The sequence below is a fragment of the Pseudomonas sp. FP1742 genome (genome assembly GCF_030687145.1).
Taxonomy (GTDB): Bacteria; Pseudomonadota; Gammaproteobacteria; order Pseudomonadales; family Pseudomonadaceae; genus Aquipseudomonas; species Aquipseudomonas frederiksbergensis_D.
In genome coordinates this window covers 2,471,275-2,584,469 of sequence record NZ_CP117460.1, presented here as the reverse complement: position 1 = coordinate 2,584,469, position 113,195 = coordinate 2,471,275, and the positions used below count along the sequence as shown (strand labels likewise).

The 113,195-nt window shown below is 57.7% G+C and carries 108 protein-coding genes and 7 pseudogenes (2 of these 115 only partly in view); 54 read left to right on the top strand and 61 right to left on the bottom strand.

Going from position 1 to position 113,195, the window contains the following annotated elements:
* The 6 genes from PSH64_RS11575 to PSH64_RS11550 all read left to right on the top strand — a co-directional run.
* Positions 1-993 carry the 3' portion of a 3-methyl-2-oxobutanoate dehydrogenase (2-methylpropanoyl-transferring) subunit alpha gene (locus PSH64_RS11575; RefSeq protein ID WP_305480728.1) on the top strand. 243 nt of this gene lie to the left of the window's left edge, so 993 of the gene's 1,236 nt are visible here — the last part of the coding sequence; its start codon lies off the left edge, out of view; it ends in the stop codon at positions 991-993.
* 1 nt (position 994) lies between these two features.
* Positions 995-2,053 (top strand): alpha-ketoacid dehydrogenase subunit beta, encoded by a 1,059-nt coding sequence (locus PSH64_RS11570; protein ID WP_018929724.1) that lies wholly within the window; start codon positions 995-997, stop codon positions 2,051-2,053.
* A complete protein-coding gene (locus PSH64_RS11565; RefSeq protein ID WP_305480726.1) occupies positions 2,054-3,325 on the top strand; it encodes a dihydrolipoamide acetyltransferase family protein in 1,272 nt (423 codons plus the stop codon).
* 3 nt (positions 3,326-3,328) lie between these two features.
* Positions 3,329-4,714: a dihydrolipoyl dehydrogenase gene (lpdA, locus tag PSH64_RS11560; protein WP_305480724.1), complete on the top strand. Its 1,386-nt coding sequence runs from the start codon at positions 3,329-3,331 to the stop codon at positions 4,712-4,714.
* 301 nt (positions 4,715-5,015) lie between these two features.
* The gene (locus PSH64_RS11555; RefSeq protein ID WP_019579417.1) at positions 5,016-6,035 is read left to right on the top strand and encodes a branched-chain amino acid aminotransferase; all 1,020 of its coding nucleotides are present in this window, start codon (positions 5,016-5,018) and stop codon (positions 6,033-6,035) included.
* A 135-nt stretch (positions 6,036-6,170) separates the two neighbouring features.
* Positions 6,171-6,512, top strand: a complete 342-nt coding sequence (locus PSH64_RS11550; RefSeq protein ID WP_105345583.1) for a hypothetical protein — start codon at positions 6,171-6,173, stop codon at positions 6,510-6,512.
* Here PSH64_RS11550 and PSH64_RS11545 read toward each other — a convergent pair.
* Positions 6,502-7,425: a LysR substrate-binding domain-containing protein gene (locus PSH64_RS11545; RefSeq protein WP_305480723.1), complete on the bottom strand. Its 924-nt coding sequence runs from the start codon at positions 7,423-7,425 to the stop codon at positions 6,502-6,504. The genes PSH64_RS11550 and PSH64_RS11545 overlap by 11 nt on opposite strands.
* 105 nt (positions 7,426-7,530) lie before the next feature.
* On the opposite strand from PSH64_RS11545, the gene PSH64_RS11540 reads away from it, so the two are divergent.
* Entirely contained in the window at positions 7,531-8,139 is a 609-nt protein-coding gene (locus PSH64_RS11540) for a LysE family translocator (protein WP_305480722.1), read from the top strand.
* Here PSH64_RS11540 and PSH64_RS11535 read toward each other — a convergent pair.
* Complete coding sequence (locus PSH64_RS11535; RefSeq protein ID WP_305480720.1) at positions 8,136-8,900, bottom strand: helix-turn-helix transcriptional regulator; 765 nt, start codon at positions 8,898-8,900, stop codon at positions 8,136-8,138. The genes PSH64_RS11540 and PSH64_RS11535 overlap by 4 nt on opposite strands.
* A gap of 81 nt (positions 8,901-8,981) precedes the next feature.
* Here PSH64_RS11535 and PSH64_RS11530 point away from each other — a divergent pair, with 81 nt between their 5' ends.
* Entirely contained in the window at positions 8,982-10,100 is a 1,119-nt protein-coding gene (locus tag PSH64_RS11530; RefSeq protein ID WP_305480718.1) for a cytochrome P450, read from the top strand.
* 478 nt (positions 10,101-10,578) lie between these two features.
* On the opposite strand, the gene PSH64_RS11525 is transcribed toward PSH64_RS11530, so the two are convergent.
* Positions 10,579-10,917 (bottom strand): FKBP-type peptidyl-prolyl cis-trans isomerase, encoded by a 339-nt coding sequence (locus PSH64_RS11525; RefSeq protein ID WP_018929733.1) that lies wholly within the window; start codon positions 10,915-10,917, stop codon positions 10,579-10,581.
* Between the two features lie 272 nt (positions 10,918-11,189).
* On the opposite strand from PSH64_RS11525, the gene PSH64_RS11520 reads away from it, so the two are divergent.
* Complete coding sequence (locus PSH64_RS11520; RefSeq protein WP_305480717.1) at positions 11,190-11,648, top strand: hypothetical protein; 459 nt, start codon at positions 11,190-11,192, stop codon at positions 11,646-11,648.
* A 216-nt stretch (positions 11,649-11,864) separates the two neighbouring features.
* Entirely contained in the window at positions 11,865-12,929 is a 1,065-nt protein-coding gene (locus PSH64_RS11515) for a sensor domain-containing diguanylate cyclase (protein WP_105345595.1), read from the top strand.
* A gap of 10 nt (positions 12,930-12,939) precedes the next feature.
* Here PSH64_RS11515 and PSH64_RS30430 read toward each other — a convergent pair.
* The 6 genes and pseudogenes from PSH64_RS30430 to PSH64_RS11490 all read right to left on the bottom strand — a co-directional run.
* Positions 12,940-13,434: pseudogene (locus PSH64_RS30430) on the bottom strand (methyl-accepting chemotaxis protein); the annotation flags it as partial.
* A gap of 411 nt (positions 13,435-13,845) precedes the next feature.
* Positions 13,846-14,613: pseudogene (locus tag PSH64_RS30425) on the bottom strand (cache domain-containing protein); the annotation flags it as partial.
* Positions 14,614-14,693: 80 nt separating this feature from the next.
* Positions 14,694-15,947 (bottom strand): OprD family porin, encoded by a 1,254-nt coding sequence (locus PSH64_RS11505; RefSeq protein WP_105345599.1) that lies wholly within the window; start codon positions 15,945-15,947, stop codon positions 14,694-14,696.
* 94 nt (positions 15,948-16,041) lie between these two features.
* Positions 16,042-17,346, bottom strand: a complete 1,305-nt coding sequence (locus PSH64_RS11500; protein WP_105345602.1) for a CitMHS family transporter — start codon at positions 17,344-17,346, stop codon at positions 16,042-16,044.
* A 136-nt stretch (positions 17,347-17,482) separates the two neighbouring features.
* Complete coding sequence (locus PSH64_RS11495; protein WP_305480715.1) at positions 17,483-18,805, bottom strand: dicarboxylate/amino acid:cation symporter; 1,323 nt, start codon at positions 18,803-18,805, stop codon at positions 17,483-17,485.
* A gap of 46 nt (positions 18,806-18,851) precedes the next feature.
* Positions 18,852-19,934, bottom strand: a complete 1,083-nt coding sequence (locus PSH64_RS11490; RefSeq protein WP_105345606.1) for a 4-oxalomesaconate tautomerase — start codon at positions 19,932-19,934, stop codon at positions 18,852-18,854.
* 167 nt (positions 19,935-20,101) lie between these two features.
* On the opposite strand from PSH64_RS11490, the gene PSH64_RS11485 reads away from it, so the two are divergent.
* Entirely contained in the window at positions 20,102-20,992 is an 891-nt protein-coding gene (locus PSH64_RS11485; protein ID WP_105345608.1) for a LysR family transcriptional regulator, read from the top strand.
* Positions 20,993-21,108: 116 nt separating this feature from the next.
* Entirely contained in the window at positions 21,109-22,917 is a 1,809-nt protein-coding gene (locus PSH64_RS11480) for a monovalent cation:proton antiporter-2 (CPA2) family protein (RefSeq protein WP_105345610.1), read from the top strand.
* Positions 22,918-23,058: 141 nt separating this feature from the next.
* Here the strand turns inward: PSH64_RS11480 and PSH64_RS11475 are convergent, their stop codons facing one another.
* Positions 23,059-23,631: a cytochrome b gene (locus PSH64_RS11475; protein ID WP_105345612.1), complete on the bottom strand. Its 573-nt coding sequence runs from the start codon at positions 23,629-23,631 to the stop codon at positions 23,059-23,061.
* A 187-nt stretch (positions 23,632-23,818) separates the two neighbouring features.
* On the opposite strand from PSH64_RS11475, the gene PSH64_RS11470 reads away from it, so the two are divergent.
* Genes PSH64_RS11470 through PSH64_RS11440 form a run of 7 tightly spaced genes read left to right on the top strand, consistent with a single transcriptional unit; the run spans position 23,819 to position 30,122 of the window.
* A complete protein-coding gene (locus PSH64_RS11470; protein WP_105345614.1) occupies positions 23,819-24,496 on the top strand; it encodes a thermostable hemolysin in 678 nt (225 codons plus the stop codon).
* Positions 24,486-25,967, top strand: coding sequence for an AMP-binding protein (locus PSH64_RS11465; RefSeq protein ID WP_305480714.1), 1,482 nt, complete (start codon positions 24,486-24,488; stop codon positions 25,965-25,967). The genes PSH64_RS11470 and PSH64_RS11465 overlap by 11 nt, the downstream gene beginning before the upstream one ends.
* The gene (locus PSH64_RS11460) at positions 25,964-26,638 is read left to right on the top strand and encodes a TenA family transcriptional regulator (RefSeq protein WP_305480713.1); all 675 of its coding nucleotides are present in this window, start codon (positions 25,964-25,966) and stop codon (positions 26,636-26,638) included. Before PSH64_RS11465 ends, PSH64_RS11460 begins: the two co-directional genes overlap by 4 nt.
* Positions 26,625-27,434 carry an SDR family oxidoreductase gene (locus PSH64_RS11455; RefSeq protein WP_105345620.1) on the top strand — a complete coding sequence of 270 codons (810 nt, stop codon included), beginning with the start codon at positions 26,625-26,627 and terminating at the stop codon, positions 27,432-27,434. Before PSH64_RS11460 ends, PSH64_RS11455 begins: the two co-directional genes overlap by 14 nt.
* Positions 27,431-28,075, top strand: coding sequence for a tetratricopeptide repeat protein (locus PSH64_RS11450; protein ID WP_305480712.1), 645 nt, complete (start codon positions 27,431-27,433; stop codon positions 28,073-28,075). Before PSH64_RS11455 ends, PSH64_RS11450 begins: the two co-directional genes overlap by 4 nt.
* 11 nt (positions 28,076-28,086) lie before the next feature.
* Entirely contained in the window at positions 28,087-28,749 is a 663-nt protein-coding gene (locus tag PSH64_RS11445) for a response regulator (protein WP_105345625.1), read from the top strand.
* Positions 28,746-30,122, top strand: coding sequence for an ATP-binding protein (locus PSH64_RS11440; RefSeq protein WP_305480711.1), 1,377 nt, complete (start codon positions 28,746-28,748; stop codon positions 30,120-30,122). Before PSH64_RS11445 ends, PSH64_RS11440 begins: the two co-directional genes overlap by 4 nt.
* A gap of 107 nt (positions 30,123-30,229) precedes the next feature.
* Here the strand turns inward: PSH64_RS11440 and PSH64_RS11435 are convergent, their stop codons facing one another.
* Complete coding sequence (locus PSH64_RS11435) at positions 30,230-30,589, bottom strand: DUF6124 family protein (RefSeq protein WP_105345629.1); 360 nt, start codon at positions 30,587-30,589, stop codon at positions 30,230-30,232.
* Between the two features lie 358 nt (positions 30,590-30,947).
* Positions 30,948-31,841 (bottom strand): LysR family transcriptional regulator, encoded by an 894-nt coding sequence (locus PSH64_RS11430; protein WP_305480710.1) that lies wholly within the window; start codon positions 31,839-31,841, stop codon positions 30,948-30,950.
* A gap of 133 nt (positions 31,842-31,974) precedes the next feature.
* On the opposite strand from PSH64_RS11430, the gene PSH64_RS11425 reads away from it, so the two are divergent.
* The gene (locus tag PSH64_RS11425) at positions 31,975-33,639 is read left to right on the top strand and encodes a GMC family oxidoreductase (protein WP_305480709.1); all 1,665 of its coding nucleotides are present in this window, start codon (positions 31,975-31,977) and stop codon (positions 33,637-33,639) included.
* A 140-nt stretch (positions 33,640-33,779) separates the two neighbouring features.
* On the top strand, positions 33,780-35,402 hold the full coding sequence (locus PSH64_RS11420) for an MFS transporter (RefSeq protein ID WP_305480708.1): 1,623 nt from the start codon (positions 33,780-33,782) through the stop codon (positions 35,400-35,402).
* A 168-nt stretch (positions 35,403-35,570) separates the two neighbouring features.
* Here the strand turns inward: PSH64_RS11420 and PSH64_RS11415 are convergent, their stop codons facing one another.
* A complete protein-coding gene (locus tag PSH64_RS11415) occupies positions 35,571-35,933 on the bottom strand; it encodes a DUF427 domain-containing protein (protein WP_105345640.1) in 363 nt (120 codons plus the stop codon).
* A gap of 231 nt (positions 35,934-36,164) precedes the next feature.
* Here PSH64_RS11415 and PSH64_RS11410 point away from each other — a divergent pair, with 231 nt between their 5' ends.
* The 4 genes from PSH64_RS11410 (at position 36,165) to PSH64_RS11390 (ending at position 40,159) form a co-directional block, all read left to right on the top strand.
* Entirely contained in the window at positions 36,165-38,114 is a 1,950-nt protein-coding gene (locus PSH64_RS11410; protein WP_305480707.1) for a DNA topoisomerase III, read from the top strand.
* Positions 38,115-38,298: 184 nt separating this feature from the next.
* The gene (locus PSH64_RS11400) at positions 38,299-38,838 is read left to right on the top strand and encodes a GNAT family N-acetyltransferase (protein ID WP_105345643.1); all 540 of its coding nucleotides are present in this window, start codon (positions 38,299-38,301) and stop codon (positions 38,836-38,838) included.
* A gap of 537 nt (positions 38,839-39,375) precedes the next feature.
* A complete protein-coding gene (locus PSH64_RS11395; protein ID WP_105345648.1) occupies positions 39,376-39,705 on the top strand; it encodes a hypothetical protein in 330 nt (109 codons plus the stop codon).
* Between the two features lie 151 nt (positions 39,706-39,856).
* On the top strand, positions 39,857-40,159 hold the full coding sequence (locus PSH64_RS11390; protein WP_018929755.1) for a hypothetical protein: 303 nt from the start codon (positions 39,857-39,859) through the stop codon (positions 40,157-40,159).
* 1 nt (position 40,160) lies between these two features.
* Here the strand turns inward: PSH64_RS11390 and cynR are convergent, their stop codons facing one another.
* Positions 40,161-41,045 carry a transcriptional regulator CynR gene (gene cynR, locus PSH64_RS11385; protein ID WP_305480706.1) on the bottom strand — a complete coding sequence of 295 codons (885 nt, stop codon included), beginning with the start codon at positions 41,043-41,045 and terminating at the stop codon, positions 40,161-40,163.
* 118 nt (positions 41,046-41,163) lie between these two features.
* Here cynR and cynS point away from each other — a divergent pair, with 118 nt between their 5' ends.
* Positions 41,164-41,631 (top strand): cyanase, encoded by a 468-nt coding sequence (gene cynS, locus PSH64_RS11380; RefSeq protein ID WP_305480705.1) that lies wholly within the window; start codon positions 41,164-41,166, stop codon positions 41,629-41,631.
* A gap of 164 nt (positions 41,632-41,795) precedes the next feature.
* Positions 41,796-42,455, top strand: coding sequence for a carbonic anhydrase (locus tag PSH64_RS11370; RefSeq protein ID WP_105345655.1), 660 nt, complete (start codon positions 41,796-41,798; stop codon positions 42,453-42,455).
* 118 nt (positions 42,456-42,573) lie between these two features.
* On the opposite strand, the gene PSH64_RS11365 is transcribed toward PSH64_RS11370, so the two are convergent.
* From PSH64_RS11365 to glsB, 4 genes are all read right to left on the bottom strand, one after another.
* The gene (locus tag PSH64_RS11365) at positions 42,574-42,924 is read right to left on the bottom strand and encodes a BON domain-containing protein (protein ID WP_105345657.1); all 351 of its coding nucleotides are present in this window, start codon (positions 42,922-42,924) and stop codon (positions 42,574-42,576) included.
* A 228-nt stretch (positions 42,925-43,152) separates the two neighbouring features.
* Entirely contained in the window at positions 43,153-44,655 is a 1,503-nt protein-coding gene (locus tag PSH64_RS11360) for an aldehyde dehydrogenase family protein (protein WP_105345660.1), read from the bottom strand.
* 83 nt (positions 44,656-44,738) lie between these two features.
* On the bottom strand, positions 44,739-45,857 hold the full coding sequence (locus PSH64_RS11355; protein WP_105345663.1) for a DUF3616 domain-containing protein: 1,119 nt from the start codon (positions 45,855-45,857) through the stop codon (positions 44,739-44,741).
* Between the two features lie 91 nt (positions 45,858-45,948).
* On the bottom strand, positions 45,949-46,857 hold the full coding sequence (gene glsB, locus PSH64_RS11350; RefSeq protein WP_105345665.1) for a glutaminase B: 909 nt from the start codon (positions 46,855-46,857) through the stop codon (positions 45,949-45,951).
* A gap of 263 nt (positions 46,858-47,120) precedes the next feature.
* Between glsB and PSH64_RS11345 the strand changes: the two genes are divergently transcribed.
* The 3 genes from PSH64_RS11345 (at position 47,121) to PSH64_RS11335 (ending at position 49,637) form a co-directional block, all read left to right on the top strand.
* The gene (locus tag PSH64_RS11345; RefSeq protein ID WP_105345668.1) at positions 47,121-47,636 is read left to right on the top strand and encodes a DoxX family protein; all 516 of its coding nucleotides are present in this window, start codon (positions 47,121-47,123) and stop codon (positions 47,634-47,636) included.
* A 61-nt stretch (positions 47,637-47,697) separates the two neighbouring features.
* A complete protein-coding gene (locus tag PSH64_RS11340) occupies positions 47,698-48,396 on the top strand; it encodes a dienelactone hydrolase family protein (RefSeq protein ID WP_105345670.1) in 699 nt (232 codons plus the stop codon).
* A gap of 53 nt (positions 48,397-48,449) precedes the next feature.
* On the top strand, positions 48,450-49,637 hold the full coding sequence (locus PSH64_RS11335; RefSeq protein ID WP_019579454.1) for an MFS transporter: 1,188 nt from the start codon (positions 48,450-48,452) through the stop codon (positions 49,635-49,637).
* 212 nt (positions 49,638-49,849) lie between these two features.
* On the opposite strand, the pseudogene PSH64_RS11330 reads toward PSH64_RS11335, so the two are convergent.
* A pseudogene (locus tag PSH64_RS11330) lies at positions 49,850-50,272 on the bottom strand (PLP-dependent transferase); the annotation flags it as partial.
* Between PSH64_RS11330 and PSH64_RS11325 the strand changes: the two are divergent.
* Positions 50,256-50,693: pseudogene (locus PSH64_RS11325) on the top strand (LysR substrate-binding domain-containing protein); the annotation flags it as partial. The pseudogenes PSH64_RS11330 and PSH64_RS11325 sit on opposite strands and share 17 nt — an antisense overlap.
* A gap of 618 nt (positions 50,694-51,311) precedes the next feature.
* Positions 51,312-51,830 (top strand): cysteine hydrolase family protein, encoded by a 519-nt coding sequence (locus tag PSH64_RS11320; protein ID WP_105345673.1) that lies wholly within the window; start codon positions 51,312-51,314, stop codon positions 51,828-51,830.
* Positions 51,831-51,988: 158 nt separating this feature from the next.
* Here the strand turns inward: PSH64_RS11320 and PSH64_RS11315 are convergent, their stop codons facing one another.
* From PSH64_RS11315 to PSH64_RS11290, 6 genes are all read right to left on the bottom strand, one after another.
* The gene (locus PSH64_RS11315; RefSeq protein WP_305480704.1) at positions 51,989-53,041 is read right to left on the bottom strand and encodes an alpha/beta fold hydrolase; all 1,053 of its coding nucleotides are present in this window, start codon (positions 53,039-53,041) and stop codon (positions 51,989-51,991) included.
* A gap of 288 nt (positions 53,042-53,329) precedes the next feature.
* Positions 53,330-55,189, bottom strand: a complete 1,860-nt coding sequence (locus tag PSH64_RS11310; RefSeq protein WP_305480703.1) for an ABC transporter ATP-binding protein — start codon at positions 55,187-55,189, stop codon at positions 53,330-53,332.
* 462 nt (positions 55,190-55,651) lie between these two features.
* Positions 55,652-56,266, bottom strand: coding sequence for an alpha/beta fold hydrolase (locus PSH64_RS11305; RefSeq protein ID WP_305480702.1), 615 nt, complete (start codon positions 56,264-56,266; stop codon positions 55,652-55,654).
* Between the two features lie 460 nt (positions 56,267-56,726).
* Entirely contained in the window at positions 56,727-57,044 is a 318-nt protein-coding gene (locus PSH64_RS11300) for a putative quinol monooxygenase (protein ID WP_105345683.1), read from the bottom strand.
* Positions 57,045-57,061: 17 nt separating this feature from the next.
* A complete protein-coding gene (locus tag PSH64_RS11295) occupies positions 57,062-57,904 on the bottom strand; it encodes a helix-turn-helix domain-containing protein (protein WP_305480701.1) in 843 nt (280 codons plus the stop codon).
* A 244-nt stretch (positions 57,905-58,148) separates the two neighbouring features.
* Positions 58,149-58,727 carry a DUF4337 domain-containing protein gene (locus PSH64_RS11290; protein WP_305480700.1) on the bottom strand — a complete coding sequence of 193 codons (579 nt, stop codon included), beginning with the start codon at positions 58,725-58,727 and terminating at the stop codon, positions 58,149-58,151.
* 276 nt (positions 58,728-59,003) lie between these two features.
* On the opposite strand from PSH64_RS11290, the gene PSH64_RS11285 reads away from it, so the two are divergent.
* Complete coding sequence (locus PSH64_RS11285) at positions 59,004-59,276, top strand: hypothetical protein (protein ID WP_305480699.1); 273 nt, start codon at positions 59,004-59,006, stop codon at positions 59,274-59,276.
* A 44-nt stretch (positions 59,277-59,320) separates the two neighbouring features.
* On the opposite strand, the gene PSH64_RS11280 is transcribed toward PSH64_RS11285, so the two are convergent.
* Entirely contained in the window at positions 59,321-60,634 is a 1,314-nt protein-coding gene (locus PSH64_RS11280) for a hypothetical protein (protein WP_305480698.1), read from the bottom strand.
* 267 nt (positions 60,635-60,901) lie between these two features.
* A complete protein-coding gene (locus PSH64_RS11275; RefSeq protein WP_305480697.1) occupies positions 60,902-61,351 on the bottom strand; it encodes a GNAT family N-acetyltransferase in 450 nt (149 codons plus the stop codon).
* A gap of 232 nt (positions 61,352-61,583) precedes the next feature.
* Here PSH64_RS11275 and PSH64_RS11270 point away from each other — a divergent pair, with 232 nt between their 5' ends.
* On the top strand, positions 61,584-62,153 hold the full coding sequence (locus PSH64_RS11270) for a DJ-1/PfpI family protein (RefSeq protein WP_305480696.1): 570 nt from the start codon (positions 61,584-61,586) through the stop codon (positions 62,151-62,153).
* A gap of 158 nt (positions 62,154-62,311) precedes the next feature.
* Here PSH64_RS11270 and PSH64_RS11265 read toward each other — a convergent pair whose 3' ends face one another.
* The gene (locus PSH64_RS11265) at positions 62,312-62,821 is read right to left on the bottom strand and encodes a GNAT family N-acetyltransferase (protein WP_370694465.1); all 510 of its coding nucleotides are present in this window, start codon (positions 62,819-62,821) and stop codon (positions 62,312-62,314) included.
* A 52-nt stretch (positions 62,822-62,873) separates the two neighbouring features.
* On the opposite strand from PSH64_RS11265, the pseudogene PSH64_RS11260 reads away from it, so the two are divergent.
* Positions 62,874-63,011 (top strand): annotated as a pseudogene (locus tag PSH64_RS11260) (DNA mismatch repair protein MutT); the annotation flags it as partial.
* 867 nt (positions 63,012-63,878) lie between these two features.
* On the opposite strand, the gene PSH64_RS11255 reads toward PSH64_RS11260, so the two are convergent.
* From PSH64_RS11255 to PSH64_RS11245, 3 genes and pseudogenes are all read right to left on the bottom strand, one after another.
* The gene (locus tag PSH64_RS11255; RefSeq protein ID WP_305480695.1) at positions 63,879-64,928 is read right to left on the bottom strand and encodes a DUF3592 domain-containing protein; all 1,050 of its coding nucleotides are present in this window, start codon (positions 64,926-64,928) and stop codon (positions 63,879-63,881) included.
* 203 nt (positions 64,929-65,131) lie between these two features.
* Positions 65,132-65,742 (bottom strand): annotated as a pseudogene (locus PSH64_RS11250) (tyrosine-type recombinase/integrase).
* 228 nt (positions 65,743-65,970) lie between these two features.
* Complete coding sequence (locus tag PSH64_RS11245; RefSeq protein WP_305480694.1) at positions 65,971-66,912, bottom strand: LysR family transcriptional regulator; 942 nt, start codon at positions 66,910-66,912, stop codon at positions 65,971-65,973.
* Between the two features lie 131 nt (positions 66,913-67,043).
* On the opposite strand from PSH64_RS11245, the gene PSH64_RS11240 reads away from it, so the two are divergent.
* Positions 67,044-67,319: a DUF2798 domain-containing protein gene (locus PSH64_RS11240; protein ID WP_305480693.1), complete on the top strand. Its 276-nt coding sequence runs from the start codon at positions 67,044-67,046 to the stop codon at positions 67,317-67,319.
* A gap of 1,530 nt (positions 67,320-68,849) precedes the next feature.
* Here PSH64_RS11240 and PSH64_RS11235 read toward each other — a convergent pair.
* Both PSH64_RS11235 and PSH64_RS11230 read right to left on the bottom strand, forming a co-directional pair.
* Positions 68,850-70,280, bottom strand: coding sequence for an IS1182 family transposase (locus PSH64_RS11235; RefSeq protein WP_305478053.1), 1,431 nt, complete (start codon positions 70,278-70,280; stop codon positions 68,850-68,852).
* A gap of 811 nt (positions 70,281-71,091) precedes the next feature.
* The gene (locus tag PSH64_RS11230) at positions 71,092-71,487 is read right to left on the bottom strand and encodes a DUF6232 family protein (protein ID WP_305480692.1); all 396 of its coding nucleotides are present in this window, start codon (positions 71,485-71,487) and stop codon (positions 71,092-71,094) included.
* Positions 71,488-71,862: 375 nt separating this feature from the next.
* Here PSH64_RS11230 and PSH64_RS11225 point away from each other — a divergent pair, with 375 nt between their 5' ends.
* The 3 genes from PSH64_RS11225 to PSH64_RS11215 all read left to right on the top strand — a co-directional run bounded on the left by PSH64_RS11225 (position 71,863) and on the right by PSH64_RS11215 (position 74,004).
* Complete coding sequence (locus PSH64_RS11225) at positions 71,863-72,492, top strand: hypothetical protein (protein ID WP_305480691.1); 630 nt, start codon at positions 71,863-71,865, stop codon at positions 72,490-72,492.
* A 381-nt stretch (positions 72,493-72,873) separates the two neighbouring features.
* Positions 72,874-73,344, top strand: coding sequence for a hypothetical protein (locus PSH64_RS11220; protein ID WP_305480690.1), 471 nt, complete (start codon positions 72,874-72,876; stop codon positions 73,342-73,344).
* A 48-nt stretch (positions 73,345-73,392) separates the two neighbouring features.
* Positions 73,393-74,004, top strand: a complete 612-nt coding sequence (locus tag PSH64_RS11215; RefSeq protein ID WP_305480689.1) for a hypothetical protein — start codon at positions 73,393-73,395, stop codon at positions 74,002-74,004.
* 208 nt (positions 74,005-74,212) lie between these two features.
* Here the strand turns inward: PSH64_RS11215 and PSH64_RS11210 are convergent, their stop codons facing one another.
* Together PSH64_RS11210 and PSH64_RS11205 are read right to left on the bottom strand one after the other, a co-directional pair.
* Positions 74,213-74,482, bottom strand: a complete 270-nt coding sequence (locus tag PSH64_RS11210; RefSeq protein ID WP_305480687.1) for a hypothetical protein — start codon at positions 74,480-74,482, stop codon at positions 74,213-74,215.
* Between the two features lie 103 nt (positions 74,483-74,585).
* Entirely contained in the window at positions 74,586-75,032 is a 447-nt protein-coding gene (locus PSH64_RS11205) for a GNAT family N-acetyltransferase (RefSeq protein WP_305480686.1), read from the bottom strand.
* 567 nt (positions 75,033-75,599) lie between these two features.
* On the opposite strand from PSH64_RS11205, the gene PSH64_RS11200 reads away from it, so the two are divergent.
* On the top strand, positions 75,600-76,259 hold the full coding sequence (locus PSH64_RS11200; RefSeq protein WP_240865325.1) for a hypothetical protein: 660 nt from the start codon (positions 75,600-75,602) through the stop codon (positions 76,257-76,259).
* A 233-nt stretch (positions 76,260-76,492) separates the two neighbouring features.
* On the opposite strand, the gene PSH64_RS11195 is transcribed toward PSH64_RS11200, so the two are convergent.
* Positions 76,493-76,930, bottom strand: coding sequence for a VOC family protein (locus tag PSH64_RS11195; RefSeq protein ID WP_305480685.1), 438 nt, complete (start codon positions 76,928-76,930; stop codon positions 76,493-76,495).
* 303 nt (positions 76,931-77,233) lie between these two features.
* Entirely contained in the window at positions 77,234-77,875 is a 642-nt protein-coding gene (locus PSH64_RS11190; RefSeq protein ID WP_052964729.1) for a LysE family translocator, read from the bottom strand.
* A 258-nt stretch (positions 77,876-78,133) separates the two neighbouring features.
* Here PSH64_RS11190 and PSH64_RS11185 point away from each other — a divergent pair, with 258 nt between their 5' ends.
* The 3 genes from PSH64_RS11185 to PSH64_RS11175 all read left to right on the top strand — a co-directional run bounded on the left by PSH64_RS11185 (position 78,134) and on the right by PSH64_RS11175 (position 79,911).
* A complete protein-coding gene (locus tag PSH64_RS11185; RefSeq protein WP_305412227.1) occupies positions 78,134-78,589 on the top strand; it encodes a hypothetical protein in 456 nt (151 codons plus the stop codon).
* Positions 78,590-78,721: 132 nt separating this feature from the next.
* Entirely contained in the window at positions 78,722-79,090 is a 369-nt protein-coding gene (locus PSH64_RS11180) for a hypothetical protein (protein ID WP_305480684.1), read from the top strand.
* 206 nt (positions 79,091-79,296) lie between these two features.
* The gene (locus tag PSH64_RS11175; protein ID WP_105345698.1) at positions 79,297-79,911 is read left to right on the top strand and encodes a LysE family translocator; all 615 of its coding nucleotides are present in this window, start codon (positions 79,297-79,299) and stop codon (positions 79,909-79,911) included.
* A 138-nt stretch (positions 79,912-80,049) separates the two neighbouring features.
* Here PSH64_RS11175 and PSH64_RS11170 read toward each other — a convergent pair whose 3' ends face one another.
* The 3 genes from PSH64_RS11170 to PSH64_RS11160 all read right to left on the bottom strand — a co-directional run bounded on the left by PSH64_RS11170 (position 80,050) and on the right by PSH64_RS11160 (position 82,744).
* The gene (locus PSH64_RS11170) at positions 80,050-80,748 is read right to left on the bottom strand and encodes a hypothetical protein (RefSeq protein WP_305480683.1); all 699 of its coding nucleotides are present in this window, start codon (positions 80,746-80,748) and stop codon (positions 80,050-80,052) included.
* A 228-nt stretch (positions 80,749-80,976) separates the two neighbouring features.
* Positions 80,977-81,882 (bottom strand): hypothetical protein, encoded by a 906-nt coding sequence (locus PSH64_RS11165; RefSeq protein ID WP_305480682.1) that lies wholly within the window; start codon positions 81,880-81,882, stop codon positions 80,977-80,979.
* A gap of 151 nt (positions 81,883-82,033) precedes the next feature.
* Positions 82,034-82,744 (bottom strand): tetratricopeptide repeat protein, encoded by a 711-nt coding sequence (locus PSH64_RS11160; protein ID WP_305480681.1) that lies wholly within the window; start codon positions 82,742-82,744, stop codon positions 82,034-82,036.
* A 230-nt stretch (positions 82,745-82,974) separates the two neighbouring features.
* Between PSH64_RS11160 and PSH64_RS11155 the strand changes: the two genes are divergently transcribed.
* A complete protein-coding gene (locus PSH64_RS11155; protein WP_018930247.1) occupies positions 82,975-83,136 on the top strand; it encodes a DUF2986 domain-containing protein in 162 nt (53 codons plus the stop codon).
* A gap of 289 nt (positions 83,137-83,425) precedes the next feature.
* On the opposite strand, the gene PSH64_RS11150 is transcribed toward PSH64_RS11155, so the two are convergent.
* Positions 83,426-85,327, bottom strand: coding sequence for a potassium transporter Kup (locus tag PSH64_RS11150; RefSeq protein ID WP_305480680.1), 1,902 nt, complete (start codon positions 85,325-85,327; stop codon positions 83,426-83,428).
* A 454-nt stretch (positions 85,328-85,781) separates the two neighbouring features.
* Here PSH64_RS11150 and PSH64_RS11145 point away from each other — a divergent pair, with 454 nt between their 5' ends.
* On the top strand, positions 85,782-87,230 hold the full coding sequence (locus PSH64_RS11145; RefSeq protein ID WP_305480679.1) for a PAS domain S-box protein: 1,449 nt from the start codon (positions 85,782-85,784) through the stop codon (positions 87,228-87,230).
* A 35-nt stretch (positions 87,231-87,265) separates the two neighbouring features.
* Here the strand turns inward: PSH64_RS11145 and PSH64_RS11140 are convergent, their stop codons facing one another.
* Positions 87,266-87,886 carry a cell wall hydrolase gene (locus PSH64_RS11140; protein ID WP_105345714.1) on the bottom strand — a complete coding sequence of 207 codons (621 nt, stop codon included), beginning with the start codon at positions 87,884-87,886 and terminating at the stop codon, positions 87,266-87,268.
* A gap of 192 nt (positions 87,887-88,078) precedes the next feature.
* On the opposite strand from PSH64_RS11140, the gene PSH64_RS11135 reads away from it, so the two are divergent.
* On the top strand, positions 88,079-88,930 hold the full coding sequence (locus PSH64_RS11135; protein ID WP_305480678.1) for a CAP domain-containing protein: 852 nt from the start codon (positions 88,079-88,081) through the stop codon (positions 88,928-88,930).
* Between the two features lie 30 nt (positions 88,931-88,960).
* Entirely contained in the window at positions 88,961-90,319 is a 1,359-nt protein-coding gene (chrA, locus tag PSH64_RS11130; RefSeq protein ID WP_305480677.1) for a chromate efflux transporter, read from the top strand.
* Positions 90,320-90,334: 15 nt separating this feature from the next.
* Here chrA and PSH64_RS11125 read toward each other — a convergent pair whose 3' ends face one another.
* From PSH64_RS11125 to PSH64_RS11105, 5 genes are all read right to left on the bottom strand, one after another.
* Positions 90,335-90,721, bottom strand: coding sequence for a DUF5329 domain-containing protein (locus PSH64_RS11125; RefSeq protein WP_105345721.1), 387 nt, complete (start codon positions 90,719-90,721; stop codon positions 90,335-90,337).
* Positions 90,722-90,779: 58 nt separating this feature from the next.
* A complete protein-coding gene (locus PSH64_RS30420) occupies positions 90,780-91,013 on the bottom strand; it encodes a hypothetical protein (protein WP_105345723.1) in 234 nt (77 codons plus the stop codon).
* 123 nt (positions 91,014-91,136) lie between these two features.
* Positions 91,137-91,373 carry a hypothetical protein gene (locus tag PSH64_RS11115; RefSeq protein ID WP_305480676.1) on the bottom strand — a complete coding sequence of 79 codons (237 nt, stop codon included), beginning with the start codon at positions 91,371-91,373 and terminating at the stop codon, positions 91,137-91,139.
* Positions 91,374-91,434: 61 nt separating this feature from the next.
* Positions 91,435-92,223 carry a DeoR/GlpR family DNA-binding transcription regulator gene (locus tag PSH64_RS11110; protein ID WP_305480675.1) on the bottom strand — a complete coding sequence of 263 codons (789 nt, stop codon included), beginning with the start codon at positions 92,221-92,223 and terminating at the stop codon, positions 91,435-91,437.
* A gap of 190 nt (positions 92,224-92,413) precedes the next feature.
* Positions 92,414-93,310, bottom strand: a complete 897-nt coding sequence (locus PSH64_RS11105; RefSeq protein WP_105345764.1) for a LysR family transcriptional regulator — start codon at positions 93,308-93,310, stop codon at positions 92,414-92,416.
* Between the two features lie 85 nt (positions 93,311-93,395).
* On the opposite strand from PSH64_RS11105, the gene PSH64_RS11100 reads away from it, so the two are divergent.
* The 5 genes and pseudogenes from PSH64_RS11100 to argE all read left to right on the top strand — a co-directional run bounded on the left by PSH64_RS11100 (position 93,396) and on the right by argE (position 98,502).
* Complete coding sequence (locus PSH64_RS11100) at positions 93,396-94,229, top strand: NAD(P)H-dependent oxidoreductase (protein ID WP_305480674.1); 834 nt, start codon at positions 93,396-93,398, stop codon at positions 94,227-94,229.
* Positions 94,230-94,760: 531 nt separating this feature from the next.
* Positions 94,761-96,073 (top strand): annotated as a pseudogene (locus PSH64_RS11095) (flavin-containing monooxygenase); the annotation flags it as partial.
* A 28-nt stretch (positions 96,074-96,101) separates the two neighbouring features.
* On the top strand, positions 96,102-96,512 hold the full coding sequence (locus PSH64_RS11090; RefSeq protein ID WP_105345771.1) for a RidA family protein: 411 nt from the start codon (positions 96,102-96,104) through the stop codon (positions 96,510-96,512).
* Positions 96,513-96,676: 164 nt separating this feature from the next.
* Entirely contained in the window at positions 96,677-97,354 is a 678-nt protein-coding gene (locus tag PSH64_RS11085) for a DUF1028 domain-containing protein (RefSeq protein WP_305480672.1), read from the top strand.
* Positions 97,351-98,502 (top strand): acetylornithine deacetylase, encoded by a 1,152-nt coding sequence (gene argE, locus PSH64_RS11080; protein ID WP_305480671.1) that lies wholly within the window; start codon positions 97,351-97,353, stop codon positions 98,500-98,502. Before PSH64_RS11085 ends, argE begins: the two co-directional genes overlap by 4 nt.
* Before the next feature lie 15 nt (positions 98,503-98,517).
* On the opposite strand, the gene PSH64_RS11075 is transcribed toward argE, so the two are convergent.
* Complete coding sequence (locus PSH64_RS11075; protein ID WP_105345738.1) at positions 98,518-99,429, bottom strand: LysR family transcriptional regulator; 912 nt, start codon at positions 99,427-99,429, stop codon at positions 98,518-98,520.
* 387 nt (positions 99,430-99,816) lie between these two features.
* Here PSH64_RS11075 and PSH64_RS11070 point away from each other — a divergent pair, with 387 nt between their 5' ends.
* Positions 99,817-100,014, top strand: coding sequence for a PLDc N-terminal domain-containing protein (locus tag PSH64_RS11070; protein WP_064618452.1), 198 nt, complete (start codon positions 99,817-99,819; stop codon positions 100,012-100,014).
* Positions 100,015-100,223: 209 nt separating this feature from the next.
* Here PSH64_RS11070 and PSH64_RS11065 read toward each other — a convergent pair whose 3' ends face one another.
* The 4 genes from PSH64_RS11065 to PSH64_RS11050 form a co-directional block, all read right to left on the bottom strand.
* Positions 100,224-100,427 (bottom strand): hypothetical protein, encoded by a 204-nt coding sequence (locus PSH64_RS11065; protein WP_064618454.1) that lies wholly within the window; start codon positions 100,425-100,427, stop codon positions 100,224-100,226.
* 279 nt (positions 100,428-100,706) lie between these two features.
* On the bottom strand, positions 100,707-102,089 hold the full coding sequence (locus PSH64_RS11060) for a J domain-containing protein (RefSeq protein ID WP_305480670.1): 1,383 nt from the start codon (positions 102,087-102,089) through the stop codon (positions 100,707-100,709).
* A gap of 6 nt (positions 102,090-102,095) precedes the next feature.
* The gene (locus PSH64_RS11055) at positions 102,096-103,787 is read right to left on the bottom strand and encodes an Hsp70 family protein (protein ID WP_086946171.1); all 1,692 of its coding nucleotides are present in this window, start codon (positions 103,785-103,787) and stop codon (positions 102,096-102,098) included.
* A gap of 365 nt (positions 103,788-104,152) precedes the next feature.
* Positions 104,153-104,575, bottom strand: coding sequence for an HD domain-containing protein (locus PSH64_RS11050; protein WP_305480669.1), 423 nt, complete (start codon positions 104,573-104,575; stop codon positions 104,153-104,155).
* A 506-nt stretch (positions 104,576-105,081) separates the two neighbouring features.
* Here PSH64_RS11050 and PSH64_RS11045 point away from each other — a divergent pair.
* Positions 105,082-105,375 (top strand): fructose-bisphosphate aldolase, encoded by a 294-nt coding sequence (locus PSH64_RS11045; protein WP_305480668.1) that lies wholly within the window; start codon positions 105,082-105,084, stop codon positions 105,373-105,375.
* 72 nt (positions 105,376-105,447) lie between these two features.
* Here the strand turns inward: PSH64_RS11045 and PSH64_RS11040 are convergent, their stop codons facing one another.
* The 9 genes from PSH64_RS11040 to PSH64_RS11000 all read right to left on the bottom strand — a co-directional run.
* A complete protein-coding gene (locus PSH64_RS11040; protein WP_305480667.1) occupies positions 105,448-107,208 on the bottom strand; it encodes an L-tyrosine/L-tryptophan isonitrile synthase family protein in 1,761 nt (586 codons plus the stop codon).
* Positions 107,209-107,237: 29 nt separating this feature from the next.
* Complete coding sequence (locus PSH64_RS11035) at positions 107,238-107,954, bottom strand: HAD family hydrolase (RefSeq protein WP_105345774.1); 717 nt, start codon at positions 107,952-107,954, stop codon at positions 107,238-107,240.
* Positions 107,954-108,949 carry an isocyanide synthase family protein gene (locus tag PSH64_RS11030; RefSeq protein ID WP_105345749.1) on the bottom strand — a complete coding sequence of 332 codons (996 nt, stop codon included), beginning with the start codon at positions 108,947-108,949 and terminating at the stop codon, positions 107,954-107,956. The genes PSH64_RS11035 and PSH64_RS11030 overlap by 1 nt, the downstream gene beginning before the upstream one ends.
* Before the next feature lie 578 nt (positions 108,950-109,527).
* Positions 109,528-109,938: a hypothetical protein gene (locus PSH64_RS11025; RefSeq protein WP_305480666.1), complete on the bottom strand. Its 411-nt coding sequence runs from the start codon at positions 109,936-109,938 to the stop codon at positions 109,528-109,530.
* Positions 109,939-110,377: 439 nt separating this feature from the next.
* Positions 110,378-111,025, bottom strand: coding sequence for a transposase (locus tag PSH64_RS11020; RefSeq protein ID WP_305480665.1), 648 nt, complete (start codon positions 111,023-111,025; stop codon positions 110,378-110,380).
* Between the two features lie 330 nt (positions 111,026-111,355).
* Positions 111,356-111,625, bottom strand: a complete 270-nt coding sequence (locus PSH64_RS11015) for a hypothetical protein (protein ID WP_096480011.1) — start codon at positions 111,623-111,625, stop codon at positions 111,356-111,358.
* A gap of 297 nt (positions 111,626-111,922) precedes the next feature.
* The gene (locus tag PSH64_RS11010) at positions 111,923-112,450 is read right to left on the bottom strand and encodes a transposase (protein WP_305481140.1); all 528 of its coding nucleotides are present in this window, start codon (positions 112,448-112,450) and stop codon (positions 111,923-111,925) included.
* A gap of 164 nt (positions 112,451-112,614) precedes the next feature.
* Positions 112,615-112,971 carry a hypothetical protein gene (locus tag PSH64_RS11005; protein WP_305480664.1) on the bottom strand — a complete coding sequence of 119 codons (357 nt, stop codon included), beginning with the start codon at positions 112,969-112,971 and terminating at the stop codon, positions 112,615-112,617.
* 180 nt (positions 112,972-113,151) lie between these two features.
* A protein-coding gene (locus PSH64_RS11000; RefSeq protein ID WP_305480663.1) for a hypothetical protein crosses the window boundary here: on the bottom strand, positions 113,152-113,195 show its end. Its footprint extends 151 nt past the window's final position; 44 of the gene's 195 nt are visible here — the last part of the coding sequence; the start codon falls outside the window, past its right edge; its stop codon occupies positions 113,152-113,154.

Genomic DNA, 113,195 nt, shown 5'->3' with positions numbered 1-113,195 from the left:
ATGCGCGCCATGCTCAAGACGCGGATCTACGACAACCGCATGGTGGTCGCCCAGCGCCAGAAAAAAATGTCGTTCTACATGCAGAGCCTCGGCGAAGAAGCCATCGGCAGCGCCCAGGCCCTGGCCCTGAACATCGACGACATGTGCTTCCCCACCTACCGCCAGCAAAGCATCCTGATGGCTCGCGAAGTGCCGCTGGTGGACCTGATCTGCCAACTGCTGTCCAACGAGCGCGATCCGCTCAAGGGCCGCCAGTTGCCGATCATGTACTCGGTCAAGGAAGCCGGTTTTTTCACCATTTCCGGCAACCTCGCCACCCAATTCATCCAGGCGGTGGGCTGGGGCATGGCCTCGGCGATCAAGGGCGACACCAAAATCGCCTCGGCCTGGATCGGCGACGGCGCCACCGCTGAATCGGATTTCCACACCGCCCTCACCTTCGCCCACGTGTACCGTGCGCCGGTGATCCTCAACGTGGTCAACAACCAGTGGGCGATCTCGACGTTCCAGGCGATTGCCGGCGGTGAAGCCACCACCTTTGCCGGACGCGGCGTCGGTTGCGGCATTGCCTCCCTGCGGGTCGACGGCAACGACTTCATCGCGGTTTATGCCGCCTCTGCCTGGGCCGCCGAACGGGCCCGACGCAACCTCGGCCCGACCATGATCGAATGGGTCACCTACCGCGCCGGCCCGCACTCGACCTCCGATGATCCATCCAAATACCGTCCCGCCGACGACTGGAGTCACTTCCCGTTGGGTGACCCGATTGCGCGCCTCAAGCAGCACCTGATCAAAATCGGTCAGTGGTCCGAAGAGGAACACGCCGCTGTCAGTGCCGAACTGGAAGCCGAAGTGATCGCCGCGCAGAAAGAAGCCGAGCAGTACGGCACCCTCGCCGGCGGCCAGATTCCGAGCGCCGCGACCATGTTCGAAGACGTCTACAAAGAGATGCCGGAGCACTTGAAGCGCCAGCGTCAGGAGTTGGGGATCTGACATGAACGATCACAACAATAATATTCAGTTGGAAACCGCGATGACCACGACCACCATGACCATGATCCAGGCCCTGCGCTCGGCCATGGATGTGATGCTTGAGCGTGACGATAACGTCGTGGTGTTCGGCCAGGACGTGGGCTACTTCGGCGGCGTATTCCGTTGTACCGAAGGCCTGCAGAACAAGTACGGCACCTCCCGGGTGTTCGATGCACCGATTTCCGAAAGCGGCATCGTCGGTGTCGCCGTGGGCATGGGTGCTTACGGTTTGCGGCCAGTGGCCGAGATCCAGTTCGCCGACTACGTGTACCCGGCGTCGGACCAGATCATTTCCGAAGCCGCCCGCCTGCGTTATCGCTCGGCCGGCGAGTTCACCGCGCCGATGACCCTGCGCATGCCCTGCGGCGGCGGCATCTATGGCGGCCAGACCCACAGCCAGAGCATCGAGGCGATGTTCACCCAGGTCTGCGGTTTGCGCACCGTCATGCCGTCCAATCCTTACGACGCCAAAGGCCTGTTGATCGCCTCCATCGAAAACGATGACCCAGTGATCTTCCTCGAGCCGAAACGCCTGTACAACGGCCCGTTCGACGGTCACCACGAGCGCCCGGTAACCCCATGGTCGAAGCACCCCGCCGCGCAAGTGCCGGACGGTTACTACACCGTGCCGCTGGATGTGGCCGCCATCACCCGCCCGGGCAAGGACGTGACCATCCTGACCTACGGCACCACGGTTTATGTGTCGCAAGTCGCCGCTGAAGAAACCGGCATCGACGCCGAAGTCATCGATTTGCGCAGCCTGTGGCCACTGGACCTGGAAACCATCGTCAAGTCGGTGAAGAAAACCGGACGCTGCGTGGTTGTTCACGAAGCGACCCGCACCTGCGGATTCGGCGCCGAGCTGGTCGCGCTGGTGCAAGAGCATTGCTTCCACTACCTGGAAGCGCCGATCGAGCGCGTCACCGGTTGGGACACTCCCTACCCGCACGCGCAAGAGTGGGCGTATTTCCCTGGTCCGTCCCGTGTGGGCGCGGCTTTGCATCGGGTTATGGAGGTCTGAATGGGCACGCACGTTATTAAAATGCCGGACATTGGCGAAGGCATTGCAGAAGTTGAACTGTCGGTGTGGCACGTCAAGGTCGGAGACATGGTCGTCGAAGATCAGGTGCTGGCCGATGTCATGACCGACAAGGCGATGGTCGATATTCCATCCCCGGTGCATGGCAAGGTCATCGCCCTCGGCGGCCAGCCCGGCGAAGTCATGGCGGTCGGCAGCGAGTTGATCCGCATCGAAGTCGAAGGCGCGGGCAACGTTAAAGAGTCGGCTGAGCCGGTGGTTGCCGTGAAAGAAGCGCCGGCGGCGCCAGCAAAAGTTGAAACCGTCGTTGAAAGCAAACCGGCTGCGACTCCGCGTCCGGCCGCCGTTTGCCAAGGCCCGATGGTCGCCCGCGAAGCCAATGAACGTCCCCTGGCCTCCCCGGCCGTGCGCAAGCATGCGCTGGACCTTGGCATTCAACTGCGCCTGGTGCGTGGCAGCGGCCCTGCCGGGCGGATTCTGCACGAAGACCTTGAAGCTTATCTGGCTCAGGGTCGGTCGAACGCATCGACAGCCACCGCCGCTTACGCCCAGCGCAACGACGAACAGCAAATCCCGGTGATCGGCATGCGCCGCAAGATCGCCCAGCGCATGCAGGACGCCACCCAGCGTGCCGCCCACTTCAGTTACGTCGAAGAAATCGACGTCACCGCCGTCGAAGAACTGCGCGCACACCTGAACGAAAAACACGGCGCGACTCGCGGTAAGCTGACGTTGCTGCCGTTCCTGGTCCGCGCACTGGTCGTGGCCCTGCGCGACTTCCCGCAGATCAACGCCCGTTACGACGACGAAGCCCAGGTCATCACCCGCCTCGGCGCGGTGCATGTGGGCGTCGCCACGCAAGCCGACATCGGTTTGATGGTGCCGGTAGTGCGTCACGCCGAAGCCCGCAGCCTGTGGGACAACGCCGCGGAAATCTCCCGTTTGGCCACGGCTGCACGCACTGGCAAGGCCAGCCGCGATGAGCTGTCCGGCTCGACCATCACCCTGACCAGCCTCGGCGCCCTGGGCGGCATCGTCAGCACGCCGGTGCTGAACCTGCCGGAAGTGGCGATCGTCGGCGTGAACAAAATCGTCGAGCGGCCAATGGTGGTCAAAGGCCAGATCGTGATCCGCAAGATGATGAACCTCTCCAGTTCCTTCGATCACCGCGTGGTCGATGGGATGGACGCGGCGCTCTTCATCCAGGCCATTCGTGGCTTGCTCGAACAACCCGCAACGCTGTTTGTGGAGTAAGGAATGCAACAGACTCTAAATACTACGCTGCTGATCATCGGTGGCGGCCCTGGCGGTTACGTGACGGCGATCCGTGCCGGTCAGTTGGGCATTTCGACCATTCTGGTGGAAGGCCAATCGCTGGGCGGCACCTGCCTGAACATCGGCTGCATTCCGTCCAAGGCGTTGATCCACGTCGCCGAACAGTTCCACCAGACACAGCACCACAGCCAGTACTCGGCGTTGGGCATCAACGTATCGGCGCCGACCCTGGACATCGGCAAAAGCGTCGAGTGGAAGGACGGCATCGTTGATCGCCTGACCACTGGCGTCTCGGCGCTATTAAAGAAACACAAGGTCCAGGTCATTCACGGCTGGGCGAAAGTGATCGACGGTAAAACCGTTGAAGTCGGCGACACGCGGATTCAGTGCGAACACCTGGTGCTGGCCACCGGTTCGACAAGCGTCAACCTGCCAATGCTGCCGATTGGCGGGCCGATCATCTCCTCCACTGAAGCCCTGACGCCGAAAAGCGTGCCGAAACGGCTGGTTGTGGTCGGTGGCGGTTACATCGGTCTGGAGCTGGGGATTGCTTATCGCAAGCTCGGCGCCGAGGTCAGCGTGGTCGAGGCGCAGGACCGCATCCTGCCGGCCTACGATGCCGAACTGACCCATCCGGTGCACGAAGCGCTCAAACAACTCGATGTGAAGCTTTACTTGAAACACAGCGTTGAAGGCTTTGATTCACAAAGAAATTCTCTACAAGTTCGTGACCCAAACGGCGACATCCTGAATCTTGCAACCGATCAGGTGCTGGTGGCCGTCGGTCGCAAACCCAACACCCAGGGCTGGAACCTCGAAACCTTGAACCTGGACATGAACGGTTCGGCAATCAAGATCGACAACCGTTGCCAGACCAGCATGCGCAACGTCTACGCCATCGGCGACCTGAGCGGCGAACCGATGCTCGCCCACCGGGCCATGGCCCAGGGCGAGATGGTTGCCGAACTGATCAGCGGCAAACACCGCGAATTCAACCCGACCGCCATTGCCGCCGTGTGCTTCACCGACCCGGAACTGGTAGTAGTCGGCAAGACCCCGGACGAGGCCAAGGCTGCGGGGCTGGACTGCATCGTGTCCAGCTTCCCGTTCGCCGCCAATGGCCGGGCCATGACACTGGAGTCCAAAAGCGGCTTCGTGCGGGTCGTGGCACGCCGGGACAATCATCTGATTGTCGGCTGGCAGGCGGTGGGCGTGGGTGTTTCGGAATTATCGACCGCGTTCGGTCAAAGCCTGGAAATGGGCGCGCGGCTGGAAGACATCGCCGGCACCATCCACGCGCATCCGACGCTCGGCGAGGCAGTGCAGGAAGCAGCGTTGCGTGCTTTGGGGCATGCCCTGCACCTTTAAAGACTAACGCAACCCTTGGTAGCAGCTGTCGAGCACCGCGAGGCAGCGTTCGGCGACGAAGTCGTCGTAATCCGCCTGACGCGGTCTGCCTGAAAGAATGCGATGACCGGTTTTGCGACGGCTTCGCCGCCGAACGCTGCCTCGCGGTGCTCGACAGCTGCTACAACGAGGTGCATCGATGGTCGCGGAGTTCGTAATCCGGGCTGCGATTTAGGCCCGGAATGAAGTATTGTTGTCCCCATCCAGAAAAATGTCAGAAGCCTTGAACCGTTTCGACGGTTGTTAAGTGATAGAGGGTGTCATGGGTAACGAAAGCATCAATTGGGACAAGCTGGGTTTTGACTACATCAAGACAGACAAGCGCTATCTGTCGCACTGGCGTAATGGCGAGTGGGACAAAGGCACCCTGACCGAAGATAACGTGCTGCACATCAGCGAAGGCTCCACTGCCCTTCACTATGGCCAGCAGTGCTTCGAAGGCCTGAAGGCCTACCGTTGCAAGGACGGTTCGATCAACCTGTTCCGCCCGGACCAGAACGCCGCCCGCATGCAACGCAGCTGCGCGCGCCTGCTGATGCCGCAAGTGTCCACCGAACAGTTCATCGAAGCGTGCAAGGACGTGGTCCGCGCCAACGAGCGTTTCATCCCGCCTTACGGCACCGGCGGCGCGCTGTACCTGCGCCCGTTCGTGATCGGCGTGGGTGACAACATCGGCGTGCGTACCGCACCCGAGTTCATCTTCTCGATCTTCTGCATCCCGGTCGGCGCCTACTTCAAGGGCGGCCTGACCCCGCACAACTTCCTGATCTCCAGCTACGACCGTGCCGCCCCACAAGGCACCGGCGCGGCCAAGGTCGGTGGCAACTACGCCGCCAGCCTGATGCCAGGCTCCCAGGCCAAGAAGGCGCACTTCGCCGACGCCATCTACCTGGACCCGATGACCCACACCAAAATCGAAGAAGTCGGCTCGGCCAACTTCTTCGGGATCACCCACGACAACAAGTTCGTCACCCCGAATTCCCCTTCGGTGTTGCCGGGCATCACCCGTCTGTCGTTGATCGAACTGGCCAAGACCCGTCTGGGCCTGGAAGTGGTTGAAGGTGACGTGTTCATCGACAAGCTGTCCGACTTCAAGGAAGCCGGTGCATGCGGTACTGCTGCCGTTATCACCCCGATCGGTGGCATCAGCTACAAAGACAAGCTGCACGTGTTCCACAGCGAAACCGAAGTCGGCCCGGTCACCCAGAAGCTCTACAAAGAGCTGACCGGTGTACAGACCGGCGACATCGAGGCGCCAGCAGGCTGGATCGTCAAGGTTTGATCTGACGCGACTGTCCGTTTGAACACAAAAGCCCGGCCATCACATTGAAGGCCGGGCTTTTTTTCGTCCGCGTTTCGGACAAAACGTCACTAGACTTGCCACGTGCAACCGCCATCAACAGGTGCCACCAAAACCATGGATAAATTCTGGCGAAAGTATCTGGCCTTGCTGGACACCGATTTCACCACACAAGTGTTCGACAACATCAAGAACCTGCTGGTGTGCGCCCTGCTGTTCGCGGCGGGCACCAACGCGTTGCACGGCGGCCATCATGTATTCATGGGATTGTTCGCTTCAAACCTCGCCGGCTGGGGATTGATTGCAACGTCAGCACTGCTGATGCTGCTCAGTGTCAGCGACGGCTTGCGCCGGCTGTCCAGGTTGCCGTATCACACGGCGTTCCAGATCATCCTGGGTCTGGTTTACCTGGTGCTGGCGGTGCGGGTGGTGGAGATCGTCTGGGACTTCAGGGCGTAGCGGTCACGGCACGAGGTGTCTGCCAACTCAGCTCATCCTGAGCAATCCGGGCAAACAACCACTCCACAAAGATCCGCGTGTGCGCCGTCACGTCCGGCGCAACACCGTAGTAATAACGCGGCAACGGCATGCGCAACTCGGGCAACGGGCAGATCAGGTGTCCACTCAACAGATGGTTGCCCAGCAAAGAGGTCGGGCACAAGGCAAGGCCCTGTCCCTCCACGGCGGCCTGAAGCACCAGGTGCATGTGATCAAACTGCCGGGTTACCTGAGCGGCTGACTGACTTTGGCCAAAGTGCATGGCCCAATTGTGCCAGTCTTCGCGGCGGGCCTTGGCGGTCAGTAGCGTGTGGCGGCTCAGGGACGTGAGGTCTTCAAGCGGCAGGCGCTCGATCAGCGATGGCGCCGCGACCAGCAACAGTTCATCTTCGAACAGCGCTCGCGCCTCAATCGTCGGTGCCCAATCGTCACGACCACGGCGAATGACGATATCGAACCCGTCGCGTGCCTGATCGGGTGCCTGGGTCTGGGTGATCACCTGCGGCTTGATGCCGGGGTACTGCGCAACGAAATCCGCCAGCCTGGGCGTCAGCCAAAGCATGGCGAAGGACGGACGCACATTGATCTTCACCGTAGGCAGCGAGGCATGCTGCTTGAGCGCACTGGCGGCGTTGGCGATCTGCGCCAGCCCGGCGCTGACCTGTTCATAGAAGCGCTGACCGGCCGGCGTCAGCACCGATTGACGGATACGCCGCTCGAACAGCAGAACCCCCAGGTATTCCTCGAGCAATTTGATATGCCGGCTGACGGCACTGTGACTGACATGCAGCTCTTCGGCCGCCAGGCTGAAGCTCTGATGACGAGCAGCAACGGCGAAGGCGCGAACAGCATTAAGCGGCGGTAGTGGATTCATGCGTCTAATTTAGTCACCTATGCGCTGTAATTAAAGCGTTTGTCACGCCCTCCTCGCCACGCCAATCTGCCAGCACGCAGCCAATGCCACCTGACGGAGCAAGCCATGAACAGTTACGGACTCTTTGTACTCTTCGCCACCCTGACTATTTTGAGCCCGGGGCCTGGCGTGGTCCTGACTCTGTCCAACGCGGTACGCCACGGCTGGACGGGGGCGGTGCCGGGCATTCTGGGGATCGCGTCGGGGGCGTTTGTCGTCGCCGCCGTCAGCGCCACCAGTGTCGGCCTGATACTCAGCACCTCGGCGAACGCCTTTACCGCGCTGAAATACGCAGGGGCCGCCTATTTGTTGTACCTGGGCTACAAAAGCTGGCGCTCGGATCGTTTGAGTCCCTTGCTTGAAACGCGCCCCTCAAGCCCCGGCTATCGCTTCGTCGAAGCCGCTTCGCTGCAGTTTTTGAACCCCAAGGCGGTGTTTTTCTTTCTGGCGGTGTTCCCGCAATTCATCGACACCTCGGCGCACTTCTACAGCCAGTTCTTCAAACTGGTCGCCTCCTACGCCATTCTGGTGATCCTGGTGCATGGCAGCTATGCCTTGCTCGCCAATGCCGCCAAAGGCTGGTTGTCGAGCCCCAAGGGTTCCTGGCTGGCGGCGAAAGTCTCAGGGGTGACCTTCGCCGGTTTTGGCGTGCTGATGGCTTCGGCCAGTCGTTAAGCCGCAGGACCGGCAATCGCTCGGCGCCTGTTCTCGGTGGACGAGAGTGGCGCTGTCGTTCCCTGAACCGGCAGTTCAACGGCGAACCGACGACTGAGTTCCTTGTGCCCCGCTACCGTCAACGCCAACGCCCGACTGTCCAGGTCCTGCGTCACCCATTGGCGTTTGATCGCCGTTTGCAGCAACGCCGCGCCCAAGGCACCGCCCAGGTGCGGCCGACGCATGCTCCAGTCCAGGCATGGACAGGCGAAGCGGCGGCGCAAAGTGCCAAGGTCTTTGACGTCGATACCCAATCCTTCGAACAACGCTTCACCACTGTCGCTCAATCGATAAGCCTGCTCATCGGTTTGCAGCAACCACCCCGCGTCGATCATCCGGTCATGCAGCAACACCGCCAGGGTACCGGCCATGTGGTCGTAGCAGGTGCGGGCGAATTGCAGGCGGTCCGGGGTGCGCGGGTTGAACATTGGCGCAGCGTTCTGGCCGATCACCATCAACGCTTCCAGGGCCTGGGCCACGCGCTTGTCCGCGAGGCTGTAATAGCGATGGCGGCCCTGAACGTGCAAACGCACCAGCGCCAATTCCTTGAGCTTGGCCAGGTGTGCGCTGGCGGTCGAGGCGCTGACTTCGGCAACCGCCGCCAGCTCGGTGCTGGTGCGGGCGTGGCCGTCCATCAGCGAGCAGAGGATTTTCGTCCGCGCAGGCTCGGCAATCGCTGCGGCCACTTGAGAAACGCCGACGTCATGTTGTTCTGCGTTCATATTTCGCTCCCGGACGAATCAAGGCCCTTTCGGACTGGAGATAGTAGCAACACTTTTCAACCATCGATAAGGCTGCGACCCATGGACCCGATCATCGCTGCGACTCACGCCGATCCATACCCCTACTACGCGCAACTGCGTGCCGAGGGTGGATTGGTTTTTCATCAGGGACTGAAACTGTGGGTGGCCAGTAGCGCCCGCGCCGTTGCCGCTGTGCTTGCGCATCCGGACTGTCATGTGCGACCGGCGCATGAGCCGGTGCCCAGGGCGATTGCTCAGGGCATGGCCGGCAAGGTGTTCGGTCAGTTAATGCGGATGAACGAGGGTGAGCGGCAGCGTTGCCCGAGGGCGGCGATTGAGCCGGGGCTGACGCTGATTGATGTGAATGACGTCAATTCACTGGTCAGCGCTCGATTGATTACCCCAGGGGCCGATGGGTTGTACACGGCGATGTTTCGCGGGCCGGTCTGTGTAGTGGCGGCGTTGTTGGGATTCTCTCCGGCGCAGGGCCGGGCCATCAGCGAGCTGACCGCCGACTTCGTCGCCTGCCTGTCGCCCCTCAGCGATCAGGCACAACTGGACGCTGCCCATGTTGCGGCAGAACAGCTGAAGGGATACTTCATCGAGCTTCTGGCTGATCCGAACAATCGAAGCGCCCTGCTCGCCGGTATCCAGCAGCGCTTCGCCACCTCGACCGACCCGGAAACCTTGATCGCCAACCTGATTGGCCTGTTCTCCCAGACCTACGACGCCACCGCCGGGCTGATCGGCAATGCGCTACTGGCGTTGAGCCGAAACCCGCAGATCGACTCGACTCAAGTCAACGACCTGATCGCCGAAGTGCAGCGCTTCGATCCTCCGGTGCAGAACACCCGCCGCTTCGTCGCCGCACCGTGCGAAATCGACGGCGTGAACCTGAACCCCGGCGACGTCATTCTGGTGCTGCTGGCTTCGGCCAATCGTGATCCGCTGCTTAATGACGATCCCGATATGTTCCTGCTCGAGCGCCCAAACCGCCGCAGCTTCACCTTCGGCGCCGGCCGTCATCAATGCCCGGGGCAAGTGCTGGCGTTGAGCATTGCCCGCGCGACGTTGGTTGAGATCTTGGCGATGAAACCTGCTTTGGGCCGGTTGACCTGGCACTACCGCCCTTCCCTTAACGGGCACATTCCTTTGTTTGCTGATCTGCCGAACGCCTGACAGACCGTGTCATCGTTCTTCGCCTTGTATCGCGGTAATAGCGGATCAGGCTTGCAGCAAAAACAGTGTTGCCATGATTCCCCTCCCTGGAAGGAGCTGTGGCGGACACCCTTGATGATATTGAGGCATTCACCTGACTTGCCCACCCGCAAAGGGAACTGGCCGTGAACCGGGCGCTGGATAACATCGATCCGCAGTAATAGCCGATCAAGCCTTCAGCAAAAATAGTTGTTGGAATGAGCATCCGTGGCGAGGGGGCTTGTCGGAACGCCGCATCGCCCCGTTCGGCTGCGCAGCAGTCGTAAAATCAGCGTATGCGGTCAGTCCTGAGAAACCGCGATGGATTGGATTTGGGGTCGCTGCGCAACCCAACGGGGGCAAGCCCCCTCGCCACAGCAAGCCCCTCGCCACAGATAGCAAAAACCCCGCTCTCTCCTCTCAGAGACAGCGGGGTTAATCATTTCAATTCACTCGCCAATCAATCATCCCGCGTTAGCACTTCCAGCAATTCAATCTCGAAAATCAGATTCGAATTCGGCGTAATCGCCCCCATCGACCGCTCGCCGTAGGCCAGATGCGCCGGCACCAGCAGCTTGCGTTTACCGCCAACCTGCATGCCCATGATTCCCTGGTCCCAGCCCTTGATCACCCGCCCCGTGCCAATCACACACTGGAAAGGTTTACCCCGGCTGTAGGAAGAATCGAATTCAGTGCCGTCTTCCAGCCAACCTCGATATTGGGTGGTGATCAGCGCGCCTTTGACGGCGGCTTTGCCGTCGCCCACTTCAAGGTCGATTACCTGCAACTCATCATTCATTACATTCACTCTATCAGTGCGCTTGCCCGAGCGGGCTTGATGGGCGCCGTTTTCCCAGAAATGCAGGCTATTGGCAACCGTTTCGCTCTGTATCTGGCAGTGGTCGTGAACCAGACACTGTACGAAAACTGCCTGATCGCCACTCGGCGACTTTTCGTACAGCCCCTAATTTACACAACAGGACTTATGTAACCCGACAATACGCCGATACCGTGCAGCGGCACGGAAGCACCGAAGCAGCACTTACTCCATAGAAGGCAGGAGCCTGAACAATGTTTGAACACATCTGGCGCAGCATCCATTCCCCGGGCTACTTCCCCAACGTACTGGAGTGGATGATCAATATTCTCCTCAACCCGTTCATGGTGATTATGTGCCTGATGGTCGGAGCGCTGGCCGGTAAATGGTGGAGAGCCATCCCCTACGGCAGCCTCACTTGTTACGTGGTGTTCCTGAGCCGGTCGTCATTCTATCGGTGGGGAAGCATTTTCCCCGAAGCCGGCCTGCCTGCGCTGTTGATTGATGGCGCACTGCTGGCCATCCTCGGCTTCTATTTGAAAGGCGTACTCAGAACCCGCTCAGAAGCAAAACCCGAAGGCCATTGGTTGCGCTGGCTTTATCAAAGCCTGAAGGTCGTCATGCTGACAGTCATGGTGATGTTCTGGGTACTCGTCGTGCTGTTTGTCGTGACCTTCACCGTCTCGGTCGCGACCCAACCGTCAGTGGTGTGACCCACCTCCTGCTTGCCAGGGTCTGTACGAAAAGTCGCCGAGTGTCGATCAGGCAAGGCAAAAACAGGCGAAGAAGCGGAGTTTACGGGTTGTAAATGAGCATTCCGAGGCTGTTTTTAACGCAGCATGATCGACACGCAGGCAGTTTTTCGTAGAGAACCTTAATATACCCGCCACCTCCCCCACGGTTTGATACACCATGAGCGCAATTCCTCAATGAGTCAGCTCTGGATCGATATCACCATCGGCTCACTGACCTTTGCGCTGATCATCGCGCTGATCTGGCGCGATCGTTCGTTGCAAAAGCAGTTGGCCGAGTGCCGTGCGCTGATCGACAGCCTCACCGAGGGACAAAGCATCCACCAGGAAGGCGACGCCGAGCGCTTCAAACGCAGCCAATACTTCGCCCGCATCGGCACCTGGGACTGGGAAGTCGATACCGACAAGCTCTATTGGTCGGATGCAATCTACGGGATGTTCGGGTTCAAGATCGGCGAGGTGACGCCCTCCTACGCCCTGTTCTGTTCCTGTGTGCACCCGGACGACCGGGCCAAGGTCCGCGCCGGTGAATTGCGTTGCCTGGAAACCGGCGAAAACCACGACGAGGAATACCGCGTGGTCTGGCCGGATGGCAGCATCCGCTGGCTGCGGGAGACCGGCAATGTGGTCAAGAATGAGCATGACGCAACGATCAAGATGATGGGCGTGGTCCGCGACATCACCGAAGAAAAAGCCTCCGCCAGTTATCTGCAACACCTGGCCCATTACGACCCGCTGACCGGCCTGCCCAATCGCCTGGTACTCGAAGAACGCTTGTCCGACGCCCTGGAGCAGGCCCGCCTCAGCGCCACGCGGGTGGCACTGGTATTTGTCGACCTCAATGGTTTCAAGGCGATCAACGACCACTATGGCCATGCCGCCGGCGACCGCGTGCTGATCACCACCGCGACACGCCTGAAGAAAATCCTGCGCTCAACCGACACCGTCGCCCGGATTGGCGGTGACGAGTTCGTGGTCATCCTCCAAGGCCTTCCCCAAGGCAACAGCCTGCAAGACGAAGCCCGCAGCATCTGCCAGAAAATCTTCATCGAACTCGCACCGCCGGTGACCATCGGCAACGACCAGCGCCACATCGGCACCAGTCTGGGCGTGGCGGTGTTCCCGGACCATGCGCCGAGCATGGACCGCTTGATTCACATTGCCGACCTGGCGATGTATGAGGCCAAGCGCAGCGGAAATAATCAGTATCGGTTGGGTGATCAGACGGTGAGTCGGGTCTGACACAAGCGCTTCAGATCTTGAACTGTTTGACCAAGGTTTCGAGGCCGTGCCCAATGCCGTGGAGGTCATTGACCGTCTGCACGCCACGCTGGGTTTCATCGGCAACGCTGTCGATTGCCCGGGCGATTTGATGCACGCTGCGGTTAATCTCCTCCGCCACCGAAGTTTGCTCCTCCGCAGCACTGGCGATGTGCGCGTTCATGCTGTTGATAGTGGCGATTAATTCGACGATGTTGCCCAACGACTCACCGGCCTGATAAGCCTGAGTGCTGGCCCCCTCCCCGGCTTCACCGGATTGATGCATTGAGGTCACGACGGTGCTGGTGGCTCGCTTGAGGCGCTCGATCATCGCCTGAATTTCCTGGGTGCTTTGCTGGGTACGACTGGCAAGAGCACGTACCTCGTCGGCAACCACCGCAAAACCTCGCCCGGCATCACCGGCACGAGCGGCCTCGATGGCCGCATTCAGGGCCAGGAGATTGGTCTGCTCGGCAATCGAACGGATGACATCGAGCACCGTGACAATTGCCGAAACGTCGCTTTGCAGGCTGTCCAGAGACGCACCGCTGCGTCCCAGGTCCAACGTCAATCCCTGAATACGAGCAATGCTGCCGTCGACCACTTGCCGGGCGCGTCGAGTCTGCTGATCGGTTTCCATGGCCGCGTCCGATGCACTCTGAGCACTGACCGCGACTTCCTGCGCCGCCGACGACATTTGATTGATCGCCGCCGCTACTTGATCGGTCTCCTGACGCTGCTGCTCCATGGCCAGGTCCATATGCCGGGCCTGCTTGGCCACTTGCCCGACAGCGTTGCTCAATTGCCCGGTCATTGCCACGATTTGACTGACCAAACCATGAATTTTGCCGATAAAAGCGTTGAATGAACCGGCCAACTGGCCGAACTCATCCTGGCTGCCGACGGGTAAGCGTCGGGTCAAATCCCCCTCACCGGCAGCAATCTCGTCAAGACTGTCGCGGATCAGTGTCAGCGGTCGCAGGCCGGCATTGACCAATAGCAGCGCCAATACGCCAATAATTGCCAGCAATACCACGGCCACCATGATGATCCCGTAAACAATACTGCTCACCCGTCGGTCGATGTCCGCACGAACCTGCGCCACCTGGGTTTCAATGCTGTCCAGATTGACGGCCGTGACCACTACCATGTCCCATTTGGGCAGGAAAAAACTGTAGGCCAGTTTCGGCACAACTTTATCGGTATTGACCAAGGCCCCGGCATAGTTGACGTAGTGCGAGTCGTTCTTTGCTGCCGCGACCATCTCGCGATTCAGATAAACCCCGTCGCGGTCCTTTCGATCGCTCATGTTGGTACCCACACCTTCGCTGCTTTCACCGCGAAACAGGCGCACGACTTGACTGTCGTAGCCGATGAAGTAGCCGTCATCGCCATACTTCATTTTCGACAGTTGGCTGATAGCCAGGGCCCGACTTTGCAGGTCGCCACTGTTTGCGTTGTTATACAACCCGGCTATGGAACTGCGGGCGATGCTTGCATAATCTTCGAGCCTGGCCCGACTCTCGGCCAGCAACCGATCGCGGGTTTGCGTGACTTCCTGCTCCGCCAACGACAGCAGAATCTTGCTGGTGGTGATACTCAGTACCACTGCGAACAACACCACGGGAAGTAACGTGAGCAGCAGTATTTTTCGTTTAAATGACATATCCGGTTTCCTTCGTCGCGCGACCTGGACTGCTAACTGAAAAGGCGCCCGCAGCCTGCTGCGAGCACCTTCCGGCGCCGTTACCAGAGAGCAATGTCGTAAGTGAAATAGATCCGGTTGCTGTCACGTCCACGCGCGAAGTCCGAACGGTAGACATAGTTGCGCAGCTTCACGCCAAGCCCCTTGAACGTGCCGCTCTGGACCACATAGGCCAGTTCGGTGTCGCGTTCGGACTCTTTGATGTTGGTGTCGGACTTGCCGTCGTTGCCTTTGAGATAACGGGTCATGAACGTCAGCCCGGGCACGCCCACCGGTGCAAAGTCGTAACCGTAACTGAGCATCCAGGTTTTCTCGTCCTCTTCAATGAACTTGCCGATGCCGACGTTGCTGAATGAGTACACCGTCGCACCGCTGATGTATGGCAACCCGGCGTCTCCGCTGAGTTTTTGATAACCGCCACCAAAGGTGTGCCCCGCCACCGCGTAGGACAGCTGACCGCTGAGCATGTCGTTATCGATTTTCGACGCGTAGGCTCGGCCCGCGTCATTGCTGTTGAAATAGCGCAAGTCGCCGGTCAACACCCCGGGGCCCAATGGCAGATCATGCTGGATGCCGGCAAAGTTCTGGCGATAGAAGTTTTCCAGCTCACCGTAGAAGTAACTCAGACGGGTGTTCTTGCCGAGTTTGTAATCACCACCGGCGTAGGTGAAATCGCCACCTTTGTCGCCTGAGTAGCCGTCAGGAACAATCGACACGCTGTCGGTGGAATCGCGCAGCTTGAATCGGTCCAGATGACCGCCCGTCAGGGTCAGGTTTTCGATATCGGTACTGGTGACTTGTCCACCCTCGTAGGTCTGCGGCAGCAAGCGTGCATCGTTGTAGATCAGTACCGGCGTTTTGGGCAGCAGGGTGCCGTATTTGAGGGTGGTCTTGGCCAGTTTGACCTTGGCCGCAGCCCCGGCACTGGCGAACTCGTCGGCGGCGCGACCGTCATCGTGTACCGGCAACAGACCGGTGCCACTACGGCCACGCCCGGAATCGAGTTTGACCCCCATCAGGCCCAGTGCATCGACCCCGAAACCGACTGTGCCGGGGGTGAACCCCGACTGGAAATCCAGCAGGAAACCCTGGGCCCACTCGGTGCGCTCACTTTTGGCGGTTCTGGCGGAGCGCGCGCTCAAGCCATGTTCATCGCGAAAATTTTCGTTGAAATAGACATTGCGCAGTTGCAGCTTCAACTTGCTGTCGTCGATGAAATCACTCGCACCGGCAGTGGCCATCGGCAACACGCCCAGAAGAGGAAGAAAAGCCCCGCGAGTCAGGAAATGGGTCATGTCGAACTACTCATATTGTTGTTTTAAGGATGCACATGGCCGCGCGCCCGCCATCGGGAGCGTGGAGTTCTATCAGCGGTGAGTCAGGGGTGAATCAGGAGAACAGCGTCAAGGCACCGGTCAGCAGAGCCAGCGCGGTGACCACCAGGGAGGTGAGTACCGCCCATTTGACGGTGGCTCGCTGGAAATCACCGATGTCGCGATCGACCATCCCCACCAGCAACAGGGTCGAGGCCACCAGCGGGCTCATCAGATGCACCGGTTGGCCAAGAATCGACGCTCGGGCGATTTCCACCGGATCAATCCCGTAGGCCGCCGCCGCGTTGGCGAGGATCGGCACCACGCCGAAGTAATAGGCATCGTTGGACAGCACGAAGGTCAACGGCATGCTGGTGATCGCCACCACCAATGGGAACAGGTGCCCCCAGGACGGTGGAATCCAGTCCACCAGGGTTTGCGCCAGGGAGTCGACCATTTTGGTTCCGGAGAAAATCCCGGCGAAGATACCAGCCGCGAACACCAGCAGGACTACAGTCATGGCGTTGCCGGAGTGCGCGAGGATGCGTTCTTTTTGAATGTCCAGTTGCGGGTAGTTGATCATCAGCGCCAGCACGAAGCCGATCAAAAACAGGATTGCCGAGTGCATGACCCCCATCACCAGCGCGACCATCACCGCAGTCACCAGCAACAGGTTGACGTAGGCCAGTTTCGGGCGCTTGTGCGGCGTGTCCTCAAGAATCGCCTTGATGTAGCAATCGCTGCCACCGCTCTGCAGCTCGGTATTGCCGATGCGTTTACGCTCGGCGCGGCCCAGCAGGAACGCGCTGAACACCACCCACGCGGCGCCGCCGATCATGGTCGGCAACAGAGGAACAAAATACGCCCCGGCATCCAGCCCCAACGCGGCAATCGCCCGGGTCGCCGGGCCGCCCCAAGGGGTCATGCCGCTCATGATGCTCAAAGCCAGCATGGAAATGGTCGCGAGAATCATCGGGTTCATGCCGATGCGCTTGTACAAAGGCAGCATCGCCGCGCAGGTGATCATGTAAGTGGTCGTGCCGTCACCGTCCAGGGCGACAGTCAGCGACAGCAGCGCAGTGCCGACCGCGATTTTCATCGGGTCGCCGTTGACCCGCTTGAGAATCTTGCGAATCAGTGGATCAAACAGCCCCGAGTCGATCATCAAACCGAAAAACAGAATTGCGAACAGCAGCAGCGCTGCCGACGGGGCAACCATTTTCAGACCGTCGAGCATCATTTTGCCGGTGGTCCCACCAAAACCGCCGATGACTGCAAAGACGATCGGAACAATGGTCAATGCAACGATCGGTGACAGACGCTTGGTCATGATCAGGAAGGTGAACACAACCACCATGGCCAAGCCGAGTAAGGCGAGCATAGGGCAACTCTCTCTTGTTATTATGGATTGCGTGGCCGATGCGCAGGCGAACGACCCCGAGCCCGCCAGGCGACGCGATCGGCGACGCCCGGCAGCAGGTAGTAAAAAGGTTAGTGTTTGCAGCGCTTACGCGGGACTAAATGTGCGTGGTGGTCCCGACGCGGTCCCAGGTTTGATCGCCAGCCGGAACAACCGGTGGTGTTTTGCCGTCCAGGGTATCGAGCAGGACCTGACGGTCGCAGGCGCTCTCCGAGATAGAGATCACCACGGTCGCCACGGCGTTACTCGCCAGGCTGGTCAGGGCTCGCGCCTCGGACATGAAACGGTCGATCCCGATCAACAGCGCCAGGCCTGCCAGCGGAATGTCATGGATCACCGTGAGCGTGGAAGCCAGCGCCACGAAACCGCTGCCGGTCACCCCCGCCGCGCCCTTGGACGACAGCAGCATGATCGCCAGCATGGTCAAGGTTTGGGTCATGGTCAGGTCGATGTTGCAGGCCTGGGCAATGAAAATTGCCGCCAGAGACAGGTAGATCGCCGTGCCATCGAGGTTGAACGAGTACCCCGTCGGCAGCACCAGCCCCACTACACCCTTGCTGCAACCCAGGGCCTGGAGTTTCTCCAGCATGCGTGGCATGACCGGCTCAGTGGAGGACGTTCCCAACACCACCAGGAATTCTTCGCGCAGGTAACGCAGCAGCTTCCACAGGCTGAAGCCGTGGGCGCGGCAAATGCCTCCCAGCACCACAAAGACGAAGAAGGCGCAGGCGACGTACAAGGTCATGATCAACTTTGCCAGCGAACCCAGCGAGGTGATGCCGTACTGTCCGACGGTGAACGCCAGTGCCCCGAAGGCACCGATCGGCGCAAAACGCATCAAGTAGGAAAAAATCTTGAAGACCATCTGCGATGCCGCTTCCAGTACGTCGAGCACTGGCTTGCCACGTTCACCCAGGGATGACAGGGCGAAACCGCACAGCACTGCGATAAACAACACCGGCAACACTTCACCTTTACTGAACGCACCTATAAAGGTGTCGGGGATGATGTGCATGAAAAACTCGACCACCCCAAGCTTCGCCGCCGACTCGGTGTATTGAGACAGCCCCGCCGTACTCAAATGGCTCGGATCGATGTTCATGCCCACACCCGGCTTGAACACATAGACCGCGACCAGGCCGATGATCAGGCTGATCACCGTCAGCCCGAGAAACAGCAGCATGGTCTTGCTCAGCAAGCGGCCAAGAGAGCGTTTGTCGCTCATCCCGGCGATGCCGGTGACGATGGTGCAGAACACCACCGGCGCAATCATCATTTTGATCAGCTTGATGAAGGCATCACCCAACGGCTTGAGGGCAATGGCCTGCTGAGCCCAGAAGTGTCCGACCACGACGCCCAGCAGCACGGCGCAGAGGATCTGGAAGTAGAGCGATTTAACAATTTTCATGGCATCACCCATTTTTTAGAATTGTTCTGATGCAAAAACAACAGTGACTGCGCGGGAACTACCCGGCGAGCCGTTGGGAAACCGGAGCATACACAAAGCCGGAAAACAGTCTTCGGGCGGTACGAACAACAGAGGCGCGGATTGTCTCACCGTTTTTACCGGTGTAGGACAGCACGACATCGATGCCGCCGCTCGGGTGCTCGATCCGCACCTGTTGCAGACGCGGCCCTCCGGTATTGCCGAGCATCTGCGCAACCACACTGCCTTCGCTGACGCATGCAGTGGCCAGACCGATGGAACCGGTAATGGCCAGCGCACGGTGGCAGTTGTGCGGCATGAAGTAGCGAACCTGAAACGTGCCGCCGGCCTTGGCCGGTGCAACCAACACAGGCTTGGGGATGACCTTGTCGCTGACGTCGCCCAGGCCCATGGCCATGCCGGCCCGCAGCCGCAGGGCTTCGAGACGGTGCATAAAGTCTTTGTCGGCATCCAGTTCGGCCGGCGTTTCATCGCCGCGTTTGCCCAGGTGACGCGCCTCGATGATCAGCATCGGCATGGCCATGTCGATGCAGGTCACCGGAATGTCGTCGAACCAGTCCTGGGTGTTGCCGGTTGGAAACAGCTTGCCGGTCTTGCTGCCCGCCGCGTCAAGGAATGTCAGTTGAACCGGTGCCGCGGTGCCAGGCACGCCATCGATGGCGGTGTCGCCTTCATAGCTGACTTTGCCGTTTGGTGTCTGCACATCAGCGGTGACGAAGGTGCCGGTGTTGAGGTTGCGAATCCGCACGCGGGTCAGTTCATCGGCCGCCTTGACCAGCCCCTGCTCGATGGCAAACGGCCCAACCGCACAGAGCATGTTGCCGCAGTTCGGGGCGGTATCCACCCGACGCTGGGACACCATGACCTGAACGAACAGGTAATCGACATCGGCGTCGGGATGCAACGACGGGCTGACGATGGCGACCTTGCTGGTCTGCGGGCTGCCGCCGCCGATGCCGTCGATCTCCAGTTCGTGACCGGAGCCCATCACCGAGAGCAATAGTTCATCGCGCTCTTCAATCGAAACCGGTAGATCCCAGGCGAGAAATACCGGTCCCTTTGAGGTACCACCGCGCATCAGCACACAAGGAATTCGTTGCATGGCCACTAACTCTTGTTAATCAATCGGGGTAATTGATGTCTTGCAAACAAGAGTGACAGGGAAGTAATTGTGTTTCCAATGCAAAGATCGGAGCAATTATTGCGTTTCACAAAATAAAGTTTTAACGTTCAGAACCTGGTCCAACGCCCTCCCCAACGAGATAAGACATGGAATATGAGCTTCAGGACATCCGATCTTTCGTGAAAATCGCCGAACTGGGTAGTTTTCACGAAGCTGCCGATGCATTGCATCTTTCGCAACCAGCCTTGAGCCGGCGGATAAAAAAACTTGAAGAGGGTTTAGGGACTACGTTGCTCGATCGCACCACACGCAAGGTCAGCCTGACCAGCGTCGGCCGCGACTTTCTGCCCAAGGCTCGTCGATTACTGGATGACTTCGACGATTCGATCCTGAACATCCGTGAATTGGCCGAACGGCAAATCGGTCAGGTGACCCTGGCCTGCATTCCAACCGCTGCGTTTTATTTCCTGCCGTCGGTGATTCGTCTTTATAATCAGCGCTATCCGAAAATCCGCATCCGCTTGCTCGACCTCAGCGCCAATGAAGGGCTCGAAGCAGTGTTGCGGGGGGAAGCCGACTTCGGCATCAACATGATGAGCGGCCAGCACCCGGACATCGAATTCGTTTCACTGGTCAACGAACCCTTCGTCCTGGCCTGCCGTCGTGACCATGAACTGGCCCAGCGGACGTCCGTGACCTGGTCAGAACTGAGCGATTACCGGTTGATCGGCGTCGGACGCCTGAGCGGCAACCGCATGTTGCTGGACCACGCCCTGTCGGGCCTGAGCTGGCGTCCGCAGTGGTTTTATGAAGTGCAGCATTTGTCCACCTCGCTAGGTATGGTCGAAGCCGGGCTTGGGGTTTCCGCCATGCCGAGCCTCGCAATGCCGGCGGCGGATCACCCAACACTGGTGAGCATTCCGCTGACTGACCCCGTCGTGAACCGGACACTCGGCCTGGTGTATCGTCGAGGCGCATCATTATCGCCGGCGGCGGAGAAGTTCGTTTCAATCCTGCTTGAACAATGGCCCCACTGAGCCCTGAGCTCGCTCAGCCACCTCGTTGCTGACTGAACGGACGCCAGCCTTTATCCTGACGCCCCGCTGAAAATCGGGCGAGCGCCGCTCTCGCCTGCCCCACCCAGGAGTTTCGCATGCCCCACGAAGGCAACCTGTTGCAAGCCGCTGTCGTCTTTTTGTTCGCGGCGGTGCTCGCCGTTCCCTTGGCCAAGCGCCTGCAACTGGGGGCGGTGCTCGGCTATCTGTTTGCCGGGGTGATCATCGGGCCGTCGGTGCTGGGTTTGATCGGTAATCCACAAAGCGTCAGCCACATTTCCGAGCTCGGGGTGGTGTTGTTGCTGTTCATCATCGGCCTTGAGCTGTCGCCGCGACGTTTGTGGGTGATGCGCAAATCGGTGTTCGGCGTGGGCCTGGCGCAGGTGCTGTTGACCGGTACGGTGATTGGCGTGCTGGCGCTGTTCGTGTTCGGCCAGTCCCTGAACAGTGCCATCGTGTTGGGCCTGGGCCTGGCGTTGTCGTCCACCGCGTTTGGCTTGCAAAGCCTGGCCGAGCGCAAGGAACTGACCAGCCCCCACGGGCGGTTGGCGTTCGCGATTTTGCTGTTCCAGGACATCGCCGCGATCCCGTTGATCGCGATGGTGCCGTTGCTGGCCGGCGGCGATCACACCAGCAGCGCGGCCGAAGATTTGAACCATGGCTTGCGGGTGCTGGGCAGCATCGCGGTGGTGGTGATCGGCGGGCGTTATCTGTTGCGTCCGGTATTTCGCGTGGTGGCCAAGACCGGTCTGCCGGAGGTGTCCACCGCCACCGCGTTGCTGGTGGTGATCGGTACGGCGTGGCTGATGGACCTGGTGGGCGTGTCCATGGCACTCGGTGCGTTCCTCGCCGGCCTGCTGCTGGCGGATTCCGAATACCGTCACGAGCTGGAGGCGCAGATCGAGCCGTTCAAAGGCCTGCTGCTGGGGCTGTTTTTCATCAGCGTCGGCATGGGCGCCAACTTGAGTCTGTTGCTCAGTGCGCCGGTCGTGGTGCTGGGGCTGACCCTGCTGCTGATCGCCATCAAGCTGCCGTTGCTGTTTGTGGTCGGTCGACTGGCCGGGGGCTTGGGCAAGGTCAATGCGATTCGTCTGGGGATCGTGCTGGCGGCCGGTGGTGAATTTGCCTTTGTGGTGTTCAAGATCGGCCGGGATCAGGGTTTGTTCGAGCCGCGCCTGTACGACTTGCTGGTGCTGACCATCACCCTGTCGATGGCGCTGACGCCACTGTTGCTGCTGGCCTGCGCACGCCTGGTCAAACCCAAGGTGCAACCGGTGGAGGTGCCACAGAAGTTCCGCGAAATCGACGCCGACTCGCCCCGCGTGGTCATCGCGGGCATGGGCCGTATGGGGCAGATCGTGGCGCGGATTCTACGGGCGCAGAACATCAAGTTCATCGCCCTCGACACCTCGGTGGAAACCATCGAACTGTCCCGCAGCTTCGGCGGTGTACCGGTGTTTTACGGCGACCCGATGCGCCCGGAAATCCTCAGCGCGGCCAAGGTCGAGCAAGCGGAGTTCTTTGTGATCGCCACCGATGATCCGGACACCAATATCAAGACGGCCGAGGTGGTGCACAAGCTGTATCCGCACATCAAAATCATCGCCCGTGCCCGTAACCGTCAGCATGTGCACCGGTTGGTGGATGTCGGGGCGCAGGCGGTGCGGGAAACCTATTACTCCAGCCTGGAAATGACCCGACGGACCCTGGTTGGACTGGGGCTGACACAAGCCCAGGCGGATGCGCGGATCAAGCGCTTTACCCATCATGATGAACAGGTGCTGGAGGCTCAGCACGCGGTGTATGACGATGCGGCCAAAGTGATGCAGACGGCCCAGGAAGCGCGGGCGGAACTGGCGAAGTTGTTTGAGTCGGATCAGCTGGAGGAGCAAGCGGGTAAGGTTTGAGGTGTCTGTGAAGGCCTCTTCGCGAGCAAGCCCGCTCCCACATTGACCGAGTCAGCCGCACATTTTGTGGCTGACATAGACCCAATGTGGGAGCGGCCTTGCTCGCGAAAAACGATAACGCGGTATCCAGGCAAACCCGAATTATCGCTGACGCTCGTTGACACCCGCACCAAAGCCCTTGGGCAGCATGCGCGTGAGCGTGTTGTCGCGAACCCAGTAGTGATGGACCAACCCCGCCGCCGCGTGCAAACCGATCAGCCAGTAGCCGGCACTGCCGAGCCACTCATGCCAATGCTTGAATTGCTTGGCCAGCACCGGATCAACCGCCACCGGCGCCGGCAGGAAAAACTCGAAATACGGCATCGGCTTGCCACCGGCGGCCAGCATCAACCAGGCCAATAGCGGCGTTGCGATCATCAGCACATACAACGCCAGGTGCATGAGGTGCGAGGCGCCGGTCTGCCAGGTGGGCAGGGCCGGAGTAATCGGTGGTCGGGGCGTGAGACGCCCGAGCAAGCGCACCCAGACCAAGGCAAAAATGCTCAATCCGAATAAGCCGTGAAGCCCCAGGAAAAGGCCCCTCAAATCATTTCCACGGGGCAGTAGCCCTTTGATCTCGATGCAGCCATAAACGCCGATGAACAGCGCCAACATCAGCCAGTGCAAGGTGATCGAGAGTTTTCCATACCGGTGTACTGCTGAATCTGGGGTCATACAGAGCCTCGTATAGATCAGTGGCGGCTGCCGACTCATTTCGTGCAGCCTGGATCCGGTTTCGTCAAACCGACCGGCGCCACCCTGCCCGTCCAGTCTTAAGACAATCTGAAGGTCGCCTTCAGACTTCGTTAAGAATCGCCTTTGATACTCCTCCCAAACTGACTCAAGGGAGGCGTTCTTGCCCATGCACGATTTCGACTGGAACATCCCTCTGCCCCTGCACTTCGGTCAAGCCGAAACCCCGCAGATGAGCCTGGCCAGGGCCTTGCCGGACGATGCCCAGCGCCCCGTCTTCGAAGCTTTTATCCAGCAGCGGTTTCGCAAGGCCCATGGCGCCGATATCCGCCATTTCATGCCGCAACTGTTCGGCATGAGCGATGAGTCCGGCACGCTGTGTGCGGTAGCCGGCTTACGACTGGCCAGTACCGAACCCTTGTTTCTGGAGCGTTACCTGGACGAGGCGATCGATACGCTGATCAGCGCCGCTGCTGGCCAACCCGTGGACCGGGCCGGGATTGTCGAGGTCGGTAACCTCGCCGCCAGCGATACCGGCAGCGCGCGACTGAGTATCATCGCCATCACCTACCTGTTGGCCATGGGCGGGCTGGAATGGGTGGCGTTCACCGGCAATATCGGGCTGGTGAACAGTTTCCATCGCCTGGGTTTGAAGCCGGTGACGCTGTGCGCCGCCGACCCCGAGCGGCTGGGTGAGGACCGTCACCACTGGGGCAGTTATTACGAGAGCCAGCCATGGGTGCACGTCGGCAACATCCGCGCCGGTTTCATTCATCTGCGCAATATCGGTCTGTTCAATCGCCTGGGGTTGCCAACCTCCCTTGAGGAGTCCAGCCATGTCGCCTGAAATGGAGCGTTTCAAACAAACCCTGCGCCATCACGCCGAACACAAAGGCAACGCCATCGCCCTGTGGGGCGATCAGCTGAAACTGGACTACGCCACGCTGTACGCCGAGGTCATGTATCGCCAACAGCGTCTGCGCGACGAGCATGTCAAGGTGGTCGCGCTGGCCCTGGACAATGGCACCGAGGCGATGCTCTGGGACCTGGCTATTCTGTTTGAAGGCCTGACCTGCCTGACGTTGCCGCCCTTCTTCAGCCCGGCACAACGCATCCATTGCCTGGAACAGAGCCAGGCCGAACGGGTGATTGCCGAACCGGAACTGGAAACCGAGCTGCAAGGGGCCGGCTACGAACACGCTGGCGAATTCTGGCGCCGTCCCTTCAACGGACCGAACCGAATACCCGAAGGCACCGCCAAACTCACCTTCACTTCCGGCACCACCGGCACGCCCAAAGGTGTATGCCTGAGCGCCGAAAGCCTTTTGCGGGTGGCCCGTGAGCTGGATCAGGCGAGCAAGCCCACCCACCCGCGACATCACCTGGCACTGCTGCCCCTGGCGATCCTGCTGGAAAACCTCGGCTGTTATGCCGCGCTGTATGCCGGCGCGACCCTCAGCGTGCCGAGCCAGAAAACCCTGGGCATTCAGGGCGCCAGCGGTGTCGATGTGCCGCGCTTGTTGGGGTGTCTGGCCTCCCGCGCGCCCGAGAGTTTGATCCTGGTGCCACAGTTGTTGCTGATGCTGGTCAGCGCCGCCGAGCAAAAAGCGTTCAACCCCCAATCGTTGCGTTTTGCCGCCGTGGGCGGTGCGCGGGTTTCCGAAGAACTGCTGCATCGTGCCCAGCGCATCGGCATGCCGGTGTACGAGGGTTACGGATTGTCGGAATGCGCGTCGGTGGTGTGCCTCAACCGCCCTGGAGCACACCGCCCCGGCAGCGTCGGCCGGCCCCTGCCCCATGTCGAAATTCGCCTGGCCGACGACGGCGAAGTGCTGGTCAAGGGCTCGACCCTGCTCGGCTATCTGGGGCAAGCGCCCTACCACGATGAATGGTGGCCGACCGGCGATCTCGGCGAGTTCGACCCGGAAGGTTTTCTCTACCTCAACGGGCGCAAGAAGCATCAGTTCATCACCAGTTTCGGACGCAACGTCAACCCGGAATGGGTCGAGGCCGAACTCACCCAGCGTCGCCACATCGCCCAGGCGTTCGTCTACGGCGAAGCGATGCCGAGCAACCACGCCCTGCTCTGGCCCCATCGGCCGGACTGCACCGATGAAGAACTGGCCACCGCCGTGGCCCAGGCCAATGAGGCCTTGCCCGATTACGCTCAGGTTCATCACTGGACCCGTCTCGATCAACCGTTCACCCCCGCCAACGGCTTGCTGACCGCCAATGGCCGACCGCGCCGCGACGCCATCGTCGAGCGTTACCGGGCGCAGCTCACCGAATCCGTTATTTCCGAGGAATCTGCACCATGAGTTTTTTCGACACTCTGCAAGAAGCCACCCAGCAGGAACGCCACGAGTTGTTCAACCTGCCGATCATCCTCGATGCCCTTGAGGGCAAGGTCAGCCTGGACAGCTACCGCGCCTTCCTCGCCCAGGCCTACTATCACGTGCGCCATACCGTACCGTTGATGATGGCGTGCGGCGCACGTCTGCCGCAGCGCCTGGAATGGTTGCGCAAAGCGGTGTGCGAGTACATCGAGGACGAATACGGCCATGAACAATGGGTACTCGATGACATCGCGGCCTGTGGCGGTGACAAAGACGCCGTGCGTGACGGCCGTCCCTCGCTGCCAATCGAGTTGATGATCAGCTTCCTCTACGACCTGATTGCCCGGGACAACCCGGTAGGCCTGTTCGGCATGGTCAACGTGCTGGAAGGCACCAGCATTGCCCTGGCCACCCACGCGGCCGGCAGCATCCGCGAACGCCTGGCGCTGCCGGAAACCGCCTTCAGCTACCTGAGCTCCCACGGCTCGCTGGATATCGAACACATGCAGACCTACTGCCGCTTGATGAACATGCTCGAAGACCCGGCCGATCAGGCCGCGGTGATTCATGCCTCGAAGGTCGTGTACAAGCTCTACACCGACATGTTCCGCGGCCTGCCGCGTGATGGGGAGAATCTGCATGCGCCCGTCTGAGGCTCGCGTGGTATTGACCGGAGCCAGCGGCGGCATCGGCCTGGCCATCGCCGGCACCCTGTGTGCCAGTGGCGCCCATGTATTGGCCGTGGCCCGGCATCGGGAGTCGCTGGAGCCCTTGCTCGAACGCTACCCGGAGCAGTTGCGCTGGGTCGGTGCGGACCTGACCTCGCCCGACGACCGGCGCAACGTGCTGGCCGCGGCCGAAGCAATCGGCGGCATCAACCTGCTGATCAATGCCGCGGGCGTCAATCACTTCGCCATGCTCGAACAGCTCGATGACAGCGAGGTCAACGCCATGCTGGCAGTGAATGTCGGCGCACCGATCTGCCTGACCAAGTTGTTGCTGCCGCTGCTCAAGCAGGCCGAGAGTGCCATGGTGGTGAACGTCGGTTCGACCTACGGCTCCATCGGCTACCCCGGTTACGCCAGCTATTGCGCCACCAAGTTTGCCCTGCGCGGTTTCTCCGAAGCCCTGCGCCGGGAACTGGCCGATACCCGGATCAACGTGCTCTACGTCGCCCCCCGGGCGACCCGCACCAGCATGAACAGTGCGGCGGCCCAAGCGCTGAACGATGCGCTCAAAGCCAATGTCGACGACCCGCAAACCGTTGCCTCGGCGGTCATCCACGCCATTGCCGGTGACCGTCGCGACTTGTACCTGGGCTGGCCGGAACGCTTTTTCGTGCGTCTGAACAGTCTGTTGCCGCATCTGGTGGACCGTGGCTTGCGCAAGCAATTGCCGCTGATCCGTCGCCTGAGTCAGAAGACCGATAAGGAGAGCCTCAAACCATGAAGAAAATTCTCGCCTGCTTGCTGTTCGGGGTACTGAGCCAAAGCGTCTGGGCGCTGGACGCCGCCGATCAGCAGCGCCTCAATGCCATTCAACAAAGCTGGGCGCACATCCAGTACGAATTGCCCGCCGAACAGCGCAGCGCCGCCTTCGAAAAACTCGCAGCCCAGGCCTCGACGTTCACCCGGGAACGCCAATCCCTGGCCGAAGCGTGGATCTGGTCCGGTATCGTCACCAGCAGTTGGGCCGGAGCCCAGGGTGGCCTCGGTGCCCTGAGCAAGGCCAAGGCGGCCAAAGTCGATCTGGAAAAAGCCCTGACCATCGATCCCAAGGCCCTGCAAGGCTCGGCCTACACCAGCCTCGCGGCACTGTATGATCGGGTGCCCGGCTGGCCTATCGGTTTCGGCGACGCCGACAAGGCCGAACAACTGTTGAAGCAGGCCTTGGAGCTGAACCCGACCGGCATCGACAGTCTGTACTTCTGGGGCGATCACCTTTACCGTCAAAAGCGCTATGGTGAAGCCAAGCAAGCACTGCAAAAAGCCCTGCAAGCAGCGCCCCGCCCTGGCCGGGAAAGCGCCGACGCCGGGCGGCGCAAAGAGATCGAAGCGTTACTGGTGGACGTGAACAAGAAACTCAACTGACAGGAGTCCGCGTGCGTTTATTACTGATCGAGGATGACGTGGCCCTCGGCGAGGGCATTCATCAGGCCCTGGGCCGTGAGGGTTACACCGTCGACTGGCTGCAGGACGGCAGCAGCGCCTTGCATTCACTGCTCAGCGAAACGTTCGATGTGGCCGTGCTCGACCTCGGCCTGCCGCGCATGGACGGCCTGGAAGTGTTGCGTCGCTTGCGTGACAGCGGCTCGAACCTGCCGGTGCTGATCCTCACCGCCCGGGATGCCACCGAAGACCGCATTGCCGGGCTGGATGCCGGCGCCGATGATTACCTGGTCAAACCCTTCGACCTGGCCGAACTCAAGGCTCGCCTGCGGGCCTTGTTGCGCCGCAGTGCCGGTCGCGCGCAAGTGCTGATCGAACACGCCGGCATCAGCCTGAACCCCGGCACCCAGCAAGTCAGTTATCAGGGCGAGCCGGTGGCGTTGACGCCCAAGGAATATCAACTGCTCCACGAATTGCTCTCGCCTCCGGGCCGGGTCATGACCCGCGACCACCTGATGCAACTGCTTTACGGCTGGAACGAGGAAGCCGAAAGCAACACCCTGGAAGTGCATATCCATCACCTGCGCAAGAAGTTCTCCACCGACCTGATCCGCACCATTCGTGGGGTGGGTTATCTGGTGGAGGAGCGTCGATGACTTCGATCCGGCGTCGTACCCTGACGCTGATCATCGGCCTGATGCTGACGGGGTTGGCAATCCTCAGCGTGTTCAACCTGCACGACAGCAATCACGAAATCGCCGAAGTCTACGACGCCCAACTGGCGCAGAACGCCCGGCTGCTGCAGGGTGTGATGCGCATGCCACTGGCCAGTCATGAACACGCCGAACTGTATCAAGCGTTCAACAAGGCCTTGAGTGAAGCGGTGCCGGGCGTCGATGGTCACCCCTATGAAGGCAAAATTGCCTTTCAGGTGTGGAATCGCAAGGGCGAAGTGCTGGTGCACACCGCCAGTGCCCCCTCCTTCACCGCGCCGCCGACGACACATGGTTTCAGCGATGTGGTGGATTTGAACAACCGTCATTGGCGGGTGTTCGTGCTCGAAGACAAACAGAACGACCTGAGCATCTGGGTCGGTGAACGGGACGACGTGCGTGCGGACCTGGTCGACCGGATCGTGCGTCACACGCTGTGGCCCAATGTGTTGGGCAGCCTGATTCTAGCGGCCATGGTCTGGCTGGCCATTGGCTGGGGACTCAAACCCCTGGCCGATATGGCGGCGACGTTGCGGGCACGGCACAGCGGTTCTCTGGAGCCGTTGCAACTGACGCCGTTGCCCAGCGAACTGGAACCGATGCAAGCGGCGCTCAATCGCATGCTCGCGCAAATTCAAGAGGTGCTTGGCCGTGAGCGGCGCTTCATCGCCGACGCCGCCCACGAATTACGCACACCACTGGCCGTATTGCGGGTGCATGCGCAAAACCTGCAGGAGGCCGGCACGGAACAGGAACGTCGTGAGTCCCTGGCGTTTCTGATTGCCGGGGTCGATCGCGCCAGCCGTCTGGTCAATCAGTTGTTGACCATGGCCCGTCTAGAACCCAAGGCCGTGGCGCCGGTGCTGCACAGCATCGACCTGAGCGAAACCGTGCGCGCCAGCCTGGCCCAGCTCACACCCTGGTTGCTGAGCAGGAACCTGGAACTGGCTTTCGACGCCGAAGACCGGCCTTTCAAAGTCCTTGCCGATGCCGGCGCCATCGACATCGCCCTGAACAACCTGGTCACCAACGCGGCGAATTTTTCGCCGGAGCACGGCGTCATCACCGTGCAACTGAGCCAGGACGACGGGTTCTACAACTTGAGCGTCCAGGACCAGGGACCGGGCATCGACGAAGCGGATCGCGCACGATTGTTCGAACGCTTTTACAGCCGTGGAAACACTGGGGGCGCGGGCCTGGGGCTGGCCATCGTCAACACCATCGCGACGCGGCTGGGTGGGCGGATTACTCTGGTCAATCCGCCGGAAGGTGGGTTGCGGGCGACCCTGTCGATTCCTGTTGACCAGCACCATTGAACACTCTGTGGCGAGGGAGCTTACTCCCGCTGGACCGCGCAGCGGCCCCAAAAAGGGACCGCTGCACAGCCCAACGTCAGTTACCCACTCACCCCAGCAGAGCGCGCCTACTTGGGCAGATCAATCTTATCCAGCACCCGGTTCGCGGTGATCTCCGCCACCATGATGCTGTTTGAAATACCCAGCAGGGCGTAGCGCGACTCACCCTCCAGATGATCCACCAACTGATGGACCATCACATCGACCGAGGCCAGGGTCTCGACCAGAAAAACCGCCAGGGTTTCGGCCGTGGCCTCTGGGGCTACGGCAAACAGTTTGCTGGGTTTACGCGCGGTGGCTTTGATGTCGGCGTTTGAAGGGAAGTGGAAATTCAGAGCCCGCTCGGCGGCCTCGTTGAGCTTCTTTGAATCGGGTTCGTACGGGGAGACCGGATCGGCGTCCGGCGGATTGGGCGTAACCTTGAACATAAGCTGGCTTCTCTGATTGGGTGCCACCCTCCTGCTGCTAAACGAGAGGGAGGCAGCTGTACGCAGGTTAGCAGACCGGGGAAGCTAGCAAAGCCGGCGCGCCCGAAGGCGCCCTGCGCACAACCACCATCAAGTGCAGGCATGGGAATGCCTGACTGACAAGAGCTTGTGCACCTTGCTTATAACCCCGGGCTGCTAAACCCGATCACTGATGGGCAGTGACGGGAATCAAGTTACCGAGCGGGCCCAGGGCGCACAAGCCGGCGGATTCTGTCTTACGTGTAGGGGGTGGCGCAAGGCGTTGTAGCCTTTGGATGGTAACGGCAAGCTTCATTTAAACGATCGCGATTTTTCTTGTTTAAACGGGCTTTCCCAACAACAACTCCTGCTCACGCTCACACAACCCCACCACGTAATCCCACAGCACCCGCAGCCGCACCGACTTGTGCAGCTCGCGCCGCGTACTGATCCAATAACTGCGCTGGATGCTTTCATCCGGCAGCAACGGCACCAGTTCAGGATCGGCGCTGGCCATGTAACACGGCAGCACGGCGATCCCCAGGCCCGAGCGAGCGGCCTGTTGTTGGGCGATGACGCTGGTGCTGTGAAACACCACCCGGGGGTTGCGGCAGAAGCTGTTGAGGAACATCAGTTCCTGGCTGAACAACAAGTCGTCGACGTAGCCGATCCACGCATGGCGGCCGAGGTCTTCGCGGCTGCGCAGTGGTGGCGAGCGGTCCAGATAGGCCTGGCTGGCGTAGAGCGCCAGTCGATAGTCGGTGAGTTTGCGGGTGACCAGCATGTCGGCGGCCGGGCGTTCCAGGTGAATGCTGATCTCCGCTTCACGGTTGAGGATGCTGACGAAGCGCGGCACCGCCACCAGCTCCACTTCCAGCCCCGGGTAGCGTTCGAACAAGCCGTTCATGCGGCTGGCGAGGAACATGATGCCCAGCCCCTCCGTTACCCCGACGCGGATCTTGCCCAGCGGCGCGGTGGATTGGGTGATTTCTTCCTGGGCCAGCAACGCGACGTTTTCCATGGCCTCGGCGTGCTTGAGCAGCGCTTCGCCAGCCGGGGTCAGTTCGTAGCCTTGGGCATGCTGGACGAACAGCGCGGTGCCGAGGCTTTTTTCGATGGCCTCGATGTGTCGGGCCACGGTGGCGTGGGTGGTGTTCAAGCGGCGAGCGGCGGTCAGCAAGCGGCCGCTGCGCTGCAACTCGAGAAAAAACCGCAGGTCATTCCAGTCGAACATGAACCATCCTTGACGTTATGCCGTTAATAACGCTGTTTAAAAACGCACAGCAGCTGCGCAAAAACTAACATTCTTTTAACGAAAGCTAACAACTAGGATGACCGACAACAAGAACAACAATACGAGGTCAGGGATGCAGACTTCCCTTGATGAATACGACTACATCGTGGTCGGCGCCGGCCCTGCCGGGTGTTTGCTGGCCAATCGACTGTCAGCCAACCCGCAACACCGCGTGTTGCTGCTCGAAGCCGGCGGCCGCGATAACTACCCGTGGATTCATATCCCGGTGGGTTATCTGTTCTGCATCGGCAACCCGCGCACCGACTGGTGTTTCAAGACCGAGTCGCAACCGGGCCTGCAAGGCCGCGCCCTGAGCTACCCGCGTGGCAAGGTGCTCGGCGGCTGTTCCTCGATCAACGGCATGATCTACATGCGCGGCCAGGCTGGCGACTACGATGGCTGGGCGGCCGAGGGCAATCCCGGCTGGGGCTGGCAAGACGTGCTGCCGCTGTTCAAACAGAGCGAAAACCATTTTGCCGGCGATTCTGAATTTCACGGTGCCGCCGGCGAATGGCGGATCGAGCGGCAACGCCTGTCGTGGCCGATTCTCGATGCCTTCCGCGCTGCTGCCGAACAAAGCGGCATTGCCAGCATCGATGACTTCAACCAGGGCGACAACGAAGGCTGCGGCTATTTCCAGGTCAACCAGAAAGCCGGGGTGCGCTGGAACGCGGCCAAGGCGTTTCTCAAACCGGTCCGTCACCGCACCAACCTCACGGTGCTGACCGATGTTGAAGTCGACCGCGTGCTGCTGGAAAACGGTCGTGCCTCGGCGGTCAGCGCCCGTTGGCAAGATCAGGCGAAAACCTTCAAGGCGCGCAAGGAAATCATCCTGTGTGCCGGCTCCGTCGGTTCACCCGGCATCCTCCAGCGTTCCGGCATCGGCCCTCGCCCGCTGCTGCAACAACTCGGCATCGGCGTTGCCCATGAACTGCCCGGCGTTGGCGGCAACCTGCAGGACCACCTGCAACTGCGGCTGATCTACAAACTGGAAAACGCCCGCACCTTGAACCAGATCGCCGGCACGCTGTGGGGCAAGATGGGCATGGGCCTGCGTTATCTGTATGACCGCAGCGGCCCGTTGTCCATGGCGCCAAGCCAACTCGGCGCCTTCGCCCGTTCGGGGCCGGAACAGACCTCGGCGAACCTCGAATACCACGTGCAACCCCTGTCGCTGGAGCGTTTTGGCGAACCGCTGCACGCCTTCCCCGCCTTCACCGCGTCGGTCTGCGATCTGCGCCCGCAAAGCCGTGGCCGCATAGACATTCGCTCCGCCGACCCGCGAGAAGCGCCGCTGATTCAGCCCAACTACCTGAGCCACCCCGAAGACTTGCGCGTGGCAGCCGATGCGATACGCCTGACCCGCCGTATCGTCGCTGCACCGGCCCTGCAAGCGTTCAAACCGGTGGAATACCTGCCCGGCGACAGCTTGCAGAGCGAAGAGCAATTGCACGAAGCCGCCGCCCGGATCGGCACCACCATTTTCCACCCGGTGGGCACCTGCCGGATGGGCAACGATGCGGACGCGGTAGTCGACGCCGAGCTGCGGGTGCATGGCATCCCCGGCCTGCGCATCGCCGACGCCTCGATCATGCCGCGCATCACCTCGGGCAACACCTGCTCGCCGACGCTGATGATTGCCGAGAAAGCTGCGCAACTGATCCTCAGCCCTTCGCCTATAGACCTCTCCCCTGTGGGAGCGGGCTTGCTCGCGAAGGCGGCATTACATTCAACATAGAGATCGACTGACCCACCGCTTTCGCGAGCAAGCCCGCTCCCACAGGAGATCGCACTAGATTTAAGGACGTTGAAATACCGCTGCAAGGACTACGCAACACCAGTGGAACAACAAAAACAATCACTGTGAGGGATACCGATATGTCAGAACATGTTCAGCCCCTGGAAGCCGTCCGCAGCGCGGGCACCAGTCAGGAAACCCAGAAAGTCATCTTCGCCTCGTCCCTGGGGACGGTGTTCGAGTGGTACGACTTTTTCCTCTACGGCGCCCTCGCGGCGGTCATCAGCAAACAGTTCTTCGCCGGGGTCAACGACACCACGGCGTTCATCTTCGCGCTGATGGCCTTCGCCGCCGGCTTCATCGTGCGGCCGTTCGGTGCGCTGGTGTTCGGACGCCTGGGGGACATGATCGGGCGTAAATACACATTCCTCGCGACCATCGTCCTCATGGGCCTGGCGACGTTCTGCGTCGGTTTGCTGCCGACCTACGCGAGCATCGGCATCGCTGCGCCGATCATCCTCGTGGTGCTGCGCATGCTCCAGGGCCTGGCGCTGGGGGGTGAGTACGGCGGCGCTGCCACTTACGTCGCCGAACACGCACCGATCGGCAAGCGCGGCTTCCACACCAGCTGGATTCAATCCACCGCCACCCTCGGCTTGCTGCTGTCGCTGCTGGTGGTGCTCGGTTGCCGTTACTTCACCGGCGACCAGTTTGAAGTCTGGGGCTGGCGCATCCCGTTCCTGTTTTCGATCGTGCTCCTGGGCATTTCCACCTGGATTCGCCTGAGCCTGCACGAGTCGCCTGCGTTCGTGAAAATGAAAGAGGAAGGCAAACTCTGCAAGTCGCCGCTGCGCGATTCTTTCGGCAAATGGGAAAACCTTAAAGTGGTGCTGATCGCCCTGTTCAGCATCAACGCCGGGCAAGCGGTGACCTTCTATGCCGCGCAGTTCTACGTGCTGTTCTTCCTCACACAGTTCCTGAAAATGGACCCGGCCCTGGCCAACAGTCTGCTGATTGTCAGCGTGATCATTGGCGCGCCGTTCTTCATCTTTTTTGGCTGGCTGTCGGACAAGGTCGGACGCAAACCGGTGCTGATGATCGGCCTGCTACTGGCCACCGCACTGTACTTTCCGATCTTCAAGTCCATCGCCCACTACGCCAACCCGGCCATCGACCAGGCCAGCCGTCAGGCACCGATCACCGTACTGGCAGACCCGGCCACCTGCACCTTCCAGTTCGACCCGGTGGGCAAGGCGAAATTTGACAGCCCGTGCGACAAGGTCAAAACCTTCCTGGTCAAACAAGGCCTGCCCTACAACAGCGAAGCGGCCCCGACCGGCAGCGGCGTGCAGGTGAGCGTCGGTGACGTGAAGCTCGACGGCTTTGACGAAGCCGCCCTGCGCGGCGCAGTGACCCTGGCCGGGTATCCGTCAAAAGCCGATATCCAGCTGATCAACAAACCGATGATCGTGGTGTTGATCGTCGCGCTGATCATCATCTCCGCCATGTGCTACGGCCCGCTGGCGGCGCTGATGGTCGAACTGTTCCCGACCCGTATCCGCTACACCTCGATGTCCCTGCCCTACCACATCGGCAACGGCTGGTTCGGTGGGTTCCTGCCGACGGTGTCGTTTGCCCTGGTGGTGTACACCGGGGACATCTTTTACGGGTTGTGGTACCCGGTGGTGATTACCGGGGTGAGCCTGGCGGTGGGGATGATGTGTTTGCGCGAGACCAGGAACGTGGATCTGGATAAGAACTGACGGCATGCCTCTTTTAGAGAAGCTTGCCTCTGGTTAAGGCGCGGAACCTGTGGGAGCGGGCTTGCTCGCGAAGAGGGAGTGTCAGTCGACATAAATGTTGTCTGGCACACCGCCTTCGCGAGCAAGCCCGCTCCCGCAGGGATTACGACGCCGCCAGTTTTTTGCACATCAGGTATCGAGCACCTCAAACGTCACTTCGTCGGGATAGAACGCCACATACCCGCCAATCTGCGCGACCGACACCTTGGGGTGCTCATAACTCCATACCGCGTTGGCACTTTCATGCCCGGGGATCTGCAGGCTGTAGTAGCTGGCATCGCCCTTGTACGGGCAATAGCTGGTGTGGTCGGTGCGGGCGAAATACTGTTCGGCGATGTCCTCCCGCGGGATGTAGTACACCGGAGGATAATTGGTCTCATGCATGACCAGCGCCCGAGTAGACGACGCCACTTGAATGCCATGGAACTTCACCACCACGCAGCCGGGTTGGGGGACGATGGAGATGGGACTACCGGCACCTGGGACTTTCATGAAGTAGGTTCCTCTGTTGCTGTTGTGCGGTTTCCGCACCCTAACAGGTATACCTTATGTTCCGGCTTCGCGAGCACTTCGAAGCCGAACGGAGCGTGCTTCAGTCGCTGGATTGACCGCTGTCATCAACGGCAACAGCTAAAGCTGTACATCCATACAGATAAAGATTGCTCCATCGCTCATCAACCGCCATTCTGTGCACCTCTGGAACACTGATCGACGATGGTGGCTATGCGGCTGTACCTCTGTGAAAAACCTTCCCAGGCCAAAGACATCGCGGCCGTGCTCGGCGCCAGGCGTCGGGGCGACGGCTGCTGGCTGGGAACGGACGTCACGGTGACCTGGTGCATCGGCCACCTGCTGGAAACCGCTCCACCAGATGCCTACGACGCGCGTTACAAGCGTTGGGTGCTGGCGGATCTGCCGATCATTCCGGAAAAATGGAAAATGACCGTCAAACCGCGCACGGCCAGCCAGTACAAGGCAGTCAAACGCCTGCTCGGCGAGGCCAGTGAACTGGTGATTGCCACCGACGCCGACCGTGAGGGCGAGATGATCGCCCGGGAACTGGTGGAGCACTGCCGTTATCGCGGGCCGATCCGGCGGCTGTGGTTGTCGGCCCTGGACGATGCATCAATCCGCAAGGCACTGGCGGCGCTCAAGCCGGGGGCCGAGACGTTCAGCCTCTATCATTCGGCGTTGGGGCGCTCCCGGGCCGACTGGTTGATCGGGATGAACATGAGTCGGCTGTTCACCCTGCTGGGGCGTCAGTCCGGCTATCAGGGTGTGTTGCCGGTCGGTCGAGTGCAGACGCCGACTTTGCGCCTGGTGGTGGATCGCGACCGCAGCATTGCCAATTTCGTCCCGGTGGCCTACTGGGCCATCGACGTGCAACTGCTGCACGATGGCACTGCGTTCACTGCCCAGTGGCGCGCGGCGTCCGATGCCTGTGACGATCAGGATCGCTGCCTGAACCAGGCGCTGGCCCAGCAGGCGGCTGCGGCCATTGGCAACGCGGCGAGCGCTCGGGTGATCAAGCTGCGTACCGAGCGCATGCGCGAAGTCGCGCCGCTGCCGTTCGACCTCGGCACCTTGCAGGAAGTCTGCTCGAAAAAACTCGGGCTCGGCGCCCAGGAAACCCTCGATATCGCCCAGGCCCTGTATGAAACCCATAAAGTCATCACCTACCCGCGCAGCGACTGCGGCTACTTGCCCCTGAGCCAGCACAGCGAAGCGCCGGGTATTCTGGCGGCGCTCCGGCAAGCCGATCCGGCTCTGAACGCCTTGCACGATTATCTGCAGCCACAACGCCGCTCACGGGCCTGGAACGATGCCAAGGTCAGCGCGCACCACGGCATCATTCCGACCGCCGCGGCGAAGAACCTCGACCGGCTGGTGGGCAAGCAACGGGCGGTCTACACCCTGATTCGTGCGCGTTACCTGGCGCAGTTCCTGCCCAACCATGAATACGACCGCACCCAGGCCGACTTCGACTGCGCCGGTGAAGCCTTGCGCGCCGTGGGCAAGCAGATTGTCGAGCCCGGCTGGAAACGCGCCCTGCCCGAAGCCCTCGCCCCCGCCAAGGGCCGCGAAGCCCCCGCGCCGCAAACACTGCCGACACTGGCCGAAGGCCGTGACTGCGCGGTGGCCGACGTGAAACTCAAGGACCTCTGGACCCAACCGCCCAAGCCGTTCACCGAAGGCGATCTGATCAAGGCAATGAAAAACGTCGCCAAACTGGTGGAAGATCCGCTGCTCAAGCAAAAGCTCAAGGACACCACCGGCATCGGCACCGAAGCCACACGCGCCTCGATCATCCAGGGCCTGCTCGACCGCGGTTATCTGATCAAGAACGGCAAGGCCCTGGCCGCGACGCCGGCGGCTTTCAGCCTGATCGATGCGGTGCCGCGCGCGATTGCCGACCCCGGCACCACGGCGATCTGGGAACAGGCGCTGGACATGGTGCAGAGCGGTGAAATGAGCCTGGAAGAATTCGTCACCAAACAGGCCGCGTGGATGAGCAAGCAAGTGGCGCGCTGCGCCGGCCTGAACCTGACCATCAGCGGGCCGGCAAGCCCCGCCGGGCGTGGCGCCACACCGTGGAAAAACAAACGCAAACCCGCCAAACGCAAGCCTTCGACCGGCAGCAAGCGCGTGGCGAAACCGACGGGCAAGGCGTGAAGGCCGTTCGAGTGAATCGAAATGGTCTAGTGTTCCTCAACATGAAACCTGTGGGAGCGGGCTTGCTCGCGAAAGCGGTGTATCAGGCGACGTCAATGCTGACTGACACTCCCTCTTCGCGAGCAAGCCCGCTCCCACAGGTTCCGCGCCAGGCAACAGCCCTGCTTTTTCAGAAGGTACGATCATGGCGACAATCAGGAGCCAGCCCTCGATAGAACTGCACGCCGCCCAGCGCGACGAACTGGAGATCATCGAAAACCTGATGCAGTTCTACGTGTACGATTTCAGCGAATGGTTGCCGCTGAAGCTCGGGGAACATGGCTTATTCAACGTCCAGCCCAAACTGGATTACTGGCGCAACCCGGCAACCCGGCCGTTTCTGATCAGGGTTGATGGCGAGTTGGCGGGGTTCGTGACCGTGGATAACGAAACCCATATCGTCGGCGCCGAGTACAACATCGGCTACTTTTTTGTCAGTCGACGCTTTCGTGGCCAAGGTGTCGCGAAGTTTGTCGTCTCTGCCCTCTTGAGCCGTTTCCCCGGTCAATGGCAGATTTTCCACATCGATGCCAACCAGCCTGCGCGGCTGTTCTGGGCCAGGGTGATGCCCGATTTCACGGGCGGAGCGTTCACTGTGCATCAGCTGCCGATCGACGGCTATCCATGCACCCTTTACCGCTTTGAAAGATTGCAGCCTTCGGCAACGCCTACGGGGCCGGGGTAAGCGCTGCCGAAGACTCCAAGCGCCAGCCACGCTAATTTTCTAATTCCAAAACCACTTTGTCCGACAATATGTAGTGAACAAAAATAATCACTACAAAACCGTTGACGCCTCCGATTTGCCCTTGCATGATGCAGACGTCTCCCCGATCGGGAGTACAGGCAACACGTTTGAGCAAGTTCGTCTGACCGCCGAGCTGTTTTTCCCGGATACACGCTGCCCACAAGGCAGATTGAAGAAGCTGACCTGGCCTGAACGTCCAGTACAAGGGCGAGAAGCGCTGGCGATCAATCCTCATGAAGCTTGTGGCCGACCCTGAAAACGTCGGCAGTGGCCTCCAGGTTTTCGCTGCTTCTCTTCGTTGTGACGCTATTGCGTAGCAGTTATTCAACACGACTACATGCAACAGATGCGCGACCCCGTCGTATTGACGGCCGACCGCTGACGTCCTGGTTTCGGTGCCAGGGATCAACTAACCGATGGGCTACCTGTATTAGCGAATCAACTTTGAAAGATCACCAAATGGTCAAGGGGCTTACAATGAATCTGAACAATCAACCGACTATCGATGAACTGGCTCGCTTGTTCGCTGCGCAAAAAGACAGCCATGACAGCCATATTCTGTGGATCAGCAAATCGGGCCAGGTCCATATCGACTGCCTGTCGCCCCATGCCCACGAAGAAGAGTTCGACAAGAACAACCAGAACCTGCTGGCCCGCATGAAGATGTACCGTCGCGGCCAGGGCTATGTCGGCAAGAAAGCCGCGGCCGACAAGGACTTCATCGGCAGCGTGCTGCAAACGCTGAAACAGGCCTGGGCCTCGATGCAGAACCAGAATGAAGTTCGGGTGATTGATCGTTTGTACTGATCTCTCCCAAATACAAGAAGGCCCCGCTCGTTTATCGAGCGGGGCCTTTTTTTGTTTCTTGTTTTTGCACCTCTAACTTCGCACCGGGTCAAAAGAACAAGGCTATGGTTAACAGTGCGCTGGACATCGGTTTATCCGCTGGAGGTCTGCGATGAAAACAACCCTGACATTCATGCTACTGGCATTGGCGAGTGCAGCCCATGCGAACAGTCTCCCCGGCATTCCCGCCTTCGATGTGGACTGCCCCGGAAAAATCATGGTCCACGCCGACCAGGATGGTCCGGTGATGATCAACAGCAAAGAAGCCCAGACCAAAATGATCAATGATCGTCTTTTCGAGGCCAAGGGGCCGGATGTGACGATCTCGATCAGCATCGCGGATGACGACACGGTAGCCGTGACCTATACCAGCAAGAAAGGCGGCAATGGCATCTGCCAGTCGGTGGATGATTGATTCACACGCTGGTGCTGCCGGCCATCACCAGGTTCGCGAACGCCACAGACGCGGCACTGTGATAGTTGTTCTTCCTGCGCAGCAATGCCGCGTCGCGCCGGGGTGCCTCGCCCTGTAATTCAATCCGGCGCAATGCCCGTTCCGCCGTGGCGATGGGCTCCGGGAGGATGGTGGCCATCGGCGTGTGGCGAATGACCTCCAACAGCGTACTCACCGAATTCACTTCGATCGCCACCTTGGGCGTGATGTTCTGCTGCCGAAAATACTCGTCGATCAAGGACCGGGTGACGAAGTCCGGCGTCAGCAACGCGAACTGCAGTTGCGCCACTTCCTTTGGCAACAGCGGATTCTGGCGTTCATACAACGGATGGCCGTGCCCGACCATCAGCCCCAGGGTCTCGACAAACGCCGGCAGGCACTCGATGTCGGGGCTCCTCACCGGGGTAAAGGCAATGGCAATGTCCAGCGAGTCATCGAGCAGCCCCGCCTCGATGTCATCCATCGACAACTCGAAAATATCCAGGTGGATGTTCGGAAATTTCGCTCCATAGTCGCGCACCAGCGGCCCCACCAGATACGCCATGAAGGTGGGCGTCATGGCCAGTCGCAAGGTGCCGCGAGACAAGTCCTTTACGTCATGCAGCGCGCGTTTGCCCGCTTCCAGTTCCACCAGTACCCGCCGGGCGCAATCGATATAGGCCAGCCCTGCGTCGGTTGGTTTGACCGTGCGTGAGGTGCGGTCGAACAGGCTGACACCCAGGGTTTCCTCCAGTTGCCGGATCTGCTGGGACAGCGTCGGTTGAGAGACGTGCAACGCCTCGGCGGCGCGGGTGAAGCCGCCGTGGTCGGCGACCGCCAGCAGGTAGCGCAAATGTCGGAGCAGCATGGGGCTCATCATCTATAGGCAGGACTTATGCAAAGCATTGTATATCGATCTTGGACGCTATGAATCAATCAACCGAAGATGGCTCCACTTTCCAGCCACAACCGATAGGAGTCACACCATGCAACAGTCCCACGCTTACCAGGACACTAGTCTGGCCCTGACCACTTCGATCCTCGATGCCAAGGCGCGCAAGAATCTGTCCTGGCAGGATCTGACCGATGGCACCGGCCTGGGTCTGGCCTACGTCACCGCCGCCCTGCTCGGCCAGCATCCACTGCCGGAAGCCGCCGCCAGAGTGATCGGCGAAAAACTCGAGCTGGACGCCGACACCGTGGCCCGCCTGCAAATCATCCCGCTGCGCGGCAGCCTGTCGGGTGTTCCGACCGACCCGACCATCTACCGTTTCTACGAAATGATCCAGATCTACGGCACCACGCTCAAAGCCCTGGTTCACGAGCAATTCGGCGACGGCATCATCAGCGCGATCAACTTCAAGCTGGACCTGAAAAAGGTCGAAGACCCGGAAGGCGGCTCCCGTGCCGTGATCACCCTGGACGGCAAGTTCCTGCCGCTGCGTCCTTTCTAAACAACCCAGTCAATCAAGACGCAGAACCTGTGGGAGCGGGCTTGCTCGCGAAGAGGGAGTGTCAGTCAACATTGATGTCGCCTGACACACCGCTTTCGCGAGCAAGCCCGCTCCCACATGGATTGCATTTTTTGTCCCCTTCATTCATTGCAAGGAAATCAGCCATGAAAGCGCTTATCGAAGGTTTATTGAAGTTCCAGAACGAAGCGTTTGCGCAACGTACCGATCTGTTCAAACACCTGGCCACCACCCAGCATCCGGGCACCTTGTTCATCACCTGTTCCGACAGCCGTGTGGTGCCGGAACTGCTGACCCAGCAAGAGCCCGGCGAACTGTTCGTGGTGCGCAATGCCGGCAATATCGTGCCCTCTTACAGCCCGCATCCCGGCGGCGTGTCAGCCACGGTGGAATATGCGGTCGCGGTACTGGGGGTGACTGACATCGTGATCTGCGGGCATTCGGATTGTGGCGCCATGACTGCCATTGCCCAGTGCAAATGCATGGATCACCTACCCGCCGTCAGCGGCTGGTTGCAGCACGCAGAGTCGGCCAAGGTGATCAACGAATCCCGCCCTCATGCCAGCGACGTGGCCAAGGTAAATTCGATGGTGCGGGAAAACGTCATCGCCCAACTGGCGAATATCCAGACCCATCCGAGCGTGCGCCTGGCCCAGGAAAAAGGCCGGCTGAACTTGCATGGCTGGGTCTATGACATCGAGACCGGTTCGGTCGACGCCCTGGATGGCGACAGCCGCACGTTCGTGTCACTGGCCGAGCACCCGGACACCTGTGCCGTTTATGGCAAAGTGATTGAAGCCGCTTGAAAGCTGCACTCGCCCCGCTGCGCCAGGCTTGGCGCAGCCTCGCTGATATGAACAGGCGCGCGACCACCCCCGGCCTCGTTTCCCGACCGGGAATGTGACACTCACCAAGTCGCCCCCGTTATTTATCGTCCGTCTTCGCTGACGATTGTGGCCGACGCTCAGCGGACTCTTCGGCATTGGGCGCTTCTGGAAAACTGCCTGGCGTGAACACATGAGTGAGCAATTCGCTGGCATCGATATTGACGACACCAGGAACCGTGCGGGCCAGAGCAACAGCCTGCTCACACTGTCTATGGGTGTTGACGCGACCGCTCAATGCCACCGTGCCCGCGTGGGTTTTGACGTGGACATTCAGGCCAAGGTTGGGTTCGGCCAATGCCAGGGCCGACTTCACCCGCGTGGTGATCCACGCGTCGTGAACGACCGTTTCCAGACCATGGGAGTAACGTTGAAAGGAATGAAGTTTCATGGAACAACCCTCCCTCACATAATCCGAGGCACCATCCGTCTGCGCGCAGACACGGACTCACATTAAGTATAGTGCGGACGGTGGCCGGGGGCCGGGGGCTGCGCCTAATGAGCGACGAAAATCCTGTGGGAGCGTGGCTTGCCCGCGAAGAGGGAGTGTCAGGCAACATTGATGTCGCCTGACACCCCGCTTTCGCGGGCAAGCTCGCTCCCACAGGTTTTGCGCGTTTCAGCGTTTGACCGACAGACTCGTCTGGGTCATGCGACTGCGGATGGTGAACACGCCATCACCCGAAAGAATCGCGCTGCGTGCAAACAGACGCCCGCTCTCCCAGTTCGAAAGCCCCAGTTCCGGCTTGTTCAGCGCGTACTGTCCGTCGACCCAGCGGGTGATCCCGTTGCCGACAAAAGGCGCGTTGACCGCGTTGTAGAAGCGCTCCTGCGCCAGTGCATCTTCACTGATCAGCGACACGGTGAATTGCGGGCTGTAGCGGTTGAACAAGGCGATGGCCTGGTCCAGGTCGTCGACAATCTTCAGGCTGACTTCCGGGGTTTCTTCCCATTCCCACTCGCGGCCCAATTGCTCCTCGGGCAGCGGTTCGGCCTGTGCTTCGGTCTGATAGCCTTCGGCGCGGTACACCTCGACGCTCGCGGTACGCCAATCGCTCGGCAAATGCTGCTCGCTACCCTCGACGATATGCAACTTGCAGCCTTGGCCCCGAGCGGTACCGGCCTGTTGCAGCGCATCGAGAAACAGCGGCACCAGTTCGCCAGCGCGGTCGCGGTGGATCAGGCAGACGTTCAGGGTGTTGCAGACTTTGCGGTCCAGCGAGTTGCGCACCACGGCGGCGAAGCGCTGGGCGTCGGCGTCTTTATTCGCGATCAGCCAGGCGCCACCGGTGCCGTGCAGGCTGACGGCGGTGCCGGCCTGTTGCGCGATGCTGCCCAACTGGCTGACCGCCCCCCCCGAACCACGGGCCACGGCCAGCGACAAACGCCGGTCAGCGAACATCGCCCAGCCGGCCGCGTGATTGACGCTTTCGACCAGTGACACCGCACCGCTTGGCAACCCGGCGTCGGCCAGCGCCGGATTCAATGCATGGGTGACGATGGCCTGGGCGGTGCCCAATGCGTCGCTGCCAATGCGCAGCACCGCGGTGTTACCGGTACGCAATACACCGGAGGCGTCGGCGAAGACATTCGGCCGGCCTTCGAACACGAACGCGACGATGCCCAACGGCGAAACCACCTGTTCGACTTTCCAGCCGTCGTGCTCGACGCAACTCACGACTTGACCGCGGGTGGCCGGCGCATCGCGCCAGGCCCGCAGGCCTGCGATCATGTCGCCACGCATGCGTTCATCGGCCAGCAAGCGCGTGGTGGAGCGCCCGCGCGCCTTGGCCCGCTCGATGTCAGCCAGGTTGGCGGCCGCAATCAAGGCCCAGCATTCCGGGGTTTCCAGGCGTTGCGCAAAACGATCGAAGAACTCGCTGATGGCCTGATCCGAAACGCTGGACATCGCGGCAAACGCCGCCTCGGCACGCTCGATGGCGACCGCCGCCGCTTGCTGGTCCGCCACCGGGATCAGCAACAACTCGCCGCTGACCTGCTCCACCAGCAGATGGTCACCGGGCTGAAAGCGCGCCGCCAGCTCGGGGCTGACGACCGTGACACGATTACCGGCAAATGGGATCGGCGTACCAGCGACTAGACGTTCGAGCGCAAGAGACATGAAGCGGTTTCACCATGCAGGGGGGCGGTCGGAAAATGTATAGGAAAATCCGTGGAGCGTCATTCACCGGGACGCGGTGGCGGTTACTTTTTCGCAAGTCGAAATACATCTTGCTCCAGGCGATTGCTTCTTTGTTTTCGCCACCCGGCGTTCACGTCATAAACCACCAGCAGCAAGGACTCCTCTACACCCTCGGTGCCTATAAAGGTCATCCCTTCGGCATGATCGCAGCCTTTATCCTCTCCTTGCCCATAAGGAACCTCCAGGACCGACGTCATTTGTTCGCTGGAAACGAAACCTTCAGTTGCTGGTCTGGCACCGCCGCGCCATCGAAATACAGTGACGGGCCCGTCGAGGTCCATCGTTGGCCCCGCCAGGATCAACATATCGTCACCATCGAGGCATAAGTCCCTGACGCCGAGTCCATTGAGCTGGAAAAAATGCTTTCGATACTTTCGCCCACCCGGCCCGATTTTCTTCAGCCTCAGTGTGTGAGCAACCTTGGGATGGTCTTCGGGTTCGACCTCCAGAATGATTGCCCATCCCCGCAGCACAGGCCCTCGCAACCCGATAAAAACACGCTTGCCGTTAACCTCGAGGCCTTCGGTATCGAACCCGTTGTCCTTGCCGGGAATGTGCAGGAATGCCCCAACATGTTCGTCGTCCTTGAGTTCATCGAGCAATTCGTTACCCAGTTGATTGCCGGCCAATTGGGCGGCGACTCGATCATCGCTGGCGGTGCCCTTCACCAAAGTGAACGTCCCGTTTTCTTCGACCAGTGGAATCCGGGCCAGGAGAAAACGATTGCCATCACGGCTGACAGTGGCCAGACGCTCGGCGTTCTTCTTCAGGGACTTGCTGCTATCGGGCTTTTTCCGCTTCAGGCTGTGAGAGCCCACGATCCAGAGATACCCTGAGTCGCGGTCGTAACTCATGCCTTCCAGGTCGGCTTCAACGTCTTCTTTGCCAACGTCCGGCATGACCGGCAGCGTCAACAGGGATGCCAACGGGAACCGCTTCTGCTGATCAAACAGAAATTCGCCCGGGCTGGCGCGCTCACGCCGGGTGAAACGTTCAAGGCTCAAGGATTCATCATTGGCGACCCACAGGGTATTGCCGATCTGCACCACGGCAGACAACCCCTTGCGCAAATGAGCGTCCGCCTCATTGAAGACGAGAAGCGCGGAACCGAATTTCATCATGGAATCACCCGCGCCTCCACCCGATCGGGTGAGCAGTCAAAAATTGTCTACTTCACGCTAGCGGCCATCAGGCGCAAGTCAAGGAACGCCATCAGAACACCGACCAGCCAATCCGCTGACTCAACAACTCCAGCGCCGCCATGCCCGCGAGGGAGTTGCCGGCGGCGTTCAATTCCGGGGACCAGACGCACACCGTGAATTGCCCTGGCACCACCGCGACGATGCCCCCGCCCACTCCACTCTTGCCCGGCAGACCGACGCGATAGGCAAAGTTGCCCGCTTCGTCGTACAGCCCGCTGGTGGCCATGATCGAGTTGACTTGCTGGGTCTGGCGGGCGCTGAGGATCTGTGCGCCGCTGTGTTTGCAGAAACCGTCGTTGGCCAGGAAGCAGAACGCCCGGGCCAGGTCCACGCAACTCATGCGCAGCGCGCAATGGCTGAAGTAGCTGCGCAGCACCGCTTCGACGTCGTTATGAAAGTTGCCGAACGACTGCATCAGGTAAGCCATGGCCGCGTTGCGCGCGCGGTGCTGGTATTCGGACTCGGCAACCTTGCCGTCCACCATGATGTTCGGGTTGCCGGACAAGCGCCGGACAAAATCGCGCATCGACAATGCCGGCGCGGCAAATCGGGACTGGTTGATGTCGCAGATCACCAGCGCACCGGCGTTGATGAAGGGATTGCGCGGGCGCCCACGCTCGAATTCCAGCTGCACCAGCGAGTTGAACGGCTGGCCGGACGGCTCGTGGCCGAGACGTTCCCAAATGGCTTCGCCGGAATGTTCGATGGCCTGCACCAGGCTGAACACCTTGGAAATACTCTGCACCGAAAACGGCGTGTCGGCGTCTCCAGCACAAAACAACTCGCCGTCATTGCCATACACGGCAATGCCCAATTGATTGGCCGGTACCGTGCCGAGGGCGGGAATGTAGTCAGCCACTTTGCCCTGACCGATCAACGGTCGGACTGCGTCAAGGATCTCGTTCAACAGCGCTTGCATGCCGGGTTCCGAAGTCTCGCCCCATGGGATTGCGGGGACACTGTCGCTAGACGCCGCTGACCGGCGCTGAATCACAGTTTTGTATGGGAATGTATCTGTTGCGGCCCGGGATACACCCACTTGCACCGGGCGACCTTTCAGACATATCGCCAATACAGCTGATTGCAACACTTCTGGCGTCCGCTGACCACCGATAACCGCTAGTGGCTGCCGAGCAGCTGCTAGCGGTAGACACTCGCAATGAATGCCCGGAGACCAAAACCATGACCACCTCTCTCTCATCAGCCGTCCAGGGCCTGCACCTGAACCTCGACCGCGTCGGCAACTGGATCGCGCCTCTCACCCTGCGGCTGTTTCTGGCCTGGGAGTTTTTCGAGTCGGGCCTGGAAAAATGGAACGGCCAGAACTGGTTCGCCGATATCCAGGACAACTTCCCGTTTCCCTTCAACCACGTTCCAGCCACGCTCAACTGGGAGCTGGCGATGTGGGCCGAACTGATCTGCGCCCTCACCTTGCTGGCAGGCCTGGGGACGCGGCTTTCGGCGATTATTCTGATCGTGGTGACTGTCGTCGCGACCGCTGCCGTTCATTGGCCGGCCGATTGGTCTACATTGAGTGAACTTGCCCAGGGTTATGCCATCAGCAATAAAGGCCACGGCAACTTCAAGCTGCCGCTGATCTACCTCGCAGCCCTCATGCCGTTGTTGTTTTCGGGGGCCGGCAAACTCAGCCTGGACGCGTTGTTGGCTCGATGCTTCTGGCGGCGCAGTCAGCGCTGATGCACCAGCGTCGAGGTAACCCCAAACCCACCCCACCCAACTTGTGTAGACAGGAGCCATCATGAGCGTAACCACCCAATGGATCGAACTCAGCAGCGCCGAAGGCACCTTCGGCGCCTACCTGGCCATCCCCCATACCCGTAAAGGTCCGGGGATCGTGCTGATTCAGGAAATCTTCGGCGTCAACGAACACATCCGTTCGGTCGCCGAGCAATACGCCGCCGATGGCTATCTGGTCATAGCGCCGGATCTGTTCTGGCGCCACGGCCACCGTATCGAACTGGGCTACGACGAAGCCGGCTGGAAACGCGCCGTCGAATTGATGAACGCCACCAACATCGCCAAGGCCCAGGCTGACATCAAACTGGCCATCGACGCCCTGAAGGCGCATCCGGGGCTGGACGGCAGGATCGCGTCCATCGGTTACTGCTTCGGCGGCATGCTGTCGTACAACACCGCGGCCAACGGCTTCGTCGACGTGGCGATCGCCTATTACGGCGGCGGCATACAGAACCAACTGGATCGGGCCGGTGAAATCAAAGTGCCGCTGCTGATGCACTTCGGCGAACAGGACAGCCATATCCCGATCGACGCCGTGAAGCAAATCGCCGAGCGCTTCGAGTTCAACGACGATGTCGATATCGAGGTGTATCCGGGTGCCGAACATGGCTTCAACTGCTCGCACCGTGACAGCTATAACCAGCGGGCGGCGGTCGAGGCGCATGGCAATACGTTGATCTTTTTAAGTCAGAACCTTTGATAGCCGGGGTTGGCGCTATCAATACTCGGTGAGTATTCAACCCGGAAACCAGCATGGACAACCTCGCAAAACCCAGACCAGCCTCACTGCGTATCCCCTCCACGGTCTGGGCCCTGGGTTTTGTCAGCCTGTTCATGGACCTTTCGTCAGAGCTGGTGCACAGCCTGTTGCCGGTATTTTTGGTCACTACTTTAGGCGCCAGCGCACTGACCGTCGGGGTGATCGAAGGCATCGCCGAGGCGACGGCGATGGTGGTCAAGATATTCTCCGGCGCCATCAGCGACTTTATCGGCCGGCGTAAAGGCCTGCTGTTGATGGGCTACGGTCTGGCGGCGTTGTCGAAGCCGCTGTTTCCCCTCGCGCACTCGGTTGATGTGGTATTTACCGCGCGGTTTCTGGATCGCATCGGCAAAGGCATTCGTGGCGCGCCGCGCGATGCGCTGGTCGCCGATGTCGCCCCGGCCGAAATTCGTGGCGCCTGCTTTGGTCTGCGCCAGTCGATGGACACCGTGGGGGCGATTCTGGGTCCGGTTCTGGCGATCGTGCTGATGCTCTGGCTCGGGCAGATCCATCTGGTGTTGTGGTTTGCGGTGATTCCGGCGGTGATATCGGTGGCGCTGATTGTCGGTGGAGTCAAAGAGCCTACCGATGTCGCCGGGAAACACACCTTTCGCTCGCCTATCCACTGGAAGGTTCTGCGGGAGTTTTCCCGGGGTTACTGGTGGGTGGTGATCGTCGGCGGGCTCTTCACGCTGGCCCGTTTCAGCGAGGCCTTTTTGGTCTTGAAAGCGCAGCAGACAGGCCTGACGGCCACTTGGGTGCCGATGGTGATGGTGGTCATGTCGCTGCTGTATGCGGTGTCTGCCTACCCTGCCGGCTGGCTGTCCGACCGGATCAGCCGCACCAAGTTGCTGTGTGTCGGCATGGGGCTGCTGATCCTGGCGGACCTGCTGCTGGCGCAAGCGGATTCAATCATGACCATGATGGCGGGCGTGGCCTTGTGGGGTCTGCACATGGGTTTCAGCCAGGGCATTCTCGCGACGCTGATCGCCGACACCGCCCCCGAACATCTGCGGGGCACGGCGTTCGGCCTGTTCAATCTGATCAGCGGCGTGTGCCTGTTGATCGCCAGCGTGCTGGCTGGCGCGCTATGGGAAACCTCGGGCTCCGCCAGCACTTTCATCGCCGGGGCGGTGCTGGCGGCTGCGGCGCTGGCGTTGCTCCTGTTGCGCAAGTCCTAATGCCGGCAAATTAAGCCGCAGCGCACTCTTTGTAGCAGCTGTCGAGCTTGCGAGGCTGCGTTCGGCTGCGAAGCAGTCGTCAAACCAGAACTTGCGGTGTGTCAGGCGAATCGCGTTAGCCGGATTCACGACTGCTTCGCAGCCGAACGCAGCCTCGCAAGCTCGACAGCTGCTACAGGTCGCGTTGCGACTGACCGGCATCAGCGCAAGTCCTAGTCCTCGATCGCGGTGAACCCGCGTTGCAAATCCTCAATCAACGCGTCGACATCTTCCAGGCCAATGTGCAACCGCAGCACCGGGTTCAATGCGCGATCTGCCGCACTGTTGCGATCCTGGGTGTCGGCGACGGTGACCAGGCTTTCATAGCCGCCCCAGGACGCGCCCAGACCAAACACCTGCAGCGCATCGATAAACCGCTCGACATACGTAGCGTCGGCATCACGCAGTTCGAAGGACAGCAATCCGTTGCTGCCCGTGAAGTCCCGCCGCCACAATACGTGATGGGGATGATCGGTCAGCGCTGGGTGAAACACCCGTTTCACCTGCGGTTGCGCTTGTAGCCAATGAGCGATTTCCAGGGCCTGGCGTTCGTGCACCTCCAGGCGTGGTGCCAGGGTTCGGGCGCCGCGCAGCATGGTGATCTCCACCCGTGAAGACCCGACGCTCGAAGGCTTCGCCTTGCGCACTTCGCCGGTGTGGTGGATCTGCTCGGCGCAGTACATTCATACGCCCGAAGAACCCTTGCCGCTGATTCTGGTGGATGAACCGAGTATCTATCGTCGCTACGCCCTGGAGGCGCTGGAGCGCGCCAACATTCCATGGCGCCAGGCGTACCTGGCGTCGAACCTGATCGGCATCAAGGCCGCAACGCGTGCCGGGCTGGGCGTCACGCCCAGAAGCATGGAAATGCTCGGCCCGGACATGCGCGTACTCGGCGAAAACGATGGTTTGCCACGGCTGCCGGACGTGACCTACCACTTGTGGATTCGGCCCAACACCGTGAACCCGCTGGTGCGTCGGGCCTATGAATTGATCAGGAGCAGTCGGGGGCTTTGACGCGGCTCGCCAGCTACCGCAAACGCAAACAGGCTCAGCAATGGGCACGGGCCATGTGGGAAATGTAAGCACGCAACACCGGCCTGCAGGCTTTTCAGTGGGTTCAGGCCGTCCATTCGACCGAACCCCGTCACGCGTGAACGCGCAACAACCCTCGCGCTTTCTGGTGAGCGCAGGCGAACCCGTGACGGACTTGAACCTGTGGGAGCGGGCTTGCCCGCGAAGAGGCCATCACATTCAACATTGATGTCGCCTGGCACACCACCTTCGCGGGCAAGTCGGATCGCCGCACCACCGTTCCCAGCAGAAATAGTGTTTTCGATCTAAGGGCCGATAGCAGCGCTTCGTAGCGGACGGCTATCGGCCAAAAGCGAACCTTAACGATCGTGAATCAGTCTTCACCTTCATGCGCTCATTTGCCAACCCGGTGCCGTGCAGCTATTGTCAGCTTTATGAATCAGCCACGAATTGCCTTGACCACGACTACCACGACCGCCAGAGGCGGGTCGTGAGAGGTGTCGTGAGCCAATAACACACGAACTTCAAAGGCCCGCCAGTGATGGATAGGGCCTTTTCTTTTGCCCTTGTGTCGCTGGTCCAAACGCAAGGAAAAGCACTATGTATGCACTCTTGATTCTCGATATGCAGGTTGGGTTGTTTCATGGTCCGGAAAAACCATGGGCTGGCGAAGCTCTGCTAGACACGTTGAATAACCTGTTGAGTAAAGCCCGGCGTGCAGGTGCGCCGATTTTTCTCGCACGCCATATTGGTCCACCTGGTTCGCCTATCGAGTCCGGAAGTCCGTTGACGCAACTGGTGCAGGAACTGGAGCTACAGGGCGACGAAGTGATCTTCGAGAAAAGCCGACCCAACGCCTTCACCAAGACTGCTCTGGCCGATCAGCTACGAGCTTGTGGCGCTCAGGGCGTGGTCATTACCGGAATGAAGACCCAATACTGTGTCGACAGCACCTGCCGCGCTGCACGGGATTTTGGATTCGATGCTGTGCTCATCGCCGATGGCCACACCTGCAACAGCACCCCTGCGCTGAAGGCTGAAGAGATTGTTGCTCATCACAATGCGACTCTGGCGGGACCATTCTGTCGCGTCGTATATGCTGAGGACTGGTGTTTCTAACCGCCATCGACAGACCGGCCCGAGTCAGGGCCGATCTGTCCGTTTTGGGTCGAGGCTGTGTAAAAACGTTTTTGATCGTAATAGGTGGCTGGATTCGACACAAAAATTGCGCTCCTACGCAAATTTCAGGTCTGCCGAGTTGCCGAGCGCCAGCAATCCTAGAGCTCCACTTTGTTGTTCGCGGACTGCGTCAGAAACTCGGTGATCAGTGACGTAACCTGCTGTTGGATTACCTCGCGCGGGCGAGCATTGTCGCCATCCCCGCAAATGATGCCATCGCCAGGAATGTCCTCTTCGAGCAATGCCACTGCACCTGGTTTGCAAATCGGCAAGAAGCTGAAATGGCTGGCGTCACTGATCTCGACATAGCGGCTGGACGCTTGGGGCAGGCGTGTGGCCAGGTTGGCGGACTCCAACTGAGCAGGCAGTTCCACCGATGGTGCGCCGGCAGCGATAACTAGCACCGGCACCGGCAGTGCCGCAAGGCTCTCATCGGTCATCCCGCGCGAGAGCCCAAGGTCCAAAGAAACCACAGCGGTGACGCGTTGATCGCGCAAATCGCCGGCCAGACCGGCCTTTAATGCCGGAGTACTCTCAGGGTTGATCTTTTGATAATTGGTGCAACTGGATAACTGCGGATGGAGTTTGCAGTCACGGGCAAACAGGGCCGGGTCGAAACGAGCACCGGCGATCTCCATTGCAGTCCAGCCGCCGAGTGAATGGCCCACTACAGCAATTTGACGCTTCGTGACCACGCCAAATTTTTCAGGTTGCGTGGTGACCGCCTCAATGGCCCGATGCAGGTCAATGGGCCGCTGCCATAACTGCGCCGCCGCTTGCGGGCTTCGATCATGGGTCGTGGTGCCGGGGTGGTTGACCGCTGCGACAATGTAACCCTTATGGGCCAATGCACTCGCCAACCAGTTCTGATTGTTCCAATTGCCTCTGAATCCATGGGAGAGCACCACCAATGGGTGCTCGCCAGCAGAGGGTGGCGCGTTGCGAACCGCTGAAGCACCGACAAACACCACATCGTCGCCGATCAACTGTGGGGTGATGGTCGTTGTACTGGGATACCAGACGACCATCTCCAGCGGACGCTCATTGTGTGGGTCCGGCAGGGTGTAGGATTGGAAGCCGACAGAGTTGACGTCAGCGAGAGCGCTGGTCGTCAGACAGGTTAAAAGCAGAGCGCCGAGAGCTGTTTTCAATGGGTTGTCTTCCTTGATTTAGATAGGGGTTCAGAACCTGGAACCCACCGATAGCGTGCATCACATCTCGCAAATTATAGAAATCCAGCGCCGTGAGCAGGTGAATCTGCACCGACATTAAAGCCGATACTCCGACTGACATGCATAGTTTTCGTTATCTGCATTGACCGGTCAGCAGCCGGGCTTTCGGGGCAAGTCCGAAGGGCCGCTATGGGCCGACAGCAGCCGTTGCCGTGTGGAATGGTCGTGGCCCGCCCCTATCGCCCTCCTGCTGCGCCCTCTTCACGCTCACACCTGATCCATAGCCTCGGCCACTCCCTGATCCTCACCCAGAAACCCGCCGCTTTGATGCTGCCACAGCCGCGCATAGATGCCGTTCTTCCCGAGCAATTCGGTGTGGGTGCCCTGCTCGATGATGCGTCCGTTGTCCATGACGATGAGCCGGTCCATGGCCGCGATGGTGGACAGTCGATGGGCGATAGCGATCACAGTCTTGCCCTGCATCATTTCATCGAGGCTTTCCTGTATGGCCACTTCGACTTCCGAGTCCAGCGCGCTGGTGGCCTCGTCAAGTAGCAGGATCGGGGCATTCTTGAGCATCACCCGGGCAATCGCGACGCGTTGGCGTTGGCCGCCCGACAGCTTGATGCCGCGCTCACCCACAAGGGTGTCGTAACCGGTATGGCCTTGCCGGTCGCTCAACTGGCTGATGAACTCATCGGCCTGGGCATTGGCCGCGGCGCTGCGGATTTGCGCGTCGGTCGCATCGGGGCGGCCGTAGGCGATGTTGTCGCGAATGGAACGGTGCAGCAGGGACGTATCCTGCGTGACCATACCGATGGCGCCGCGCAGGCTGTCTTGCGTCACGTGCGCGATGTTCTGGCCGTCGATGCGAATCTCCCCGCTGTCGACGTCATAAAAGCGCAGCAGCAAATTGATAAGCGTGGATTTGCCGGCGCCAGAGCGGCCAACCAGACCGATTTTTTCGCCCGGACGGATGTGCAGGCTCAGGCCATCGAGCACCTGACGTTCGCCGCTATAATTGAAGCTCACCTTATCGAAGGTTACCGCCCCGCCGGAGGTCACCAGGACGCCCGCGTCCGGCGCATCCTGCACCTTCGGGCCGCGGGTAAGGGTTGCCATGCCATCCTGCACGGTGCCTATGCTCTCGAACAGCGAGGTCATTTGCCACATGATCCAGTGCGACATGCCATTGATGCGCAACGCCATGGCGGTGATTGCCGCCACGGCACCTGCGCCGACCTCACCCTGGTGCCATAGCCACAGGGCATACCCCCCTGCTGCCATGATCAATGCCACCACCAATGCCTGATTGACGATTTCGAACTGGCTTACCAGGCGCATCTGACGAAAGCCGGTTTGTTTGAAATCCTCCATCGCTGCACGCGCGAAATGCGCTTCACGATTGGAGTGAGAGAACAGCTTCACCGTCGTGATGTTCGTGTAGGCGTCTGAGATACGCCCGGTCATCATCGACCGCGCATTGGCCTGTTCCTGTCCGACTTTCCCCAGGCGGGGCACGAAGTACCACATGGCCAGCCCGAACAACACAACCCAGGCAACAAAGGGCAGCATCAGTTTCAGGGCGAAGCCGCCGGCCAGTGCGATGATCGCGATGAAATACACCCCGATCCCGGGTGCGATCTCGATAAGGGTGAATAGCATGTCGCGCACCGCTAGCGCCGTCTGCATCACCTTGGTAGTGACCCGGCCGGAAAACTCATCGGAAAAAAACGAAAGGCTTTGCCGCAGCATCAAGCGATGGAAGTCCCAGCGCAGCCGCAACGGCAAGTTAATCGCCAATATCTGATGCTGCACCATGGTGCGCAACGCCACCAGCCCGACACTGGTCACCATTACGATGCCCATGCCCCACAACACGCGACGTTCCTGCGCAGCCGCTTCACCGCCTGCCTGCCAGGTCGAGAGCAGGTCCACGACCTGCCCGAGGAAGGAAAATAGCCAGGCTTCGTAAATCGACACACCGGCACTGAGCAGCGCAAACACAAGGATGTAACCGCGGGCTCCCCGCGTACAGGCCCACAGGAAGCGAGCCAGGCCGTCGGGTGGCGGTGGTACCTCGTCAGGAGGAAAGGGGTCGAGCCTTCGTTCAAACGCACGAAGCATGGTGTTCTCCAAAACGATCAAGTTGAGGAGATTCTGCCATTGAACGGTTGCTTTGAGGGGGTTGCGAAGTTAGAGGTATGCCGCTAAGGCAGATCGCTCTGAGGATTGAGTTGCCGGGAGCGGCCTCTTATACGTTGCCAGAGACCCGGTCGGCAGGGATAAATTTGCCGGTATCGAAGAGGGCTGGCCAAGACCGGACGTTCATCAAGGACCGTTTTCTACCTGTCAGAGTCGGGAGAAAACGACCCATAGCAGGTGGTCAACGAGGTGCGAAATCACATGTCATAGACTCAATTTTGGTTCGTGCACTTTTAACTATGCTTTGATTTTTTTCATCTCTACGCGGTTTGCGCAGAGTATCCGGCGAGGTTAGAGCGATATGCCTCCGGTTGTCTGTCCGCCAGGTCTTGAAACGCACGGGGCCGCACAATCAGTCCGACGCGGTGGCAGCAAGTGCTCCGCTCAGCAGCAGGCCAGATGTCTCTCGATCAACCTCGTCACTTCGGCTGCGTGAGTAAAGCCCAGACTGTGATCGGCGCCAGGGAAAACGTGTAGTTCAGCACGGGGTAACAGTTGAGCAAGGCGCTGGCCGACGCGAACGGGGCTGATCGGATCAGAATCTCCCCAGAGGAGCAGAACTGGCATGCGCAACTCTATCAACTGGAGCGTAAGGTCGGTGCGGTCGTACAGAAAACAACTCGGCAGTGTCGGGTTGGCGGCAGCAAAATCCGGGCGCCAGTCATGCGCGCCCAGAGCAGACATATCTACCCCGCCAGAGGTGACGGTCAGCGTCAGGTGCGTGATCAGCTCAGGGCGTTCAAGCGCTGCAAGCACAGCGACTATGCCGCCCATGGACTGTGCCACCAGCGCTGTGGGCCGGTCGATCTCGGCCAGCACGCGAGCCACCAGATCATCCATGCCAGTCACGCCAGGCAAGGGTGGAGTGTCTCCAAAGCCGGGCCAGCCGATATGGATCTGCTGCGCCGGGTGGGTCAAGCACTCAGCAACCGGATGCCAAAACCGGGTGTTACCTGAGGCTCCGGGCAGGAAGAGGAGTTTGGCGGGGGATGCGATCACAGGTTCGGTCCTTGAAGGTGGGATTGAAAGAGTCAGCAGGAGGGAAAAATGGATGCGACGAGGTTCGATAACCACTTCGAAACGAGAGCCGCCGGTAGAGAAGGGCAACTCGCGACCCAAAGCTGCCCTTCGCAGGGGGCAGATAGCGGCCAAAAGCAGTCAAATGCCTCAAACCTGTCTTGAATAGGTGGACAGCGGCACTCGACACCCAGGGTTCTGTAGAGACACCCGCACTCGTACGCGATGAGGTACAAGCATGTTGACGCCGAATTGACCCACGTGCCGAGGCAAGACTGACCCATCTCCAGACCTGCACAAATCCAGCACAGTCAATGATTCGCGAGGAGTCAGACTTGATCAGTGAAATCTCGGCAACGGGGGCAATTTGGCGTCGGCGCGAATATCCGGGTATTCTCAGCTAATATGATTCCGAAAAACGGCTTTTCTCAATTTCTGCGATTTATGTTCTCGGGCCGTTACTGATGGCAGTTGCTGAAACGACATCGTGAAAAATTATCTTTGGAGAAACTTTCAGCAAGGACTCGAAACACTTGATTTTGTTTTGCACAGGCTCAGAATTCATGTGAGTTTCCCAAGCAGCCTTATCTTCATAGTATTCGTAGAGAACGAACGTGTCTGTCTCTACTTGGGGGCGTTGAACAGCGTAAAAAAGAGTACCTGGCTCATGTTCTGCTAACGCAACTAAAGATCGCAAGAGGCTTTCGAGTTCTTCGGATCGTCCTTGATCCGCTTGAAGCTCCACTAACAATACAAACATGATGTAATTCCTAAAAATTATGGACTCAGTGTCCCTAGGATGCCGGCTTTTCGGAGCGGGGTATTGTAAAAATGCGTCTTGGTGCGTGCGACTCGTAAGTGCTGGTACGGTGCAAGGCCCACTCGGCGCTGAAAATCATGAATGAAATGTGCCTGATCATAGTAACCACACGCTAGAGCTCTATCTATTGTCTCGGCTGAAGGCTCAAGCATCAAACTCCGGATAGTCTGCTGAAATCGACTGAGACATTTGGTTTCGTTGGGAGATTGGCCGGAGAACATTTTCCATCGACGCTCAAGTTGTCGACGCCCCAAACTTAGTGTGCTGGCAAGCGATTCAATCGATATTGTTGAACACCCCCGATAGAGCGTGGTCATGGCTTGTTCGACGAGCAAGTCTGTTGATGGTCTTAGATGATCGGCCAAAAAAGACTGGATAAGTGCGATTCTTTCTTGGCGATCAATAGCATAGGATAAATGTCGGAGCAGTTTTGTGCCCGCCCTCCCCCAAATGTCTTCAACGGAGAGCTGGCAATCCGCTAATTCGTTTGCCGGGATATCTGTAAAACGTTGCAGCATGCCAATCTTAAAACGGACAGCGATAAAACCAATACCTGAGATGGGCGAGAGATTGATGGGCCTGCTGCGAATGCAGAACAGGTGACCGGGACTGACTGTGAAAGAGCAATCCTCTTTGGCTTTTATCCGAAATGGCTCCCCATAATGAAAATACAACTCCGCCCCCGTGCCCGGGAGCAATGTCGGGAGGTGGACGACTTCCGGTGACTCACTCTCCCACCCCCAGAGGCGATCAATGAACGGGCGAAGTCTCAAAGCCGGATATTGATTGAAAATATTCATTAGGAAAACCCTGAAAAGGCCCGATTTTTACACAATCGCAGGGCCTGTATGCCGCATCGTTACTGGATTTCATTTTTTGAAAACCAGTCTTCGCGAGAAAACTATGGCCGACTTTTTCAACAGAATCGGCCGTTAACTTCCCCTCATGAAAGGCAGCTTTGGGTTGTGGATTTCTACCCTTCGCGAAAGGCAACAACCGGCAAGTAGCGGTCGCATTCGACAGGTGAACTTCTGAGCGCCCCGCTTAGATATGCAGCCAAGCCAGCGAACCCAACATGACGCCAATACCCGCGGCCCCAAACGAGATCCGCTTGAGCCATTCCTTACGCGTCAGCAAGGTAATGGCCGCCAGTGAAATTGCTATTTGAATCGCTGTCATTGCCTGGGCCCAGCGGTGATGCTGATGCAGCGCCTGCTCTGACTTCTCGTCCCACTCTCTTGCCCTTTGTTCGAATGCTTCAGCCTTCTTGCGCGCCTCCTCCTTCTGTTCCCCGTACCGCCGCGCCTCAGCAACATAATGGGCGGAGTCCAGCCCAGGGAGATGGCTTGCCAGATCCGACAGATTCTGCCGGCTGGACTTGGCCTGGTAGTAACTCCACTCGTTGGCGGCTTCGGTTTTCTGGATGGCGGCGTTGTTTTTGTCCATGGCCGCCTCATTCTCCGTTGAGCCGGCCTGATAGCTCATCAGGGCGCCGACGGTCGCCATGATGGCTGTCATCACCGCAATCTTGCTGGCAAAGCTATCGCCTTGTGCATGCGCATGATGGGTGGTGTGCTCAATGTGTTGCTCGTGTGGGCTGGGGACTTCGAACTCTGCAGGCATGGGTGTCGATCTTGGAGACGTTAGTGGAGATGGACAGCATTATGAATTGTCCCTGATTCTTTGGACACAATTGACTGGCAGCCAGTAGTCGGTTGTAGCCCCTCGCGAAAGGCAGCAATCGGCCAAAAGCGGTCATTCAGACTTCGCCGATTACGGCCAAAAACCGCCATCGATGCCCAAAGATCTACAGACTTACACGTAGCCAGAGCAAAGAGTGATATGTAACTGCTATACCTTCACCTGCTGCGTTCCAGCATAGTAAGAGGATAAATGAACATGGGATTTCTTGGAGACACCTACCAACAAATCATCACATGGCGCCGGCTCAGCGATTCGGCGGCAGTGAGATACGTCTGTTTTTTGAATTTCCAAACCTCACTGTACACAGTACAAAGCGCTGATTTTTTTAACCTGCCATTGGATACCTCTAATCAAACCTTCCTTGATAGTCAGTTGATTGAGCTATTTATCGAGGTTTCGCCGCGCGATCGGAGTGATGGATATCGGAGCTTGATGGAAGCTATGGACGCTCACGATGCAGCTTTCTGAAGGTACTCAGCTTATGGTTACCAACCGGGCCGAGAGTAACACGACTAATTGAAGGGACGGTCTGCCCGGGCGAGTGCTCGCGTTTCGGGATCGACGTCGAATGCACACTCTGCAAGCACCCAGGCCGGAGCGATGTTCGTGTCGGTCAACGCCTTCACTGCCCGCTTTCGGCAGGTCGAACACGGCGAAAACTCATATACGTAGAGGAGACAGTCGAGCGCCTCTTGGCCAGGATGCGCTTCGCACAAGTTTAAGAGTTCTCCGACGAGATGGTGCATTTTGTCAGCATCATCAAGCTGTGTTAGGTGCTTCGTGCACAATGAAAAATCTCCCTCAAAAAAATTGTTCACCAGCAACGCGACACCGTTTGGGACGTTGCCATCAGCGATCAATCGCTTAGCCACATCTCGCAGTTCTCCGTGCGTTTTAGGTGCAAGAGCCTCTACTGCCGCCCACTGAACTTGTGAGTCGGCATGGTCAATCCAGCGGAGTAATCGACTTTCGAATCGAGGAACGCCGCTTTTTGCAAAGCATCTGAACAGTCGTTTGACATGTTCCGGCTCCTCCGACGCAAGCAGGGCTGCGAATACTATGTCGCGTTGATCGTTAGTGGCTTGCGTTCCCCATCTTCTGAGCCAATAGCATTGTTCTCTGGGGTTCTTTTTGACATACGCCACGACCTCATTGCCATCAAATAACATTGGTTCAACGCGGGTAGAAAAACCGCTAAGGCTATCGTGTGTCTCGCGTATCCCCACGAGATAGCTCGCAATATCGGAATCAACCGCGGCCTTACGCTCCAATGCGGCAAGCCCTCCTTCAATCCCTGTGGTGGCATCAAATTGTTTGATCGGATAGTCATCAACCCAGAAATCCGGATCAGCCTGCAACCATTGCCCCATCTGCCTGACGACATATATCAAGCCATCCACGCCGTCGAGTGCGATGATTTCCTCAGCGCCAATTACGCTAGCGGTACCCGGAAAGAGCGCTAGGGAAGAATACAAAAGACGTCTCGCGTCTTCTGATCCTGAAGCAGCCAGTTCTTTCAGGATCGCACTGCGCTGATTACTGTCGCGTTGATTCTCGGGCGGTGGCGTGTTCTCTAGCGCCTTGATCGCCTGCACCACCTTTGCGTTCAGCTTCGCGCGATCGACAATCGAAAACAGCCACGGAGCCCGATCTACCTCCAGCTGAGGATCATAGGAAACGCATGTTAGGCACGCTTCGATGACTATCTCTTCCAGCCCCTTCGATCCATGATTTTCGACGTGATAAATAGCGCGCCCATGACCTGTCCTGAGAGCCGCGGCGAATGCGGCTTTGGCAAGGGGCAGAACCGGGTGTTTTATTCGCATAAGGCGTCCAATATTGGATCATCAAGCCTGTGAAGATTGCGGTATTTCTTCGCCTCGCACCATGACTATAGCAATCGTGAAGCCGCCGCAATTATGAACTGTAGGGCAACTGCCGTCGTTAATTGGCCAGTTTTAGCCGATTGATCCCCGGCAAGCTGCGATGGAGGCGCGAACGTCAGCTACGGGTCGTTTTCTGCCTCTCACCACAGGCAGAAAGCAGCAATTTGCAGTCTTTAGTGAACGGCAGCCTGGGTCGAAAGCGGCCCTTCAAATGGTCAACCGCTTCTCCATCGGTTGATAGATCAGCCCGGCAAGCTCGCCCACTTCCCCTGCCAACGCAAAGCCGTAACGTTCATAAGCGGCCACTGAAGACAGCGACGCTCTGACTGTTACTACATTGGCCCTGGCCTGCTCCAGAGCCGCATTCACCAAGCGCTTGCCAACGCCGTGGCGCTGCCAGACCGGCGCAACGAACAGCATCGCCACATGGCGCCCTTCCTTTAGCTCGATCAGCCCGACCAGGGTTCCCTCTGCGACACAAACCAGCATCAGGTTGTCACTTACCATTCGTTCGGCAAACGCCTTCTGCGCAGCCACCTTTGTGAAGGTTTCCACGCCCTGCGCCGACAGCGAGGGCGCAACCGCCAGCATGAACGCCTCCAGGCACAGGGCATTGGCGCTCGGCAGGTCTTCCTGAGTCATCTTGCGTATCTGCATGGTCGTCGTCCGTGACTTGAGTAGGGGTATTTTTATACCAGAACATCCGACCTTGAGATACGCAGCAACGTCTCTGCGAACAGACACTGCCATGCGCGACAGGTACCGTTATAGACCGGCAGCTTCGGGTCGATTGCGGGCCTTCGCGACAGGCAGAAATCGGCCAATAGCAGTCCTTGATGTATGTTTGTTGACGCCATATGTTACTGGCACTCATGGAGGATTCTGACTGATGGCACGCGTGGGATTGATACTGACACCCGGTTTTGCGGACTGGGAATATGCTTTCATTGCTGGAACTGCGTCCCCGTTTTACGGGATCGACGTCAGGTTTTTCGCTTCTACTACGGGGCAGTTCCGCTCGCAGGGTGGATTGGCTGTAACTGTCGATAGCAGTTTGCAACAATGTCTGGACTGGAAACCCGACGTTGTTGTCGTCATTGGAGGAATGGTCTGGGAACGTGCAGAAGCACCGGATATTCGAGACTTTCTTCATGCTAGTCGTTCAAGTGGAGCGATAATTGCCGGTATCTGTGGGGGAACGCTGGCACTTGCGAGGGCCGGGCTTCTCGACACGGTTCCTCATACCTCGAACAGCTCTGACTTCTTAAAACAAAATGCCGTAGGTTATGAAGGGCGCAGGCTTTATCGAAGCAGTCCAGTAGCTGTGGTTGCAGACCGCATCATAACCGCTCCAGGCCCTGCCCCCGTTAGCTTCACCTGCGCAGTGTTCGAAGGTGCCGGGCTATCTTCAGAGATCATTTCTCAGTTCAGGTCAATGTTGGCAGCGGAACATCGGTGACCGCTACGTCCTACAAAACAGCCGATCAGGTGATGTGTTCGAGTGGCTACTTTTTGGCCGATTTCTGCCTGTCGTGAAGGGCAGAAATCGCCCCGAAGCGGACGTTCGTGAGTGGCGGATACCGGCCAAGAGCGGACGGTCGTGTTCAGCCGTTTATCTTAGTTATCTGCGAGGCGGTACAGTGCTTGGGCATGAGATGTCGTCAACCCGGCACGTTGCAGATTTCGGCGACTTTGGGAGCTGGCCAGCACGGTCGCGGCGATCAAGTGGCAGCCATGCTTCTTCGCTTGCTCAATTCGATGAGATATCAGTGCTCCATGGTAGCCAAGGCCCCGGGCATCCTTTCGGGTGGCAGCCGTTCCAAGGTAGGCAATGCCATTACTGGCCAAATACATTGAGACTCCTGCCACGACTTTCCCATCAGCCTTCAGGACGCAGATTTTCAGACGTCCGCTCGACGTCTGCTCTGCGAAGGATGCTTGATTCAGCAATTGGTACTCTGGTTTGGTATGAAAACCGCCCGCATGCACATCTGCGAACTGAGCAAGAGTTTTGGACGTGACTTCCTCGATTTCGAATGAGTGGCGACTCAAGACCACCTTCTCGATGGCACACGCGAGTTGCAAGTGAGTCCAGCCCCTCAAACGCTCAAGCTGCGCTTCGCCCACAAGTGAGTACTTCCCCAACGCGGAAGGTTTCCCGATAAGGGGAGTTACGACCTCTAGCTCCGAATGGACCTCACACGAGACTCAGGTCATGGCAGATCATCACTGGTGGTCCGCTCAGGAGCTGAAGGTATGGCCTGAGGCGTTAGTTGAGATGCTCGTGGATGCAGGTGTCTTCGAACCGGCTGCGTAACCGTCACCGCGAATCCATATGCGTTTTTACACACTCTGGGCCAAAAGCAGCCAGTGGAATTGTGAACGAATTCGTCTAGCCTAAGTATCTATGCGGAAACGAATGCTTCTGGCGCATGACTGAGGAGAGTTTGCTTGATACTTGACTTACTAAAATCGACTCTTCACTTGAACAACCATATCAAGGCTGCGTTATTTACCACGCTCGCCCTATTAGTATTTATAGCACTCTATCTCTCCGAACTTTCAAATAAGCCACTACCCTTCAAAGAAAACGCTTCCATGACAGAGGGCACACTCGTGTGGGCTGATGGCACTCAAAGAGGGATCCGGCTTATTATAAGAGACAAGTCCACTAATGAATTAAGAAAATTTCTCGCTCTCCCAGACTACACAAAACTTCCGAAGGGTCTCACAAAAAGCCGAGGAAACCACATCACCATTACACATTATGGAAAATTAGTGACTGGATGCAATTTAGAGTCGGTAGGATTTTGCACACCAAGATGCGGTGAGGCTTACGAGTGCAAAGCTAATAGTATAAAACACTCAGCTGAGGCCTTAAGACATACCAGCATTACCATTTTTTTCTTTTTGGTTGGCATAGTTCTTCATTATTTTTTCCGGGCCAAAAAATCTCCGAAGGATTAATCGCTAAGTTGGTAAAAACTCATGAGGAAAATTGGCAGAACATCGGAGGAGTAAGCTTACCTTCTGATGATTTAGCGCCTGCCATGGGTCGTGAGAGGCAGAAACCCGCCAAAAGCTGCCTGCTGGAACCGACTGAAATCGACCCGAAGCAGTCTTCGCTAACGATTGAACTCACAGGCCTGGACAGCCGTTCGGGCAGGTCCGGCGGCATGATGGGTCAGCCCGTAAAGAAGTACTTGCCTTTGATTTTCCTGGGATTGACGAAGACGAAGTCTGGAAAGATTTTTCCTCGGACGTACCAAACAAAAGCCAGGATAACGATACTTATAGCTAATGCGATAGTGGTTGTTGCCGGACTCGATGCAAACCCCGCAAGCAATCTTGGGAATTGAGAAAGCGCAAGGAGTATGTACGCGTTGTAGGCGCCGACGCGATGGTTGTAGAAGCCCCATACCAAAAACAAGGGGATCAAGGTCATTGAAACACCCATAACCCATTTGGCCGTTGGCCCCATTCTGGCGCCGATATCCACCCCCAGAAAGAATGCAATCAAGGCCTGGGCGAGCATTATCGTGATAAGAATATTGACCTTGCGATCGTGCTCGTCACAACGAATTGGATCTGCATACGAGGCTATAAAGTAGGCAAGATGACTGTCTTTTACACCCCGCCCGGAGAGTCGTGAAAACACTTCCGACTTTGCAGTGCCGGCGGCGAGTAGCTCGCGAACTTTTTCCTTGATTTCTTTCTTGCTCAATGTTGAATGTGAAATGCTTTCTCTTTGCGTCAACTTGACAGATTTCTTAGCAGGAAACACCAGGACAGCTACGGCCCCGATAAAGGCTAGCGTGCCCAAGAAAACGCCGAAGTAAAAACCCCCACCTAGTGAGTAAGTACCCGGCTTCACTCTACCCTGCTTTGTAGGGTCGACAAGAATTTCGATTACTTTTCCTTCCCGGAGTGTTGCAACTGATCTTTCGACCGACTCAAGGCTGGTCTTACAGGGCCGCTGCGATATTTCGAGCGGATAAGTGTATTGCTGTCCGTTCAACTCAAAGGTCACGTTAACCAGAGGGCAATAGGTCATACCCTTACTGCGCATCTCCTCAGAAATGGAGACAGTGGCGACAGTGGCATTCAACCTCTGCCAAGTCTTCGTCTCGTCCACCTCCTTGTACGAGGAAAGAGACACGAAAAGACAGAGCAAGCCAAAGGAAAATAAAACAACGAACAGGGCCGTCCTTAGCAAGAGCAAGAAGGTCTTCATAAGGCTCCTTGACCAACGTGAAATGGAGGTCAGTTGGGATATGACACCTTGGCGGCAAGCCCCCCCGCGCGCGGTGTAATGATGCACTGAGGTTAGTCCGTAGATACTCAAATGCAATGCACTTCTCGCGCTTCCGCTCCTGTTCCCACCGGCAGCTTTGGGTCGGATAGCGACGGTCTGGCCTAGGCCGTCGCAGTGGACGATTAGACCTCTGTCTGCTCTGCCATTTCTAGAGCATCATCTACCTCGATGCCAAGTACCTGACAGTGCTTTCGAGCTTCGTATGACCAAGCAAGAGTTGGACTGCTCTCAAGTTCTTTGTCCTGCGATAGATCAACGATGCCTTGGTTCGCCGTAGCGTGTGAGTACCCTACATCGTCGGGTCAAGTCCAATGGCTGTTACCCATGCTTTGACTATTCGAGCGTATTGCCTGGTGGAGAGATGATCTGAGCCATGCAACCGGGTCGGGAACAGGAAGTCCTCACTGCGAAGATGGGCCTGATGCATCCAAGCCTCCAGAACCGTTCGTGTTTGCTCAGTAATTTCAAACTGCACTGGATGCTGAGTTTTCTGCTGCATCACGATGGCCCGTGACGACACATGCTCCCCATGAGCAATGTCTCGTACTCGCAGCTTGGTTAAGTCACAGGCGCGCAGTTTGCTGTCGATGGCCAAGTTGAAGAGAGCCAGATCCCGTGTCTTCTCCGCGAGTTGGAGTCTGACCCGGATGGCCCAGATATCTCTGACTCGGAGCGGGGCTTTCTGCCCTACAAGCTTTCCCTTGTTCCAAGGCTGATGGCGATATGAAGCAATATGTTCATGGCTTGTCCTCCAGATTGAGGGAGGACAAGGGTGGATCAGTCACAGTGCGTGGTGGTTGCTAACCGACCCAAATCGGTTAGTCGTGCCAGGCAGAAAACGACCTGAAGCTGCCCGTTGAATCTGACTGCAATCGGCCGAAGTCACCGGCAAGCAGCAGTTCGTAACTGTTATCCGATGCAAAGTTCGCCATTGAATTTATGAAGGCGGCAAAGCGCCGTATCAAGACGCCGTAAAGGTATTTTCCATCGGCCAGCGCATTTCCAGATGTTCAGTCAAATAATTCATAAAAGCTTTGACCTTGGGGGTGATGGCGGCGCGCTCCTGGACGCATACATAAATATCGAGCGGTTCAGCGTAGGCATACGTTGAAGCGTGGCGATGTTCAAACAGAGGAACGAGTTGGCCACTTTCGATATAGGGCGCCGCCACGAACTCCGCCAAACGGGTTATTCCCGCGCCGCGGATGGCCATTTGGGCTAGAGCGTCAATATCGTCGCTGATTGCGGTCGCATTGAGAGTAGCGTCGTAACGTTGCCCATCCCGGATAAAACCCCAACGTAGAAAGCGTCCGTCTAGCGGGTAGCGAAACGCTAGACAGGCATGGTGTTGGAGTTCTTCAGGATCGCGTGGCCAGCCGACTCGTTCCAAATAGATGGGTGACGCGCAGATGATAAAAGGGACTGAAACGATCTTGCGAGCGACGATCCCCTCTTCTAATTGTGGTTTTATCCGCAGGCTCAGATCAATGCCTTCTTGAATATGATTAATTTTGCGATCTGTGGTTGAGAGTTCAAGTGTCAGGCGTGGGTAACGTGCAGCGAAGCCGGGGATTAGTGATGCCAACACATGCCGTCCGAAAGCGGAGGTAGAAGCGATGCACAGTCGCCCTTGGAGTTGAGTCTGCGCGCTGGTGATCGCGCTTTGCGCCGATTCGAGATCACGCGCTATGCGTTTCACTTTTTCGTAGTACACCATGCCGCTTTCGGTTAACGCCATGCTACGCGTGGTGCGCTGGAGAAGGCGCGTACCCAGGTGGGTTTCCAAGCGATTTATGGTCTGGCTAATGGCTGCCGCACTGACGCCCAGGGTTTTGGCCGCGCCCACGATGGAGCCCGCTTCAACCACCTTGATAAAGCTAGCAATCGCCCCTAACAGGTTCATCTTTGTTCCAGCGAGAAGAGTCATTCATAAGATTTTGTTTATAAAGCAACCACTGCTAGCCGTCTAGTTGCTAATTTTTGATCTTGCTATGGTGTTCATCACCTACCAATCGAAGATGAAAAAGGTCTGATATGAATCCAAAAACATCCTCTAAAGCTCTATCTTTCAACCAGCGTAAGCTCTCGGCTCGCGCTACGCCTTATGTTTTCGCACTGTATATGGCCACAATCATGGCGCTCTTGATGTCATTCGTGATCACTGCGGCAAATTCCGGTATTGATATTGATTACCTAAGTAATGCGCTGCACGCCTATAAATTGGCCATGCCAGTGGCATTCCTGTGCATACTCGTCGTTCGCCCCATTGTGCTCAAACTGGTGTCTTTGACTGTACACCCACATCGTTAAGGGCGGCCGCTTGCGGCCCAATTGATGGGGTGTTGTGGACAACCCTATTGGGTCGACTGTTGCCGACCGTCACAGGTCGGAGTCGGCCAAAAGCTGCCCTTCATGGAGGGCAGCAGTCGGCCCAGAGTGTGTAAAAAAGCTTCACCAAAATTGAAGTGCCCGCGTCTACGTTAAATCTGAAGTTTATCGGCACGTCAGCAGATGTGGATTTTGCATAGAAGCGCGATTTTCAGTCCGGTTTTGAGTACCTGTCGCGCTCAAAAACGTTTTTACACAGCCTCGGCCAAAAGCGGTCGTTCAGTAAAGAGGGAGAAATTTCCAATATGTGTTTTTTTCGCAACAGATTAAAGCCCGCTCTTAGCGTCCGAGTGGGGGCGGCCCATAAAGTTCGGTTTCCCAGTCTTCAAGAGGTGGCGTCACTTTGAAAGATGAGTCGCAGTAGGACCTTAGGTAGTCAGTCGCTCTCTTTTGGGCGTGGGTGAAATTGAGCACATTCCCTTCACTGTCCATTTCTATCACGTTCGCAAATATTGCGAACACCATCTCAATTGCACTTGGTTCTGAGCCATAAACGTCTAGGTACTCCACGTTTTTTAGCATGTAGTGGGTTCCACTTGCCATGAAGTATGCAAATGTTCGGAGTGCCCCACTGAAATCGTTACTTAGCTTTTTCATATAATTTTTCGTAGTAAATATTCTGGTTTGATTGAAGGGCGAGCTCTATCACGTCCCAAGCAAAAAGAAAGGCTTGTACCGTTAACCAGGATCTAAGAATACACAACAGTACCGGACGGCAATTTTATACCGCGCAGAGAGCGGTAACAGACCCCGTTCCCATACACAAGGCCCGCATCCTGGGCTTGAGCTTTAAGCACTAACGCTCGCAGCTTGTGGACGAGTCGAGATAGTCGCTCCCTGAATAACAGCGGTTGAATTGGCCGCCGTGGTTGCCTGGGGTACTGAATTTCACCTAGATATTCCCGCCAGCTTGTGGGTCGCTGATATAGCGCCATTTCGAAATTATTCAAAATTTCCACCGCGTTATTTAGATCGTCACCTCTGAGGCAAAATCTTACGTTCATTGACGTAATGCTTACCCTTGCATCTCTTTGAGCATATTGTTCAAAAGCAGGAGCTATCAGGTAAAAATAACCAAGGGAATGAAAGCAATCAGATCTGAAAACAATTTGGTCTTGAGACTCTAGCCGCCACAATTGCTCTGTTTTTTTCGAGGTGTATAAACCGATGATGTGATGCATGTGACTATCCTGATTACTGACATTCTTATTGGTGACGGCAAGCTCAGTACTTTGCAAAGACTCAGCATAGCGGCCCATGCCATCCATTTGCCACGGTTTTGTCTGCTTCTGGCCCAGAGTGTGTAAAAACGCTCATGGCCTCATCGTCTTGGATCATCGACGTTATTGGCGGAACGATCACAAGGCAAATGCTGCGTGTCGTATCAGTCGTGACCTGGAACACATCAACGTCGCTTTTACAGTCTCTGGGATGGGCCAAAATCAGCCTTTTTTAGGCCAGCAACGCCTTCATTAAACCGTTGGCACCGATGATTTTCATGACCCGTTTCAGGTTGTAGGCGAGCACATTCAAGCTCATCTCCGCACTCACCCCGGCCAGCTTCCGCGTCAGGAAGTGCGTTGCACCCATCCACTGTTTGAGCGTCCCGAAGGGATGCTCAACCGTCCGTTTTCGGACTCGCATCATCTCCGGGGCTTTGCTCAGCCGAAGCTGCATTGCCTCCAATACGGCTTCATGTTCCCAGCGGCGAATTCGTCGTTGCGTGCTCGGTGTGCACTGCGGCTTCATGGCGCAGCCTTGGCAATTCGAACTCCAGTAACGGTGAAACTTCAGGCCTTTTTCAACGCTGGAAAAACGCCAAATCAATACCTCTCCAGCCGGACAAATGTATTCATTTTTTGAAGCGTCGTAGATGAAGACATCATTGTTGAAACGCCCATCGGCTTTGGCTGCTGAGGTCATCGGCTTGGGCACATAGGCGGTGATATTTGCATCGTGACAAGCCAGGATTTGTTCACTTTTGAAGTAACCTCGATCAGCCACTACCGACAGCGTTTCTGACGCCATCGCCTCGCGGGCTTGCTTGGCCATCGAGCTGAGTTGATCGCGGTCGGAACCGACGTTGGTCACCTCGTGCGCAACGATCAGATGGTGCTGCGTATCGACCGCTGTCTGCACGTTGTAGCCGACGATTCCGGTGCCGCGCGTCATCATGGAGCGAGCGTCTGGATCGGTCAGTGAGACCTGTTTATCCGGCGACTCGTTGAGCTGAATTTCAATCGCTTGAAGCTCCTTCATTTGCGCCTTCAGCTTGGCGATTTTCTCTTCCAGCCGCACGACACTGGGCTCGGAAGCTGTGGGTTCTTGCTGATCGGCAGCATCGAGTACCGTCAGGTAACGGTTGATGCTCGATTCAATTTCTTCCATCCGCCGCTTTAGTTTGGCGCTGGTGAAATTGCGGTCACGGTTGTTGACTGCCTTGAATTTGCTGCCGTCGATGGCCACCAGATTTTCTCCGAACAATCCCAACCGCTGACACAGCACAACGAACTGGCGACAGACGCCTCGGATGGCCTTGCTGTTGTCTTTTCGGAAGTTGGCGATGGTCTTGAAGTCCGGCATCAAACGCCCGATCAACCACATCAGTTCAACGTTGCGTTGAGCTTCTCGCTCCAGCCGTCGGCTCGACTGAATGCGGTTGAGATAGCCGTAGATGTAGATCTTCAGCAGGATCGAAGGGTGGTAAGCAGGCCGGCCTGTGCCAGCAGGAATAGCACCGTCAAAACCCAGATTGACCAGGTCGAGTTCATCGACGAAGACGTCGACTATGCGCACCGGATTGGAATCGTTGACATAGTCGTCGAGGCTTTCGGGAAGTAAGGTGCTTTGCCCTCGATGTTCACCTTGGATGAAGCGCTTCATGGGCGATCCCTGCGATGAAATCCTCAGAAATCATAGCAGGACTAACGGCGGCGTTATGTTCAGACATTGATGCGTTTTTCGACCGCCTGTAGTTGCCTTACCGGGTCCCAACCACTCGGCGACGCTTGAGCTTTGCTCCACCAAAGCATTCCTTTAGAGATCCATAACCTGCGCAAATCAGCATGAGCAGACGTCGCGTCATCATAGCCAAACTGCGTGCCGCAGGACGGGCACATGCCAAACGAAGAGCAACCAACGTCGTCGTATGGAGGCTCTTCAAGCCCCGCGTATCCACAAACCGGACAAAGATATGAAACGTTGCCTGCAATCATCCAGCCCCCAGATTTCTAGCCTCTAGCCCAGTTTGTCGGCGTGCCTGCTGATCTCTGGAGTTTTATACTGAGCAACTGATGTCTGACCTGACCTAGGCTGAGTAGGGCAAAACATTCCGGAGTGGAAACGGCTAACAAGGGTTTTGACACACTCTGGGCCGTTTACTGCCGGTGCTGACCGGCAGCTATGGGTCGTTTTCAGCCTGTCGCGACAGGCAGAAACCGACCCAAGCCAGCCAGTCGTGACTGGCAGAAATCGTCATCAGCGAACGTCTCGGGGTTGGGACTCAAAGTCAAATGGTAATAGAGGGCAGTTCACTCTTTTTCGGAAGAATGGTGGACTGTCCACCTTGCCTCCTGGAGTAAGTTTCTGCGAGCAGTATTTGTTCACAGATAAGGGCTGGTTAAAAGTTAATCCAAGAGGCCGGTAAATTGTCCAAGCGAACGAAGCAAGCGTATTGATCCTCTTGTTAAAAAACTCACCCCCTATATACGATGGCATCGTTCAGCGCTTTTTCTACGAGAGTTATTTCTTGTTTGTTATTGCTTCTTAGTGCCGCATTCTCACCGGATGAGGTTGTTAGTATGACTCTATATTCAAACTTCTTTTTTATACGAATTATCAAACAAAAGCCCACAACTATTAGGCCAATCGGTTGGATATAGTCAACTATACCGCCCTTAGATAAAAAGAAAAGCATCCAGATAATTCCGCCAGCTACAAGGAATGCCGGAGCAGTGCGCGATGAAGTTACATCGACCTCGGATACTTTGATAGAATTTACAGATGACAAAGCGTAGCTCTGGTTGTTGACGATAAACCTGGCGTTGGTGACTTTTATATTGTCACTCTCATAGAAAGTCTTTTCGTCCATGAGTTACTCCTCGCCTTTTAGATTTTTTCTGGTGACATGCATTGTTGTGTGTGCTCACCATATAATGCACGCATATTGCATGCCATAATTTGTCGATCAGTTTGGCTGCAAATCAAGCATAGCTACTAATTTTCTATTGGGTTATCCACGGGCAGCAATTGGCCGTTTTCTGCCGGTCGCAACTGGCAAACCCAAAGCTGGCATTGTCCAGCCTCTGCACTCTGCCTTGAACAGCATTGGAATTGCCCGTACGTCACGGCCAAGTAGCTTCAAGTCAGACGATCTACTCTATTAAGGAATGCGGGGGACCGGTTGGATCGACAACCCAAACCGGTCACTCAGATCTGAAGTATCGGCAGCAAACGAAGGAATGCAATGAAGCGATCGTTGTTGTTTTTCGGATTATTCGGTATCGCCTTTAGCGCGACAGCCGCTGTTCCACCGCCCGAGGGAGCATTCGATGCGATCGTCTGGCCGGCCTCGCTGAAGGCGGCGCCTTCGGAAAGCGCGACGCTTGGGGAGTTCGTCATTCAATTCGAGAAAACAACGCTAGCGCAGGTGATGAGCGAAGCTTCCATTGGCATCATCGTGCATCGAGGCGATGCAGGTGGCAGTGTGTATTGGCTGTGCTACAGCCAGCCAAATGTCGGAGTACGGATATGGGTCATCTCGAGTGGTGAGATGGGGGGTGACAGACACTCTGTGACCCGCGTTGTCGCCGAGCAATTTAAGACTGCACAACCGAGCACCGACTGTCCTGAGTTACCGGTACAGTTGCAACCCCTGTCACTTGCCAATCACCTATGGCTAGGCTCCATGGATGTAGATATTCAAAGAGTGCTTGGGATGCCTTCACATCAGGATGGCGCATGGCGGACTTTCGACTTCCAGGGCAAAACGAAAGGCAAGTGCGAAGGCGGATATGATGTCTATAACTGGCTGTGGACCCGGTCGGACAAGGGGCGCGTCAACAGGATTGATGCGGGAAAAATAACCAGCTGCTAGTCCAGTCTCTGGCCGATTGCTGTCGATCACGAAGGGCTGTAAGCGACCCACAGCGGCCGGTCACCTTTGATCCATTCAGCCCATTCGGATTTTATACTTTATTAATTTGATGGCTAATGGCCGCTTGCGATAAGATTATTCGATTCGAAAACTCAAGAAACTGAAAGTATGCGTTGGCTGATTTTCAGCGTCGCAGTTGCCATTTCGTTAATGGTTGCGGGGTGCGTGGTGCAGTAGCTCCTAAAGTGGAGGGTGGCAAGGCAGGCACGTCCGGTGACGCCGTTGCGGATGCCGGTACTAAACCCCTGACTCACACAGCAAAACGGTCCGAAACTGAGCAGTACCGAGCACGATCAGTCGTGTAGCAAATGGAGCTTTCTGATGGCTGCACGCCACTTTACCATCGCCTTGCTGGCACTGACCTTGGCCGGATGCGCTACAAACAATGAACTCAGACCCATCTCCCCGATGCCCGAAGCCGAATACGCACAACTGATGCTGGTGCAATCAGAAGCAGGTACCGGGTCTATTTCAGGGAAGCTTTTCTTCACGGACCGCAGAGGCCAAATACGCTATGGCAACAACAGCAATATGCTGCTGTGGCCGGCAACGCCCTACACAGAAAAGCGGCAACAAGCCGAACGGGATGGTATTCGATTGCCGGATCGATTTGACCCCAGAATTGATCTGCTCACCCGTCGCACACACAGCAACAGCTCAGGCGAATTCCAATTTGACGCAATACCGGCAGGCGCCTACTTCATCTGGAGCGTGGTCGACATGAATTCGCTGACAAGACGAATCGTTGTCGAAGAAGGCCAGCAGACCACCGTGTTTCTTACCAACGATTGACCAAGGCATACCCTGCCGGATCGCAATTTCACCACAAGGAAATAAAGGATGAACAAGTGGGTATTGGCGCTCGCCGCGATGCTATCGCTGGGCGGCTGCGTCACCGCTTCTAACATGATTGATCGAGCTGATGAACATAAGCCCATCGATCCCCAAAAAGCCATTGTTGTCGGTTTTGTTTCCGAGGGGTTTCTCACTCAGCCCCACGGACTGAATGTACTGCTCAAATACCACGATCCGGCCCCCCAAGCGAAAGCGACGCGCATCGCACTTACGACACTGGACCAGAACAACGAAATTCGTGGCACCACGCATATCATGGGCAACACCTTCGTTTACGAAGTACCTGCGGGCACCTATGAAGTCACCCACTGGTACTACCGTTTTTATGACGGGTTCAGTGCCGATCAGAAAAAACCGCTGGTCTTCAGCGTCAAGCCTGGGGACGCCGTATATATTGGCAACTTCCACGCAAACTCGCTGACGATGTGTCTCTCCAATCGTGACGACTTTGCAAAGGCCGTTATCGATATCAAAAAGGCTCACCCATTCCTGACCAACGTGGCGATAACGAACCTGTCCCATGACCTGCAATTTCCAGGCTGGCCCAATACAAAGGCCACGGATGTGTTTGGAAAAGGGCTGTGCAGGGTGCAATAACACCGGACGATGTGGCTTTGTCCGCCGCCAACGGACCGCAACTGCAGCCGATGAATGGTACAAAACGCTGGAAACAGGCGGTGAATTTCCCCTAGTTTCGTGAAAGCCTCCGGATGACCGCTTTTGGCCGTTCTCTGCCAGTCGCGTGAGACAGAAAGCGACCCAATATAGATAGTCCGTGTCGAACGCAACAAACCGTCGGGATGAATTACTCCCCGGATTGCAAGCGCTCGATAGCTTCGAGAAGCTGGCCGTCGAAGTACTCGGTTTCATCTCGTTCCTGGTCTTCCATGCGGCGCTTCGCCTCGATGAGCAGGTGTTTGGTCGCGATGTTCTGATTCAAAAAAGTAGCGACCATAACATCATTCAAACTCTCTAGAGGTGTGTCCCATGCCTCTTTGCAACGCTTCATTAGTCCTGTGTGGTCATCCCCACTCCATGGACCTAAAATATCCGAGACTGCCAGGGTGGAGGTCATGAGCCTGCCTTTGAGAGAAATTGAAGGGCTGGTAATTTCGCACGCTCGGGAGATTGATGAATAGCGAAATCGAATGCCCGCTTTTGGCCGATTGCAGCCTGAATCATGCGTTGCCAAGAAGCATGGTGTGGGTGGCATGGTCATCATTTGATCGGTTGAAGCCGCAATGAAGATAAAAGGCATCTCCTTCAGGTGTATCAGTAGAAAGGCGCACGATCCGAAATCGATGAGCGGCGTATTCAACAAGCGCATTTACCAAAGTTTGTCCGACTTGTTGCCCTCTTGACGAGGCTGCGACGTATACCCGGCGCAGCCTTGCCGTATCGTTTTGAGAATACGGATCAACCGAAAGGCCTCCGATGCCTATCAGGCAATAGTCCATATACGCTGCCATCAGACACTCACCTGGTGCATCGAAGCGATTTGCCCCGGATTTCCATTCGACAATCAGGCGGGTGAGAAACCTGAACCCTTCTCCGACCGCCTCTTTTTCCAGGGTCAGAATCTGTGGCGGAAGGTGCGCGATCCGTTGAATCTCAACTTGTTTCATTCATCGTCCCTGACTTGGTGTGAACGAGAGTCTTCGTGTGTACGCGGTGAAGGATGCAAGAGGCAGCTTTCGGCCCAGAGTGTGTAAAAAAGCTTCACCAAAATTGAAGTGCCCGCGTCTACGTTAAATCTGAAGTTTATCGGCACGTCAGCAGATGTGGATTTTGCATAGAAGCGCGATTTTCAGTCCGGTTTTGAGTACCTGTCGCGCTCAAAAACGTTTTTACACAGCCTCGGCCAAAAGCGGACTCTCACGATAGCTGCTTTTTGGACGCCAGCGCACGACGCGGCGTCTGACCCAAAATGGATCTCAGTCGCGCGCTAGCTGTCGAGAAATTCAAACGACGAGTTTTAGCAGATTTTCCAACAGCTCTTTAAACTCAGCGCGATCTGTATAATTTTCCCGGTGCGTAGACCGGTGGAGGATCTGCTCAGCCGTCATCAGCGGCCAGAGTTTGTCGATCACATCGTCCGCTTTGATGTTCTTATCTCAGAACCCAATCTCAACGACGGCTATTTTCTCCTGCTCTCGCGATTGCTTGACTCGTAGAGTGTTGAAGGAAGAGATTTGCAAAAAAATATTCGTCATTTACATGTACCTTCCAGCAGCAAAGGACGCTTGATGAGAACCCCGCTACTCGCCCTTACCCTCGCAGCTCTATTGAGCGCATGCGCAATCCCTTACGAAACCCCGGAAGCCCGCGCCAATATTGAACGCGATCTGAAGCTCAGCGCAGACGAAATCGTCACTATCACCGAAACCAACTGGTGCTTATCTCCCTATGGTGATTTGCAAGTGTGCAGACCCAAGCAAGGCCTGGGTGTGCTGACCAAGAGCAAGCTAGTGCTGGCCTTCTATAAGGGCGGCATCTACCAGCAAGCTGAAGTCATCAACGCCAGCGATGTGCAGTGTGCCCACCTGCAAAGTGGCAGAGCCGCAGCCGATACCTTCTACCTATTCAGTGAACGTTGGGCCGCCATGCTGGCGCCAATTACCGTGGGAGGTGCTTTGGCCCTCGACAAGAAAGCCCAGTTCCTGAGCGTGCTAGTGCCGCCAAACACTGAGAGCTTCACGGCTGCGCAAGGAAATTTTATTCAGGTCACCGATCGCAAGAATTACTCGGCTGTGGCGGTACCAGGTACCAAAACCTATGTAGGAACCAGCGAGAGTATTCGCCAGATTTTTAATCCGTGTACGCAGGGAAAGAATCGCTCAGCCGCATCCTAAGTCCTGACCTGACCTTTCGAGTGAAACAGTCCCAGCAGCAATTGAAGCGCAAGTAGTTCAATGCAAGCCCGATGCGCCGGGCCTGTCGAGAGCCGACAGTCGGCTGCCGACAGTTACAGACACAATGAAAAAGAAGGGCTGCATTGGGTCGATTGCTGCCCTCCGCGACAGGCAGCTATCGGCCAACAGCGGTCGTTGAAATGCTCAGAATCACGCTATGCAACATCACTTGCTCAGGCTATCGCTTGATGCTCGACTGCTCTGAAACCTAAGCTCTGAGTGAACCGCAACAGATAGCCATCTGGATCAAGTACCAAAAAATTAAGCTCTCCGTGCAGGCGCTCTTTATCTCGGTACCAGCACTCTTCAATGGGTCTGCGCAATTCAATACCAGCGTCCTCGATGGCCCTAGCCAAAGCTTTGGTATCAGAGCACTGAATCGAAAGATTCATCCCTCGTCCATAGGGTGATAATAGAGGGCCAACACGCCATGGAGACTCTTCCAAGTCATCCTGCTCCAGCATCAATTGGCTCCCTTGAAAGGACAGAAAAGTGAATTTGTCTTCAGGCCTTTCGTATTCAATTTGGAAGCCCAGAATCAGGCAGTAAAAATCTAGGCTTCGTTTTAAGTCAGAGACAATCATCTCTGGAACTAACGTGTTCATCTTCATAAACGGACTGCCTTGTCGTTGATAACACCCCTCAAGCAGTGGGACTTTCGGCGAAAAGACCCGATCGAGTCGGATCACTTTTTAACCGGCGTATTCCAGCATTCGGGGTTAAGTGAGCACATGTTGTATTGACGATCCAACAACGCCATGCGGGGAGTTGGGCCTCAGTGGTGCGGGCTCTTTTCATTCGGGGCGTTTGGTGACGTGGCCACGGCTTGAAGTGTGCCATCTTCGACTCGGCTCAAGACGTACCATTCTCGCCTATCACCCTTCCCTGTTACCGGAGTTACAAGCCCGACGCCCCTACGCCGCCTGCCGCCGCATGGTCAGGATAGCAGCACCGAAACCGATGAATGTCGACCCCACCACCCGGCTGACCCAACGAGATAGCGCAGGTCGGGTTAGCACACCCTTGGCCCGCGAGGCGAGCGCGGCATAGAGGCTCAGGGACGACACCGACAATGCCATGAAGATCGAGGTGAGGATCAGAAATTGCGGCAGCAACGCCGCACTCTGATCGATGAACTGCGGGAACAACGCGGTGAAGAACATCGTCGCCTTGGGGTTGGTCACCGCCGTCAGGAAGGCTGCTTTGTAGAGTTTGGAACGAGTCGGCCGGCTTTCCTTCAAGTCGTCCTGAATCCCGTCCGGGAGCATTGGGCCCTTTTTGAACAATTGTCTGATGCCCAGGTAGAACAAATAACCGGCACCGATGAACTTCACTGCGTTGAACAGCCATTCGGAACTGGCAAGCAGCGCCCCCAGCCCCAGCATGGCAGCGGACGACAGGCAGAACAGGCCACTGGCGTTGCCGAGCGATGACCATATGGCGCTGCGCTGCCCATGGGCCAGGCTATTGTTGATCGCCATCAAGGTCGCAGGCCCTGGGCTGGCAATGGCAATCGCGGCGACCAATGTAAACGTCAGAATCGAGTGAGAATCCATTTTCAAAGCTCGTGGTGGTGGGGGCTGGCATGTTACAGGAACGAACGGGACAACGAGTTAAGTGGTGCTCGGTTCCCCATACGGAATTGGATTGAAAGCGTTCCTTGCCCACCGACAGCAACCGACCCAGAGCTGACGTTGGCGATAGGCAGAAATCGGCCAAAAGCGGTCAATCAACCGATGAAATTTGCCTTGTAACCCCTTTTCGATGTTGTATGTAATCCCACGCACATTCAGCGCATAAAATGGTTCGCAGGAATGGACACCAGCTCCCTCACATTTCAACAGTTGTTTCGTCCGGGAAGCTCCTCAAATGGCTACACCGTGGCCGAACGACTCTCCATCGACTTTCTGATAAACGAACGTTCGTTGCTCAATGCTCTCGCCATGGCAGCTGGTGGTCATTCAGATTTCATGGGCTGTTTCGTCAAGGGCTTCCCGGAGCCAAACAGCCTATCTAACTCTCGTCTGCTTTTACGCGAACACGCCGAAACGGAAAGTGGTCGTATCCTGCTTTACATCTGCCCCGAGTGCGGCGACATCGGTTGTGGCGCCTACTCAGTGTATGTTCGCCAAAACGATGATTGTTTCACGTGGGATTCCTTTGCTTACGAGAACGGCTATGAAGAGCCTCAAATCATAGATGGAGTTGGCCCCTTCACATTTGAAAAGCATGCATATGAGGCAGCTATCAACGATGCGGCGACGTTCTAAAGGTAATTCAACTGCCTTACTGCAGGTATTTGCAACGGACACAATCGGCCAGAAGCGGAGTGTAGACGGGTAGCCGCTGATATCCCTACGCTGGTCAATCTAGTAATTGCACAACGCTAACAAGGAGCATTCATGTTAGCCATTGGAATTGATCGAGATAGCGTGCATGCGGGGGATGATCCGGAAAGCCATAAGACATCGATCAGGCTCGATCCAGCAGTAACGCTGCGCATCTTGTTCGACGCGATACAAGGTATGGGCTACCTGCCAGGCATCAGTGGAGGTAAGGCTACGTGGATTATTTGTTCGTCAGGCAAACAAATAGGTGTTTTAGCGCAGCAATGGCCAGAACCTAAATTGGTCATCCCCGCTGAGAGCATCGTCAGTCAATATTTTAGGGATACCGAGCCTCACCTTCTGTTCAGATATTGGTGCCAGGCAGATCCAGACCATGTCTTTTCACACATCCAAGCCGGAAATGAGCCACCGTCTCGATTTTAGGATTTGCGGAGGGCTGCCTGATGATTAAGAAGCTGAAATGTCTGCTATGGGTCGATTGCAGCCCTTCATGACAGGCAACAATCGGCCAGAATCAGTCGCTCGACAGCCCGTACACTCATCGTCGAGAATGAGCCGGACACTCAGCGCCCAATGGCGATCAGCAATACTAAGGGATGGTTCCGTCCACAGGACTCGCGAGGAAGCACATGATCGATGGTTCCGCCGTTTTGACAGTTTTTTTGGTCTACCTTACCGGTGTCGTTATTCCAGGGCCGAATTTTGTCGCAGTGGTCCATAAAGCGGTGTCTGCAACACGGTTAGAAGCTCTGGCCTTGGTGGCGGGTATCGTACTGGTCAACTTGTTCTGGTCCACCTGTGCAATTGCAGGTCTCGGGATTGTATTTGCTGCGCTCCCTTGGGCTGCGTTTGTTGTAAAGGTTCTGGGGGCTGCCTACCTGATGTGGTTCGGATTCCGACTGCTGATCAACGCAGGGAAGAATGCGCTTGGCCCGCTAAATGATGCCGTCGCCGGTAGTTGCAGGCAGTCTTTTTTTCAGGGGGTGATTACCAACATAGGCAACCCCAAGTCCATGGCCTTTTATGCCGCCGTCTTTTCAGCCGCAGCCCCCGCTCACGTTTCGTCAGGCACGTTTTTGTCGATGCTGGCAGTTGTAGTGGTGGTTTCAATGACCTGGTATGGAATGGTCGGAATCGCTCTATCGCAGCCTAAGATTGCTGCTGGGTATCAAGGTCGGAAGAAAGCAATCGATCGACTGTGCGGTGGTTTGATTTTGTCTCTGGGGATCCGCCAGCTGGTTTAGAACTTGTTCTGTGATGCAAGAACTGCCCTTATGGACAGGCAGCAATCGGCCAAGAAGCGGACATTCGAAACCTGCCGCCTCTGCTGATTATCTGCCTGGCGATATAACGCTTGAACATGGATGCAATCAGACCGGTGATTACTCGTTCAAGTCTTTGACCAGATAGCCATCTACGATTTGCGAAACGCCCGCCAACGCAGTACGCAGTAACTCCGGTTCGGTGCGATAACGCAACGGCGTGTAGCCATAGGTGTTGGCGCCGTTGAATGCGGTGATCGGCTCATTGCGCTGCCAGATCAATTCCTCGCCGCGTTTCATGACACCGCTCACGGCAATCGTCGGGTACACCACACTGCTGAAGCCTTGCGTCAGCGCGAACCCCCAGTTCAGGACGGTCAACTCGATCTGCGCATCGGCTGGTTCGTTTTCACCCACGATCTTGTAACGGCCGGTGGCGGTCAATTGCTCCTCGAAACTCTTTTTGACCAACTCGCCCAGATTGATATCCGCCGTCTCCATGTTGTAAAGAATCGCATCAACCGTCGACATCGACGCCAAGTCGCCTGCCTTCAGACCTGCGGCAAATCCGGCCCCACCCAAAGCAGCCTTGGTCAGGTTCGATGCACCTGCCGCCATCCCTACGCCAGCGCCGACACCCGCGCCCAATGCCGCGCCCCATGCCTGCTCACGGCCCATGTAAGTCATCTGTTTGGGTTGCCATACAACCGGGAGAACTTTCACGGTATGGATCTGGGTACGGTATTCGGGCTTGAATTTCTGGTTGGCACATCCGGCAAGGAAAAGAACGGCAAACATCATGACAGCAATCTTCTTCATGAATAACTCACGACGCCAAGGGAATGTGCGTAGGTTGTCGTCAGCGCCAGGAAATTCTGAAGGGAATCAGGAGCGCTGGCCGCGATTGCTATTCCCTATTCTCGATCTGGGTAACCGACGGGGCGCACCGAAGGAGGTCACTCGTTTAGGCACTGTGTCCTTTTCGAAATCCGCTCCGGTTCGTGTCCCCGGAGTGGGTCTTTCCCCAAACGACTACCGGCGCCAGCGTCAGGGCTCTGCTGGCCGCAGATAGGGCTCGATAAAGCCGCAGCCAAGGATCTCGTTCAGGCGTTGCGCATCGTTCATTCGGCGAAACAGTCCAATAGTCTTCCACGGCGCATGACCATCGACATTGGGCGCTCCCAATCCGGCCAACAGGTCGGCGATCAGTATTGATCGGGTCTCGAAAGAGATGCGCGTCAGCCCGGTACTATTGCCGACGCCGGCATGGGCATGAGCCCCGGAAAAGGCGATCAGGCTCCCCGGAGCGATATCGACGGCAATCCCCTCCTGCGGGTCGATCGTTTCCAGCAGATGCGGAATGGCTTCGTCGGCATCCACGGCATTGCGGCCGTCTCGATGGGATCGCTGCAAAATGGCGCGCATATCGAAATCTGCGCTCGAATTACCCAGCGGTCGCTGCCAGAGGCCTGGATACAAGGCGACGGTACGCCCTGCCGCGATGGGATAGATGGGCGCCCACCAGTTGGTTTGTGCATAGATATTCGACCCCCAGGTATCGCGGTGAAACGCGATGGTGGCCGTCGTGCGGGCACGCGGCGTCGACTGCTCTGGCTCGCAATGTGGCTGAAAACGCAAATGCAGGCGATCGCACGCCAGGGTATCGGGGGCGATGCCAAGGCTTTGCACGACGTCCTGCCAGCGCTGCTGGACCTCAGCCGAGCCTGCGAAGTCGTTCTGTATTTTCGCAAAGCGCTCAGTCTGCTCAGGGTGGCTCAAATGGCGATGGATCTGTTGCGGCGACCAGGGATGCAGCGCGTCTTCGAGGAACGCACGCGTATATTCCACCAGTGCCGTCATGGGCTGCAGGTCAGTGAAGCGAATGATCTCGCCAGCATAGATCCGGTCATGCAATTGGCGAGCGGTGCTCGGTATGGCCAGCGAGCTGTACATGACTGGAAGTCCCCTGAAGGTGCGCCCCCTGACTTTAGATCCACGCCGAGTGTGGTGAAAGTGGCAGGTGAGGCGAAAAAGCGCGGATCAGGCCCTGGGGACGTGAGCAACAGGCGACCCGTCGCCGACCAGCCAGAAGACACTCAGAAACTCAACCGTGTACCAGATAGGCTCCCAACGGAACCCGATGCCGTAGCTTCTTGCATTTGCCGGGTGGGGGCTGATGTCCGGGCGGGCGATCAGGAAACCAGATTCGGCATTTACCCGGAGGCGGCCAATGGCCACGGGGAATCTCAACGCCATCGTACGCGGGCGCTGGCTCGGTGGAAGCCGATTGCAATGCTCCTTCGGGCATTGCGCCAGCATCGCGCCCAGTATCCGGAGGAGCTTGTTCAGCAGCGGCCATCTCTGCTTCGCGGAGCCTTTGGGCCTCCTCTTCGAGCCCCTTCTGTACTGCGACCTGGTCCTCTTTGGCGTTGGGTGAGGCGCTCGAAGCGTTGGCCTGCTGCGCCGCCTGGATCAATTGGAAGTTGCGGTTGCGTAACGCTACGTTGCTACCGACTCTCATGTTCGAACGCACCGCCAACGTTTCAGCCTGCTGGTACTGCCCCTGCTGAAGACGCAACACACCGAGATAATGCAGCGTCGCGGGATTGTTCGGCTGGATATGCAGGGCCCGCTCCAGCGTGGCAGCGGCTTGGTCCAACTGACCATCTCCATACTGCCGCGAGGCGGTTTCGATCAGGGTGGTTGATGCGCTGTTGCTTTGCGAGGGCGCCCTTCGCTCGGCAGCAACCGAACAAAACGACGCGACGGCGCAGAACGCCAGGAGGAGACTCGGCAGAAAAATCTTGGTTGGCATCAGGGGGGCGGACTCGGCTGATCTCGGACGGCGCTGTCGTAAAACAGGCCACCAGCGCTGCTCGGCATCTGCGACACAGGGCCCCCATTGACCGGACCTATACCCTGAAGTTCCCGCCACAACGGCCGCTGCGGACGGAGTGGAATCCGCGGGCCGCCGCAACCGGTATCAATTTTTACCTGAAATTTTAAGCTGGTATCATTCAAGCACTGACAAACCGAGCAGAAAATATGAATCGTCGTAAAAAAATAAATCAGTTGTTAAAGGCTAACGCCAAAAAGGCCAGCGCCAAATTGGCACCGAAAAGCAAGACTAAATACATTAGTAAAGCTGACCGATTGAAGCTGGCGGCTGAAGCCGGTCAGGACTCAATCACTTGCGCTGAGAGCTGATCTACGTAGCCTTCGCGACCGATCTCTTCCGCCCCTGGGCCCACTTTCCTGCCCAACCGACCTGACAGATTGCGCGGACGCCAAAACCGCTACAGCGGTTTTTTTGTTGAGCTGCAGGGCGTAAACCGAGATGGGCGAGGCCTGTCACTGCGGCAGGACTCTGCGCAGCGTGCCATTGGCAATGGTCTGGCACCTCCTGACCGTATTTCATACCTGTAAACGATGTCTCCGGTTTCTACCCGGGCAAGCCCGCTCCCACAGGGATATGCATCTGGCTGACTGCAGCCGTCTACATCTCAACCTGCGTACCCAGTTCGATCACACGATTGAGCGGCAAATTGAAGTATTTGAGATTGCTGTTGGCGTTCTTCAACAAGAACGCGAACAGGGTCTCGCGCCAGCGGGCCATGCCGATACGCTTGGTCGGGACGACCGTCTCGCGGCTGAGGAAATAGGTGGTGCGCATCGGGCTGAAATCCAGCTCTTTCAAATGACACAGGCTCAATGCCAGCGGTACGTCGGGCTCCTCTATAAAGCCGAAGTGCAGACTGACCCGGAAGAACCCTTCGCCATAGGACTCGACCTCGAACCGTTGATCCGCAGCCACACGCGGGCGGTCTTCAGACACCACGGTGAGCAACACCACCTGCTCGTGCAGCACCTGGTTATGCAACAGGTTGTGCAACAGGGCATGGGGGACAGCGTCGGATCTGGCCGTCAGAAATACCGCGGTACCCTGCACACGATGGGGTGGCTGCGCGCGGATGCTGCTGATGAACAACGGCAGCGGCAGAGCGGTTTCATCCAGCCGCTCGACGATGATCTTGCGGCCCCGTTTCCAGGTGGTCATCAAGATGAACAGGGCGATACCGGCAATCACCGGAAACGCACCGCCCTGGAAGATCTTCGGTGCGTTGGCGGCGAAGTACAGGCTGTCGACCATGAGAAAACCCAACAGCATCGGAATCGCCAGCCAACGAGGTGTTTTCCAGAGCAGCAAGACAACAGCCGAGGACAAAATGGTGGTAATCAGCATGGTTCCCGTCACCGCCACGCCATAAGCCGCCGCCAGCGCACTGGACGATTCAAAGCCGACGACCAGCAACACGACGCCGACCATCAGCGCCCAGTTCACGATGCCAATGTAAATCTGCCCCTGCTCCTGACTGGAAGTGTGCTGGATGAACATCCGAGGCACATAACCCAGCTGAATGGCTTGGCGAGTCAGCGAGAATGCCCCGGAAATCACCGCCTGGGAGGCGATGATGGTAGCCAGTGTCGACAACGCGACCATCGGCAGCAAAGCCCAGTCAGGTGCCAATAGATAGAACGGGTTACGTATTGCTTCCGGGTTTTCGAGAATCAGCGCACCCTGGCCAAAGTAATTGAGCACCAGGCCAGGCAGTACCAGCATGAACCAGGCCCGAGCAATGGGTTTGCGACCAAAATGGCCCATATCGGCATATAGCGCTTCTGCGCCGGTCAATGCCAACACCACGGCGCCCAGAATGGCGACACCAATGCCCGGATGAACCACGAAAAATCGCACGGCCCACGCAGGATTGAGCGCTTGCAGCACTTCCGGGCGTTGCAGGATGCCGTAAATGCCGAGAATGCCCAACACCACGAACCACAACACCATGACCGGGCCGAACAGAATACCGATACGCGCCGTGCCATGTTTCTGGATCAGGAAAAGTGCCACCAGGACGATAACGGACAGCGGAACCACCCAATGCCCGATGCCCTCGAACGCAAGCTGTAACCCTTCAACCGCGGAGAGCACCGAGATGGCCGGGGTGATCATGCTGTCCCCGTAGAAGAGTGCCGCGCCAAACAGCCCGAGCAACACCAGCACCCTGCTCATTTTCGGATACGGCGCCGCGGCCCGACGTGCCAGTGCCGTCAGGGCCATGATGCCCCCTTCCCCCTGGTTGTTGGCGCGAAGGATAAACAGCACGTATTTGATCGAAACGACCCAGATCAAAGACCAGAAGATCAGCGACAGAATGCCCAGTACACCGTCGTGATTGGGCTGGACGCCATAGTGGCCGGCGAACACTTCCTTGAGGGTGTAAAGCGGGCTGGTACCAATGTCCCCATAAACCACGCCCACCGCGGCGATGAGCAAACCCACTCCCGATGTTTTGGAGTGGGATTCTTCATGGGCAGGGATCGCTGTTTCACTCACAGGTAGCTTCTCCGGGGTTGAAGGAAAAATGGCAGGCCACCTTCGAGCAAGAGGGTTTGCGGGGGCAGCGGGTAAACGTTTCGACTCAGTCGCCAGGAGGCCCAACAGCTTGCTAATGAGATTAGCCCATGCGTTGTCATACCGTTCGCCGAGAGACAACGCTGAACACCTCGGGTCAACCGGGGACGAATGTGTGCAGGCCTATCGATGATAAAAAAGCGCGGCAAGTATCGTCGCCGGAAGACTTGCCTACCGTAAAGAAACCGTAAAAATGTATCGGCAAGCCCTGTTACAGATCAGCGGGTGAATCTGGATCAATTTTCTTGTGCGTTACTGAAAATTGTCCTTAATTGGAGACAAGGTTCTCTCCGGAACCTGGCCACTTCTATATTCTGTATTTTCAACCCGAGTCACCGGAATCGAGTGCCAAGGCACCACAACATGGAGTTTGCGAATGAGCCGACGGTCTATCCATGAGGGCGACACTGCCAATGGAACCATCGATATTTCCTCAGAAGATAGAGAGCCAACCTCCCCGGCCCCTCACAACCTGGGGTTGAGCGATGTCCTTGAGGCACTGCCCGAGGCCATCTACACAACCGACGCCAACGGCTTGATCACCTTTTACAACAATGCCGCGGCGGCGCTGTGGGGAGTGAGCCCGGCGCTGGGGGAAAGCACTTTTTGCGGCTCCTGGAAGCTCTATTGGCCTGACGGCACGCCCTTGCCCCACGATGAATGCCCGATGGCCATGGCATTAAAGGAACAGCGTCCTGTCAGAGGGCTTGAGGCCATCGCCGAGCGTCCGGACGGCACACGCGTTCGTTTTCTGGCCTGCCCCACGCCGATTTTCGATGCGACGGGCGGCCTGACAGGCGCCGTGAACATGCTGATCGATCTGACCGAGCAGACTCTCGCCGACTCCGCCGCGCTGAGGCATGACGCGCTGGTCGAATCGTCCGCCGATGCGATCATCGCCAAGGATCTGAACGGGACAATTACCAACTGGAACGCCGGCGCCCAACGACTCTTCGGTTACACGGCCGAAGAAGCCGTCGGCCAACCCATCGCCATGCTCATTCCCCTCGATCTGCAGGATGAAGAACCCGACATTTTGGCGCGTATCCGTCGCGGCGAGCGCATCGAACACTATGAAACCGTCCGGCGGCGCAAAGACGGCAGCCTTGTCGAGATCTCCCTTGCCGTCTCCCCCATCAGAAGTCGGGAAGGTCGTGTTATCGGAGCGGCCAAAATCGCTCGCGATATCACCGAGCGCCGACAGGCGGAAGAACAAAAGAGCCTGCTCATCCGAGAAATGGATCACCGGGTGAAAAACCTGTTCACCCTGGCGAACAGCGTTGTTTCATTGAGCGCACGTTCGGCAACCACCTCCAGCGAGCTCGCCTCCGCCGTTTGCGCACGGCTGAACGCATTGGCGCGAGCCCATACCCTGACCATACCCCACGGTTTGAGCAGCGAACAGCCCACGACATTGCATGCACTCATTCAAACCATTATCGCGCCCTATGCCGGTGGAGATGACAACAGTCAGTCCCGCGCCGTCGTTACCGGCCCCGATATAACGATTGAAGGTACATCAGTCACAAGCTTCGCTCTGCTGCTGCATGAGTTTGCGACCAACGCGGCGAAATATGGGGCTCTCTCTGTGCCTGAAGGGCTTTTGGATATTTCCTGCAGCGAGAGTGAGGAGCTGTTCACCCTCGTCTGGAGAGAAAGGAATGGGCCGTTCATTGACAGTGAACCCGATAGCACCGGCTTTGGAACGCTTCTCGCAAAAGCGACCGTGCATGGCCAGCTTCATGGTGAAATCCACCGTGACTGGAAGCGCGAGGGGCTGACCCTCACCGTAGCGTTTCCCACCCGTTACCTTCACGGCCAGTAAAAAGCTGGAGCCCGGCGGTGTGAAGCGATTGGCACCTACCGCGCCGTCCCGCCACCAGGCTTATAGAATAGAAATTTCCGGGTCTCGCCGGTCTTGGTGTACTCCTTCGCCCAGTCGGGTTTCACCGTTCTGTCGTGGAAATACAAAGCACCATGGGTGCGGTCCGTGAGTTGCTTGTTGAGTGCCTTGCGCGCGATTTCCTTGGCCAGAGTATATTCGTCATCTTCTTTCACCTGATCTGCACGCCCGTCGCACCACCATGAAAACTGGCAGGCATGCTTTTCAGAACCTTGCTTGACCACGCCGCACACCGTATCCGGGAAACCTTCATGGCCCAGCCGGTTCATCACCACGCTGGCGACGCCCTCCATGTCGGCATCCGTCACCCCTTTGGCTTCCCAGTAGATGCTGCGTGCAAGGCATGTAATGGCATCGTCCAGCGGCGCCGAGCCCGCCGGATCGACCGCCTGTGCTTCAGAGGTGGTGATGGTCTCGGACTTGGGTACCGGAACTTCACCCCCCTTCTCTGCCGCTTTCTGCTCCAGGACCTGCGCCTTGTCTTGAGCCACTTCCTTTTTTTGCTCCTGGTCAGTCGCCCACACCTGGCCGCACAGAAGGATGATTGCGAAACAGGTGGCGCCCCCTTTAAATCGCATGATTCGACCCTTCCGGTTGAAACCGGGTTGAGCAATGAAACGATCACGCTCCAGCGCTGACCTGGGTTGAGTGTAGTCGTCGGAACTCACTCCAACAGGCGACAATAAACTGCACGTTGGCGCGAAAAAGGCATTGCATCGGGAGGGGTGAAATCGCGCATCATGGGCGCAGTCTGATCAAGGGAGATTTTCATGCGCAGCCTGTCATCCGTTTTGCATCTTGGCGTGTTGTCATTCGGGTTGGTGTTCAGCGTCATCGCGTCGGCGGCCGATGAAAAGCAGCTGGTCGAGTCGATCAACGTTTACCGCAGCCAGGTGCAGCGCTGTGCCGGTCAGGTGTCGTCGGAGTTGCCGCCGCTGGCGAGCGATCCGCGTCTGATGCTGTCCGCCACCAGCATCGGCGACCTGCAGCAGGCCCTGGCCCGAGCGGCTTATCCGATGGTCAACGTGCAAGCGATCAGCTTGTCCGGCCCGCGAGATGCGCCAGCCGCGATGAAGGCGATTCAGGAGAGCTTCTGCCAAGTGGTGCTGGACCCGCAATTCGTCGACGTCGGCGTCAGCCGGGACGGCCGTGAGTGGCGCATTGTGCTGGCGCGGCCTCTGTTGTCCGGGCGCTTGGGCGACTGGCAGGCGGAGGGACAGAAACTGCTCGAAGCGATGAACAGCGCGCGCACGCAGGCCCGCCAGTGTGGTGCCCAATCCTTTGCCGCCACGACGCCGCTGGCCTGGAACGCCACGCTCGGGTCAGCCGCCGAGAGCCACAGCCGGGCCATGGCCAACCATAATTTTTTCGATCACAAGGACCGCGATGGCCGCACGCCGGGTGATCGGGCTGAACTGGCGGGGTACGCCGGTCAGCAAGTCGGTGAGAACATCGCTGCCGGGCAGGACACAGTGCGCAAGGTGGTCGATGGCTGGCTGGCCAGCCCGGGCCATTGCGCCAACCTGATGAACCCGCAATTTCGCGAACTGGGGGCGGCCTATGCGGTGGACCCGAAGAGTGACGCAGGTATTTACTGGACGGCGATGTTTGGCACGCCGTGAAGAATTGCCAGTTGAAAAAGGAATCGCCAGTTGAATAAAACCCCCTCCTCGACCGTCGAACAGCAGCTGTCGAAGCCTGAAGCCATTAGCCTGCGGGAAGCCTTCCTGTTCTGGCTCAAGCTCGGCTTCATCAGTTTCGGCGGGCCGGCCGGACAGATCTCGATCATGCACCAGGAGTTGGTAGAACGCCGACGCTGGATCTCGGAGCGGCGCTTTCTACATGCCCTCAACTACTGCATGTTGCTGCCCGGGCCGGAGGCCCAGCAACTGGCGACCTATATCGGTTGGCTGATGCACCGCACGCGGGGTGGCCTGATTGCCGGCGGGCTCTTTGTGCTGCCGTCGCTGTTCATCCTGATCGGGTTGTCGTGGGTGTACATCGCCTTTGGCGAAGTGCCGGCGGTCGCCGGGCTTTTTTATGGGATCAAGCCGGCCGTCACCGCGATTGTGGTGCAGGCGGCCCACCGGATCGGCTCGCGGGCATTGAAGAACAACTGGCTGTGGGGGATAGCCGCGGCGGCGTTCGCGGCCATCTTCGTGTTCAATGTGCCGTTCCCGTTGATTGTGCTGGGCGCCGCGATCATCGGCTATTTCGGCGGGCGCCTGGCCCCTGAACGGTTCAGGACCGGGGGCCACGGCGCGGCGAAAAAATCCTTCGGCCCGGCCTTGATCGACGACGACACCCCCACTCCCGAACACGCCCGCTTCAGCAGTTTCAAATTCCTGCGCCTGTTACTGGTGGGCGCGGTCTTGTGGGTGCTGCCGATGGGGATTCTTACCGCCCTGTTCGGCTGGGACGGCACCCTGACCCAGATGGGCTGGTTCTTTACCAAAGCCGCGTTGCTGACGTTCGGCGGTGCGTATGCGGTGCTGCCTTATGTGTATCAGGGCGCTGTCGGCCACTATGGCTGGCTGACGCCCACGCAGATGATCGATGGCCTGGCGCTCGGCGAAACCACTCCCGGACCGTTGATCATGGTGGTGGCTTTCGTCGGTTTTGTCGGCGCCTATGTTCATCAGGTGTTCGGCCCGGATCAACTGTTCCTGGCTGGCGCCCTCGCTGCCACGCTGGTCACCTGGTTCACCTTTCTGCCGTCGTTTCTGTTCATTCTCGCCGGCGGCCCACTGGTGGAGTCGACCCACAACGAACTCAGGCTTACCGCGCCGCTGACCGCAATTACCGCGGCGGTGGTCGGCGTGATTCTCAACCTGGCGTGTTTCTTCGGCTACCACGTGCTCTGGCCCAAGGGCTTCAGCGGCCCACTGGACTGGCCTTCGGCGCTGCTCGCCATTGCAGCGGCCATTGCCTTGTTCCGCTTCAAACGGGGTGTGATCGAGGTACTGATCGGGTGCGGGCTGATCGGGCTGGCGGTGCATCTGCTGCGCTAGCGCCCGACCAGGTAATCAATGAAGTTTCCGTTGCCGCTGTAGCTCGGTCTTCAACCAGAGGTTGGCCGGTTGTATGCCTGCCGGACAGCGCACTTCATAGGCGTGGCCACTCGTGCTGCTTCGAGTGGCCGCCAGTTCAATGAAGTCTTCTGCGCTGTTCACCTTCTCCTGTTCTTCAAGGTACTCCAGCTTCTTCTCCAGATGCGCCCGGGCTTGAGGGCCGGCGTATTCGCTGCCGTTACGCACAAACCGACACTCACTGTGCTCGACAAAGTCCAGCAGGCTGTTTATTTCCTGAGTGGCTTGAGGGGAGGTTTGGGCCTGGGCATTGAACACCATGGCGGTCAGGCCGAGACCTGCTGCGATCAGGCATTGAGTGAGGGGTGCAGTCAGCATTCGCATAGTTATTCCTCAGGAAATCAGAGCGGTGATGGCCGCTCTGAAGCTGGGCAGGAACAGGTCAATCGTCGTCTTGGTCGTCACGGTCGCGGTCGCGGTGCCGACGGCGATCATCACGACGATCATAATCCCGGTCATACCCTCGATCATCACGGTAATCATAGCCACGGTCATGGTCGCGACGGTATTCACGGTGATCCCGATCGTACCTGTCTCCCTCTTCCCAGTAAGGAAAGCAACCTCCCAGCAGGAGAGTACTTGCAATGGCCAGGGTCATTATCGCGGTGCGCTTCATTTGAACGTCCTAAAAGGTCAGAACTACGGGGATGAGGTGACGCTAGCGGCGAATCGATCGCAGAGCGTTCAAACCCATAGTTACGACCTTCCGGCCGATCAATGATTCACTTGACGCCCTACCTTATAGCGTTCTCTGGCTGTTACCGATGGTTTTGGCTTTTTCGATGGCCCATTCCATCGCCGCTTCCATGTCCAGCAGATGCGGCGAGGGGTGTTTGTCCTCAACGATCACCGAGCCGTCCGGCCAATAGACCCCCATGAACATCTTCAGTGAACCGTCTCTCAATATCTCGGCTTTGACCTCAATCGAGCATCCGTTCGACAGCGTTTCCGAGTGGGTTATATGACGCTCAGTCATGACTGCATTCCTCCCGTCGTTGCTATCAGCGTAACCCATGCAGCGCCGGACGCGATGACGCTCAGGCGTCTGCCTGCACCACCTCGATCCCCAGCTTTTGATAATCCTCGACATTGCCGGAGGCCAGGTGACGTTCGGTGATCAGCGTATGCACGCGGTTGCAAGGCGCAACAACGAAAGGCTCCACGGCACCCAGTTTGTCTGCGGTGGTCACGGCAATCACGTGGGAGGCACTGGCGAGCATCGCCTGCTTTACCGGCACTTCATCGAAATGCAGCGAGCTGAGGCCAACTTCCGGATGAATGGCGCAGACGCCGGTGAACACCAGGTCGGCCTTGATGCCCTCGATCAACCGCAGGGTTTCATGCCCGCTGGAAGACATCGTCGCGGGATTGAGCTGACCACCCGCCAAAATCACCGTGATGCCTTTGTATTCGGCCAGAGTGATCGCGATCATCGGCGATGCGGTGATGGCTGTGATGACAAGGTCCGAAGGCAGTGAGCGGGCAATCTGCAGCGTGGTACTCCCGGAGTCGAACATCACGATCTGGCCATCCTTGACCCGGCCTGCGGCGAGCTGCGCCAGCCGGGTTTTCACCTCATCGGTTTCGCTGATCCGGGTGAAGTAGTCCTTGCCCGTGTCCTTGGGCCGAGGCAGCGCCCCGCCATGCACCCGCTGCACCAGCCCGGCACTGGCCAGCTCCGAAAGATCCCGGCGGATGGTGTCTTCTGACACGGCGAAATGCTGGCTCAGCTCGGAGGCCATGACCTTGCCGTCGCGTTCGAGGATCAACAGGATTTTTTGGCGGCGCAGTTGGGGGAGTTCGGCTGAGGAATGCTCGATTTGCATGGTTATGCCTGTTTTTGCGTGTTTGTGCGAGATTAGCCAAGTCCCTCAATCAACACAACCGACATGGCCGCGCGCAACCTGTGGGAGCGGGATGCCCGCGATGACGGTTGCACATCCGGCATCGATGTCGCCTGACACACCGCCTTCGCGGGCAAGCCCGCTCCCACAGGGATTTGCGCTTCCCTGATGCCTATCCCAGCGCATTCACGATGAACTCACGCAACCACCGATGCGCCGGGTCGCGATGAGCGCGCTCGGGCCAGAGCATCGACATCTCGTATCCCGGCACTTCAAGCGGGGGCTCCACCATCGCCAACGCATGCGTATCGCGAACCAGGCGCGCCGGCAGCATCGCGACCATGTCGGTGCTCTCCACCACCGACGGGACAAACAGAAAATGCGGGAGCGAAAGCACCACCCGGCGCGTCATGCCCAGCTGGGAAAGCGCCTGATCGGTGACACCCTCAAAGCCTCCGCCATCCCGGGACACGATGACATGGTCGAGTTCGCAGAACTGCGCGAGTGTCGGTCGCTTGTTCAACAACGGATGGCCGGCACGCCCCACCAACACATAACGCTCGGTGAACAATGCACGACGCCGCAAGCCCGCAGGAGCGCCCTCGCTGATATGAAAAGCCAGGTCGATTGCCCCCTGCTCCGCTTGTTTGGCCAGTTGTGACGGCATCAGGTCAAACACCGCCAGACGCGTACCCGGTGCCGCCGAACGCAGCCCGGCCAATGCGGGCAAGATAATGGTCGACTCGCCGTAGTCCGACGCCATGACACTCCACGTCTGCCGCGCCTCGGCCGGGTTGAAAGGGCTGGCGGGCGACACCGCGCGCTCCAGGGCTTCCAGGGCCTGGCGCAACGGCTCGCGCAACTCATCGGCCCGGGCCGTGGGCCGCATGCCCCGTGGCCCCGGCAGTAACAGCGGATCGTTGAAAATATCCCTCAATTTAGCGAGATGAACGCTCACCGAAGGTTGCGACAGATTCAGACGTTGCGCCGCACGGGTCACGTTGTGTTCCGAGAGCAGGACATCGAGGGTCAGCAGCAGATTGATGTCCAGACGCCGCAGATTATTCATGACAATACCTGGCATATTGGTTATTCATTTCCAATATACCGGCTAAGACCTGATTCTGCTGGCTTCTGACACCGGAGACTCAGCCATGAATGTTCTACTCGTATATGCCCACCCCGAACCCAAATCGTTGAACGGATCGCTCAAGGACTTTGCCGTCAAACGTCTGGAGGCTGCCGGCCATCAGGTGCAGGTCTCCGATTTGTACGCGATGGACTGGAAAGCTTCGCTGGACGCCGAGGACAGTCTCGGCCGGCCGGCTGACGCGCGGTTCGATCCGTCACAGGACTCCAGGCGCGCTTTCAAAGAAGGCTGGCAACGACAGGACATCGTCCTCGAACAGGAAAAACTGCTCTGGGCCGATACCGTCATTCTGCAGTTTCCGCTGTGGTGGTTCTCGATGCCGGCGATTCTCAAAGGCTGGGTGGAACGCGTCTACGCCTATGGGTTTGCCTACGGCGTAGGAGAACACTCCGATGCGCGCTGGGGCGATCGTTACGGGGAAGGCACGCTGGCGGGTAAACGGGCGATGCTGATCGTCACCACCGGTGGCTGGGAGTCGCATTACAGCCCCCGGGGCATCAATGGGCCGATCGACGATGTGCTATTCCCCATCCAGCATGGCGTACTGTTTTACCCCGGCTTCGACGTGCTGCCTCCGTTTTTGATCTATCGGACCAGCCGAATGGATGAGGCGAGATTTTCAGCGACCTGTGAGGCGCTCGGTCAACGGCTCGATGACCTCGAGAAAACCGCACCGATTGCTTTCCGGGCGCAGAACTCAGGGGCGTATGACATTCCGCAACTCACGTTGCGTGATGGGATTGCTGCGGGTCAATCCGGCTTTGCGGCTCATATCGGGCAGGCAGAGCGCGACGAAACCGTTGTACAGGTCTCATCCGCAAAAGCACGCGCGGTGTAGAACGGATCGGCCACCCGCGAACACGAAAAAGCCCGCACAAGGCGGGCTTTGGAAATCGATGTAGGTGGCCAGTGCTGGTCTCTGGCTTACGAGATTTATCGGGCCTCTCACAGAACAGGATTTTTAGCTTTAGGCTGTTCTGCCTCACACGGCATAAGGGCTGGATCTCAGCGCGGAGATCTTTCTAACCGTGTACCCTTGGGAGCGCGCCCCACACCTCCTCGCTATCCCTTTGCGCATCAGTCTGCGTCTTCACCTACAACCTCAGAATAGCAAACCGTTCGAGGCTTGGGTCGGGATTTTTAGACTGATTGTTTTCAAGGGGAAAGCTCGGTAAATGGAAAAATACTAACGCCGCAAGCGGACCTCCGTACCACCTCCAACACCGCCAGAACATCGCAGCCCTGCATCGGTAATTTGTATTCAAATGCCAGCTTTATAATATTTTACCGATCCAGGGGTGATCCCTAGTCTTGACCCAAGAAATGGCAGGCCACAACCGACCTGATTCCAACTTCGAAGGGTAAAGACATGACCACTGAAAAAACAAAAACAGATACGCTGATCGTGGGCGCCGGTCAGGCTGGCGTGGCCATGAGTGAGCACCTGAGTAAACTCGGCGTGCCTCACCTGGTGCTGGAGCGAAGCCGTATCGCCGAGCGCTGGCGCAGCGGTCGTTGGGATTCGCTGGTGGCCAACGGCCCGGCCTGGCACGATCGGTTTCCGGGTCTTGAATTCGACGATCTGAGCCCCGACGGTTTCGCCCCGAAAGAGCGGGTGGCGGATTATTTCGAAGCCTACGCGAAGAAGTTCAACGCCCCCATCCGCACCGGCGTGGACGTCAAGAAGGTCGAACGCAATGTCGGTCGCCCGGGCTTCACCATTGAAACCTCCGAAGGCATGATCGAGGCCAATCGCGTGGTCGCCGCCACCGGGCCGTTCCAGCGCCCGGTGATTCCGCCGATTGCCCCGAAAGATCAGCCATTCACCCAGATCCATTCCGCCGAATACCGCAACCCGCAGCAACTGCCCGAGGGCGCTGTGCTGGTGGTGGGTGCCGGCTCGTCCGGGGTGCAGATCGCCGATGAATTGCAGCGTGCCGGCAAGCAGGTTTACCTCTCGGTCGGAGCGCACGATCGCCCTCCTCGCGCCTACCGCAACCGGGATTTCTGCTGGTGGCTGGGGGTGCTCGGCGAGTGGGATCAGGCGGCAATGAAGCCCGGCCGGGAGCACGTGACCATTGCCGTCAGCGGTGCCTATGGCGGCCGTACCGTGGACTTTCGTGGGCTGGCCCATCGCGGGATGACACTGGTGGGGCTGACCCAATCGTTCAATGGCAGCGTAGTAACGTTCCAGCCCAACCTTGCGGAGAACCTGGCCCGCGGCGACGAGAACTACCTGGCGCTGCTCAATGCCGCCGACGCCTACATCGAACGCAATGGCCTGGACCTGCCACAAGAACCTGAAGCGCGGCATACCTTCCCCGATCCGGACTGCGTGACCCACCCGATTCTTGAGCTCGACCTGACCAAGGCCGGCGTGTCTTCGATCATCTGGGCCACCGGTTTTGCCACCGATTACAGCTGGCTCAAGGTCGATGCCTTCGACGACAACGGCAAGCCGCAGCATCAGCGCGGTGTGTCGAGCGAGCCTGGGGTGTATTTCCTCGGCCTGCCGTGGCAGTCCCGTCGCGGCTCTTCGTTCATCTGGGGTGTTTGGCACGACGCCAAGTACGTGGCCGACCACATCGCCATTCAGCGTTCATACCTTGAATACCACGACGCCGCGCAGCGCCAGGCTGAAACCGCTCTGGCCGCCCACAAAACGACTGTCAGCGCGTAAGCCTTTTTCTTTCAGGAGCCTCAGATGTCCATGCCAACCCATACCCGTATTCGCATGTTCAACACCAAAGAAACCTACCCGAACCAGAGCCTGGACAACGACCTGTGCCAGGCCGTACGGGCCGGCAATACCGTTTATGTTCGCGGCCAGGTCGGTACCGATTTCGAAGGCAACCTGGTGGGCCTCGGTGACCCGCGTGCGCAAACCGAGCAAGCCATGCGCAACGTCAAACAATTACTGGAAGAAGCCGGCAGCGACCTCAGCCACATCGTCAAAACCACCACTTACCTGATCGACCCGCGCTACCGCGAGCCGGTTTATCGGGAAGTGGGCAAGTGGCTTAAAGGCGTGTTTCCGATTTCCACCGGGTTGGTGGTGTCGGCACTGGGGCAGCCGCAGTGGTTGATGGAGATTGATGTGATTGCGGTGATTCCTGAGTAAGCAGGTAGACCGAGTCGCGGCTTTCGCGAGCAAGCCCGCTCCCACACTTAATCGGCGTCGTGCACGAATTTGTGTCCACTGAAGATTCAATGTGGGAGCGGGCTTGCTCGCGAAGACGCCATCACAGACACCACTTTCTCCAAGCCCGAACAAGGAGCAAAAACATGACCTTCTCCATCACCGCCCGTTGCCCCGAAACCGGTCAGTTCGGCATTGCCATCAGTTCCTCAAGCATCGCCGTCGGCGCCCGCTGCCCCTGGCTGCGGCCCGGTGTCGGCGCGGTCTCCACGCAAAACATCACCCTGCCGTCCCTCGGCCCGGAAACCCTGGCCCTCATGGAGCATGGTCTCGCGCCTGCCGAGGCTCTGGACCAGGTGTTGACCCGCAACGGCTACAGCCAATACCGACAAATCACAGCGATTGACCACCTCGGCCGCACCGCGCATTTCAGCGGCTCAGAAACCCTGGGCATCCACAACGCCGTGTCGGGCGAGCAATGCGTGGCCGCCGGCAACATGCTCGCGGACCGTGCCGTGATCTCGGCCATGGTCGAGGCATTCGAGCATGGCGAGGGGCAACTGGCCGACCGCTTGCTCGCTGCAATGAACGCCGCCATCGCCACGGGTGGCGAAGCCGGGCCGGTGCATTCGGCGGCGATGGTGGTGGTCGGCGAACTGACCTGGCCGATCATCAACCTGCGGGTCGATTGGGCCGATCACGACCCGATCACGCAATTGCAAAAGCTGTGGGACGCCTATCGCCCACAGGTCAAGGACTACATCGACCGCGCCCTCGCCCCCGACAAGTCCCCAGGCTACGGTGTCGCCGGAGACGACCGATGAGCCACAGCCGCGATTTGCTGAAAGCCTTGGTGGCGTTCGACACCACCAGCCGCGAATCAAACCTGCAGCTGATCGAGTTCGTCCGCGAGTACCTCGCCAGTTTCGATGTGCCTTGCGAGCTGGTTTACAACGACGAGCGCAGCAAGGCCAATCTGTTCGCCACCATTGGCCCGGCGGATCAGCCGGGCATCGTGTTGTCGGGACACACCGACGTGGTGCCCGTCGACGGTCAGCCGTGGACCGTCGCGCCGTTCCAGCTCACCGAACGCGACGGCAACCTGTACGGTCGCGGCACCGCGGACATGAAAGGCTACATTGCCTGCGTACTCGCCCTGGTGCCGTCACTGGTGCAGGCCTCGCTGCGACTGCCAGTGCATATCGCGCTGTCCTACGACGAAGAAGTCGGTTGCCTTGGGGTCCGCTCGCTATTGAAAGCACTGGAACAGCGCCCGGTCAAACCGATGCTTTGCATCATTGGCGAGCCCACCGAGCTCAAACCGGTGCTCGGCCACAAGGGCAAGCTGGCGATGCGCTGCGACATTCATGGTGAAGCCTGCCATTCGGCGTACGCGCCGCTCGGGGTCAATGCGATTGAATACGCCGCTGAACTGATCGGTGAACTGGGGCGGATTGGCCACAGGCTCAAGGCGCCAGAGCATCACGACACCCGTTTCGATCCGCCGTTCAGCACCGTGCAAACCGGCGTCATCTCCGGCGGCAAGGCCCTGAACATCGTCCCCGCCGATTGCCGCTTCGACTTTGAAATCCGCGCCTTGCCCTCGCACGATCCAAGTGAGATCGCGCAAGAATTGAAGACCTACGCCGAGCAGCAAGTATTGCCGCGCATGCGCGCCGTGAGCGATCAGAGTGACATTCGCTTCAGTGAGTTGTCGGCCTATCCCGGTTTGGCAACCGATGCGCACAGCCAAGCCGCTGAGCTGATCGCCGCGTTTTCCGGCTCGCGGGAATTCGGTACGGTGGCGTTCGGCACCGAGGGCGGCCTGTTTGACGCGGCGGGTATTGCGACGGTGGTGTGCGGTCCGGGCAGCATGGATCAGGGGCATAAGCCGGACGAGTTTGTCAGCCTCGAACAACTGAACGGCTGCGACCAAATGCTGCAACGGATGCTGCTATCAATCAGCCGCTGATCATTGGCCCGACGCTCAGGTATAGAGTCGGGCCAGTTCTTCCTGGCAGTAATCCACGAACAGCTGTACCGGCTTGGTCAATTGCACCCTTCTCAACCAGGCCGCCGACAAACCCGAACCGGTCACGGTCTCGGCCAGCGGTATGCACACGACTTTCTGCCCGTCATAGGTGTATTCGGAAAACGGTTTGGTGACCAGAATCGAAAAGCCAAAACCGCGCCCGACCATCCCCCGCACCATCTCGATCGAAGGCGAGCTGAACACGATGTGTGGCGTCAGCCCACGCTCTTCAAAGATGCTCACGAAGTAGGTCCGGCTCGGCACCACATCCAGCAGAATCATCGGCTCCAGCACCAGGTCATTCAGCGACACTTTCGCCTGTTGCGCGAAGCGGTGATCCGCCGGCAACAAGGCGTAAGGCTGTTGCGGCGGCATCAGCGGCACTGTCTCAATCGTGCTGTCCAGATCGTGTTCGAACAGCATCGCCAGGTCGATGCTGCCGGCGGTCAGTGCCTGCACCAGTTCCTGCTGCTCGCCATCGCGAATGCGGATCTCCACACCTGGCCAACGCTCTTTGAAACCGGCGATCAAACGCGGCAGGTACAGCGGTGCCACCGTTTCAAAACAACCGATATCGATCTGCCCCGCGACCACGTCGTTGTCCGCCAGCGCGTTCTGCTCAAACTCATGGGCGACCCGCAGCAGCTCCAGCGCCTTGCGATAAAACCGCGACCCGCTCGGCGTCAGCGAAACACCCTGGGCGTGATGCCGGATAAACAGCTGCACGCCAAAACTTTCTTCCAGGTGCTTGATCGCCGTCGACACCGACGGCTGCGCGATATAAAGCTTGCGCGAAGCCTCCGCCACGCTGCCGCAGTCGGCGGTGGTGACGAAATATCGAAGCTGTCGCAGGTTGTAAGCGGCCATGGGGACCTCCAGACACAACACATCAAAATCAAAAGATCGCAGGCTCCTACAGGAGTCAGTCGATGCACAACTCTGTGGCGAGGGGGCAAGCCCGCTCACCACAGGTTATTCGCCAGGCTCGGCAAAACCAGGCATTACGGAGTCTCCGAGAACGCTCAGGATCAAGGCTGAACATACCCGACACACCCAAACCACGGGCATATATTTTTTAAGGTTTGAAGCAACAAACTTACTAATTTATCCATCCCCGAAATCGGCATTCCACAAATGATCCAGAGCCGCGCCCAGTTCGGCTCACTCGGCGGCCATTCCCCCCACTCCCCCCGAAATTTAATGAACCCCGCCCATCACCACTCACCTAACTGAATGAATATCAGGAGGTGACTCATGCAAATCGAAACGATCTGGATCGTGCTCGCGGCAGTGCTTTTGCTGATCGAGTTGTGGGCGATCAACAGGGTACGTAAAGCCGAGGGCAAATCGAGCAACAAACTGGTGTGGATCGTGGTGATCGTGTTTGTGCCGCTGTTCGGGCTGATAGGGTGGGCCATGGCGGGACCAAAACACATTGCGCAGAACCCGTAGTCACCGCAGGCCAGACAATAACGCCGGATAGCGTGCGGTAACGATCTGAGAACTGCGCATACCCAAACGACAAAGCCCCGAATAATCGGGGCTTTGTCGTTTCTACCTGGAACACCCAGTCCATCATCCAGAGTGCTCACCCGCAGCATGACTGCATCAGCATCACACCGAAGTGGCCCAAGAAGCGGTTTGGCCTGGATGAGTCAGCCTCACTCTGCTCGCGACTGTGTGAGCGACCACATCCAGATGCTCAACACCACGAGCAATATCAAGGCGAGCACGCTTGGCCACAGGGGCATGGGATACCCATTAACGAGAACCTCGGGGCGAATAATCAGGCGCCCCAGTTGCGCCAAGGCCATCAGTGCGTAGACGGTACCGGCCACTCGCAATCCAATGATCCGGGATTTCATGCTGTTCTCCTCGACCTGACTATGAACGTAACAGGCGAGCAAAAGCGCTATTTTTTTGCCGGCCCAGTGTGTGAAGCCGTGAAGGGGCGGCCAGCCTTGGCGCGCTCCTCTCCTGCGCTCGGAAACCACTATCCAACCCTGGCCTTCACCAGAGGGAAAAGGGGACGAATTTATTTTCCAACCATCGCACGAACCAAACAAATAAATCCGCCCCTGAGGGATCTGTCCCCACTCATCTCCTTCTCTTCATCCACAGCCCAGTAAATTGCGTGTTGTCCGCTAAACAACAGTTTTCATACGGAAATAGACTGTAGCCGCCATCACGGCCACTGCAATCACGACAACGAGGCCTTCGCGTTGCAGCATGTGCCAAGGCAGTTGCCCGGCCTTCAGTTTAAGTGCTCGTAGTGCCCGAGCCCACATCGAGACCCTACCGCCGCTCAGGGCCACATTTGTGAAGTAAATCGTACCGAGGAACACCACCACCGGGCTTACCCATCGCAGCCACAGGACACCACCGGACCATGCGCACGCCAGGGCTGCGGGCACTGCACTGGGGAGTATGTGGCGGAGCAACAAGAGCCCAGCGCCTTGTCGGTACCAACGGCGCGGGAGTAACAATCGGCTAAGCAACACATCCAACGGCCCCGCTACCACGGCTACCATGGCCCAAACGTGGTAAACCTTCATGCCCATCCAGATCAATACCGGCATTATCAGTGGCATGATGACCATGCCGAACGCTTCTTTCTTCGTAGGCCCGGTAAGCACCGAAGCCATAAGAACAGCACACAGCGCCATCCATAGGAAAAGGTAAACCCCTCGATAGTTTGTGGCCGGCAACCAATCCCGCCAGTTGTCGAGTGGTTGCAGCCCAAGACGCTGGGGCACTTCGGGGTATTGATATTCAATGGCTTGGGCGAGCTCTGCAAAGCGTTGCCAGTCGAGGTTGCTAAAGCAGTCGGCCATTTCACGCCGGCGGCGGTCAGTCATGGGTTTGAACAGCATGGCGGCTGCCTGCCCATGGATTTTATCGGCGTCGAATCTGGCCAGATCGCCGCGTAGGGTCTCTGCAAAAGCTTGCGCCTCGCACCGCCGGATCAGTCTGTCCCAGCGCCAGTACTCGCACGGCAGATCGCCTTGGGTTTCGTTCCAACCCATGACCTGACACACACCATCGAAAAAGGCTGGCGACCATTTTTCGGCGGACTCGAGCCAATCCAATATGCTTTGCTCGAACTGCTGGCGGCGCTCGAAGGGCAATAGCCAGTCGCTCGCCAGCCAAAGGCACAGCGCTTCCCGCACTTGGCGCTCTTTACCCTCGGCCAGCCACTGCTGCATCTGTTCCAGGGACGGTTCCGGAGGACTGATGGCGGTTGGAGTGTCGACGCTATCCTGAGGGATTACCCACGTAGGGGCTTGCGCGGGCGGATGGTATTCCGGGGTTGATGCGCTTGCGGTTAACGGGGAATTAACGTCTTCCTCATCAATCTGCGCGCGCCAGCGGGACTCGGCCAGCGAAGCTTCATAGGCTTCCCGAAGGCGCTGGAACTGATTGGGGTTTTCGTCTGGGCGGTGGATTTTCAGCAGCCGCGCATAGGCGCGTTTGATGCTGCGTTCGTCCGCGTCCGGGGTAAGGTCCAGCACTTTCCAATGGCTCATGGTGACTCAACCCTCCCGCTCGAAATGGGCAAGACGCTGGGTAATGTCGCCACGGGCTTCGCGTATCAGGCGTTCATCCTGGGTGTCGAGCATTTGCTGAAAATGGTTCGCCAGCCCGGCAATACGTTCCCGGCCATCGCCCAGGCTTTCCTGATACAAGCGGTCCAGCCGGGCCAGCAGCAAGGTATTGATCTGCTGGTCGCGCGGGTGCACTTTCAGTGCTTCGAGGGCCGCCAACCGTTGGGCGATTTCTTCAGGAGCCAATACCCCGGGGTTGTTCTCGATGACCAGCCGATGGGTTTCGTCATTAATTGGCAAATGCACCTGGGCTTCGAGCAAACCGTTATTGTCGTAGGTGAAGCGTATGTCCAGCGTTACCTCACCGGCTTTGCGCGGTGGTACGGGGATTTCCAGTTCACCCAGGAAAATATTGTTGGCCACCAACCGGCTTTCGCCTTGGTAGATACCTAGCCTGACTACTTTCTGGTTATCACTGAGGGTGGACACGTTACGGGAGCGGCTCACCGGCACCACTGTATTGCGCTCGATAATTGGCAAGTAGTGGCCGCTTTGGTAACCGGCGCCTAGCTGCACCGAGGTCTCGATTCCCAAGGTATAGGGGCATACGTCGGTAAGTACCACTTCTTCGAGGGAGGCATGGCGCGCCTGTAGCGCCGCCTGGATAGCCGCCCCCTGCGCAACTACCTCATCCGGGTTGAGCTGCATCGCCGGGATTCGCCCGAACAGGGCCGCGACCAGCTTTCGCACCAACGGCATGCGCGTGGTGCCGCCCACCAATAATATTTCGTTCAGGTCAGCCACCTTGATCCGGGCGTCGCGCAACGCGCGCTCGATCGGGGCTCGCAGGCGGTCCAGCAGAGGCCGGACGATGTCCGCCAGGTCGCTCTGGGTCAGTTCAAGACTCCATTCACGCGTTTGCTCGCGAAGGATAAAGCTCGTGACTTGCGCCTGCCCCAAGGCATGACGAACCCGTTGTGCCTCACGCCGCAACCGCTGTGCTATGGCAGGGTGGGCCGTGTCTGGCAGGTCAGCGGCACCGATTTTGGCGATGAAATGCTCCACGAGCCGGTCATCGAAATCTTCACCCCCAAGGAAATTGTCCCCCGCGCTGGCGCGCACTTCCATAACGCCTTCGAACAGCTCGAGGATGGACACGTCAAAGGTGCCACCCCCAAGGTCGAACACCAGAAAGGTCGCTTCGTTTCGCTGTTGCAGGCCATAGGCCAAGGCTGCAGCGGTGGGTTCGTTGATCAGCCTTTCAATTTTCAGCCCGGCCAGTTCGCCGGCAATACGCGTGGCCTTGCGCTGGGCATCACTGAAATACGCGGGCACGCTGATCACTGCTTCGTGAACGGGCCCGCCTAAGGCGCGCTCGGCGTCGGCCTTGAGACTACGCAGTAGCATCGCCGAGAGTTCTTCCGCTCGATAGGCGCGCCCGCCCAGCTGCGTTTCACGGGCGCTCCCCATATAGCGCTTGAACAGAGATGTGGTGAGGTGGGGGTGGGTGTGCAGCCGTTCGCAGGCAATATCCCCGGCGATCAGTTGGCCGTGGTCGTCGAGGCCAACGACGCTGGGTGTAAGGAGGTTGCCCAACGCATTGGGGAGTAGCCGGGCATGTTCGCCATCCCAGGCAGCCACAAGGCTGTTGGTGGTGCCCAGGTCGATACCAATGATCACAGTCACTTTTCCTTAAATGAGGCGGCCGGCCAGCAGAGGACCTTGGTCGTAGGCTCAGTCATTATTGATGTAGGCGCGATTTGCGGATTCGTAGTCGAAGTTATCGGCAGTGCTGATGGTGGCTTTAACCCGCCCGCTTTGCCTTTGCCGGGTCCGACATTAAGTCGCCTTTCGAGCTCATCCTGGAAGTTTCAGCAATAAAATCACTAATTAACGCCGGACGGCGTGCGGTAACGATCTGAGAACTGTGCATACCCAAGCAACAAAGCCCCGAATAATCGGGGCTTTGTTGTTCCTGGCGGGTACACCCTCCGTAAATCCCGGAATGGTCGGCACTCGCGCCGGCGACGCGTTGGCAACACCCGCTACGAACGCAACACCCCCATCGCCCGCCGATACTTCTCAACGCGCTCCAGATCCTCCCAGGACGGCTGGGCAATCCGCGACAAGTCGCTGTTCTCTTCCAGATCCGCCAGCTTCACCACCCGCCCGATCGGGTTCTGCGCCGCGCGCTCGACGAACGCCTCATAAGACTCGCCCGGCACCTTGGTCACCGACGCAATCGCCGTCAGCACTGCTTCGCTGAAGCCTTCCTTGCGCAGCTCGTCGAGGCTGACACCGCAGTCCTCGACCACGTCATGCAGTACCGCGACGATGCGCTCTTCCAGCGTGTTCACCCGCAGCATGACTTTCAGCGGATGCAGGATGTAAGGCGCCCCGCCCTTGTCCACCTGCCCCTCATGCGCCGCGGCGGCGATGGCAATGGCGCGTTCCAGTGACTGACTCATGGGATTCTCCTCGGGTTAAATGCCGTGACGTCGCGGTCAGGATTTTGAAGTCTGCAAAATATGTAGGAATTTGCCTTTTGTGGCGAGGGAGCTTGCTCTCGCTGGGCTGCGAAGCAACCCCAAACCCTGCTAGCCCGTTTCCTCAGACACACTGCGATGCCCGGTTTTACTGCATTTGCGCCACAGCGTGGGGAAAAGCCACTTTGCGAAATGACCATCCGAGCGTCCTACACCCCGGTTGCGGCTATCAAAATCGCTGCCTAGAGTGGGGCTGTCGCTGACATCGGTTGGCGATAGGGTTTCGCAGCCCTTAAGATTGACACCTTGTTCCGTCAAGCACGGTCGGCTCCCGGCTGAGCATCACTTTATGGCGGTTGTGCGTGGGAGACCTTCGGGTCTGCCGGGTCTTGGTGTTAATCCTCCGGTCTGCGAACCCGCGCATAGCTGCCACCCATTTTGTTTCGCAGCAGAACGGTGGCAATTCTACTTTTATTAGGATTAACACCATGACGACGCAAAACCCGCTCCGCCACTACACCCCCATGTCCCATTTCGCCACCGACCACCCCGTCCTCCTCATCGACGCCGACGCCCCACTGCGCGAACTCCACAGCTGCCTCAGCGAGCGCCTCAATGCCGTCCTCAAATACCTGAACCTGATGGCCTGTACCAGCCTCCCCGACTACGCCGAGAACGACATCAACACAGTCACCAATATCGCGCGGATCCTGGTTCAGGATGTGAGTGATGTGTTTCGGGTGATTGAGCAGCGAGGGTTTGATACGCCCAAGGGGCAGTGATTAAATTTCAGTCGTAGAAAAACCGCATTACTGCGGTTTTTCTGCTTCCTGCACCGACTCTGACAACAACAATCAGTAAACCTGCACCCGCCACAACTCCCGCGACGAAGAACCCGCCGACATCGGCAGCCGCCCATGCAGCGTCCGATAGTTATCGATCAGCACCAGATCCCCCTCACTCCATTGATGAGCAATCAAACACTCCGGGGCATAAACCAGCGCATTGACCTGCTCCAGCAACGCCTGTTGAGCCTGCTCGTCATGGTCCTGCACTGACTGGCTCAAGGTCTGCAATGTCGAGTCGGTGCCCTCTTGGTAGCGCAGGATAAGCTCGCCGCTGCGGGGGTGGTGGTCCACCAGGCTGTACATGCGCGGCGAGCCGCCGAAGTAGGTCATTTTGGTGTAGTAGGTGATGTTCACGCCCTGCCATTGTCGGGCGACTTGCTGCCCGACTTTGCGCAGTACGTTACGGCTGTCGACGATGGTGGTCTGACCCTCGCCCGGCTGCGGCGCGGTCTTGCAGTACAGCATGAATTTGCTGGCGCAGAATTTCGGGTTGCGTTGAACTTGTGCGTCGCTGTCGGGCAGCATGTTCAGGTCCCAGTGCAACGGTGTTTTCTCCAGCGAGTGCACCACGCCTTGGGGTTTGTCCGCAGGCTTGACCACGTGGACGGCACCGAAGGCCCATTCGTAGAGCGTGCCGAAGCGTTCGCAGCTGCGAGCAAAGCTATCCTGGTCGTCGAAACGACAGCCTTTGAGGCAGACGAAACCGAAGGTTTCCACCAGAGCTTCCAGCAGGCCGGTGGACAGTCGTTCGAAACCCAGCCCCAACGGGTCTCGCACCACCAGGCCAAACAGCGGAAGTTTTTGCAGTTCGTACTCGAAGCCTTGGGCCTGCGGGTTTTCTGTTTGGTGGTAGAGCCATGGCCGCCCTTCATAGGTGACCAGCACATGGTGGTCGAGGTCGACCTGGGCGCGGGCGCGGAGGGTTTGGCTGCCATCCAGGTTGCACACCGGTACGGTATGCCAGGGGCTGTCCGCGCGGGTCAGCCCTTCGGCCAGACCGAAGGTGAATTTGGGGCCGGCATTGTTGTATTGATGGACCGACAAGCGAATGTCATCGCCGAAGAAACGGTCCACCGCCGCGTTCAATGCCTGCCCGCGATACATCATTTGGTAGGCTTTGAAATTGATTTGTTGCAGGTACTCGTCCTCGCTCTGCCCGTCTTCGCGGCACAGACGCAGGTCGTTGTAGAGGTGACTGCAGAGGTTGTCATGCGCGCGGCTGAGGGATTCATCGTGCCGGCTCTGCTCGATCAGGTCGCCAAGGTTTTTCCACGGTAGACGGGCCTGCTTGATCAGGCTGGCGCGAACCGACTCGGCACTTTGGGCCTGGGGAAACAGGTCTTCCATGCTGACCCACTCAATCGTGTGGGTGGTGCACAGTTCACGCAACGCCCGGTTGTAAGCGGCGCGAACGTCGTCGGCCACGCCGACGATGTCATTGAAGGTCGTGCCGTCGCTGAGGATCGACACCACGCAGCCCGGTGCGTGCAACGCGGCGATGGCTTGGCCGAGTTGGTCGAGGCGCTCGATGGCCATGACCTCGCCGTAGTCCGGCAGCACACCGAAGGTCTGGTCGCTGGCGTTTGGCGACTTGCAGGGAAAGCCTGGCAAAACCAGACGCACTGGCAGGCCCTGATCGAAGCAGTGCCCCAATCGAAGCGCCAGATGCGCCCTGCCTTGTGTGTCGAAACAATCATCCGTGCCTTTGAGCAGATAACCGGCCAGCAAATCGCTGACGGCAGCGATCCAGGCATCTCTATGTTCCATAGAACAATTTCCTTGAGGGTGTGTGTGTATCAATAGGATTTAACGGTGTCGCCATGCCCGGTGAACGCATGCGCAGCCCCGCAGGCTTGCTGCAAAATGCGCAGCAATTCGGCCGGGTGTTCACAGCAGAAGTTCGGGGCCTGGGCCTGCAAGTCTGGTGTCAGGCCATAGCCCCAAGTGACCGCCGCCGAGTGCATGCCTGCGGCACGCGCGGTTTGCAGATCGATCTCCGTGTCACCGACGAACAAGCAGTGGTGCGGATCAACCGACAACCGCCGGGCGGCTTCCCATGCCACATCCGGCTGAGGCTTGAGCGCCCTGCCCGCGCGATGCCCCAGAATCGTCCCGAAGGTATTCTGTGGAAGCAGTGCATCGGCGACTTGCCGGGCCATTTTGTCAGCCTTGTTGGTGACGATAGCTAGCGGCACTTCCAACCGGCGACAGCCTTCGAGCAATTCCAATACGCCGCTGAATGGCCGGGAAAATTGAACCAGGTTGTTTTGGTAGAGCGCTACATAGCGCTGGTGCATGGCGAGCGCATCAGCGACACCAAACTGCGTGGCAACTCGCTCGATCATCGCCGTGGTGCCGCCGCCGATATACCCGCACACTATTTCCGTGGTCAGCGCCGGGCAACCGTGTTCGAACAGCACTTGGTTCAAGCACCAGGTGATGTCGGGCAAGGTGTCGACCAGAGTCCCGTCCAAATCGAAGAGTACGGCTTCGACCCGTAACCGAGACGTCATCATTGAGCACTGGCGTAGTGACAAGGACGCCCCTTGCGGAACACCAGGCGGTGATAGCGCTCATCGACATTGCTGCGTTTTTCGAGGGTGACCACACCCCGTCGCTTGATGGCCACCGAATGCCAGGGCGTACGCCACAGGTCACTGGTTGGCACCAACCGGATACCGATCTTCGTCGAGACCGCCAACTGCGGGTGAATCGACAAGCGCAGGCAATGCGGGTAACGCGCCTGCAACAGCGCCCCCCAGGCTTCACTGCGCTGGATCACCCGCTGCGAGGCCGGTTTGGCGACCTTCTTCACTGCGTTGAGGCTCATGCCAGCGAATACTTTCAGTCCCGAGTAATCCTCGGAAAGAAAGCGATGGATGCCGCAGTACATCAACATCATGTGCGGATCATCCTTGAAGCGCTGCTGCAACAAGATCAATGACTGACCGTGCTCGATCATCATCTCTTCACGCATGGCGTCCAGACAATCCAGCTGTGGGTAGGCATCCTGGAGGTCGAAATGGGCGAACGTGCCGGGATAGTGCTGTTCGGCGTAGTCCTGGATAGCGTCGGTGTAGGCCTTAACGTCCGCATCGGGAACATGCACCAAGTCAGAGAACACATAGCCATCGGAGCAGATATGAATCAGCGCTCCCGGTGCGTAGATCTCCTGGATCTCCTTGCACAGGCGATGTAACTCGTCGATTGCATGATGTTCCGCAAGATCAGGCAGATGGCTGAGGGTTTTCTTGCGGCTGGGCGACTTGCCGGGAAAGGCTGGCAAGACCATTTCGACCTTGCGACCGCTCTCGACCGCTTGCATGACCTTGGTCAGATGGGGTTCCAGCACTTGCGACGACAGTTCGTGATCCTGCCCCGGGGCGAGGCTACGACGGCGAAACAGGCATTCAAGGATTTGCTCGGCAATGTTCATGTGTGGGGGGTTCTGATGCTCGTGCACCAGCTGACCGCACACCTGTTGAGCGACGGTGTTTGAACCTTGCATAGACAATCCTTTGTGTGGTGAACAACGGCCATCTTGTGGCCATCGGCAGATATCCCTTACCTGCGGGCGGCTAAATTCCTACAAGTCGTGAGGGCTGTCAATCGTGGCAATCCGGAATATTACGGCACCAAAATCATCGAAAAACCCTCACACAGGCTCATGCAACGTCCAGGCTGGCAAGGCCATACTGCGGCCACACAAGTGTGCCTGGTCCTGATTCCATTACGCTCTCCTGAAAAATAGATCGGAAGGTGTGAACCTTGTTCAGGATGGGACAAACCAGACAAATAAATCCGTCTCCTTTCCTTCGTCCCCTTTCCTTCTCGGCATCAGCGTCAGAAACCACCACAGAGCCATCAGGCCGCTTGTTCGTCAAGTAGTACGTAGCATGAGAAAATGATTGAGAAAATGGGACAGATATATTTTCTGGCCACCGGACAAACCAAACAAATAAGCCCGTCACCTTTATGTTGATTTCCCTTCTCTCCAAACAGAATTTTTTTCAGTTCGAACAGACATCAGCAACTGAAAAACCCTTGTATACAGTTACTCACAGCGCCCAATTTTTCACCACTATTTTATAGCATACCACTATATGGATCAGCAATATTATCACCAAGTTCGCTTATCGCATTTTCTATCTCAGCCACCACATCGGACGGCAGACCACTAACATCCTGACTCAATATAAACCTGAACAACCCAACAAGACCTAGCCTTGCAGTAACAGCAATAAGACACTCAACCAATTCCAAATTATCGGCATTCCAGCGCGAGATTAAAACCCGTTCTATTTCACCTTTTAAATAGTCACCCAAAATTGCATACGTTTGCCATTGACGATCGCTGAGCTCAAGAAAATTCCTTACAACCTCAAAGTCCTCACACTCAGCAAGCGCACAGCTCTCGATAAGCTCGAGAAACTCGGCATGTAATTCATCCTCGGCCATGGAGTCTGGCAAGGAACTATAATACGAAAAATTCTTCATTCTTTAAAAATCTACAGGAATGTGAGTTAAGTTAGAGGGCTTCCTGTATAGCCAACCATCCTACCCAAGTAATTTATTTCCAATTTTTATTTGCGCAGCCCATCCTGCACCAGAGTTAGCCCCTGGAAACTTTGCAGCTGCGTTTGCATCAGGCGAGCGCCACTTAATTTCAACTTTTTCCTTCCCCAAACATACTAATATTTACTCCCATCACTGATGACACCAGAAGATTTTAAGCTATCTGCAATACCTAGGGGAGAATTTCCAGTTTAGCGCACCACGGTTTTATTTATTAGAAAAATTAGTAATAAATAAGCCGCTCTCCTTTCCCCCACCCTCATGGTGTCCCCTAGCAAAATAAATCCTCTCCTTTACGGACATCCGCCGTCAGTTAAATTCAATATAAACGGGGACAGACCACGTTTTCCATCTAAAAAATCTAGTGCTTTTTCGGTCTGCCCGGGCATCCCCGCCGAGCTCGTCGCCCAATTATAGCTTCAATTTCGGCTGCAAATCGCGAACCACCAAGTACATAGTTGCCATTGGTGGCAGCCCGAATCTGGTCAACCAATCCTATCTCCAACTCGCTTCTAAAAAGCTCGCGATAGACTTCAGCAGTCGATACATCTGTGTCCCCAAGCGATAGGTACTGAGCATGCGGGGTAATGAGATGCGAAAACTCTGATTGTGCGTTAGCACGATAACTCGACCAACGATATTCCGCAGGATGCGTCACCATTTTGGCTCTGACAGGATTCATCTCAATGTAGCGATAACAGGCCAATACATAACTATCACTTTGAACAAGGCACGAACGGAAGCGTCCTTCCCATAAAGTCCCACTACGTCCATATGTACGATTTATGTATTGCACATATCGTTGCCCTATTCCTTTCATAAGCAAACTGGTACTGCTGTGCTCATGAGGGCTAATCAACAAATGGACATGATTAGTCATAAGACACCATGCGTGAATTTCACACGAATGTTTGTTGGCCTGTTCAGCAAGCAGCTCTAAATAAAAAAGGTAATCATCCTCTGAAAAAAAGCAAACTGATCTATTATTTCCTCGTTGAATCAGATGCAAGGGGACACCTGGCATCAAGAGACGTGCTCTGCGTGGCATATGGTGAATCCGTTCACAATTAATGATGCCAATAGCTTAGTCAATTCTATGAAAAACAATCTCCCTATCTATTTCACACTATTTCAGATCGCTAAAGTGCGACACAGAAGAACGAGAAATCGGGGACAGACCACGATTAAATTGAAGGAGCATTATCCAGCCCTCGATAAATGTGGTCCGTCCCCGTTCTCGCAATGAAGTTTGTGGGGATCCCTCAGGGTCTGCCTCCGTTTTTCGGGTAAAAAAACACCGGCGCTAGGCCGGTGTCAGATCACATCCAGGCGTCTACAGCTAAAAAGAGACGTTCAAACCGCAAGCGGAGATAAAGTCACGCATCGGTATATCAAGAGAGCTACTCTCTCCAGCAGAAAGAACATCTTGCAATGTGACAATGCCTTTTTCAAAATCTAGAGAAACGTCAAAGCAATTAAACTCGAACTCCCTCAACAGAACGTTCTCTGAGCGCATCCGCTCATCAAAGGCATCTTTCAAAATAGAGCGAACGCTGTCGTCCAACTCTTGGACGACAAATTGTTCCATTAGTGTGCCGCCACTACTCATAACCATTCCTAACTAGTACGGGAATGCAGTCTGAATCACACCATCCCGAACATTTATTTTGATTGTCGATGTTGGAGCGCCTGAGACGTTTGTTCCAATCACCTTGCCTGCGTTGTACTCAAAACTATAAACGGGGACAGACCACGTTTTCCATCTAAAAAATCTAGTGCTTTTTCGGTCTGTCCGGGCATCCCCGCCGAGCTCGTCGTCCAATCATAGCTTCAATTTCGGCTACAAATCGCGAACCACCAAGTACATAGTTGCCATTGGTGGCAGCCCGAATCTGGTCAACCAATCCTATCTCCAACTCGCTTCTAAAAGCTCGCGATAGACTTCAGCAGTCGATACATCTGTGTCCCCAAGCGACAGGTACTGAGCATGCGGGGTAATGAGATGCGAAAACTCTGATTGTGCGTTAGCACGATAACTCGACCAACGATATTCCGCAGGATGCGTCACCATTTTGGCTCTGACAGGATTCATCTCAATGTAGCGATAACAGGCCAATACATAACTATCACTTTGAACAAGGCACGAACGGAAGCGTCCTTCCCATAAAGCCCCACTACGTCCATATGTACGATTTATGTATCGCACATATCGTTGCCCTATTCCTTTCATAAGCGAACTGGTACTGCTGTGCTCATGAGGGCTAATCAACAAATGGACATGATTAGTCATAAGACACCATGCGTGAATTTCACACGAATTTTTGTTGGCCTGTTCAGCAAGCAGCTCTAAATAAAAAAGGTAATCATCCTCTGAAATAAAGCAAACTGATCTATTATTTCCTCGTTGAATCAGATGCAAGGGGACACCTGGCATTAAGAGACGTGCTCTGCGTGGCATATGATGAATCCGTTCACAATTAATGATGCCAATAGCTTAGTCAATTCTATGAAAAACAATCTCCCTATCTATTTCACACTATTTCAGATCGCTAAAGTGCGACACAGAAAAACGTAGTCTGCCCCCATTCTCTGCCATTCTCAGGATAAACGTGGTCTGTCCCCGTTTTTCGCAATTTCTTTTGGACCGCCAGTCCCACTACCCGAGGCAGTGGACGTCCCCGGTGTCCCCGAACCGCCTTCTTTGGTCGGCCCCTTACCACCACCAGCCCCCACAGGCTTGACGATCGGATTCCCCCCGGCCGCGAGCGTCGCAAAATTCTCGACGGCAGCAACGGCGGCCTCGTGGCTGAAGCCAAACTTTTGAACAAGGGTATCGGCAATCGCATCGACCGAATGCCCGGCGGTAACTCCCGCGAGCATGTTCTGGAAGCCGTTGTTCTCCGTGATCAACCGATCAAAGATCTTGACGGCTTCAGGCGATGCCGAAGCGGCCATGTCTTTGAGACTTTGGGTTTGCTTCTCAGCCTCGGCGACACGCTTGGAGATGGAAGCACAGTTGGCAGGATTCGCTGCACATTGCGCGACCGCATCAATATCCTGCTGGCGGCTCAGTTCGTGATAGTCGGCATACGCCTTGTTTAGGGAAAACGGAGGGAAAACGGGGACAGACCACGATTAAATTGAAGGAGCATTATCCAGCCCCTCGATAAATGTGGTCT

Bases quoted from the DNA above. Each gene is read 5' to 3' on its own strand.
- PSH64_RS11570 (WP_018929724.1), top strand. From the start codon at position 995: ATGAACGATCACAACAATAATATTCAGTTGGAAACCGCGATGACCACG.
- PSH64_RS11565 (WP_305480726.1), top strand. From the start codon at position 2,054: ATGGGCACGCACGTTATTAAAATGCCGGACATTGGCGAAGGCATTGCA.
- lpdA (WP_305480724.1), top strand. From the start codon at position 3,329: ATGCAACAGACTCTAAATACTACGCTGCTGATCATCGGTGGCGGCCCT.
- PSH64_RS11555 (WP_019579417.1), top strand. From the start codon at position 5,016: ATGGGTAACGAAAGCATCAATTGGGACAAGCTGGGTTTTGACTACATC.
- PSH64_RS11550 (WP_105345583.1), top strand. From the start codon at position 6,171: ATGGATAAATTCTGGCGAAAGTATCTGGCCTTGCTGGACACCGATTTC.
- PSH64_RS11545 (WP_305480723.1), bottom strand. From the start codon at position 7,425: ATGAATCCACTACCGCCGCTTAATGCTGTTCGCGCCTTCGCCGTTGCT.
- PSH64_RS11540 (WP_305480722.1), top strand. From the start codon at position 7,531: ATGAACAGTTACGGACTCTTTGTACTCTTCGCCACCCTGACTATTTTG.
- PSH64_RS11535 (WP_305480720.1), bottom strand. From the start codon at position 8,900: ATGAACGCAGAACAACATGACGTCGGCGTTTCTCAAGTGGCCGCAGCG.
- PSH64_RS11530 (WP_305480718.1), top strand. From the start codon at position 8,982: ATGGACCCGATCATCGCTGCGACTCACGCCGATCCATACCCCTACTAC.
- PSH64_RS11525 (WP_018929733.1), bottom strand. From the start codon at position 10,917: ATGAATGATGAGTTGCAGGTAATCGACCTTGAAGTGGGCGACGGCAAA.
- PSH64_RS11520 (WP_305480717.1), top strand. From the start codon at position 11,190: ATGTTTGAACACATCTGGCGCAGCATCCATTCCCCGGGCTACTTCCCC.
- PSH64_RS11515 (WP_105345595.1), top strand. From the start codon at position 11,865: ATGAGTCAGCTCTGGATCGATATCACCATCGGCTCACTGACCTTTGCG.
- PSH64_RS11505 (WP_105345599.1), bottom strand. From the start codon at position 15,947: ATGACCCATTTCCTGACTCGCGGGGCTTTTCTTCCTCTTCTGGGCGTG.
- PSH64_RS11500 (WP_105345602.1), bottom strand. From the start codon at position 17,346: ATGCTCGCCTTACTCGGCTTGGCCATGGTGGTTGTGTTCACCTTCCTG.
- PSH64_RS11495 (WP_305480715.1), bottom strand. From the start codon at position 18,805: ATGGGTGATGCCATGAAAATTGTTAAATCGCTCTACTTCCAGATCCTC.
- PSH64_RS11490 (WP_105345606.1), bottom strand. From the start codon at position 19,934: ATGCAACGAATTCCTTGTGTGCTGATGCGCGGTGGTACCTCAAAGGGA.
- PSH64_RS11485 (WP_105345608.1), top strand. From the start codon at position 20,102: ATGGAATATGAGCTTCAGGACATCCGATCTTTCGTGAAAATCGCCGAA.
- PSH64_RS11480 (WP_105345610.1), top strand. From the start codon at position 21,109: ATGCCCCACGAAGGCAACCTGTTGCAAGCCGCTGTCGTCTTTTTGTTC.
- PSH64_RS11475 (WP_105345612.1), bottom strand. From the start codon at position 23,631: ATGACCCCAGATTCAGCAGTACACCGGTATGGAAAACTCTCGATCACC.
- PSH64_RS11470 (WP_105345614.1), top strand. From the start codon at position 23,819: ATGCACGATTTCGACTGGAACATCCCTCTGCCCCTGCACTTCGGTCAA.
- PSH64_RS11465 (WP_305480714.1), top strand. From the start codon at position 24,486: ATGTCGCCTGAAATGGAGCGTTTCAAACAAACCCTGCGCCATCACGCC.
- PSH64_RS11460 (WP_305480713.1), top strand. From the start codon at position 25,964: ATGAGTTTTTTCGACACTCTGCAAGAAGCCACCCAGCAGGAACGCCAC.
- PSH64_RS11455 (WP_105345620.1), top strand. From the start codon at position 26,625: ATGCGCCCGTCTGAGGCTCGCGTGGTATTGACCGGAGCCAGCGGCGGC.
- PSH64_RS11450 (WP_305480712.1), top strand. From the start codon at position 27,431: ATGAAGAAAATTCTCGCCTGCTTGCTGTTCGGGGTACTGAGCCAAAGC.
- PSH64_RS11440 (WP_305480711.1), top strand. From the start codon at position 28,746: ATGACTTCGATCCGGCGTCGTACCCTGACGCTGATCATCGGCCTGATG.
- PSH64_RS11435 (WP_105345629.1), bottom strand. From the start codon at position 30,589: ATGTTCAAGGTTACGCCCAATCCGCCGGACGCCGATCCGGTCTCCCCG.
- PSH64_RS11430 (WP_305480710.1), bottom strand. From the start codon at position 31,841: ATGTTCGACTGGAATGACCTGCGGTTTTTTCTCGAGTTGCAGCGCAGC.
- PSH64_RS11425 (WP_305480709.1), top strand. From the start codon at position 31,975: ATGCAGACTTCCCTTGATGAATACGACTACATCGTGGTCGGCGCCGGC.
- PSH64_RS11420 (WP_305480708.1), top strand. From the start codon at position 33,780: ATGTCAGAACATGTTCAGCCCCTGGAAGCCGTCCGCAGCGCGGGCACC.
- PSH64_RS11415 (WP_105345640.1), bottom strand. From the start codon at position 35,933: ATGAAAGTCCCAGGTGCCGGTAGTCCCATCTCCATCGTCCCCCAACCC.
- PSH64_RS11410 (WP_305480707.1), top strand. From the start codon at position 36,165: ATGCGGCTGTACCTCTGTGAAAAACCTTCCCAGGCCAAAGACATCGCG.
- PSH64_RS11400 (WP_105345643.1), top strand. From the start codon at position 38,299: ATGGCGACAATCAGGAGCCAGCCCTCGATAGAACTGCACGCCGCCCAG.
- PSH64_RS11395 (WP_105345648.1), top strand. From the start codon at position 39,376: ATGAATCTGAACAATCAACCGACTATCGATGAACTGGCTCGCTTGTTC.
- PSH64_RS11390 (WP_018929755.1), top strand. From the start codon at position 39,857: ATGAAAACAACCCTGACATTCATGCTACTGGCATTGGCGAGTGCAGCC.
- cynR (WP_305480706.1), bottom strand. From the start codon at position 41,045: ATGCTGCTCCGACATTTGCGCTACCTGCTGGCGGTCGCCGACCACGGC.
- cynS (WP_305480705.1), top strand. From the start codon at position 41,164: ATGCAACAGTCCCACGCTTACCAGGACACTAGTCTGGCCCTGACCACT.
- PSH64_RS11370 (WP_105345655.1), top strand. From the start codon at position 41,796: ATGAAAGCGCTTATCGAAGGTTTATTGAAGTTCCAGAACGAAGCGTTT.
- PSH64_RS11365 (WP_105345657.1), bottom strand. From the start codon at position 42,924: ATGAAACTTCATTCCTTTCAACGTTACTCCCATGGTCTGGAAACGGTC.
- PSH64_RS11360 (WP_105345660.1), bottom strand. From the start codon at position 44,655: ATGTCTCTTGCGCTCGAACGTCTAGTCGCTGGTACGCCGATCCCATTT.
- PSH64_RS11355 (WP_105345663.1), bottom strand. From the start codon at position 45,857: ATGATGAAATTCGGTTCCGCGCTTCTCGTCTTCAATGAGGCGGACGCT.
- glsB (WP_105345665.1), bottom strand. From the start codon at position 46,857: ATGCAAGCGCTGTTGAACGAGATCCTTGACGCAGTCCGACCGTTGATC.
- PSH64_RS11345 (WP_105345668.1), top strand. From the start codon at position 47,121: ATGACCACCTCTCTCTCATCAGCCGTCCAGGGCCTGCACCTGAACCTC.
- PSH64_RS11340 (WP_105345670.1), top strand. From the start codon at position 47,698: ATGAGCGTAACCACCCAATGGATCGAACTCAGCAGCGCCGAAGGCACC.
- PSH64_RS11335 (WP_019579454.1), top strand. From the start codon at position 48,450: ATGGACAACCTCGCAAAACCCAGACCAGCCTCACTGCGTATCCCCTCC.
- PSH64_RS11320 (WP_105345673.1), top strand. From the start codon at position 51,312: ATGTATGCACTCTTGATTCTCGATATGCAGGTTGGGTTGTTTCATGGT.
- PSH64_RS11310 (WP_305480703.1), bottom strand. From the start codon at position 55,189: ATGCTTCGTGCGTTTGAACGAAGGCTCGACCCCTTTCCTCCTGACGAG.
- PSH64_RS11300 (WP_105345683.1), bottom strand. From the start codon at position 57,044: ATGTTTGTATTGTTAGTGGAGCTTCAAGCGGATCAAGGACGATCCGAA.
- PSH64_RS11295 (WP_305480701.1), bottom strand. From the start codon at position 57,904: ATGAATATTTTCAATCAATATCCGGCTTTGAGACTTCGCCCGTTCATT.
- PSH64_RS11290 (WP_305480700.1), bottom strand. From the start codon at position 58,727: ATGCCTGCAGAGTTCGAAGTCCCCAGCCCACACGAGCAACACATTGAG.
- PSH64_RS11285 (WP_305480699.1), top strand. From the start codon at position 59,004: ATGGGATTTCTTGGAGACACCTACCAACAAATCATCACATGGCGCCGG.
- PSH64_RS11280 (WP_305480698.1), bottom strand. From the start codon at position 60,634: ATGCGAATAAAACACCCGGTTCTGCCCCTTGCCAAAGCCGCATTCGCC.
- PSH64_RS11275 (WP_305480697.1), bottom strand. From the start codon at position 61,351: ATGCAGATACGCAAGATGACTCAGGAAGACCTGCCGAGCGCCAATGCC.
- PSH64_RS11270 (WP_305480696.1), top strand. From the start codon at position 61,584: ATGGCACGCGTGGGATTGATACTGACACCCGGTTTTGCGGACTGGGAA.
- PSH64_RS11255 (WP_305480695.1), bottom strand. From the start codon at position 64,928: ATGAAGACCTTCTTGCTCTTGCTAAGGACGGCCCTGTTCGTTGTTTTA.
- PSH64_RS11245 (WP_305480694.1), bottom strand. From the start codon at position 66,912: ATGAACCTGTTAGGGGCGATTGCTAGCTTTATCAAGGTGGTTGAAGCG.
- PSH64_RS11240 (WP_305480693.1), top strand. From the start codon at position 67,044: ATGAATCCAAAAACATCCTCTAAAGCTCTATCTTTCAACCAGCGTAAG.
- PSH64_RS11235 (WP_305478053.1), bottom strand. From the start codon at position 70,280: ATGAAGCGCTTCATCCAAGGTGAACATCGAGGGCAAAGCACCTTACTT.
- PSH64_RS11230 (WP_305480692.1), bottom strand. From the start codon at position 71,487: ATGGACGAAAAGACTTTCTATGAGAGTGACAATATAAAAGTCACCAAC.
- PSH64_RS11225 (WP_305480691.1), top strand. From the start codon at position 71,863: ATGAAGCGATCGTTGTTGTTTTTCGGATTATTCGGTATCGCCTTTAGC.
- PSH64_RS11220 (WP_305480690.1), top strand. From the start codon at position 72,874: ATGGCTGCACGCCACTTTACCATCGCCTTGCTGGCACTGACCTTGGCC.
- PSH64_RS11215 (WP_305480689.1), top strand. From the start codon at position 73,393: ATGAACAAGTGGGTATTGGCGCTCGCCGCGATGCTATCGCTGGGCGGC.
- PSH64_RS11210 (WP_305480687.1), bottom strand. From the start codon at position 74,482: ATGACCTCCACCCTGGCAGTCTCGGATATTTTAGGTCCATGGAGTGGG.
- PSH64_RS11205 (WP_305480686.1), bottom strand. From the start codon at position 75,032: ATGAAACAAGTTGAGATTCAACGGATCGCGCACCTTCCGCCACAGATT.
- PSH64_RS11195 (WP_305480685.1), bottom strand. From the start codon at position 76,930: ATGAAGATGAACACGTTAGTTCCAGAGATGATTGTCTCTGACTTAAAA.
- PSH64_RS11190 (WP_052964729.1), bottom strand. From the start codon at position 77,875: ATGGATTCTCACTCGATTCTGACGTTTACATTGGTCGCCGCGATTGCC.
- PSH64_RS11185 (WP_305412227.1), top strand. From the start codon at position 78,134: ATGGACACCAGCTCCCTCACATTTCAACAGTTGTTTCGTCCGGGAAGC.
- PSH64_RS11180 (WP_305480684.1), top strand. From the start codon at position 78,722: ATGTTAGCCATTGGAATTGATCGAGATAGCGTGCATGCGGGGGATGAT.
- PSH64_RS11175 (WP_105345698.1), top strand. From the start codon at position 79,297: ATGATCGATGGTTCCGCCGTTTTGACAGTTTTTTTGGTCTACCTTACC.
- PSH64_RS11170 (WP_305480683.1), bottom strand. From the start codon at position 80,748: ATGAAGAAGATTGCTGTCATGATGTTTGCCGTTCTTTTCCTTGCCGGA.
- PSH64_RS11165 (WP_305480682.1), bottom strand. From the start codon at position 81,882: ATGTACAGCTCGCTGGCCATACCGAGCACCGCTCGCCAATTGCATGAC.
- PSH64_RS11160 (WP_305480681.1), bottom strand. From the start codon at position 82,744: ATGCCAACCAAGATTTTTCTGCCGAGTCTCCTCCTGGCGTTCTGCGCC.
- PSH64_RS11155 (WP_018930247.1), top strand. From the start codon at position 82,975: ATGAATCGTCGTAAAAAAATAAATCAGTTGTTAAAGGCTAACGCCAAA.
- PSH64_RS11145 (WP_305480679.1), top strand. From the start codon at position 85,782: ATGAGCCGACGGTCTATCCATGAGGGCGACACTGCCAATGGAACCATC.
- PSH64_RS11140 (WP_105345714.1), bottom strand. From the start codon at position 87,886: ATGCGATTTAAAGGGGGCGCCACCTGTTTCGCAATCATCCTTCTGTGC.
- PSH64_RS11135 (WP_305480678.1), top strand. From the start codon at position 88,079: ATGCGCAGCCTGTCATCCGTTTTGCATCTTGGCGTGTTGTCATTCGGG.
- PSH64_RS11125 (WP_105345721.1), bottom strand. From the start codon at position 90,721: ATGCGAATGCTGACTGCACCCCTCACTCAATGCCTGATCGCAGCAGGT.
- PSH64_RS30420 (WP_105345723.1), bottom strand. From the start codon at position 91,013: ATGAAGCGCACCGCGATAATGACCCTGGCCATTGCAAGTACTCTCCTG.
- PSH64_RS11115 (WP_305480676.1), bottom strand. From the start codon at position 91,373: ATGACTGAGCGTCATATAACCCACTCGGAAACGCTGTCGAACGGATGC.
- PSH64_RS11110 (WP_305480675.1), bottom strand. From the start codon at position 92,223: ATGCAAATCGAGCATTCCTCAGCCGAACTCCCCCAACTGCGCCGCCAA.
- PSH64_RS11105 (WP_105345764.1), bottom strand. From the start codon at position 93,310: ATGAATAATCTGCGGCGTCTGGACATCAATCTGCTGCTGACCCTCGAT.
- PSH64_RS11100 (WP_305480674.1), top strand. From the start codon at position 93,396: ATGAATGTTCTACTCGTATATGCCCACCCCGAACCCAAATCGTTGAAC.
- PSH64_RS11090 (WP_105345771.1), top strand. From the start codon at position 96,102: ATGCCAACCCATACCCGTATTCGCATGTTCAACACCAAAGAAACCTAC.
- PSH64_RS11085 (WP_305480672.1), top strand. From the start codon at position 96,677: ATGACCTTCTCCATCACCGCCCGTTGCCCCGAAACCGGTCAGTTCGGC.
- argE (WP_305480671.1), top strand. From the start codon at position 97,351: ATGAGCCACAGCCGCGATTTGCTGAAAGCCTTGGTGGCGTTCGACACC.
- PSH64_RS11075 (WP_105345738.1), bottom strand. From the start codon at position 99,429: ATGGCCGCTTACAACCTGCGACAGCTTCGATATTTCGTCACCACCGCC.
- PSH64_RS11070 (WP_064618452.1), top strand. From the start codon at position 99,817: ATGCAAATCGAAACGATCTGGATCGTGCTCGCGGCAGTGCTTTTGCTG.
- PSH64_RS11065 (WP_064618454.1), bottom strand. From the start codon at position 100,427: ATGAAATCCCGGATCATTGGATTGCGAGTGGCCGGTACCGTCTACGCA.
- PSH64_RS11060 (WP_305480670.1), bottom strand. From the start codon at position 102,089: ATGAGCCATTGGAAAGTGCTGGACCTTACCCCGGACGCGGACGAACGC.
- PSH64_RS11050 (WP_305480669.1), bottom strand. From the start codon at position 104,575: ATGAGTCAGTCACTGGAACGCGCCATTGCCATCGCCGCCGCGGCGCAT.
- PSH64_RS11045 (WP_305480668.1), top strand. From the start codon at position 105,082: ATGACGACGCAAAACCCGCTCCGCCACTACACCCCCATGTCCCATTTC.
- PSH64_RS11040 (WP_305480667.1), bottom strand. From the start codon at position 107,208: ATGGAACATAGAGATGCCTGGATCGCTGCCGTCAGCGATTTGCTGGCC.
- PSH64_RS11035 (WP_105345774.1), bottom strand. From the start codon at position 107,954: ATGACGTCTCGGTTACGGGTCGAAGCCGTACTCTTCGATTTGGACGGG.
- PSH64_RS11030 (WP_105345749.1), bottom strand. From the start codon at position 108,949: ATGCAAGGTTCAAACACCGTCGCTCAACAGGTGTGCGGTCAGCTGGTG.
- PSH64_RS11025 (WP_305480666.1), bottom strand. From the start codon at position 109,938: ATGAAGAATTTTTCGTATTATAGTTCCTTGCCAGACTCCATGGCCGAG.
- PSH64_RS11015 (WP_096480011.1), bottom strand. From the start codon at position 111,625: ATGAGTAGTGGCGGCACACTAATGGAACAATTTGTCGTCCAAGAGTTG.
- PSH64_RS11010 (WP_305481140.1), bottom strand. From the start codon at position 112,450: ATGCCAGGTGTCCCCTTGCATCTGATTCAACGAGGAAATAATAGATCA.
- PSH64_RS11005 (WP_305480664.1), bottom strand. From the start codon at position 112,971: ATGGCCGCTTCGGCATCGCCTGAAGCCGTCAAGATCTTTGATCGGTTG.